Origin of the sequence: Streptomyces sp. SudanB52_2052 (genome assembly GCF_964272415.1) — a bacterium.
Classification (GTDB): domain Bacteria; phylum Actinomycetota; class Actinomycetes; order Streptomycetales; family Streptomycetaceae; genus Streptomyces; species Streptomyces olindensis.
The window spans coordinates 7950692-8066034 of the sequence record NZ_OZ186796.1; the positions used below are offsets into that span (position 1 = coordinate 7950692).

Here is a 115343-nt window from a genome sequence, read left to right on the forward strand (position 1 = left end):
ACAGGATGTCGGGTCCGGCAGGACGGGTGCCGCTTAGCGTGCTGATCGAATCGAACGAAGGGGACCGGGCGTGCTGGAGCGGCTGAACCAGGCCATGGAGCACATCGAGCAGCGTCTCGACCAGGACCTCGACGTCGCCGAGCTGGCACGCGTCGCGGCCACCTCGGAGTACCACCTGCGGCGGATGTTCTCGGCGCTCGCGGGCATGCCGCTGTCGGAGTACGTCCGGCGCCGTCGGCTCACCCTGGCGGGCGCCGAGGTCCTCGCCGGGCGCGAGACGCTGCTGGAGATCGCGGTGCGCTACGGCTACGGCTCCGGCGAGGCGTTCGCGCGGGCGTTCCGCGCCATGCACGGCATCGGACCGGGCGAGGCCCGCCGTACCGGGGCCGCGCTCAGTTCCCAGTCCCGGATGGCCTTCCGCCTCACCATCGAAGGGAGCAGCGACATGCGGTACCGCGTCGTGGACAAGGCGGACTTCACCGTCGTCGGACTCAGGACCCGGGTACCGCTGGTGCACACGGGCCCGAACCAGGCGATCATCGACTTCGTCCGCGGGATCGACCCGCGGACCCGGGAGCGCCTGGAGAAGCTGTCGGACCAGGAGCCGCACGGCATCGTCGCGGTCTGCGACGACCTGGACCCCAGCCGCGCCGAGGGCACCGAACTCGACTACTACCACGGCGTGATCACCTCGGCGGCCCCTCCCGAGGGCACGACCACGCTGGCCGTCCCGGCCGGTACCTGGGCGGTCTTCACGGCCTCCGGTCCGGCGCCGCAGGCCATCCAGGAGCTGTGGCGGGACGTCTTCACCGAGTGGTTCCCGTCGAACCCGTACCGCAGCCGCACCGGCCCCGAGATCCTGCGCACCCGCCTGTCACCGGACACGACCGAGGCCGACGCCGAACTGTGGCTCCCCGTGGAGCCCGAGCGGAGATGAACGGCGCGGCAGGGTGTGGGGGAAGTCTCGCTCCCCGGAAGACCAGCAGGTCAATCCCGGTCTGACGACCCCCGTCCCCTGCCGGACGGCTCGTCCCAGGCGGCGTACCGAAGCGCCCAAATCCCGTGTCGTACTAAGATTTCCGGCTCGTTGAGGAGCTGGAGCCGGACAACCCCAGGCAGACCTGAGGACCCGCCAGCGCCCCGGAGGCATCCGGGATCGAGACGCGAGGACCGGATGGCAGCCATACACGAGAGCAGCGCTCTCGGCCTGCTCGACGAAGAGATCCGCGACAAGTTCGGCGACACGGCACGCTTTTCCGGGGCCCCGGCGGCCTCTCCGCGCACGCTCGTCGACGTCTTCGAGGCGTCCGTCCGCTCGTCCCCGGACGAGCCCGCCCTGGACGACGGCACGGCCTGCCTCACCTACCGTGCGCTGGCCGCCGAGGTGGAGCGGCTGCGGAGCAGGCTCGGCGCGGCCGGGGTCGGGCTGGGGGACCGGGTGGGCGTACGCGTCCCGTCCGGCACCAACGAGCTCTACATCGCGATCCTCGCCGTGCTCGCGGCCGGTGCCGCCTACGTCCCCGTCGACGTCGAGGACCCGGACGAGCGCGCCGACTTGGTGTTCGGGGAGGCGGACGTACGGGCCGTCATCGGGGCCGGGCACGAGATCGTCGTGCACGGTACCGCCGACGCCGCCGCTGCCGCCGCGCGTCCCGGCGTCGGGCACGACGCCTGGATCATCTTCACGTCCGGTTCCACCGGCAGGCCCAAGGGCGTCGCCGTCTCGCACCGCAGCGCCGCCGCGTTCGTGGACGCCGAGGCCGCCCTGTTCCTCACCGAGGAGCCGATCGGGCCCGGGGACCGGGTCATGGCGGGGCTGTCGGTGGCGTTCGACGCCTCCTGCGAGGAGATGTGGCTCGCATGGCGGTACGGGGCCTGTCTGGTGCCGGTACCGCGCGCGCAGGTCAGGAGCGGTGCCGACCTCGGGCCCTGGCTGGTCGAGCAGGAGATCACGGTCGTGTCCACCGTGCCGACGCTGGCCGCGCTGTGGGAACCCGAGACCCTCAACGACGTACGGCTGCTGATCTTCGGCGGTGAGGCCTGCCCGCCCGAACTGGCCCAGCGGCTGGTGACCGAGGGGCGCGAGGTCTGGAACACGTACGGGCCGACCGAGGCAACCGTCGTCGCCTGCGCCTCGCTGATGACCGGCGAGGAGCCGATCCGCATCGGGCTGCCCCTGGACGGCTGGGAACTGGCCGTCGTCGACGAGGCCGGAGAGCCCGTACCGATGGGCGGCAGCGGCCAGTTGGTGATCGGCGGGGTCGGCCTCGCCCGGTACCTCGACGCCGAGAAGGACGCGGAGAAGTACGCGCCCCTGGAGTCCCTGGGGTGGCAGCGGGCGTACCGCAGCGGCGACCTCGTCAGGGCGGAGCCCGAGGGGCTGGTCTTCCTCGGGCGGGCCGACGAGCAGATCAAGCTCGGCGGGCGGCGCATCGAACTCGGCGAAGTGGACGCCGCCCTGCAGGCGCTGCCCGGAGTCGCCGGCGCCGCGGCCGCCGTGCGGACCGCCCGCAGCGGCAACCAACTGCTCGTCGGCTACGTCGTCACCCAGGACGGCTGGGACCACGCGGCGGCCGTGGAGAAACTGCGGGCCGAACTGCCCGCCGCGCTCGTGCCGCTGCTCGCGCCGGTCGACGAGCTGCCGACCCGCACCAGCGGCAAGGTGGACCGGGCCGCCCTGCCGTGGCCGCTGGAGGGGCTGGGGGGCGCCGGCCCGGTCGAGGAGCTGTACGGCACCGAGGCCTGGCTCGCCGAGCAGTGGAGCGAGGTGCTCGGCATTCCCGTGACCAGCGCGCGGGACGACTTCTTCGCGATCGGCGGCGGCAGCCTCGCCGCCGCCCAGCTCACCACCAGGCTGCGCACCCGCTACCCGAGCGCCGCCGTCCTGGACATCTACCAGCAGCCCGGCTTGCGGAAACTGGCCCGGCGGCTGGAGGAGTCGGCACAGGACGACGGGACCGCACGGGTCGTCGCCCCGGTCCCGGTCCGCGCCCAGGCGATCCAGCTCCTCGCCCTGATCCCCCTGTTCACCCTGCTCGGACTGCGCTGGACCGTGGCGCTCGCCGCGCTCGGGAACCTGCTGCCCGCCTACTCCTGGCTGCCGACCGCCCCGTGGTGGCTCATCGCGACCGGGGCGGTGCTGCTGTTCAGCCCGCCCGGGCGGCTCGCCCTCGCGGCGGGCGGGGCACGGCTGCTGCTGCGCGACGTGCAGCCGGGCCGGTACCCGCGCGGCGGCGGCGTGCACCTGCGGCTGTGGGCCGCCGAACGGCTCGCGGAGTTCAGCGGGGCGACCTCGCTGACCGGGTCCTGGCTGGAGCGGTACGCGCGGGCGCTCGGCGCCAAGGTCGGCCCCGAAGTGGACCTGCACTCGCTGCCGCCGGTCACCGGCATGCTCAAGCTGGGCCGGGGCGCGGCCGTCGAGTCCGAGGTGGACCTGTCCGGGTACTGGCTGGACGGCGACCGGCTGGAGATCGGCCCGGTCAAGGTCGGCGCGCAGGCCGTCGTCGGCACGCGCAGCACGCTCTTCCCCGGCGCCCGGGTCGGCAAGCGGGCCGAGGTGGCGCCCGGTTCGGCGGTCACCGGCCAGATCCCCACCGGGCAGCGGTGGGCGGGCGCGCCCGCCGTCAAGCTCGGCAGGGCCAAGCCCAACCGGCCGAAGGAACGGCCGGGGCGGGGCACGTCCTGGCGTGCGATGTACGGCGTGACGGGCTTCGCGCTGAGCGCGCTGCCGGTGCTCGCGGGCGGGGCGGCGCTCCTCGTGGCCGACGCGTTCATCACGCCGGACGTGACCGTGCGCGGCGTCGCGCTCGCCCTCGTACCGGCGACGCTCGCATACGGGCTGGCGTACGCCCTGCTGATCCTGATCGCCGTACGGCTGCTCAGCCTGGGGCTGCGCGAGGGCACACACCCCACGCACAGCCGGATCGGCTGGCAGGCCTGGACGGTCACCCAGCTGATGGACCGCTCGCGGGAGACGCTGTTCCCGCTGTACGCCGGGCTGGCCACGCCGGTGTGGCTCCGGCTGCTCGGGATGCGGATCGGGCGGGGCGCCGAGGTGTCGACCGTCCTCGCCCTGCCCAGCCTCACCACCGTCGGCGAGGGCGCGTTCCTCGCCGACGACACGCTGACCGCGCCCTACGAGCTCGGCGGCGGCTGGATGCGGATCGGGCGGGCCGAGATCGGGCGGCGGGCCTTCCTCGGGAACTCCGGGATGACCGCGCCGGGCCGGTCCGTGCCGGACGGCGGTCTGGTCGGGGTGCTGTCGGCGACGCCGAAGAAGGCGAAGAAGGGCACCTCCTACCTGGGGCTGCCGCCGGTCAGACTGCCGCGCGCCGCGGCCGACGGCGACCGGAGCCGCACCTACGATCCGCCGGCCCGGCTGCTGTGGGCGCGGGCCTCCGTGGAGCTGTGCCGGATCGTGCCGGTGTTCTGCTCGGCGGGGCTGGTAGTGCTGACCGTGGCGGCGCTGTGCGCGCTGGGGGCCTGGGCGCCGCCGCTGTCGGGGCTCGTGCTGCTCGCGGCGGGGGCGGTCGCGGCCCTCGTGTCGATCGTCGCCAAGTGGGCGCTCGTGGGGCGGCACCGTAGCGGCGAGCATCCCCTGTGGTCCGCCTTCGTGTGGCGCAACGAGCTGGCGGACACCTTCGTCGAGGTGCTCGCCGTGCCGTGGCTGGCCGGTGCGGTACCCGGCACGCCGCTGACGACGGCGTGGCTGCGCGGGCTCGGGGCGCGGATCGGCAAGGGCGTGTGGGTGGAGAGCTACTGGCTGCCCGAGACGGACCTGGTGACGCTCGGGGACGCGGCGACCGTGAACCGCGGCTGCGTGCTCCAGACGCACCTCTTCCACGACCGGATCTTGCGGACGGATACTGTGGTCCTCCGTGAGGGCGCGACGCTGGGTCCTGGCGGGATCGTCCTGCCCGGCAGCACGATCGGGGCCCGTACGACCCTGGGTCCCGCGTCGCTCGTCATGGCCGCGGAGTCCGTCCCCGACGACACCCGCTGGCTCGGCAACCCGATCGAGGCATGGCGTCCCTGAGCGCCGGCCACTCGGAGCCGGAGGGCGACGGACCGGCGGACAGTGGCAGCGGCACAGCGCAGGGAGCACAGACGGCAGTGGCAGTCCAGCAGGTGGCGGGCGCGGACCCGTACTTCCCGGAGCACGGCGACCCCCGGTACCGGGTGCACCGGTACGAGCTCGCGCTGGACTACCGCCCGGGCCCGAACCGGCTGTCTGGGACGGCCCGCATCAACGCCATCGCGGGACGGGCGCCGCTCACCGAGTTCGTGCTGAACCTGGCCGACTACAAGATCGGGCGGGTGCGGGTCGACGGACGGCAGCCGCACTACACGCACCGCGGCGGCAGGCTGCGCGTCCGCCCCGCCAAGCCGGTCCGTGCCGGGGCGGCCTTCACGGTCGAGGTGCACTGGTCGGGCAACCCCGAACCGGTCAACAGCCCGTGGGGCGGGCTCGGTTGGGAGGAGCTGGAGGACGGGGCGCTGGTGGCCAGCCAGCCCATCGGCGCGCCGTCGTGGTATCCGTGCAACGACCGGCCCGCCGACAAGGCGTCGTACCAGATCTCGGTCACCACGCCGTCGGCGTACGCGGTGGTGGCGGGCGGGCGGCTGCTGACCCGGACGACGAAGGCGAGCACGACCACCTGGGTGTACGAGCAGTCGGCGCCGACGTCCAGTTACCTGGTCGGGCTGGCGATCGGCAAGTACCAGACGGTGCTGCTGGGCGATCCGGGGCCGGGCGGGGTACCGCAGCACGGGCACATCCCGGCCCGTCTGCTGGGCGACTTCTCACGCGACTTCGCCCGCCAGCCGCAGATGATGGAGGTGTTCCAGGAGTTGTTCGGGCCGTACCCGTTCGACGAGTACGCGGTCGTGGTGACCGAGGAGGAACTCGACGTGCCCGTCGAGGCACAGGGGCTCTCGCTGTTCGGCGCCAACCACGTGGACGGGGCGCGGGGTTCGGAGCGGCTCGTGGCGCACGAGCTGGCGCACCAGTGGTTCGGCAACAGCGTGTCCATCGCGGACTGGCGGCACATCTGGCTGAACGAGGGGTTCGCGAAGTACGCGGAGTGGCTGTGGTCGGAGCGCTCGGGCGGGCGTACGGCGCAGCAGCACGCGGCCGCCGCGCACCGGGTGCTGTCGTCGCTGCCGCAGGACCTGCGGCTGGCGGACCCGGGGCGCAAGTCGATGTTCGACGACCGGCTCTACGAACGCGGCGGGCTGGTGCTGCACGCGGTGCGCTGCGCGCTGGGCGACATCGCCTTCTTCCGCATGCTGCGCGGCTGGGGGCAGCTGCACCGGGGCGGCACGGTGACGACCGCGGCCTTCGCCTCCCACGTGGCCCGCTTCGCGACCGAGCCGGTGGACGAGCTGCTGCGGGCATGGGTACACGGGGCGGCACTGCCGCCGCTGCCGGGGGCCGCGACGCGGGCGGCCCGCTAGGGGTTGTCCGCAAAGTCCCGCCCGCCCCCGCGGCGGCAGACCTCCGCGGGAGACGCGCGGCGCAGGCCCGGACTGGACCGGACAGGGCCGTGACCAGACCGGACAGCGGGACCGTTGTCCGGGACGGGGCGATCGACTGAGGGCCTCCCGCCCGCCCCGCGATGCCCCGGGCGTTCCCGCCCGGGGCGTCCGCACGCGCCGAAAAGCGATTGCCGAGCCCCGGCCACGGTTGCCACGATGGCCGTCGTGATCACCGCGGAGAATCCGAACTGCCTGATCGTGACGGGGATGCCGGGGGCCGGGAAATCGACGGTGACGAGGCTCGTCGCCGAGCGCCTGCCGCGTTCCGCCCGGCTCGACGGCGACTTCGTCAGCAGGCTGGTCGTCGGCGGCCGCGTCGGGGCCCTGGGGGAACCGGCCGACGAGGCGGCGCGGCAAGTGGAGTTGTGCAACCGCAATCTGTGCAGCCTGGCGAACAACTTCTCCGACGCCGGCTTCACACCCGTGATCGACTGGGTGATCCCCGACCGCGGCCAGCTGGACTTCTTCGTCTCCCTCCTCCCGGCCCGGCAGGTGCTGTTCGTCGTCCTCGCACCAGGCATCGAGATGTGTCGGCACCGCAACACCCTCCGGGATCCGCGGGAGCGGTTCTACTTCGACGGTTACGAAGACCTCGAAGCCGCCATGAAGCGCGAACTCGGCGACATCGGCTGGTGGTTCGACACCTCGGCCCTCACCCCGGAGGAGACCGCCGACCGCGTCATCCGGGAGGCGCCCGGGCGCGCTCGGGTGTGTCAGTGAGTCGTTGAAGGAAATACGCGGGTACCGCTCCGATAACATGATCGAACAAATGATCAAACTAAAAAACTAACAAATCGGCTGAAGACTTGATATCTAAATCATCGCGGATATCTTCGCGCATAAGACGCAGAATCGCGCTCGCCGCCCGGCATCGACCCCGGGCGGTGCTGTGGAGTGCCGCGGGGGTGGTGACTCTCGGATTCCTCGTCGCGCTGGAGATCACCGCCCGCCGCTACGGCCTGCCGGGGCCGATGGTCCACCAGGCGCGAGAAGTGATCGTCGCGCCCAAGTCGGGCTTCCTGCTGTACGCCAGCATGGCGTTGATGATGGTGGTGCTCGACTGGCGGCAGCGCTGGATCGCGGTCGGCGCCGCCATCGGCATCGACGCGGTGTTCCTGCTGGTGCGCTGGGCGGTCGGCGCCGACCTGAACGGCGGGCACCCCTTCGGCAACGGCGCGCTGTGGGTCATCCTGGGCGTCGCGGTCCTCGCCGTCACCCGCCGCACCGGCGCCGAACGCCTCCTGCTGCTGAAGGGCGTCGGGCTGGGCCTGCTGCTGGTGACCGGCCGCAAGACCGGCGACACCTGGCTGCTCATCACCTCGGAGACCCGGGCGACGGTCCTCGACCAGTACCTGGCGAACGCCGACCACGCGCTGGGCAACCCGTCCTGGCTGGTGGGCCGGATGGTCAGGGCCACCGGCCCGGTCGGCGCGCATCTCCTCGACTACGTCTACGCCCAACTCGCGGTGGCCGCGGTCGTCGTCGCGCTGTACCAGCTGCGGAACGTGGCGGTCGAGCGCCGCTTCCCGGGCCATCACATCGTGCGCACCTTCCTGGTGATCGGCCTCCTCGGGCCGGGCATCTACATGATCTTCCCGGTGGTCGGGCCCATCTTCGCCTTCGGCGCCGACGGCGGGCACTGGGCGCTGGCCCACCTGTGGCCGGACACACCCCCGTCGATCGCCACCCCGCACGCGATGCCGTTCGACGAGATCACCCCCCGCAACTGCATGCCCAGCCTGCACACGGCATGGGCCACCGCCATCTTCATCCACTCCCGCAAGGGCCCGCGGGCCCTGCGCTTCGCCGGCACCTTCTGGCTGATCGCCACGCTCACCGCGACACTGGGATTCGGCTACCACTACGGCGTGGACCTCGTCGCCGGCGTGGTGTTCGCGTACACCATCGAGGCGGCCATGCGCATGCTCGACCGCGGCTGGGACCGGTCCGGGATCCAGCTGGTCGCCTACGGCACGACGGTCTTCGCGGCGCTCCTGCTCTGCTACCGCTTCGCGTCGCTGGAGATGGCCACGTACCCGTGGGTGTTCGGCCCGCTCCTCATCCTGGCGATGGCCTCCGTGGTCTACGGCTACATCCGGACCACCCGGACATGGGAACCGGAAGCCGCCTCGGCGCAGCGCCCGTCGTCGAGGCCCGAGCTGACGGCCGTCCCGTAGACGATGCAGGGCGGGCCGCGCGGCCGCACCTCCCCGAAAGGGGCGCCTGACCGGTATCCCGCCGGTTCCGGCGCCCCTTTTCCGTGGGGCGCGCCCGCACGCGGGCCCTGATCACCGGTCCTTGGCCAGCGCGACGAGTTCGGCGAACAGACCGCCGGCGTCGACCAGTTCCTCGTACGTCCCGTCCTCGATGACCCGGCCCTTGTCCATGACGAGAACACGGTCGGCGAGGCGGGTGTTCTCCAGCTGGTGGGTGACGACGATCGTCATGCGCTCGGCGGCGATCCTCCGGATCTCCAGGAAGATCGCGTGCTCACCGCGTGCGTCCATCTGCGAGGTCGGCTCGTCCAGGATCAGCAGCGGCGTCCGGCGGTACAGGGCCCGCCCGCACACGAGGCGCTGCCACTGCCCGCCGGAGAGTTCCGCGCCGCCCCACAACTCCTTGGCGAGCAGGGTGTCGAGCTGCTGGGGCAGCTTCTCGATCGCCTCCCGCATGCCGACGGCGTCGACGACGTCCCACACGGGCCCGTCGTCGAAGGTCTTCGGCTGCCCCAGGGTGATGTTCTCCCGGGTGCGCAGGGGCCAGCAGGCGAAGTTCTGCGGGACGAGCGCCGTCCGCTTCCACACGGCGTCGGGGTCGGCGTGGGCGAGGTCGACGCCGTCCCACCGCACACGCCCCTTGTCGGCGAGGAGGATGCCGGTGATGAGCTTGGCGAGGGTGGACTTGCCCGAGCCGTTCTCGCCGACGATCGCCAGGATCTCGCCCCGGCGGAGGGTCAGCGACACCCCCGCGATGGCCGGCTCCTCCTTGCCCGGGTACTGGTACACGACCTCCTCCAGACGGATCTCGTCCACGCGCTCCGGAATGGTCGAATCGCCCCGCCGCGGGGCACGTTCCGCGGCCATGTCGAGGAACGCCCGCATGTCCGCCAGGTAGAGCGAGGTGTGGAACATCGCCGCGCCGTGGACGACGAACTGGCCGAGCGCGCCGAGCGTGGTCTGCACGGCGACGACGGCGGTGGCGGCGACCGGCAGGGCGACCCGGCCGCCGGCCGCCAGCCAGGCGAGGGTGGCCCAGGTGCACAGCAGGAAGACTCCGCCCAGGGCACTCGTCGTCAGCACGATGCGCAGCCGCCGCGGAGCCGCGGTGACGGTGCGCCGGTCGATGCGGTCGGACAGCGCGCGGTACCAGTAGATGAGGTAACCGGTCATGCCGTTGGCGCGGACCTCGTCGCCGAAGCGGGAGTAGGTGGCCCACCAGCGCATCATCGAACGCACATTGCGGTCACCGACGTTGAGATAGTGCGTCTCGTAGTCGACACGGGCGGACAGCACGGCTCCGGCACCGGCCGGCAGGACGGCCAGGAGGAGCAGGGGCAGCATCAGCGGGTGCAGGGCGGTGATGACCCCGCTCGCGGCGATCATGCGGACCAGGGCGGACATGAACCGCTGGGCGTCCTGGACCATCAGCCGGGTGCGCGTGACGCCCACCTCGGCGGCTTCCTGCCGGTCCGCGAAGCCGTCCTCGCCGTAGGCCGAGGTCTCCACCCGGCAGACGGCGGCGACCAGGGCGATGTCGGCCTCGGTCGTCAGCAGCGGGGTGATCCGGCCGTCGGCATACGCGGACAGGGCACTGCTGACCCGGCCGACGGCCGCGGCCGCCGTCACCACGATCAGGGCGGGCAGCGCACCGTGCAGGCGTTCGGAAACGGAGCCGCCGCCGAGGACGTGCGTCATGGCCTGGGCGGTGAACGCGAGGACGACGGCAGCCGCGATGCCGGTGAGGAGCTGGCACGCCAGGAGCAGCAGCACCCCGCGCCGGTCGACGGCCCACGCCATCCGCGCGGTGTGCCCGAGCACCGACGGCAGACGCCGGCACATGGCGCCGAAACTGGCGCCTGCCAGCGGGTTCTCGCCGTGCTTCCCCCCGAAGGCGAGGGTCGCGGGCGGGGGAGGGGGTGGGGTCTTCTCGTCAGCGGTCGAGGCGTCGGTCACAGTCACCTGCGTCCCTCCTGGAGGTCCGTGCCGCGCCTGGATGGCTCGGCGGTGCACGGCCTAACGACACGGCGTCGGATTCGAACGCGGTCGATTCCGGACGCGCCGCGAACCTTGCCGCGCAAGGGACCGGCGGACGCGGCGCGCTGCTGAGGCCGGTCCCGGGCGCGCGGGGTTGGCCGAATCGCGGATGCTCGAAACCAGTGGGGCGGATGGGGTTTCCATGGCTCGCCGTCCCGCGCCGTGCCGTTTGCCGTCTGTGCTGGTGGGGACCCGGGCGGGCATGAACGTGATGTCACGCCGCCGCCTGCTGCGGCAGAACCGGGTCCTGTGGCTGCTGGACCGCCTGGAGCGCGAGCCCAGGGCCGACGCGGTGATCGACACGCTCCGCAAGGGCGTCCGGGCCCTGCCGCTCGGGCGCGGCCGGGACCTGCTGCACGGCCGGTGGCTGGGGCATCCCGTGCACCCGCTGATGGTGCAGGTGCCGATCGGCAGCTGGCTGTCGGCCACCGTCCTCGACCTGCGGCCCGGCCGCTCCCGCGAGTCACGCCTGCTGGTCGGCGTCGGGCTGGCCGCCGTCGCTCCCACGGCCCTGGCGGGCTGGGTCGACTGGGCCGACCTGCACCGCCAGCAGCAGCGCGTCGGGCTGGTGCACGCCCTGTCCAACACGGCGGCCGTCGGCCTGTACGCCGCCTCGCTCGCCTGCCGCGTCCGGGGACGCGAGGCCGCGGGCCGGGCCTACGGCTTCCTGGGGCTCACGGCGGTGGGCATCGGCGGCATGCTCGGCGGCCACCTGGCCTACCGGCAGGCCTCCGGCGCCAATCACGCCGAGGAGGTTCCGCACGTCGTCTCGGAGGGCTGGCACCGGATCGGAACCGTGGACGAGTTCCCGGCCGGGCAGCCGGTGCGGCGCAGCGTGGACGACGTGCCGGTGCTGGTCGTGCGCGAGACCGGCGGGGAGATCCACGCGCTGGCCGAGCGGTGCAGCCACCTCGCGGGACCGCTCGCCGAGGGCACCGTCGCCGACGGATGCGTTCAATGCCCGTGGCACGGCAGCGTCTTCCGCCTCTCCGACGGCTGGAACGTACGCGGGCCCGCCACCGCCCCGCAGCCCTCCTTCGAGACCCGGATCACCGGCGGCGAGGTCGAGGTGCGCCTGCGCCACCAGGACGGGGGACAGCAGCCGAGGGGCCGGGACATGGCCGGGCTGGGGAGCGGAACGGGATCGGGTGGTGGACATGATGCCCATGGCTGACAGTGGCGCACGGCGGCTGCGCGGACTTCTCCGGCACACCGAACGGAGCTACTCGGCCGGCCACGACCGGCCGCTGGGCGGCTATCTCGCCGCCATGGCGGGCTTCGCGACGTTCACGGCGGCCTGGACCACGGCGGTACGGCTGCGCGGGCGCCCCTTGCCCGAGCGGCCCGAGCCGTGGGACGTCGTGCTGACCTCGGTGGCCACCTTCCGGCTCAGCCGGCTGCTGAGCAAGGCATCGGTGACCAGCCCCCTGCGCGCCCCCTTCACGCGGTACGTCGGCCCCCAGGGCCCCGCCGAACTCCACGAGGAGGCCCAGCCCGAGCAGGGCAGGCACACCGTCGGCGAACTCGCCACCTGCCCGTTCTGCATGAGCGTCTGGGTGGCCTCGGCCCTGACCGCCGGCCGGCTGCTCTGGCCCCGCGCGACCCGCACCGCCATGGGCACGCTCACCGCCCTCGCCGGCGCGGACGCGCTGCAACTGGCGTACGGCGCGCTGGTGGAGAGGACGACCGGCGACTGACCGCCGACGCCCGTCCCGGTGTCGGTCACGGCGCCCGGCGGCCCGCTCGTGAACCGCGGTAGGCGGCACGGCGGGTCGCGGCCAGGGCACCGCCCGGGGCGAAGGCACGGACGCTGCGCCGGTAGATGTCGAAGTCCAGGGTCTCCTCCTGCCCGAGGGGCAGCACGTCCCGCACCGTGAGCACGGCGAACCTCCGCCAGGTCCGGTCGCCGCCCTCGGCGCACAGGTCGAAGACGAGCGGTCCGGCGGCGAGAGCGTCGGCCACGCCCGCTGGATCGCCGGGCACCGGACCCCGCCCGGCGCGGCGGGGGAAGGCGGCCAGGAGACAGCGGCGGTCGGCCACTCGGTAGGGGAGCAGGCTGGAGTACGGGCCACGCAGCACATCGGCGCGCGGCAGCGGCAGGTGCCGGGTGAACCGGCCCCGGCCGCTGCTCGTGAGGAGCAGGTCGAGGGTGTGGTCCGGGCCGTCGGCGTCCGGTACGCGCACGGCCAGCCCGAGCCAGTCCGGCACCCGACGGGGCAGACCGGCCGCTCGGGAGAGGCGGACCATGGCGGTGTGGTGCCCGCGGGCGTCCAGCCAGGGAACACGCCAGGGCCCGCTCCGGTCGGCCACGACCTCCACCTCTGCCGTGCACGTCAGCCCGTGCGGATGCAGAGCCGGGGCTTCACGCAACCGGGCCAGCGCGCGGAAGCCGGCCTCGACCGCGGCGACCGGCCGGGCCCGGAGCGGCTGCCCGGGCCGCCGCCCGCCGGCCGTCCGGATGTCGTCGGACGGCGACGCACCCGCGCTCACGACCCGCACCGGCCGCACTGCCGCCGACCGCACTGCCACCGGCCGTCCGCGGTCGCCCTACCCGTCATCGGCCACGCCTCCGGGCTTTCCCCGCGCTCCGAGCCGGAGGGCAGCGCAGCCAGGCGGTGATCCAGCCCGTCTGCATCGCGGCGTCGAGGAGGTACGTGGGCCGGATCCGGCCCTTGGGCACATAGACCAGATCGACGGCCAGCAGCGTGACGGCGGTGCCCAGGCCGATACGGCGGGCGTGGGCCGGGCCCCGCGGGTCGGTGGCCGCGGTGAGCTGGGCGAGGCCGGCGGAGGCCAGCAGCCCGCCCGTCGTCATCTGGAGCCAGACATCGGTCTTCGGGCCGAAGACCCACTCGAAACTGCGCAGGTGCAGCAGCGGCCACAGCCCGCCCACGACGTTGAACGCACCGTGCGCGAGGGCGATCGCGTCCGCCGACCCGGCATCCGTGTTCCTGCCCAAAGCGACCTCCCCTCGTAGGATCGCCCGAGTACCCCTGGCGGCTGTCCCTACGCCGGTCCGGACCTTCCTGACCGCAGCGGCCGGAGGGCTCGCCCCAGCGCGTCGCGCAGCCGGTCGAGGACGCTGAGCGGCACGCCCAGGAGCGCGTTGCGGGGCGGTCGCCGGGGGACGACCGGGTGCGGGTGGGTGGGCGCGGTCCTGCGCACCGTCTCCCACGCGGCGCCGATCCGGCGCAGCTGAGCGGTGTCCACGGCTTCCTGCAGCCGGGGCAGGACGAGGCCCTCCTCGTCCCGGATGTCCTGCCGTATCAGGGCGAAGACCCGCCGTACCTTCTCCTCGCGCTCCGGTGCACCGGGACTCAGGCGTTCGATGTCCGCGACGAGATCATTGATCTGCTGGTGCTCCTCCTCGACCCGGGAGGTCAGTTCCTCTCCGTCCCGCACCGAGCGCCGTACGGCCGGCCACAGCACGGTCTCCTCCGCGAAGGCGTGGCTGAAGACGAGCTGGACGACCTCCTGCAAGACGCGCTCGCGCTCCGCACCGTCGTCCAGGGCCCGGTACCGGTCCATCAGCCGGTTCATCTCGGCGTGATCACGGCGTTGCCGTGCCAGGACGCTGCCCGGGCCGCCCAGTTGCTCGACGGTCTGCTCCTCGACGCTCCTGGACATGATCCGCTCCTCCCGGCAATGTCGTCCGGCGCGCGGGGCGCCCTGACCGATGCGCCCTGACCGATCACCGGCCCGTCGTGCTGAACGCGTCCCGGGCCCGGTCCAGCAGCGAGGCGAAGGGGCCGATCGTCCACTGCAGCGCCGGTGATCCGGCCGCGGTGGGGTGCGGATGGGTCGGCGCGATCCTCTCGGCCGTCAGCAACCGCCTGCCCATCGTCTGCCGCTGCTCGGGCGTGCAGCCGGACTCGAGCGCCGGGAACTCCTCCGCTTCCTCGTGCCTGGCGTGCGCCAGCACCTCCTGCTCGAACTGCGCGAACTGGACGTCGAACTCCCTGCTGGAGAGATCCATCTTCTCCAGCCGCGCGAGAACCTTGTTGGCCTCCTTCTCCTCACTGTTGCGCGCGTCGGCCTCGTCCTTTCCGGCGGTGTCCTTGGCGGGGCCGGGCGCACCACCATCTCCTCGGCCGTCTCGTGCACGGCCAGCAGTCCCCTCAACTCGTTGAAGGTGTCCTGCTTGCGGTCTCCCTCGGCGCCTTTCACCTCGCCGAAGAGCGCCCGGATGCGAGCGTGCTGCTGGAGCAGGATCGCCACCACGTCGTCGTCCGGCATCCGCGCCGCCTTCTCCCGCTGAGGCTCTTCGTCCCGCTCGGGGAACTGTGCGCTCATCACGTCGTCCTTCCTGCTCGCGGGCCTGTCGCCCACGCACCGGGTCACCACGCCGGGCGAACGGCAAACGCCGGGTGAGGGCGGGCCGGGGACGCCGCCGACCTGCCTCGGGTTTCCGTCACTGCAGGTCGGGGACCCGCCACCTGTGGTGGCGTACCGAGCGGAGCATCGCGTGCGTGTGCCGGCCGTGCGGTCGGGCTGGCTGACGCAGACGTTCGTCCACTGGGCGTATCCGCCGGAAGCGGTGCGGGCGCTGCTGCCGGAGGGACTGACCGTGGACGAGTACGACGGGGCGGCCTGGGTGGGGCTCACGCCCTTCGTCAGGGCGGACCTGCGCCCGCACGGGGTGCCCGCCGCGCTGCCGGGGCTCCCCACGTTCGCCGAGACGAACCTGCGGACCTACGTCCGGCACCGGGACGGCCAGGACGGGCTGTGGTTCCTGTCCATCGAGGTCGCGTTCCCGCTGATGCTGGCCGCCCGGGCGATCGGCGCGCCGTACCACCAGGGCACCCTGAGCGTCTCCGACGAGGGCGACACGGTCGCGTACGCCGGTTCGCGAGGGACCGGCGGACCCTCCTACCGCCTCGTCGTCCGCCCCGGGGACCCGATCGAACCGACGGAGTGGGACGTGTGGCTGACCTCGCGCTGGCGGGCGTACACCCGCAGCCTCGGCCTGCTCTGGGAGACGCCCGTCGAGCACGAGCCGTGGCCGCTGGCCGGGGCCACGGCCGACGAGCTGGAGGAGACCCTGACCACCGCCGCGGGCCTGCCCGCGCCCGAGGGGGAGCCGGTGGTGCACTTCTCACTCGGCGTCACGGACGTGCGGCTGGGCCCCACCAGGCCGTGCGCCCCGGGCGGCCGCGCCGAGAACGGGAGCGTGTCTTCCGCCCGGTAGTGCCCGACTCCCACGCGTCGCTCACGCCGCCGCGGCGAACGCGGCGCTGACGGCGGTGTCGGTACGGGCGTGGATGACCAGTCGGGTGCCGCTGGTGTCGGCGTTCGCCTCCAGCACACGGCGTGCGGGCGCGCTGCCGGTGGCCACCGACATGAGGATGCCCAGGCCGCTGCAGAGCCGGTGGACGCGGAGGACCACGCTGAGCGCCGCGCCGTCCGTGGCCGCATCGTCGAGGACGATGACCACCGGCGCCGGCCGGCAGGCATGGACCAGGTCGCCGATCTTCCCGAGAAGCGCGGCTCGTCCGCCGACACCGGGGTCGCGGTGCACCGTGACGACGAGCACTCCGTGATCGAGGGAATGGGTCAGCAACACGGCCTCCGTTGTCCTCCCGCGGCGGCTTGTCCTCCGGGGAAGTACCCCGCGGCGCTCCGCCCAAGCGCCGCTCGGCCTCGCCGGCCCGGCCGCCGCGACCGGGGAGTTTCCCTCAGCCGCGGGCGGGCCTGCCGTCGGCCGACGTGACCGTGATGGCGGTCGTGCGGCCGTCCGGAGCGATGCGGAGGACGGGGATCGCCTTGTCCCTGGGGGCGCCGTCGCCGCCGAGGGCGATCCAGCCGCTCGCGCCCGGCTGTGGTCCCAGCTCCCGGAGCCGGGCCAGGGTCCGGTGGACGTCGGTGACCGTCGGATGCGGCACCGCGGGAGTCTCCCGGACCGCCCGGGCCGCCGTCAGCAGGGCGTCGTACATCATCACGGCCCGGCCGTCCTCCAGGTCGCCGTGTCCGAAGGTGTCGGTGAACGTGCCGTCGCGGAAGGGCGCGGCGAGCCTCAGGTCGAAGGCCTCCGGTGTCACGTCCCAGGCCCGGGGGTGGGCGAGGCCGGTGTGGAGCAGGTCGATGCGCCCCTTGCCGAGCACGTCGGCCAGGTCCCGGGCGCCGAAGCCGTTCGTGTGCCTGATCATCATGGTGTCGTCACCCGACATCACGGTGATCCTGTGGTCCTTGCACGGGCGTGCGGCGAGGACGGTCAGGAGCCGCGGCAGCGTCGTGCCGCGGCCCGCGAAGTAGACGACGTCCGGCCGTACCGCGCACACATCCGCGAACCGGGCGCGGAAGTCGCCCGCGCCGGACCGCGAGGAGTCGAACAGGGTGGGTTCCGCCCGGACGAGCCGCTTCGCCGGTATCCGGGCGCGGAACTGCTGGGCGAGGGTGCTCGTGTACTGGTCGCCGGGGGCCACGTCCTGCACGAACAGGATCCGCGCGTCGGCGCGTCGGCCGGCCGACAGATGCTGTACGGCGGCCGCCGCCTGGTCGGCGTTGGTGGGCGCGACGCGGGCCAGACCGGGGACGGCGGCCCAGGAGTCGGCCGTGAGGACCGAACCGAACGAGGGGAGGCCGCCGGCCGTCAACTCCTCCACCATGTCCTGGCTGGAGGCGGTGCTGCCGCCCAGGCCGAGCGCCGCCACGATCCGTTGGGCGCGCCGGGCCCCGAGCACCTGTCCGACCGCGTGGTTGCGCTGCTCGGCGGTGCCTCCGGTGTGGCCGAACAGCAGCCGGACCGCGGCGCCGTCCTGCCGGGCCCCGAGTCTCCCGTTCGTCCTGAGCTGGGCGAGGTGCGCGCCCTCCAGATCACGCCGGACGGCCTCCATCGCGCCACTGCCGTCGAACTCCTGGGTGATGGGCGTCAGGTACACCATCGACACGAACGGCCGCCCGCCCGGCTTGGCGGCGGCCGCGACGACCCGCCGGTTCTCCGCGGCGATCCGCTCCAGCACGGGTGCGACGGCCCGGCTCGACGAGGAGCGCAGCCGCTCGGGCGAGGCGTCCGCGTCCAGCAGGCCCACGCACCTGCGCATCCGGCCCTCACCGAGGGCGGTCAGACCCTCGGCGCAGGGCAGGACCGCCGACGGCGTCGACGGTGGCACGTCACCTGTGAGGAACAGGGCGGTCAGGACGGCCAGCGCGGCGATCGCCGCCCTCCCGGACCGCCGCCGTCGCGGCCGTGTTCGCGCGCTGTCGACCTCGCCGATGCCCTGCTCGGCCCCGGTCGCCAGGCGGAGCACCTCCTCCAGGCCGGGCCGCCGGGCGGGGTCCTTGGCCAGACAGCGCGACACCAGCGCGCGCAGCGGGCCGGGGACGCCGGTCAGGTCCGGTTCCTGGTGCACCACCGCGAAGGCCACCGCGATCGGCTCCAGGCCCGCCGCCTCCGGGTCCTCGAAGGGGCTCCGGCCCGACGCGGCGAAGGCCAGCACGCCACCGAGCGCGAACACGTCCGTCGCCGGGGACACCGCCTGGGCCGCGATCAGCTGCTCGGGCGCCATGAAGGCCGGGGTACCGACCATCGCGCCACTGCGGGTCAGCGCACGGCTCTGCACGACGGAACGGGCGATACCGAAGTCGATGACCCGGACGCCGTCGTCGGCGAGCAGGACGTTGGCCGGCTTCAGGTCCCGGTGCACGATCCCCTGCCGGTGGATGTCCCGCAGCGCCTCCGCCAGCTGTCCCGCGAGCCGGACGACATCGGCCACGGGCAGCGGCCCGCCGGACCGCACCCGGGCCTCCAGGGAGTCCCCGGCGACGTACTGGGTGGCCAGCCAGGGCGGATCGCCGTCCGGATCGGCATCCACCACGGGTGCCGTGAAGGCCCCGCTCACCTTCCGGGCCGCCGCCACCTCGCGCCGGAACCGGGCACGGAAGTGCGGCTCGTCCGCGTACTCCGGCCGGATCACCTTCAGCGCCACCCGCCGCCCGGCGGCGGTGCGCGCGAGGTACACCACTCCCATCCCGCCCGCGCCGAGGCGCCGTTCCACGGTGAACTCCCCGATCCGCCGCACCCCGCCAACGTAGCGGCGCCGGCGGTCCCCGGTTTCCGCCTTCTCGGCGTCCGGCCCCGATCAGCACACCTTCAGGTGAAGCGGCACGGGTCGACCGGTGCCGACCGCACGGCGCGTGTAGGTCGGCCCGCCGCCCCGCGGACGGCCGAGGAGACAACCGCTGCCGCGCCGTCCAGACTCGAAGGAGGATTAGCGTCTTCCGGTCGACCGGGTCTGCGAGGGCCGGGCTGTGCATGATGTGCCGTTGTGGCTGTGGCTGGTGTTCGCCGTCACCGTGCTGGTGTCCCTGGCGGTCGACCTGCTGGCGCACCGGCAGGCCCACGTCATCGGCTTCAAGGAGGCCGCCGCCTGGAGCGGGGTGTGGGTGGGGCTGGCGATCGTCTTCGGCGCCGTCGTCTTCCTCGTGGTGGGCACCACCGCCGGTGTCGAGTACACCACCGCGTGGCTGCTGGAGAAGAGTCTGTCGGTCGACAACCTCTTCGTCTTCGCCCTGATCTTCGGCTACTTCCGGGTGCCCCGCGCCTACCAGCACCGCGTGCTCTTCCTCGGGGTCCTCGGCGCCCTGGTCTTCCGGGGGCTCTTCCTGGCCGCCGGGGTGGCGGTGGTCAGCCGCTTCACCGCCGTCCTGTTCGTCTTCGCCGCGATCCTCTTCTACAGCACGTACAAGATCCTCAAGGAGGAGGACGACAGCTTCGACCCCGGCAAGAGCATCGCCGTACGCCTGCTGCGCAAGGTCATCCCCGTACGGGACGAGTACGCCGGGACCCACTTCTTCGTGCGGGAGGCCGGCAGGCGCGTCGCCACCCCGTTGCTCGCCGTGGTCGCCGCGATCGAGGCCGCCGACCTGGTCTTCGCCGTCGACAGCGTGCCCGCGGTGCTGGCCGTCAGCAGTGACGCCTTCATCGTCTACACCAGCAACGCCTTCGCCATCCTGGGTCTGCGGGCCCTGTACTTCATGCTCGCGGGCCTGCTGGACCGCTTCCACTACCTCAGCAAGGGACTCGCGCTGATCCTCGCCTTCATCGGCGTCAAGCTCATCCTGCAGGCGTCCCACGAGATCATCAGCTCCGACGTGCCCGAGATCCCCTCCCCGATCAGCCTCGCCGTGATCGCCACGGTCCTGACCGTCTCCATCGCGCTCAGCATGCTGCGCCCCCCACCAAAGGACTCCCAAATGCCCCTAAAGCAGCATTAAAATGGCGGCCATGAGCAGCGAGAAGGAGCGGAGAGCGGCCTCCCGTCCCCGGTACGTCTGCCGCTCGTGCAAGCAGCCGGTGGACGCCGTCATGGAACGGCACAAGACCATGGGCGTCTTCGTCCCCGTCTGGGTCCCGGGCCCCTGCCACAACCAGCGGTGCGACCACTACGTACCGGAACTGGTACCGGTCACGTCGGTGCGGGGTGCGACCTGGCAGCACCTCACCGGCTGGAAGCACGACTGAGCGACGGGAGGAGTACGGAGTAACGAGGAGTGCGGAGTAACGCGGTCACAGATCGAGGACCAGGCGCGGCCCGCACGCGCGGGAGACGCAGATGAGCATGGTGTCGCCGGCCGCCCGTTCGTCCTCGCTCAGCAGCGAGTCCCGGTGGTCGGGCGTGCCGTCGAGGACGTCGGTCTCGCAGGTGCCGCAGGTGCCCTCCTGGCAGGAGAAGTCCACCGGGACGCCCGCCTCCCTGACGACCTGCAGCACCGAGCGGTCGGGCGGCACGGCGAGGGTGAGTCCCGCGCGGGCGAGCACCACGTCGAAGGTCCCGGCGGGGCCGGGCCCGGCCGACGGCACCGGCGCGAACCGCTCCACACCCAGGGTGCCGGGAGGCCAGGCGGCGCACCGCTCCCGCACCGCCCGCAGCAGGGGTTCGGGGCCGCAGGCGTGCACCAGGGTGCCCTCCTGAGGTGTCCCGAGGAACCCGGCGAGGTCGAGCAGGCCGTACTCGTCCTGAGGGCGGATCAGGACGCGCTCCCCGAAGGGCGCCAGACGGTCCAGGAACGCCATGGAAGAGCGGGTGCGGCCGCCGTACAGCAGACTCCAGTCGGCACCCGCGGCCCGGGCCGCCTCGACCATGGGGAGCAGGGGCGTGATGCCGATGCCGCCCGCGACGAACAGGTGCCGTGCGGCCGGGCGCAGCGGGAAGTTGTTCCGCGGCCCGCGCACCCGCACCTTCTCGCCCCGCACGAGGTGCTCGTGGACGTACGCCGAGCCGCCGCGGCCCCGCGGCTCGCGCAGCACGGCGATCTGCCAGGTGTCTCGTGCGCCGGGGTCCCCGCACAGGGAGTACGGGCGGACCAGGTCCCCGTCCAGGAGCAGGTCGATGTGCGCGCCGGGACTCCACGCGGGCAGGGGCTCGCCGTCGGGGCGGCGCAGGGTGAGGGAGACGACACCGTCGGCGGCGTGCGTGCGGTCCGCGACGACGAGGGGCGTGCCGTCCAGGGGGCGGGGGTCGCTCATGGTGGTCACCTGGTCCGGTCCGGAGTGTGCGGCGGTACGTGCAGCAGCAGTGCGTCGCCCTGGCCGCCGCCCCCGCACAGGGCCGCCGCCCCCACGCCGCCGCCGCGTCGCCGCAGCTCCGTCGCGAGGGTCAGGACCAGTCGGGCACCGGTCATGCCGACCGGATGCCCCAGGGCGATGGCCCCGCCGTTGACATTCACCTTCTCGAGCGGGACGTCGAGGTCCCGCAGGGAGGCGAGGGCGACACCGGCGAACGCCTCGTTGATCTCGAGCAGGTCCAGGTCGGCGGCCTTCAGCCGCCCGTCCCGCGCCAGGGCGTCGCGGACCGCGCCGGACGGCTGCACCAGCAGTGAGGGGTCGGGGCCCGCGACCGTGCCGTAGGCGCCGATCACGGCGAGCGGCGTGAGGCCCTCCCGCTCGGCGCGTGCCGCACTCATCACGACGACGGCCGCCGCGCCGTCCGAGAGCTGCGAGGAGTTTCCCGCGGTGATGGTGCCCTCGCCGTCGCCGGAGAAGGCGGGCCGCAGCCGTCCGAGGCTCCCGGCGGTGCTGTCCGGCCGTACGCCCTCGTCGGTGGTGACGACTGTCTCACCCCGGCGTCCCGGCACCGTGACCGGCGTGATCTCGGCGGCCAGGGCGCCCGACTCCTGGGCGCGGGCGGCGCGTTGGTGCGACAGGGCGCTGTACTCGTCCTGCTCCGCCCGCTTCAGGCCGTACGGCCGCTGGTGGCGCTCGGTGGCCGCGCCCATGGAGACGCCGTCGAAGGCGCACACGAGCGCGTCCCGGTCGAGGGCGTCCTCGGCGGTGGCCGCACCGTACTTCCAGCCGCCGCGTGCGCCGCGCAGCAGGTGCGGGGCGCCGGACATGGACTCCATGCCGCCCGCGACGACCACCTCGTGACGCCCGGAGGCGACCATGAGGTCGGCCAGGGCGATGGCGTGCAGACCGGACAGGCAGAGCTTGTTCACGGTGCTCGCCGGGACGGAGAACGGGATGCCGGCGCGCACCGCCGCCTGCCGTGCCGTGTTGGGGCCGGCCCCGGCCTGCACGACATGGCCCATGACGACGGCTTCCACGGCGGCCGGGGCCAGCCGTACGGCGGAGAGGGCGGCGCCGATCGCGTGCGCGCCGAGGTCGGGGGCGGACAGGGCGCTTAGGGCGCCCATCAGCTTGCCGACGGGCGTTCTGGCGCCGGAGACGATGACGGATCCGGGCACGGCCGGGACCTCCTGGGTGCGAGGGGACGGGATCAGGCGGCGGCGTGCTCGGCGACCAGGTGGGCGGTCTCGTTCACCGAGTGCAGGACGATCCGCCCGCCCGGCAGCCGCCGGACCCGGCTCACGGAGGTGTAGCCGGGGTGGAACCAGAACATGCGGGGCAGTCCGAGCACCGTCGCCAGATAGGTGTTGGTGATGCCGCCGTGGCACACGGCCGCGATCCGTCGGCCCGGGTGGGCGGCCAGCATGGTGTCCATGCCCCGCACCGCTCGGGCCCGGAAGGCCTCCCAGTCCAGGTCGGGCACGAAGTCCTCGTACCGTCCCTCGGCGAGCGCCACCGACCGGGGGTCGTCGGCGTTGATCTGCTCCGGCGGTGTGTAGGGCTGTGAGACGTCGGTGTCCCACTCGCGCAGGTCGTCCAGCACCGTCGCGGTCAGTCCGGTGCGGCGCTCCAGCGGCGCCGCCGTCTCCCGGGCACGCCGGAACGGGCTGGCGTACAGGGCGTCGATGTCCTCGTGCGCGAGCCAGGCGGCGAGCCGCTCGGCCTGCGCGGTGCCCTCCGGGGACAGCCCGGGGTCGTACACGCCCGCCAGGGGGAGGCCGTGCCGGATGAGGAGCAGTTCGGTCATGGAGGATCCTTCGCGGTGGGACCGGCTCAGCCGGCGATGGTGCGCTCGGAGCGCCAGTAGGGGCGCCGCATCGCGCGTTTGTCGAGCTTGCCCATGGCGTTGCGCGGCAGCTCGGCCACGAACTCGTAGGACTTGGGGCACTTGTAGGAGGCCAGCCGGTCGCGGCAGAACCGGTCCAGGTCCCCGGCCGGCGGCTCGGCCCCGGCGGCCACGACCAGTGCCCGCAGCGACTCGCCGAAGTCCGGGTCGGGCACGCCGATGACGGCGACCTCGGCGACCGCGGGATGCAGCCGCAGCACCGCCTCGCTCTCCGCCGGGTACAGGTTGACGCCGCCGGAGACCACGACGTCGGCGGCCCGGTCGGTGAGGAAGAGGTAGCCGTCCGCGTCCACGTAGCCGATGTCGCCGAGGGTGAAGACGCCGGGGGAGAGGTAGGCGGCCTCCGTCTTGTCCGGGTCGGCGTGGTAGCGCACGCCCCGGCCCTCGGGGGCGCGGAAGGCCAGCAGGCCGAGTGCGCCGGGCGGCAGCGGGTTGCCGTCGTCGTCGGTCACCAGCACCTCGAACGGGGGCTGGACACGGCCGACGGAGCCGGGGTGCTCCAGCCACTCGGTGCTGTCGATGCGGGCCAGGGTGCCCGCCTCGCTGGCGCCGTAGGACTCGGTGAGCACCGGGCCGAACCAGTCGATCATGGCCCGCTTCACGTCCGGCGGGCACGCGGATCCGGTGTGCGAGACGTGGAGCAGGCTGGAGACGTCGTACCGGCCGCGCACCTCCTCCGGCAGGGCGAGCAGGCGCTGGAAGTGCGTCGGCACCATCACGGAGGAGGTGACCCGCCACCGCTCGACGTGACGCAGGAACGCCTCCGCGTCGAACTTGCCGAGGATCACCACCGGCTGACCGGCCGCCAGGTGCCGCAGCGAGGTCAGCGGCCCGTTGTGCTGGAGCGGGCCGCACACCAGGTGGGGACCCGGGGGGAAGCCGGGCCGGGCAGCCAGCTCGGCCAGGTAGGCGGCGCTGTCGGTGACCGGGCCGCTCACCCAGCGCACCTCGGTGCCGCGGGCCCGGCCGGTGGTGCCCGAGGTGTAGACGAGCGGAGGCCGGGCGGGCCGGTCCGGGGGAACGGTGCCGGCGGGTGCCGCGCCGAGCCACAGGTCCCAGTCGAAGGCGTGACCGGCCGGCTCGGTGCCGTGCGTCACGACGGGCAGGCCGAGTTCGCGGGCCGCCTCGACGGCGACACCCGCACCGACCGGCCCGGCGATGATCCCGGTGGCGTCGGCGTCGACGAGCTGGTCGACGAGTTCGCCGACCCGCAGCTGACGGGACGTCGCCACGGTCCCCACGCCCGCGCGCAGCCCGGCGAGGTGGGCCACGAGCGTGGGGATCGCGTTGTCGCCGAGGACGGCGACGCGGTGATCGGGGCCGGGCGCGAACTCCAGCAGCCGTACGGCCGCCCGCTCGACCCGGTCGGCGAGCCCGGACCAGGACAGCGCACCCCGGTCGTCCACCAGGGCGGGCTCGTGCGGTGTCTCCTGGGCGCGGCGGTCGAGTGGTGGAAGGGACATGGCTCCTCCGGCGGCTCCTCGGTCTTCCCCTGCGTCCACGGGGAGGCGATGCCGAGACTGTAGCGTTTATCAAGAAAGTACGGAACACTCTGACCGAGCCGGTGCTACCCAGCCCAGTGCGAGGGCTTCTTCCGGATCTACGTTTCTCTAGCTGTCGTCTGCTAAGTGCCGCCCAGGAGGAGCCATGTCCAAGCCGGACGCGGAGCAGCCGGACCTCGACGCCTGGCGCGCCCGGGCCGCACAGTGGCTGGCCACCGTGCTCGAACCGGCCGGGGCGCCACGGTCCGTCTCGCCGGCGGGTGATCTCGCCGTCTTCCACAACCTCCCCGACGACGAGGAACGACTGCTGCTGGAACGCTGCCGCGCCTACCAGCGCGCCCGCTTCGACGCCGGGTACCAGGCCCTGACCCTCCCGAGGGACAAGGGCGGCGCGGGCCTGAGCGCCGCCCACGCGGCTGCCTTCGCCCAGGAGGAGTCCGCCTTCGCGGTGCCGCCGTCGACCGAGCTGATCAGCGTCACCGTGCGGCTGGTCGGGATGGCCGTCTCCCTGTTCGGGACGGACGGGCAACGTGCCACGTACGCCCGCGCGTTCCTGCGCACGGACCTGCTGGCCTGTCAGCTCTTCAGCGAGCCCGGCGCCGGGTCCGACCTGGCCGCGCTGCGCACCCGTGCGCGGCGGCAGGGCGACGCGTGGGTGGTCGACGGCCAGAAGGTGTGGACGTCGGGAGCCCAGTTCGCCGACTACGGGCTGCTGCTGGCCCGCACCGACCCGGATGTCGTCAAGCAGGCCGGCATCACCGCCTTCCTGGTCCCGATGGACGCCCCCGGCGTGGTGACCCGCCCCATCCGGCAGATGAGCGGCGGCGCCTCCTTCAACGAGGTGTTCCTCGAAGGCGTCCGCGTCCCGGACGCGCTGCGGATCGGGCGCCCGGGGCAGGGCTGGGAGGTCGCCACCGCCACCCTCGCCTTCGAACGGACCGCCTCCGGTGGCGGCAACCGGCGCAAGGGCGGCACCTTCGCCGACGTCCTCGCCCTCGCGCGCTCACTCGGCCGGACCCGCGACCCCCTCGTCCGCCAGCAACTCGCCGACCTGTACGTCCGGTCCGAGTTGCGCGCGGCCACCGTGGACCGGGTCGCCCGGGCGAGCGCGGCCGGTGGCCGGCCGGGCCCCGAGGCGTCGCTGACCAAGCTCATGGCCTCCGACCTGCTCACCCGCACCGGGCAGACGGCGGCCGACCTCATGGGCGCCCGGATCGGCGCCGACACCGGCGAGCCGGACACCTTCGCCTGGACGCAGCACCTGCTCGGTGCCCCCGGCTACCGGCTGGCCGGCGGCACCGACCAGATCCAGCGCAACCTGATCGGCGAACGCGTCCTGGGACTGCCCGGCGAGCCGCGTACCGACCGGGTGCCGTTCTCCCAACTGCCCCACAGCTGACGAGGAGCATGACCGATGGACACAGGACTGACAGGCGCCAAGGCGCTGGTGACCGGCGCCAGCCGGGGTATCGGCCGGGCGATCGCCGCAGCGCTGGCCGCCGAGGGCTGCGCGCTGGCCCTGTGCGCGCGGGGCGAGGAGGCGCTGGCGAAGACCGCCGCCGAACTGCGCGCCGACGGAACGACCGTGTACGCCGAACCGGTCGACGTCACCGACCCGGCCGCCCTCGCGGCCTTCGTGCGGCGGTCGGCGGACGAACTCGGCGGCCTGGACCTGCTGGTCTCCAACGTCTCGGCGGGCAACGTCAAGGGACCCGAGTCCTGGGAGGCCAGCCTGCGCGGCGACCTGATCCCGTTCGCGGGACTGGTCGAGGCGGCCCTGCCGCACCTGGAGGCCTCCGACCGGGCCGCCGTGGTGGCCATCGGCACGACCAACGCCTCCGACACGGCCCGCCCGGCCGGAGCCAACTCCTACTCCGCCCTGAAGGCGGCCGTCGTCCAGCACGCCTCCGCCCTCGCCCACGCCCTGGCCCCCGAGGGCATCCGGGTCAACACCGTCTCGCCCGGCCCGATCGACTTCCCCGGCGGCGCCTGGGAGACCATCCGCACCGCCCGGCCGGAGGTCTACGAGGAGGTGCTCGCCAAGCTGCCGATCGGCCGCTACGGCACCGCGGAGGACGTGGCGAACGCGGTGACGTTCCTCCTCGGCCGCACCGGCTCGTTCTGCGTCGGTGTCAACCTCGTGGTGGACGGCGGGCTGCTGACCCGCGTCCAGTACTGAGCCGTGGCGGGCCCGGCCGGCCGTCTGGACGCCGTACTGGTCTGCGGCGGCAGGTGGCACGACGTCGACTTCGCGCGGCTGCGACTGCTGGAACTCCTCGCGGACCAGCCGCGCGTCCGCACCCGCGTGTACCAGGACTACGACTGCCTGCCCGCACTGGAGGCCGCCGACCTGCTGGTCACCTACACCTGCGACGTACGCCCGGACACCGGGCAGCGCGAGGCGCTGGCGGACTTCGTCGAACGCGGCGGCTCCTGGCTCGCCCTGCACGGCACCAACTCCGTGATCGAGCCCCCGACTCCGGGCGGGCCACGGCTCTTCACAACCCCGCGGCTCCTCGGCGAGCTGGCCGGCGTGCTCGGCAGCCAGTTCCTCGCCCACCCGCCGATCGAGCCGTACGAGGTGCGGGTGACCCGGCCGGACCATCCGCTGGTCGCCGGGATCGGGCCGTTCACGGTCACCGACGAGCTGTACGTCTGCGAGCTGCACGGGGAGCCGGAGGTGCTGCTGCACGCCGAGTACACCGGGCCGTGCCGCGGTTTCGCCGAGGGCGACACGGCGGCGCTCGACGACGCGCCCCGGCCGGTGCTGTACCTCAAGCGGCACGGACGGGGCGAGGTCTGCTACTTCACCCTCGGCCACTGCCGGGGCCGGTACGACATGCAGGACCTCGGTGTGGCCGACACCGGGCGGGTGGACCGGGGGCCCTGGGAAGCGCCGGAGTTCCGCACGGTCCTCCGGCGCTGTCTGGAGCGGGCCGTCAGCCGTGCGGCAGCACCACCGCCCGGCCGGTGATCTCCCCGGCGTGCAGGCGCTCGTACGCCAGGGGAGCCTCGTCCAGGGAGAACGTCTCGACGTGCGAGGAGACGAGCCCCCGACGGGCGAGGTCGAGGACGTCCACCAGGTCCGTCCGGCTGCCCCAGTAGGGCGCGCAGGCGGAGACCTCGAACGGCAGTCCGCCGCCGAAACCGACCGCCAGGGTGCCGCCGCCGATGCCGACGACGCTCACGTCCCCTCCCGGCGCCACCGCCGCGGCGGCGACGGCCAGGGTCGCCCGGGCGCCCACGAAGTCCAGGACCGCTTCCGCTCCCACCCCGCCGGTCAGTTCCCGCACGCGCGTCGGCGCCTCCTCGCCGGACAGGAGCGCCTCGTGCGCGCCGACGGCGCGTGCGAGCTCCAGCTTCTCCTCGTGCACGTCGAGCGCTATGACCCGGGCCGGTGTCAGCGCGCGCAGCAGCTGCACGGCGAGATGCCCGAGGCCGCCCACGCCGATCACCACCGCGGTGCTGCCCGGCACCAGCTTGGGCAGGGATCCGCGGATCGCGTGATACGGCGTCAGACCCGCGTCGGTGAGCGGGGCCGCCTGTACGGGGCCCAGGCCGTTCAACGGCACCAGATGCCGGGGCGAGTCGACGAGCAGGTACTCGGCGAGGGCGCCGGGGGAGCCGAGCCCCGGCGGCATGATGCCCAGTCCGGCGGCGTGCGGGCAGCGGTTCTCGCTGCCCTCGGCGCAGACACGGCAGCGGCCGCAGCCCCACGGACCGTACACCGCCACCTCCTCGCCCTCGGCGACACCGGTGGCCCCGCTGCCGAGCGCCGCGACGGTGCCGACACCCTCGTGCCCCAGCGTCAGCGGCAGCGGATACGGGAACCGCTCCTCGGGCCAGCCCATGACCGCGAGGTCGGAGTGGCACAGCCCGGCCGCCGTCACCTTGATCAGCACCTGGCCGGGGCCGGGTTCGGGCACGGGGATCTCGACGACCTCGGGCGCCTTGCCCACGGTCCTGTACTGGACGGCCTTCATCGTCCTGCCTCCTCGTCGGGAACGGTCGGCGCGCCGGCCGCTGCCGGAACGCCCGGGTCGCCGCTCCGGCCGGCCCGCCGGCGGCGCAGTACGGCGGGCAGCGACATCCGCCCACCGGTCAGCACCAGCGCGATGATGAGGACCGAGCCGGTGAACAGGCTCGTGGCCCACGGCGCACTGGTGACGAGCCCGAGTCCGGTGATGCCGGTGCCGAGCAGCAGCACCGCGATCACCGTGCCCCAGGCGTTGAAGCGGCCCGCCCGCAGCTGTGTGGCCCCCACGAAGGCCGCCGCGTAGGCCGACAGCAGGTAGGGCGTGCCCGCCGACGGCGAACCGGAACCGACGGACGCGGCGAAGACGACACCGGCGAAACCGGAGAGCAGCGCGGACATCACCAGCGTCATGAAGCGCAGCCGCCCGGTGCGCACCCCCTGCAGGCGGGCCGCGTTCTCGTTGAAACCGGTGGCGTAGAGCCGGCGTCCCGTGGCGGTGTGCTCCAGCAGGAACCAGAGGGCCACCGCGGCGAGCAGCAGGTACAGCACCGGCAGGGTGAGGCCGCCCGCCTCCAGCTGGGCGATGCCGGCGAACGGCTTCGCCATGAGCTGCACTCCGGTGATGGAGCTGTCGTTGGTCACCAGCGTGATGAGGGACTGGACGAGTGCTCCGGTGGCGAGGGTGGCGATGAACGAGTCGACCCGCAGGACCACCACCACGAGCCCGTTGACCAGCCCGACCAGCAGAGCGGCCGTCATGGCCAGCGCGACGGCCGTGCCCGGGCCGAGGCCCGCGGAGACCAGGAAACGGGCGGTCAGCACGCTGGTCAGCGACATCGTGAACGCGACCGAGAGGTCGAAGACGCGGGCGGCCAGCGGAGCCACGACGCTGAGCGCCACCAGCCCGGCCACGGCGTTGCCGTTCAGGACCTGCGTGACGGTCGTGGCGGTCGGGAACGTCTCCGGCGCCCACGCCGAGAAGACGACGACGATGAGCAGCCAGACGTACAGGGCGCCGATGTTCCGGAACGACAGCGCGGCCACCGCCCGCCGGACCGGGGTGCGGGGTGCCCGCACGGCGGATGCCGCGGACGTCTCCGGTTCGGCCGGCCGGTGATCCGCCGCCGGGATCGGGGTGGAGGTCATGTCGCTGAGGTTCCTTCCATGGCGTGGACGAGCGCGGGTTCGGTGATGTCCCGGCCGTGCAGCTCCCGTACGACGCGGCCGTCTCGCACCACCAGGACGCGGCTGCACAGCGCGAGCAGATCCTGCGTGTCGGACGAGGACACGAGCACGCCCATCCCGTCGGCGGCCTGCCGGAGTATCAGCTCGTACAACTGCCGACGGGTGGCGATGTCGACGCCCGCGGTGGGTTCGCACAGGGCCAGCACGTCCGGCCGCTGGGCCAGGCAGCGGGCCATGACGACCTTCTGCTGGTTGCCGCCGCTGAGCGTGGTGATCCGGGCACCGGTCCCGGACGCGCGCACCTCCACCCGCCGGACCCACTGCTCGACGAGCACCGCCTCCCGTCCCCGCCGCAGCCGGCCCAGGCGGGCGCGGAGCCGGTCGAGCAGCGGGAGGGTGAGGTTCTCCGCGACGGAGAACGCGCCGACCACGCCTTCGCGCGCCCGGTCGGCGGGCACCAGGGGGATGCCGAGGGCGCGGGCATCGCGCAGGTCGACCCATCGAGGGGAGCGCGCGGGCACCCGCGCCCTGCCGCTCACGGGTCCGCTCCACGCCCCGCACACCGCGTACGGCACCGCCTCGTGGCCGGAGCCGACCAGGCCGGTGACGCCCAGCCGTTCGCCCCGGGCGAGGGTGAAGCCGACGCCGCGCAGCGGGCCGGCGCACAGGTCCCGGACCTCCAGCGCGGCCTCGCCGGCCGCCCGGGAGGGCGGCGGACACCCCCTGGGGCCGGTCTCCACGTCGTGCCCCGCCATCAGCTCCGCCAGCGACCGGGGCGTGAGTTCGGCAACCGGACGGGTGGTGATCCGGCGTCCGCCGCGCAGCACGGTGACCCGGTCGGCGAGCGCGAAGATCTCGTCCATCCGGTGCGACACGTACAGCACGCTCGCGCCCGAGTCACGGACCTCCCGCACGATGTTGAAGAGCCGCGCCACCTCCCCCGGCGGCAGGACGGCGGTCGGCTCGTCGAGCACCAGGACGCCGCGCCGTCCCTCCCAGCCCTGGAGCGCCGCGGCGATCGCCACCACGGCACGCTGGACCGGACTGGCCAGGGACAGCGGCCGACGCACGTCGACACCGAGGCCGAAGCGCTCCACCAGCGTGCTGGTGCGGCGCTCCGTCTCCGGCCAGTGGATGGTGCCGAACGCCGTACGGCTGAAGCCGTGGCTGAGCGCCAGGTTGTCCGTGGCGCTCAACTCCTCCACCAGGCCGAGTTCCTGGTGGACGAAGCGCAGCCGGTCGTGCCGCGAGCCCGTGACGTGCCCCAGGTCGAAGGGCTCGCCGTCGAGCTCGGCGGCCGCTCCGGGCTCGGCCCGGTGGTATCCGGCGAGGACCTTGATGAGGGTGGACTTGCCGGACCCGTTGGGCCCGATCAGGGCGTGGATCTCGCCCGGGGCGATCTCCAGGTCCACGTCCCGCAACGCCTGGGTCCCGCCGAACCGTTTGGACAGCCCGGACACCCGCAGCACGGGCCGGTCCGTCTCCCTCCGCCCGGGAGCCGGCCCGGTCAACTCAGGCCCCACAGCGCCTTGAACTGCTGCTCGTAGCCCTCCACCAGCGGGAAGTCGCCGTCCGTGGACGGCAGGTTGTCCTTGGTGATCAGCATGTTGGGCAGCACCGCCCGCTGGTCCGTGTCCATGGACCGGCCGGTGAAGTGGCGGGCCAGCGCGTCGACCTGGATCCAGGCGGTCTCGTACTGGTTCAGCGCCATCGCGGCGTCGGTGAGGCCGCTCGCGATGTACTGGTAGTTCTGCGCGTCACCGACGTTGACGGCGATGTGCTTCCCGGTGATGCCGGCGGTCTTCAGCGCGGCCGGGACGCCCACGTTGAGCAGTCCGAGGGAGAAGACGACGTGCGTCACCTTCGGGTGCGACCTGAGATACGACACGACCCGGTCCGGCATGTCCTTGCCGATCGCGGTGATCGGCACGTCGACGGTGTCGAGCGGACATCCCTCGCACCACTCCCCGTACGTGGCCGCGAACCCCTCCTTGACGGGCTTGAGGATGGTGTACGCGGGGAGGTCGAAGTAGACGGTGTCGGCCTTGGCTCCGCTGTTCGACACGACCCAGGAGGCGAGCATCTCGCCCTGGACGCCCACGTCCTTCGGCCCGTTCTTCAGCAGGGAGATGCCGTCGCCCACCACATCGTCCGCGTTCGACTGGATGACGGGGATGCCCGCGGCCTTCAGCCGCGCGAGCTGCTTGGCGTAGACGGCGCGAGGGAAACCGGAGGCCACCACCGCGTCCGGCCGGTCGCGCACCGCCTGCTCCCAGGCGGCCTGGACGGACTCCGGTGTGCCCTGCGTCGCGATCGGCTTCACCGTCCAGCCCAGTTCCCCGGCGGCGGCGGTGAAGCGGTCGGCGAGGTCCTTGCAGGACTGGACTCCGCACAGGATGAAGTCGATCTTCTTGCCCTTGGGGATGTCCTGGCCCACCGCTTCGGTGACGGGGATCCGCGTCGGGCGCTCGGAGTACTTCTGGACCGCCGCGCGCGCCGCGGCCAGCCCGGGTGAGTCGGACTCCGCCGCCTGCGACGAGCCGGCGGCGGGAGTGGCACCGCCGCCGCACGCGGCCAGGGCGAGCAGGGCGGTGACGGGGACGATCGCGGTCAGCGCACGGCGGGCCGCGCGGACGGGTCTGCAACTCATCGTTGAGCTCTCCTGCTGATGTCGGCGCCGCGACGCGGCGCCTGGGGTGGAGGGGGCCGTGATGAGCGCCGTCGTGGGGGAGTGAGGGCGGCGCGGTGGCCGACGGAAGAACCGTGCGGCGCGTGGGCGGGGAACGGGCACAGGCCGCGTCCCGGGCGTCGAAACTAGGTAGCGACTACAGTTCCGAATGCGACGGAGTGTGGCACGCCGGGACCGCCTTGGGGAGAGGTGTGCCGCCACATGTTCGGCCCTTGTCTGGTCTTTCCGCCTGGAACTCGGACGATGTGCCGTCCGGTGCCGTCTCGACTGTTGCTCCGGTCTGCATTCACTAACTACACTCGATCTATAGTTTCTGCCGGAGGAGAGAAGATGGACGAATCGTCGGAGGCGGTCACCGCACGGTGCCCCGGGCCCAGCGTCCAGGACTACCTCGACCGGGACAGCCGACCGGTCCCGCCCGCGCTGAGGTACGACCGCAACGATCACCTCGGCAGCGAGGACATCGACGTCGACCGCTTCGTCTCACGTGAGTGGGCCGAGCGCGAGATGGAGCGGGTCTGGCGCCGGGTCTGGCAGTTCGCCTGCCTGGAGAGCGAGATCCCCGAGGTCGGCGACCACGAGGTCTACGAGATCGGCACCGACTCGCTGATCATCGTGCGCACCGCCCCGGACGAGATCCGCGCGTTCGTCAACGCCTGCCTGCACCGCGGCCGCAAACTCCGCACGTCCGGGGGCAATGTCGCCGAGTTCCGCTGCCCCTTCCACGGCTTCGCCTGGAACCTCGACGGGACCATGCAGACGCCGCCCTGCGCCTGGGACTTCCCCCATGTGACCCCGGAGAAGTTCGCGCTCCCGGAGGCCCGGGTGGCCACCTGGCGCGGCTTCGTCTTCATCACCATGGACCCGTACGCCGAGTCCTTCGACACCTATCGCGGCACCTTCGACGCGTACTACATCTGGCCGCTGGAGAAGCGCTACAAGTCGCTGCACATCGCCAAGGTGCTGCCCTGCAACTGGAAGGTCGCGCAGGACGCGTTCATCGAGTCCTTCCACGTGATCGCCACGCATCCCCAGATGCTGCCGTGGCTCGCCGACGCCAACTCCCAGTACGACGTCACCGCCGGCCAGCCCCACTGGAACCGCATGATCAACATCCAGGGCGCTCCGAGCCCTCATGTGGCCGACTCGGTCACCGAGGAGGACGTCCTGGAGACGTTCTACTACTCGCGCTCCTTCTACGCCGCCACCCAGGGCCGTGACCTGGCGCTCCCGGACGGCGAGGAACTGCCCCCGATCCCTCCCGGCGGCACCGCCCGCCAGGTCCTCGCCGACCGCATGCGCGAGCAGCTGGCGGCCCGCGCCGACCAGGACTTCTCGCAGACCTCCGACAGCGAGCTGCTGGACGCCATCAACTACCTGCTGTTCCCCAACTTCAACCCCTGGGGCGGCGTGAAGTCCAACATCGTCTACCGGTTCCGGCCCAACGGGCTCGACCCGGATTCCTGCATCGCCGAGATCCTCTTCATGTCGTCCCCGCCGAAGTCCGGCGAGACGCCGCCGCCCGCGAAGATCCGCTGGGTGCCGGAGGACCTGCTGTTCGCGGACATCCCCGAACTCGGCATCCTCGGCCCGGTGTTCGACCAGGACTGCGAGAACCTGCCGTACGTGCAGCAGGGACTGAAGACCATGCGCAAGCCCGGCATCACCCTGGCCAACTACCAGGAGAGCCGGATACGGCACTTCAACCAGACCCTCGACCAGTGGATGAACAAGTGAGCCACCGTGTGGTGGTCAGGCCCGCCGAAGCCGAGCTCGACGTGCTCGACGGCGAGGACCTGTTCACCGCCGCCCGCCGCCTCGGCTACCGCTGGCCCACCGTCTGCGGCGGCAAGGGCACCTGCCGGACCTGCTTCGTGGAGGTCGACGAGGGCGCCGAGCACTGCTCACCCGTGGGCCCCCTGGAGCGCGAGGGCATCCAGGCCCTGCGGCAGCCGGTGGACGGCCGGACCCGGCTCGCCTGCCAGCTCCGGGTCGCAGGCCCCGTGACCGTGACCAGACGCGGCGTGCGCCGCCGAGTGCAGGAGTGAGTGCAGCATGCCCAAGCAAGTGATCCATCCGCTGACCGGGCACGTGTACCGGCTCACCGAGGACGGCCTGGTCGAGGTGACCGACCCCCGGACGGGAGCGCGGGGAGTCTTCGACTTCCAGGCCCGCTGGCAGTCCGGCGAACTGCGCCACGCCGACCTCCAGATGGCGGGCTGGGTGGGCCGGCTGGCCCAGCGGCGCTCGGCCCCGCAGCAGGAGGAGTGAGCCGGTGACGGCCCGCACCACACGGGTGGTCCGCCTGGTGCGCCGCCCGGCCGGGGAGCCGGTCCCCGGTGACTTCGCGCTCGCCGAGCACCCGCTGCCGCCGCTCGGCGAAGGACAACTCCTCGTGCGCAACCTCTACATGAGCGTCGACCCCTCGATGCGGGGCCGGCTGGAGAGTACCGAGAAGCACTACACGCACAACTTCACGCCCGGCTCCCCTCTGGACGGCCGGGCGCTGGGCATCGTGGAGGAGAGCCGCTGCGCCTCCGTGCCGCCCGGCAGGTACGTACGCCACCAGCTCGGCTGGCGGGAACACGCCGTCCTCGACGCCGCCGCCACGGACGGCGCCGGGCGCATCGACCCCGAACTCGCGCCCCTGCCCACCTGGTTGGGGCTGCTCGGGCAGACCGGCTTCACCGCGTACGTCGGGCTGACGCGGATCGCGGAGGTCCGGCCCGGCGACACGGTCCTCGTCTCGGCCGCCGCCGGAGCCGTGGGCAGCGCCGCCGGGCAGTTCGCCCGGCTGCTCGGGGCGGAGCGGGTCGTGGGCACCGCCGGCGGACCGGACAAGTGCGCCGCGCTGGTGGAGGAGTTCGGCTACGACGCCGCGGCCGACTACCGCGCCGAGCCCGTCCGGGAGGCGCTGGCGCGTCTGGCACCCGACGGCATCGACGTCTACTTCGACAACGTCGGCGGGGCGCAGCTCGCCGCCGCCCTGCACGCCCTGCGCCCCGGCGGCCGGGTCGCGCTGTGCGGCATGATGTCGCAGTTCGGCGGCGAGCGGCCATCCGCCGACCTCAACCAGCTGATCCAGGCGGTCCTCAAGCGGCTGACCCTGCGCGGGTTCATCGTGCGCGACCACGAGGACCTGCGGCCGGAGTTCGAGCACCGGGTCGCCGGCTGGCTCCGCTCGGGCGAGGTGCTCGCCCGGGAGACCGTGGTGGACGGACTGGAGAACGCGGCGGGTGCGCTGCTGTCCCTGCTCGGCGGCGGCAACGTCGGCAAGATGCTCGTACGGCTGGCTCCGTAGCGTTCAGCGCAGGTCGCGCGTCGCCGCCACCGTGTGCGCCTGGAGACTGACGCCGACCCGGGCGAGCCCGGCCGAGGCCGCCCGGAACTCCTTGATGTGCGCGGTGGCGAAGTGCCCGTCGAGCGCCTCCTGCGAGGCCCACCGCTCGTAGACGCGGATGCGCCGCCCGTCCGTGGGGTCGGCGGTCATCGCGTAGTCCAGGCAGCCCGGTTCCTCCTCGCGGCTCCGGCGGCCCAGTGCGACGAGATGGCCCAGCATCGTGTCGCGATCCGCGGGGTCGTAGTCCATCCAGCCGGAGACGATGATCTGCTCTGCCATGTCCGCCCTCTCATGCCTGCGGGCCCGCCGCCCCCTGTCCCGGAGTGCGGCGGGCCCGTTCCGGTTCCTCAGCCGACGCCGTTCACGGTGACCGTGCCGTTGTCCCCGTCGACCGTGACCACCATCCCGTCGCGCAGCCGCAGCGTGCCGCCCTCGACGGAGATGACGGCGGGGATGCCCAGCTCGCGGCAGACCACGACGGCGTGGCTGTTGAGCGCGCCCACGTCCACGACGGCCGCCCCGGCGACCAGGAACAGCGGGGTCCACGCCGCGTCCGTGATGGGCGCCACCAGCACCTCGCCGGGCTCCAGCGCCTCGCAGGAGGCCGGGTCGGTGACGACCCGCACCGTGCCGGTGTAGGTGCCGTGGCTGCCGCCCACGCCGGTGAGCACCTCACCCTCGGCCGCCGCCTCGGACCGCTCCTCGGCGCGTCGCGGCCAGGTACCGATGTCGGTCTGCGCGTCGTCCGCGACGAAGAACGGCGGCTCCAGCTCGTGCAGCCCCGCGTACTCCTCGAGCCGCCGCGCGATGACGGGGCCGAAGGGCACCGGGTCGGCGACGTAGTCGTCCAGCTCGGTGTCCAGCAGCATCATCACGTCCTCCGGCGCGGCGAAGCGCCCCGCCTCCACCCCGCGGCGCCCGAGCTCGCGCAGCGCCATGCGGATCTCGTTGACGACGGTCACGCAGTTGGCCTTGGTGCGCTCACGGGCCGGGATCCACACCCGGGAGGCGTGCAGGCCCGCGTCGAACACCGGCCGCGCGTCCTCGGGAAGCAGCGCCCGGACCTCCACCGCCGTCCGCTCCCGCCGCTCGGTCAGGCGCTGCCGGCGGGCGGCCGGGGAGTCGTCGTCGGAGCTGTGCCGGATCCGGTCGACCAGGGCCAGTGCCTGGACCGGCGCCGCCTCCCACGACAGGGCGTGGATGTCCCACTCGTTGGGCCCGCGGTCGCCGGACTCGGCGAGGAACTCCTCGAAGGCGTCACGGAACGCCTTCACGTCCCCGGCCGCCCCGTCGAGCGCCCGCTCCACCGCGGCCGGCCCCTGGTCGAACAGCGCGGTCAGCTCCGCCGATGCCGCCACCTGGCGGGACAGCGTCCACAGCCCGGTCGAGGGGGAGGCCGAGTCGACGTCCCCCAGACCGCCGATGAGGTCGAGCAGGGCGTCGGGGCGGTCCACGCCCGCGCACAGCGGACCGAGGAGCGCCGGTCCCACGGACGCGGGCAGCGAGGACTCGACGTGCCGTTGGAAGGTGATCTCCACCTCGCCCAGCAACGAGCGGGCGTACGCCACCAGTTCGGCGTCGGACAGCAGGCCCGGGTCGGGCCGCTCGCGGCGCAGGCGGCGCAGCCGCTCCCGGTCGGCGTCGGCCTCCGGGAAGTTCGTCTGGCCGAGCATCCGCTGGAGCGTCGCGCCCGCCCTGGCCGTCAGTTCCGCGTCCTGGTCCTGGGGATGCGGCACGTACACGGGGGTGTCGGAGCGCTGGCCGACGAAGGCCGTGTCGATCTGGTCGGCCGTCTGGCCCATGCGGATGCCGAACAGCCGCATGTGCGACAGGTTCAGGTAGAAGTAGCCGCCGAACATCCCGACGAACGGCGGCCGGGGGCCGGCCACTTCCCGCTCGTGGTAGATGCCGAAGCCGACGAAGCCCTTGCGCCAGCCCTGCAGTCCGCGCCCCCACACCAGCGTCCAGCCGAGCGGGCTGGCGGGTTCCGGCAGGGTCTCGCCCGCGTTGGCGCGGGTGTAGTGCGGCAGACGCTCGCTGCGCTGCCAGTCCGTGATCCAGCTCTTCATGGCCGAGGTTCTCCCGCCGTCCGTCCCGGTGCCGCCGGGGTCTACCACTGTGCCGTTCCGCCGTCGACGCTGATCAGCGTGCCGGTGATGCCCGCGCCCGCGTCGCTCGCCAGCAGCGAGGCGACGGCCGCGATCTGCTCCACCGTGGTGATCTTCCTGGTGGCGGCGTGCTCGGCGAACCGGCCCAGCCACTCCTCGTAACTGATGCCCTCGGCCTCGGCGGCGGCCGGTCCCGCGGCCCGCATCAGGTCGGTGTCGACGGCGCCGGGGCAGATGGCGTTGCAGGTGATGCCCTGGGTGCCGTACTCGAACGCGGTCGCCTTCGTCAGGCCGTGGATGGCGTGCTTGTTGGTGATGTAGTGGCTGATCGCGGGCTTGTTGGCCTGCTTGCCCTCGACGGAGGAGATGTTGATGACGCGGCCCCAGCCGTGCTCCAGCATCTTCGGCAGCGCCCGGCGGGTGCCGTAGAAGTAGGCGTTGAGGTTGAAGGCGAGGGCGTGGTTCCAGGCCTCGTCGCTCAGCTCGTGCAGGGGGGCGAAGCCCTGGCTGCCGCCCGCGTTGTTGACCCAGATGTCGAGCCGCCCGAACCGCTCCGCGGCGAAGTCGGCGAGGGCCTCGATGTCCTCCTGGCTGCTTGCGTCGCAGGGGTGGAAGACGGCCCGGTCCCCGGCGTCCATCTCCTCCAGGGCCTGCTTGCCCTTGACCTCGCTGCGGCCGCTGACGACGACCGTGGCACCGCCGGCGAGGAACGCCTCGGCGATGGCGCGTCCGATGCTGCGCGTGCTGCCCGTGATCACCGCGACACGTCCGTCGAGGCTGCCCGTAGCCACCATGCTGTTCTCCTGCGTGTCTTGTCGGAACGTCACCCGGCGGCTCTGCCTGCTGCGGCAGCGCTGTCCAGGTGTGCGTGAACGGTGCGGTGGAAGTGCTGGAGGCCGGGCTCGTTGCGCCCGAAGACGAAGTCGGTTCCGGCTGCGGCCAGGGCCTCGAGCCCCTGCTGGACGCCGTACGTCGTCGCGTAGTCCTCGTCGCGGACCACCTCGTGGAACCACTCGCCGAACTGGTCGGCGGCCTTGCGCTCCTGCTCGGTCACGGCCGGCTCGCGCAGCAGGATGATCTGCTGGGTCACCGACTCGGTGGCCGTCCGGGGCAGCACCAGCGAGACGGCGATCTTCTGCCGCCAGCCGCCGGCGATCGCCAGCCCGGGGAAGAGCCAGTAGATGGGGCCGACGCAGTCGCCGGGGTCGCGCCGGTCGGCCGGCAGGTCCACCGCCTGGGCGATGGGACGCAGGGCGGGCGCGATGCGCTGGTGGGGGCCCCAGGTGTCGTGGGCCATCATGTTGGACAGGTTCGTCTCGAACACCGTCTTCGGGTGCAGCGAGGCGAAGTGGTAGGTCTCCAGGTATCCGTCGAGGGTGACCTTCCAGTTGGGGCTGGTCAGCTCGCGGGTGGAGTAGTGGTGGCACTCCGCCATGCGGAGCCCCTCCAGCAGCGGCCCCAGGTCGCCCAGCCAGGCGTCGAGGTCGTGCTCGGCGGCCGGGTCCAGGGAGACGAAGACGATGCCCGCGCGTTCCCCGGCCGGCAGCCGCACCAGGCCGCGGCCCTCGCGGGGCACCGGGCCGAAGGTCTTCTCGGCGTACACGCCCCGCAGTTCCCCGGCCAGGTCGTACGACCAGGAGTGGTAGGGGCAGGTGAGCCGTCTCGACGTTCCGCAGCCGGGCTCCAGGAGCTTGGCCCCGCGGTGGCGGCAGGCGTTGATCATCGCGTGCACGGCGCCCTGCCGGTCACGGGTGATCAGGACCGGGAGGCCCAGCACGTCGATCGCCTTGTAGGTGTTCGGCCCGGGAAGCTCGCAGGACATGGCGAGCGGCAGCGGGACACTGCGGTGCACGGCGTCCATCTCGCGCTGCCACCGGTCGGCGTCGAGGTAGTGCCCGACGGGTTCCGTCCACTGGTCCGCGGCCTCGTGCGTGGTGCCCGCGCGGTAGTGCTCCAGCACGCGCTCGACGAGGTCGGCCGCGTCCTGCCGCATCGCCGCCGCGGCGGGATCGGCGGACCGGTCCTGGCTGATCCACGAGGTGTAGGCGGGGGCCTTGGGCGGCTGAGGCTGGTCAGTCGTCTCCAGAGGCTCCGGGGAACTGGTCCGGACCACGGTGTCCTCACAATCCTCCCAGCCGAGAGCTGGGGAACGGCTCCGGTTGCGGCAGCTGGGCTGTGAGCGACAAAACAACAGGGCTTAGTGTGGCCTGTCAATAGTAAGTAGGAAAAGTGACGGACCGGTCGGCGTGGGCGGCGGGCGCGCGGCGGATCAGCGTCGGGGCGGGCGTCGAGAGCGATGTCGCCAAGTTGGTGCACTGCCGTAGTAATTAGACAGCCTCTTCAGTAAGGTGCCTTCCCGTAGTTACTGTAGTGCGACACAACAAAGTCCGATCGGTGGGACACCTCCCCGGGGCGAAGGGGCCGACGATGGCTCACACCACACCGCAGAAGCCGACCGCGCGGGTCGTACGCGACCTGCACGAGCGCATGGTCCGCATCCGGCTGTTCGAGACCGAGGCGGGAAAACTCATGGAGGCGGGCAAGCTGCCCGGCTTCCTGCACCTCTACGTCGGCCAGGAGGCCGTGGCCGCGGGCGTGATGACGGCGCTCCGCGACGACGACCAGATCACCTCCACCCACCGCGGGCACGGGCACGCCGTGGCCAAGGGCGTCGGCCTCAAGCAGATGTACGCCGAGCTGTACGGCCGCGTCACCGGCGCCTGCCTCGGCCGCGGCGGCAGCATGCACATCAACGACGTCACACGCGGCATGCTCGGCGCCAACGGCATCGTCGGCGCCGGCATCCCGATCGCCGTCGGCGCCGCTTTCGCCGCCCGCTACCAGGGCGAGGACAGCGTCGCCGTCACCTTCTTCGGTGACGGCGCCACCAACATCGGCTCCTTCCACGAGGCCGCCAACCTGGCCGCCGTGCTGCGCCTGCCGGTGCTGTTCGTCTGCGAGAACAACGGCTACGCCGAGTTCACCCCGCAGTCCGGTCACATGCTGCTCGCCGACGTCGCCGACCGGGCGGCGGCCTACGGCATGCCCAGCGTGATCGTCGACGGCATGGACGCCGTCGCCGTCCACGAGGCCGCCGTGGCAGCGGTGGAGCGGGCCCGGGCCGGCGAGGGCCCGATGATGATCGAGGCCAAGACCTACCGCTACTTCGACCACCAGGGCGTCAAAGGGCTGCGCCATCCCTACCGCTCCCAGCAGGAGGTCGACGAGTGGAAGGCCCGGGACCCGATCGACCTGCTGGAGGCCCGGGCCGTCGCCGACGGCACCGCCACGCGCGCCGAACTCGACGACGTGTGGCGGCGCACCCGCGAGGAGATCGCCGAGGCCATCGCGTACGCCGAGGCGAGCCCGCTGCCCGACACCGCCGACCTCCTGCTCAACGTCTACTCGGGGTGACCGCCATGACCACCATCACCGAAGCACCGGCCGCCGCCCCGCACGGCACGGCCCGCACCCTGACCTACGTCAAGGCCTTCAACGAGGGGCTGGCGCAGGCCATGCGCGAGGACGACAGCGTCTTCGTCGCCGGGGAGGACGTGGCCGGATACGGCGGCGTGTTCCGCATGTTCGACAACCTGCTGGACGAGTTCGGCCCGCGCCGCATGATCGACACGCCGATCTCCGAGGCCGCGCTCGTCGGCCTCGGCGTCGGCGCCGCCGCCCGGGGCCTGCGCCCCGTCGTCGACCTGATGTTCATGGACTTCATCGGCGTCTGCCTGGACCAGATCGTCAACCAGGCCGCCAAGATGAAGTACATGTTCGGCGGTGCCGTGTCCGTGCCGCTCACCATCACCACGGCCTCCGGCGCGGGCCTCGGCGCAGCCGCCCAGCACAGCCAGAGCCTGGAGGCCTGGCTCGCGCACGTGCCCGGCCTGAAGGTCGTGATGCCGTGCGACGCCTACACCGCCAAGGGCCTGACCGTCTCCGCGATCCGGGACGACAACCCGGTCGTCGTGATGCTCAACAAGGTGCTGCTGGGCAGCAGGAGCGAAGTGCCGGAGGACATCTACGGCATCCCGCTGGGGCAGGCCCACACCGCCCGGCCGGGTTCCGACGTCACCGTCATCGCGCTCGGCCGGATGGTGGGCGAGGCCCTCGCAGCGGCCGACGAACTCGCGGCCGAGGGCATCGAGGCCGAGGTGATCGACCCGCGCACGGTGCAGCCGCTGGACACCGACACCATGATCGCGTCGGCCCGCCGCACCAACCGGGTCCTGGTGGTGCACGAGGCCGTCACCTTCGGCGGGCTCGGCGCGGAGATCGCCGCGCAGATCCAGGACGCGGCCTTCGACCACCTGGACGCGCCGGTCCTGCGGATCGGCGCCCCCTTCTCCCCGGTGCCGTTCTCCCCGGTGCTGGAGAAGGCGTACGTCCCCGACGCGGCCCGTATCGCACAGGGCTGCCGGCGCCTCCTCGAAAGGTCGTGAGGGACGTGGCGGTCGAGGTTCTGCTGCCGAAGATCGGCCTGACCATGCAGGACGGCACGATCGACGAGTGGCTGGTGCCGGCCGGCACGGTCGTCTCCGAGGGCGACGCCCTGCTGCGGCTGGCCACCGACAAGGTCGACGTGGACGTCGAGGCCGAGGCCGGGGGAGTGTTCCACCCCGCCGTCCCGGCGGGGACGACGGTCCCGGCGGGGGCGCTCATCGGCTGGCTGCTCGCAGAGGGCGAGCAGCCACCGGGCCCGGGGGGTACGCCGATGCCCGCCGGGCCCGGATCCGGCGTAACCGTCACCGGGGGCCCGTCCGCGGCACCCGCCGTCAACGGCGGGGTGGCGGTGCGAGGTGACGCGACCCGGTCCGGCGGTGGGGTGGCGGTGCGTGGTGACGCGGAACCGTCCGGCGGTGGAGATCGGATTCTGGCGTCGCCCAATGCGCGGCGCGTGGCGGCCCGGGCGGGCGTCGACCTGGGGGCCGTGCGCGGCACCGGGCCGGGCGGCAGGATCGTGTCCGAAGACGTGGAGGACGTCCTCGCCGCCACGCCGGCGCAGGCGACCCCCGCAGCCCAGGCCGTCCCCGTCTCGCCCCTCGTGCGGAAGTTGGCGAAGGAGCGCGGCATCGACCTCGCCGGCGTACGCGGCACGGGCGCGGGCGGCCGGATCCGCCGGGCCGACCTCGACACGGCCGGCACGGAACCCGCAGCCACCCCGGTGCGCTCGGCCGACGTCATCCCGCTGACCGGCATGCGCGGCACCATCGCCCGCCGGATGCACGCCAGCCTCCAGGAGATGGCGCAGCTCACGCACGGCTACGACGTGCGCATGGACGCCGTCGTGTCGCTGCGCGCGCGGCTGAAGCAGGAGTGGGCGGACAGCGACCTGCCGGTGCCCAGCCTCAACGACTTCCTGCTGAAGGCCGCGGCCCTGGCCCTGCGCGAGCACCCGCTGCTCAACGCGGTCGTGCGCGACGACGGCATCCACCTCTACGAGGACATCCACCTCGGGACCGCCGTCGCAGTCCCGGGCGGCCTGCTCGTCCCCGTGATCGAGGACGCGGCGACGCTGCCGCTGCCCGAGCTCGCCCGCCGGTCCCGGGAACTGGCGGACGCCGCCCGCGCGGGGCGGATCTCCCCGGCCCGGCTGGAGGGGGCCACGTTCACCGTCACCTCGCTCGGCGGGTACGGAGTCGACTTCTTCACCCCCGTGATCAACCCCGGCAACGTCGCCATCCTCGGGGTGGGCAGACTCCGGGACGGCGTCGAGTGGGTGGACGAGCAGCCGCGCCGGACGCGGGTGCTCACCCTCAGCCTCACCTTCGACCACCGGGCCGTCGACGGGGCGCCCGCCGCCGAGTACCTGCGCACCGTGGAGGGGCTGTTGCGCAGGCCGCTGCGGCTGCTGCTGTGAAGCGACGGGTCAGTCCTGCGCCCCGGTGATCCGGTCGGCGAGCCGCTGGACCTCCTCGGTGAACGCCCGGTGCCCGAGCGCCCGATAGACCTCGTCGCCCCGGATCTGCGAGATCGCGGAGTTCTCCAGCAGGGCCAGCACACCCAGGCCGGTCACCGCCGCCTCCGCGTCGGTGACCGGCTCGCGGTCCTTGCGCACCAGCCGCACCAGTTCCTCCAGCAACTGCGTACGGATCTCGTGCCGCAGGAGCTCCGCCTCCTGGCTCATCCCGGCCGAGGAGACGAAGAAGACCGTGGCGGCCGAACGGTGCTCGCCCAACCAGGCCAGCAGCGCGATGACCTCCGGGCCGATGCCCGAGCCGGGCGTGTGCGCCTCGGTGAGCGACTCCAGCTGTGCCCGCAGGGCGGCGGCGAACACCCGCATGCCCTCCACCAGCACCTGGTCCTTGGAGGAGAAGTGGTAGTACACCGCCGCGGACGTCATCTCCGCCCGCGCGGCGATGTCGGCCACCGTCACCTCGTCCGGCGGCTGTGTGGCGAACAGCTCCGTGGCGGCCTCGATCACCCACTGCCGACGTGACGGGCGATGAGCGGCACGGGTTCCGGAAGTCGTCATGGTGTCAAGTATGCCGAACGCCCTGTGCACCAGCACCCCTGTGGTACGGGGATTTGCCGAGACCGGGGGACGGAGTTACTCGACATCCTCGATAGCATGGCCAGTGCACCGGACGTATCGACGCCGGAACAGGAAGCCGCAAGGGGAGCGCAGATGGCCACCACGAAGAACGGCAAGCAGCCGGCTCACCGGCCTTCCCGGCGCCTGCACATCATCGATGCCGCGGTACGGGTCTTCGGCCGCAAGGGCTTCGCGGAGACCAGCATCCAGGACATCGCGGACGAGGCCCAGGTGGTGCCCACGGCCGTCTACTACCACTTCGACGGCAAGGAGGAGCTCCTCGAACTGGCCATGCGCCGCGTCTTCGACGAGCTGAACGCCGTCGTGGAGGAGGCCCGTCCGGACACGGAGCCGGGCGACGCCAAGGGGCTGCTGCGGGTCATCGACGCCGTGTGGGACTGGGTGGAGAGGAACCCCGACGAGGCCCGGCTGTTCCAGGTCCAGGTGGCCTCCGCGAACGGCAACGTGAAGGTGCTGCGCGACGAGTTCGAGCAGCGGCACATCCAGCGCGCGTACGACTACCTGCCCGAGACGGCCGCGCGCAGCGCCCGCGCCGCCAAGGCCAGGCACGCCGCGCAGGCGCTCGCGGTCCGCACCCTCATCAGCACCACCATGCTGGTCACCGCGCTGCGAGCGGAGGGCGGGCCACTGGCCGGGCTGCCGCCGCGCGCCGTACAGCAGGCGGTCAGGTCGACCGCGCTGCGGATCATCGCGGCGGAGCAGGCCACGACGGCGACCGGGTCGGCCTGACCGGCTCCGCGACCTGCCCCGGGCCGTGCGACTGACACACCGGCACAGCAGCACACCGGCACACCATCACACCGTGAGCACCGCGCACGCGCTGATCCCCGGTGCCCCGTACACATGCGTGAAGCCCACCCGCGGGTCGCCCGGTACCTGGATCCCCGGTGCCCGGCCCTGCAACTGCCGTACCACCTCGTGGAACTGGCGCAGCCCCGAGGCGCCGACGGGCTCGCCGCCGGCCAGGCAGCCGCCGTCGGTGTTCACCGGGATCCGGCCCGTGGGATCGGTGTCCCCGGCGGCCAGCAGCCGCTCCTGCTCGCCGTGGGCGCACAGCCCGGTCTCCGCCAGGTGGATCAGCTCCGAGCCGCTGTCGGTGTCCTGTACCTGCGCCACCCGCACGTCCGCCGGACGCACCCCCGCCCCGCGGAACGCCGCCTCGGCCGCGTCGACGCTGGGGCTGCGGTGCGGGCCTGGCGGCAGCCAGGGGGAGAAGACCTCGAACGATCCGAACCGCCGGGTGCGGAACGCCAGTGACGCCAGCCGGACGGGCCGTTCGCACAGGTCGAACGCGCGGTCGCCCAGCGCCAGCACGAGGGCCACCGCGCCCTGCCCCGGCGAGCAGAACATGTACTGCGTCAGCGGCGGGCTGACCTCGGCGGAGTCCAGGATCTCCCGCTCGGTCAGCGGCTTGCGGCGCCAGGCCAGAGGGTGCTGCGCGCCGTTGCGGAAGGCCCGCTCCGCCACCCGCGCGAGCGCCCGCTCGGAGATGCCCTGCTCGTGCAGATACCGCCGGGTCTTCAGGGCGAAGAACTGCGTGGTGAGCATCAGGCCGCTCTCGGCGTACCAGTCGCCGAGCCCGTAGCGGGCGGGGGAGGCGTTGAAGGCGCCCCGGGCATGCTTGTCGAAGCCCACGGCCAGACCGAGCGCCGCCTCGCCCGCCCGCAGGGCGTTGGCCACCGCCAGCACGGTGGAGGCGCCGGTGGCGCAGCCGTTCTGCACGTTCACGAACGGCACCCCGGTCAGTCCGAGGCGGCCCACCAGGGTGTCGGGCTTCCCGGACACGTCGGAGCCGCCCGCCGCGTACCCGACGTCCTCCCAGGCGACACCGGCGTCGGCCAGCGCCTCGCGCACCGCCCGCTCGGCCATGTCCATCCCGGTGACGCTCTCGTCCCGGCCGAAGGGGTGCATCCCGCAGCCGACGACGTACACCTCGGCGGTCCGGCTCATCGCCCGCCTTCCCGGTCCGGTCCGAACGCGAAGGTCAGCACCTCGGTCCCGTCCTCGTCGTGGTACGCCTCCACCGTGGTCAGCCGCACCGGCAGCCCGATCCGGATCTCCGCCCGGGGGATCGCCAGCCGCGCTTCGACCAGCACCTCACCGAGGTCCACGTAGCCCAGGTGGTACGGCTCGAAGCCCCCGGCCGGAGGCCGGTACGGCGGCTTGGGCGGGAAGGCCTGGAGCGTCCACGACCACAGCCGCCCGCTCGACGGCAGCGCGTGCGCGGACATCGTCCCGTCCGAGCACCTGGGGCACGAGTCCTGCCGGGGGAAGACGACGGTGCCGCACGCGGTGCAGCGCGCCCCGACGAGCCGCGGGGGATCCGCGCTGTCGAACAGGGTCTCGTCGATGAGTCTGGTGGTCATGCCGTCCCGCCTTCCACGTCACCAGCCGAGCAGTCCGGCCAGCCGCTCCCGGTGGTGCGCGGCGCCGCCCAGCAGCACCGCGTCGGACTGGGCACGCCGGAAGTACAGGTGCGCGTCGTGCTCCCAGGTGAAGCCCATGCCGCCGTGCAGCTGCACGCACTCGGCGGCGACGGACACGAACGCCTCGCCGCACCACGCCTGCGCCACCGCGGCCGCCTCGGCCAGCGCGTCGGGCGCCCCCGCCGCGCGCACCGCCCGCACCACGGCCGACCGCGCGGACTCCACCTGGAGCAGCATGTCGGCACAGGTGTGCTTGACCGCCTGGAAGCTGCCGATCGGCCTGCCGAACTGGGCGCGCTCCCGTACGTGGGCCACCGTCATGTCCAACGCGGCCTGCGAGCCGCCGAGTTGCTCGGCCGCCAGGGCCACCAGGGCCACGTCCAGCGCGCGGGTCACGACGTCGGCGCCCTCCCCGCCGGCGGTCAGGGCGCGGGCCCGTGCGCCGGTGAAGGTGACGACCGCCTGTCCGCGGCTGAGGTCCAGGGTGGGGACCCGGCGCACCGTCACCCCCGGCTCGTGCGGGTCGACGAGGAACAGGTCCACGCCGTCGCTCCCCCCGGCCGCGACGACCAGTGCCTCGGCGTCGGCGCCGTCGAGGACGAACGGCGCGGTGCCGTCCAGGACCGGGACGCTGCCCGTCCAGGAGGTGACGGCCACCGGCACGGCGTCCGGCCGCCACACGCCGTCGGGCGCCGCCACGGCGAGGGCGTGCACCCGGCCCTCCGCCAGCTCGGTCAGCGCCGCTTCGGCCGTGCCGCAGCCCGCCAGCACCTGCCCCGCCAGCACGGTGGACGACAGCAGGGGCACCGGCGCGAGCGTCCGGCCCAACTCCTCGCACACCACGGCGATCTCCGCGAGCCCGCCGACGCCTCCGACCGCTTCGGGCAGCCCGAGGGCGGCCAGGCCGACCTGCCGGCCGAGCGTGTCCCACAGCCCGGCGTCGATGCCGGGGGCGTCCTCGGACAGTCCCCGCACCGCCGCGGTGCCGCCCGCGTCGGCGCACACCGACCGCACGGTCTCGCGCAGGTCGTCCAGTTCGGCGCCGGACAGGGCCGTGCCGTCGGTCATGGTGCTCGTCATCGCGTGCTCCCGCTCTCGTCGTGCCGTCCCCGCAGCGCGCTGTGCGCCGCCGCCATGCGGGCGACCGGCACTCGGTGCGCGGAGCAGGAGACGTAGTCGAGGCCCAGGTCGTCGCAGAGCGCGATCGACTCCGGGTCACCGCCGTGCTCACCGCAGACGCCGAGCTTGATGCCGGGGCGCACGCTCCGGGCCCGCTCGGCCGCCAGGCGGATCAGCGCGCCCACGCCGTGCGGGTCGAGCCGGGCGAACGGGCTCGCGGCGAGGAACCCGCGTTCCTGGTACGTGCCCAGCACCTGGCGCTCCACGTCGTCGCGGGAGAAGCCGTAGGTGAGCTGGGTGAGGTCGTTGGTGCCGAAGGAGAAGAACTCGGCGTGCTCGGCGAGTTCGGCGGCCAGCAGGGCGGCCCGGGGCGTCTCGATCATCGTGCCGATCCGGTACGGCACCCGCACGCCGGTCCGTGCCGCGACCGCGTCGGCGGCCCCGCGCACGTACGCCGCCGCCGCGGCCAGTTCCTCCGGCAGGCTGACGAGCGGGATCATCACCTCCAGCGCGGGGCGGACACCCGTGGCGGCGACGTCCGCCCAGGCGGCGAAGAGCGCCTCGGCCTGCGCCGGGTAGAGCCGCTCGTGCAGCAGCGCCAGGCGCACGCCGCGCAGCCCCAGCATGGGGTTCGCCTCGCGCAGTGCGGCCGCCCGGTGCTCGGCCCCGGGGTCGCCCGCCTCGCCCGGCGCGGGCAGGAACTCGTGCAGCGGCGCGTCCAGCAGCCGTACGGTGACCGGGCGGTTCCCGACGGCGGTCAGCAGGGCCCGGAAGTCCTCGTGCTGGGCGTCTTCCAGGGCGAGCAGGGCCTCGTCCCGGGCGGCCCGGTCGGCGGCGAGGACGACGCGCCGGATCAGCGGCAGCCGGCCGCCGAGGAACTGGTGCTCGGTACGGCACAGGCCGACCCCCTCCGCGCCCAGGGCGACGGCGGTCTCCACCTCCGCCGCCGTGTCCGCGTTGACGCGCACGCCCAGCCGGCGTACACCGTCCGCCCAGTCCAGCAGGGTGGACAGCTCCGGGGGCGGGCCGGCGACGGTGACCGGCAGCGTGCCGGCGTACACGGCGCCGGTGCGGCCGTCGAGCGACACCGGATCGCCCTCGCGCAGCACGCGGTCCCCGATCCGGACCGTGCCGGCCGCCGGGTCCACGCGCAGACCCTCGGCGCCGCACACCGCCGGTGTGCCGGCGCCCCGCGCCACCACGGCGGCGTGCGAGGCGATGCCGCCGCTGCCGGTGAGGACCGCGGCGGCGGCCAGCATGCCGGGCACGTCGGCCGGAGTGGTCTCGTGGGCCACCAGTACGGCGGGCGTACCGGCCGCGCCCAGTTCGAGGGCGCGCTCGCTGGACAGGGCGATCGGGCCCGCCGCGGCTCCGGGGGAGGCGGCCAGTCCGCGGACGAGGGGTTCGTCCGCCGCGGCCGGCCGCAGCCGGGGATGCAGCAACTCCTGCACCTGGCCGGGGGCGACGCGGCGTACCGCCTCCTCCGGGTCCAGCGAGCCCTCCGCCGCGAGGTCGGCGGCGAGGCACACCGCGGCGCGCAGCGGGGGGCGGCTCACCGCGGCGGCGGACAGCAGCGCGATCTCGCCGTCGCGCAGCTCGAAGTCGACGCGGACCGGGGCGTGCAGATGACGTTCCAGGGTGAGCAGCGAGTGTTCCAGCAGCGCGGCGGCCGGGCCCAGTTCCTCCAGTGGTTCGCCGGGGTGCGAGGGCGGCTGCGGGGGCGGCGTGCCGCGGCGTACGCCGCGGAAGAAGGAGCCGTGCGGCGCGAAACGGCCGCTGTCGGGGTCCCGGCTGACCGCCGTGCCGTAGCCGGAGCGGTCCCACGGGCCGATGCGCAGGGCCTGGACGTGCAGGGCGACACCCAGGTCAGCGGTCAGTCCCTGGGTCCTGCGGGACCGCCTGGCCCGGGGCGAGGCCCAACGGGCCAGTACCGCCCGGGCGGCCAGCGCCAGCTGCTCCGCCGGGTCGTCGGGGTACGTGCGTCCGGCGTGCCGGGCGACGGCCGCCAGCAGCGCGTCGGCGCGGGCCCGCGCCGACACGGCGTCGAGGAGGGCGTCGTCCAGCTCGGCGCCGGGCACGTCGAGGGCGTACTCGGCGGTCATCCGCAGCGTCGAGGCCCACACGTCGTGCAGCGCGTCCTCGCGACCGATGACGGCGCACAGGTCGCCGGTGACGGCCGGGGCGAGACCGATCCCGGCGAGGTCCGGCGGCAGTCCCGCGACCTCGGTCGACGCGCTCGCCGAGAGCCGCAGCAGCAGTGGCCTGCTCCGGTCTCCGACCCGCCGCCCCGAGAGCTGCTCCACGAGTTCCAGGGCGGCTCGGGCGGTGTCCGGCTCGCCCAGCGACGCGGCCGACCCGGTCGGCACGGTGAGTCCGGGCACCACGGGAAGCCCGAGGGCCACCAGCCGGTCCATGGCCGTGCCGTGGGTGCCCAGGGCGTCGGCGTCCAGCCCGCGGATCCGCCCCTGGCCGTACGGCACCAGGGCGTGGCCCGGCACGGGGGCCGGGATGGGGGCGCCGGCCGGGCGCTCGGTGACGCTCACCCCCGGCTCCCGCCGACGAGCTCCTCCTCCAGGGCCTCGTCCTCGGCCCGGCTGATGCCGAGCACCAGCAGCAGCTCCTGGTGCAGCCGCATCCACACCGTGTGGTACGAGTCGCACAGCGGCGAGGCGAGCCACTCCACCGCGCCGTCGTCGAAGCGGTCGAGCGCGTCGTCCAGGTCGGTCAGATAGCGACCGCTGCCGGGCAGAACGCGCTCCAGCCTGCGCAGCACGGGCCGGATCGCCTCGTGCACGTCCTCCAGGGCCTCGCGCACCTCGGCGTCGTAGACGCTGTCGGTGTGGTCGTTGGGGGTGCCGTCGGGACGGCACTGCCAGGCTGTGCACACCTCGCGGATCCGGCGGTTGACCGGCAGGAAGGCGTGGTAGGCGGCGGTGATCCGCTCCTCCTGCTCGGAGCCCGCGGGGACCCGCAGGATCCGCGCGGCTATGGCCTTGGCGGGCTCGGACGGCAGGACCACCGGACCTTTCACCAGGGCGAGCCCGGCGTCGGCCAGGGCGCGGTACTCCGCCTCCGGCCTGCCGCGCCACATGCCGCGCAGCACCAGGTCGACCACGGCTTCGGTGAGGGGCTCGTCGAGAGCGTCCGTCCCGGTCACGGCAGCAGGTTGCATCGCCACACCTCTTCCTCGGTGCTGTGTTGCCCGGAGGTTACGCTCCGGTGCGGGCGTTAGTGAAGAGGGACTCAAGAAACACTTTCCGACTCTCGCGGTGTGGACCGGCCGTCGCGGCCATGGCGGCCGTCGCGGGCGGCCAGGAAGGCGGCCATGCGGGCCTGTGCCTCCGGGGCGTCCGCCAGATCGGCGATGAGCCGCGCCTCCCCGACGAGGTGGCGGCGCAGGTCGTCCGCGGTGTCGCCGCGCAGCAGTCCCTTCGCCGCGCGCAGCGCCTCGCCGGCCCCGGTGGCCAGTCCGGCCGCGGCGCGGTACGCCGCCCGGTCCAGGTCGTCGTCGTCCACGGCCCGGGTGGCCAGGCCGTACCGCTCGGCGTCGTCGCCGGTCAGCACCCGGTTGGTCAGGACCAGCTCGGCCGCCGCCCGGGGGCCCGCCAGGCGCGGCAGGAGCCACGACGCCCCGCAGTCCGGGGTGAGCCCCACCGCCGTGTAGGCCAGTCGGAACCGCGCCGACCGGGCGGCCAGGACGATGTCGCCGGCCAGGGCGAGGCCGATCCCGCCTCCGGCCACCGCGCCGCGCACGGCGGTCACGACCGGCACCGGAACCTCGTAGAGGGCCATGACGGCCGCGTGCGCGGCGGTCGCCACGGCATGCACGTACGCGCCGGTCCGCGCCCCCCGCCCGGCGAAGGAGCGCAGGTCACCGCCCACGCAGAAGACGGGGCCCGACGAGCGGAGCAGCACGGCGCCGCCCGGGTCCGCGGCCACCTCGGCGGCGCGGTCCCGCAGCGCTTCGGCCGTCGGCAGGTCCAGGGCGTTGCCCCGCCCCGGATCGTCCAGCCGCAACTCCACGACTCCCTCGGGGTGGTGGACCACCCGGACCGGCTGCGTGCTCATGGCGGTCGCTCCCATCGTCACCGGATCCCGCTCGGGGCTCCGCAAGATACTGGAGACGTTGTACAGTTTCTAGGTCGCGACGGGCACCGGTGCCCGATGCCTGCCGGCGGGAGGAACCGTGCCTGTCCAGTTCGATGTCGACCCGCTTGCCGCCCGACTCGCGGAGAGCACCGCCGAGTTCGTCCGCGAGGTGGTGATCCCGGCCGAACGCGCGTGCGGCGGGTCCGTGCACGACGCCCCCGAGGCCCTGCGGGAAGCCCTGCAGAAAGACGCCCGCGAGGCGGGAGTGTTCGCTCCGCACCTGCCCGCGCGGTGGGGCGGGCACGGACTCGACCTGCGTGGGCAGGCGGCGGTGTTCGAGGCCGCCGGGTACTCCCTGCTCGGCCCCCTCGCGCTGAACTGCGCGGCCCCGGACGAGGGGAACATGCACCTGCTGGAGAAAGTGGCCACCGAGGAGCAGAAGGAACGCTATCTGCGCCCCCTCGCCGCCGGCGGCACCCGATCCTGCTTCGCGATGACCGAACCCGCCCCGGGAGCCGGCGCCGACCCCCGGGCCCTGCGCACCACGGCGACCCGGGTGCCCGGCGGATGGCGCATCGACGGACGCAAGTGGTTCATCACCGGGGCGAGCGGCGCGGGCTTCACCATCGTCATGGCCCGCACCTCCGGCGGCCCCGGCGACCCGGGCGGCGCCACCATGTTCCTCGTCGACGCGGGCACCCCCGGCATGCGCGTCGTGCGGGACATCGAGACCCTGGACGAGGGATTCTTCGCCGGGCACTGCGAGATCCTCTTCGAGGACTGCGTGGTCGGCGACGACCAGGTGCTCGGCGCCGTGGACCAGGGCTTCGAGGGCGCCCAGGTCCGGCTCGGCCCCGCCCGGCTGACGCACTGCATGCGCTGGCTGGGAGCCGCCCGCCGCGCCCAGGACATCGCGCTGGAACGAGCGGGAAGCCGCACGGCGTTCGGCTCGGTGCTCGGGGACCTCGGCATGGTGCAGCAGATGCTGGCCGACTCCGAGATCGACCTCGAGGCGAGCCGCGCGCTCGTCCTGCGGACCGCCTGGGCACTGGACACCGGCTCGGCGGCCGCCCCGCAGCTCAGCTCCATGTCCAAGACCTTCGTGGCGGAGGCGGTGCACCGGGTCGTCGACCGCGCGGTACAGATCTGCGGCGCGCTCGGCATCTCCGCCGCGGACGCCCCCCTGGCCCGCCTCTACCGGGACGTGCGGCCCTTCCGCATCTACGACGGGCCCTCCGAGACCCACCGCTTCGCCATCGCGCGCCGCGCACTGAAGCCCTACCGGCGGCCCCGCCCAGAGGTGCCCGCCGGTTCCTGATCCCACCCCGAGGACCTTCCATGGAAACCATCACCCGCCTCGGCGTCGTCGGTTGCGGCCTCATGGGCTCCGGCATCGCCGAAGTCGCCGCTCTCCGCGGCGCCGACGTCCTGGTCACCGAATCGTCCCCGGAGGCGGCCCGGGCCGGCCGCCGACGGGTCGAAGCCTCCCTGGACCGCGGACTGCTCCGAGGCAAGATCACCGAAGCCGCGCGGGATGCCGCCCGCGCCCGCCTCACCGTCACCGACGACTTCGATGCCCTGGCCGACCGCCAGTTCGTCGTCGAGGCCGTCGCCGAGCACCGCGACCTCAAGACCGGCGTCTTCGCCGCGCTCGACCGGGTCGTCACCGATGACGAGGCGATTCTCGCCAGCAACACCTCGTCGATCCCCATCGTCGACCTCGCCGTCAGCACCCGGCGGCCCGCGCAGGTCATCGGCATGCACTTCTTCAACCCCGTACCGGTACAGCGACTGGTCGAGATCATCCCCGCGCTGACCACGAGCCCCGACACGGTGGCCCGGACCCGTGCCTTCGCCGCCGGGCGCCTGGGGAAGGAGACCGTCGACGCGACGGACCGCTCCGGGTTCGTCGTCAACGCGCTCCTGGTGCCCTACCTGCTCGCCGCGGTGCGCATGGTCGAGTCCGGATCGGCCCGCGCCGAGGACATCGACCGAGGTATGGAACTCGGCTGCGCCCACCCCATGGGCCCCCTGCGCCTGCTCGACCTCATCGGCCTGGAAACCGCCCAGGCCGTCGCCGAGTCGATGTACGAGGAGTTCAAGGAACCCCTCTACGCCCCGCCCGCGCTCCTGCGCCGCATGGTCGCGGCGGGCCGCCTCGGCCGCAAGAGCGGGCGGGGCTTCTACGACTACACCGCCTGAGGCCCCAGGGAAGCGAGTCGCAGTGCGGTTGCCGCGTTGTGTCGCCTACGGGTGCAGCGTGGCCTCGCCGGTGACGCGGATCCCGGTCTGCTCCCCGGGCCCGACCGGCAGGGGTCCCGCGACGCGCACGTCCACCGGGGCGTCGAGGCCCTCGACGGTCACGGTGACCTTGGCGTCGTGGCCGTAGAAGCAGACGTCGGTCACCGTGGCCCGCACCGCCTCCCCGGCGTCGGCGTCGGTCAGCCGCAGCTGCTCGGGGCGCAGCACCAGCGTGCCGGTGCGTCCCCCGTCGGCCGGTGCGGCCAGCGCGACGGTGCCCAGCGGTGTGGTGGCCGTGGCGCCGCCGTCGCCGACCGTGCCGGGCAGGAGGACGGCGTCGCCGACGAAACCGGCGACCCAGGGGTCGGCCGGGCGCCGGTAGAGCTCCTGCGGGGTGGCGCACTGGGCGATGCGGCCCTGCCGTACGACCGCGACGAGGTCGGCGGTGGACAGCGCCTCCTGCTGGTCGTGGGTGACCAGCAGCGCCGTGGCCCCGGTGGCCCTCAGGGCGGCTCGGACATCCGCCCGGATCCCGGCGCGCAGCGCGCTGTCGAGGGCGTTGAACGGTTCGTCGAGCAGGACGAGCCCGGGGCGCGGGGCGAGCGCCCTGGCCAGTGCGACGCGCTGCTGCTGGCCTCCCGACAGCTCGTGCGGCATGCGGTCGCCGTAGCCGGCGAGTCCGACGAGGTCGAGCATCTCTTCCGTTCGGCGGCGCCGCTCGCCCCGGTCCGTCCCCGCGAGTCCGAAGGCGACGTTGCGGGCCACGCTCAGGTGCGGGAAGAGCGCACCCTCCTGCGGCACGATCCCGACGCGGCGCCGCTCCGGCGGCAGTTGGACACCCGGGCCGACGAGGGTGCGTCCGCCGAGCGCGACCGTGCCCGCGTCGGCGCGCAGGAATCCGGCGACGACACGCAGCAGGGTGGTCTTGCCGCAGCCCGAGGGTCCGAGTACGGCGGCCAGCGCCCCGCCCGGCACGGTGAGGTCCAGTCCGCGCAGGACCGGGGCTTCGCGGCCGTAGGACTTGGCCAGCCCTTGGACGCGCAGGTCGTTCTGGCGGTCGTTCATGTGCGGTGCCTGCCCAGGAGGTAGGAGGGGACGGCGGCGAGGACGATGAGCGCGGCGGCGTAAGGAGCGGCAGCGGCGAAGGACCCGGCTCCGGTCTCGGTCCACAGCCGTGTGGCCAGGGTGTCCATGCCCGTGGGGCGCAACAGCAGCGTCGCGGGCAGTTCCTTCATGCAGACCACGAAGGTCAGTGCGGCGCCGGCCGCCACACCCGGTGCGGCCAGTGGCACGGTCACCTCGCGCAGCACGCGCAGGGGTGATCTGCCCAAGGAGCGGGCCACGTCCTCCAGTACGGGTGGTGCCTGGAGGACGGCGGCGCGGGTGGCGGCCACCGCGACCGGCAGGAACAGCACGACGTAGGCGCCGACCAGCAGGGGGAGCCGCTGGTAGAGGGGATAGGCGTAGCGCACCGCGAAGAAGACCAGGGACAGCGCGACGGTGATGCCGGGCAGGGCGTGGCCCGCGTACGCGGCCTGTTCCAGCAGTTGGGGGCCGCGCCCCCGGTACCGCGCGGCGATCACCCCGACGGGCAGCGCCAGAAACGTGGTCAGGGCGGCGCCGGCCGCGGCGACCCCGAGTGTCGCCCAGGCGGCCTCGGTGAGCGCGGCGAGGTCCCACGTCGCCGAACTGCCGACGACCAGCCAGTAGCCGAGGGTCCCCAGGGGGAAGGCCACGGCGACGGCCACCACCGCCGCGCACCAGGCGAGGGCGGGCAGCCGCCGGCGGCCCAGTGGCGTCCGGACGGCCGGGCGGGCCGTGCCGCCGCCCGTCCTGGCGTGCCCGGCGCGCCCCCGCGTGCGGGCCTCCGCGGCGACCAGCGCCACCGTCATCACCACCAGCACGACACTCAGCGCGGCGGCCGGGGTGCGGTCGAAGGAGGCGCGGTAGGAGGTGTGGATGGCCCGGGTGAACGTGTCGTACCGCATCAGCGAGACCGCGCCGAAGTCGGAGAGCACGTACAACGCGACGAGCAGCGCACCGCCCGCGGCGGCCGGGCGCAGCTGCGGCAGCGTGACGCGCACGAAGGTCCGCACAGGGCCGTGGCCCAGGGAGCGGGCGGCTTCCTCCTGCGCCGGGTCGATGCCGCGCAGCGCGGCGGCGACCGGCAGATGGACGTAGGGGAAGCTGACCAGGGTGAGGGCGAGCGCGGCCCCCGTGAATCCGCCGGTCTCCGGCACGGCGGCCAGCCAGGCGAAGGCGGCGACGTAACTGGGCACGGCCAGCGGCAGGGTGGCCAGCACCGACCACGCGCGGGCTCCGGGCAGGTCGGTCCGTACGGTCAGCCAGGCCAGGGAGACGCCGAGGACCAGGCACGCCGCCACGACCACTGCCGTCAGGCCGAGGCTGCGGGCGAGGAGGTGCAGGGTGCGTTCGTCGGCGACGACGTCCCAGGCGTAGCCCGGCCCGCGTTCGAGGGCACGGACGGCGAGGTAGCCGAGGGGCAGCAGGGCGAACAGGGCTGCGACGCAGGCCGGGACGAGCAGGACCAGAGGGGGTCGGCGACCGGTGCCGGCGGGCGCCCCGAGCGCGGGGCGGAAGCGCCGGCGCCCGACGGGAGCGGGCGCTCCGGCCGGGCGGGCCGCGGATTCCGTGGGGGTCACATCGGGCTCACGGTGTCCGTCGGTCTCACGTCCTCAGACCAGTCCGACGTCCTGGAGCATGGCCAGCGTCTCCTGGAGGGATTCCAGCTTGCCGAGGTCGATGTCGGGGGACTGGAGGGAGTCGAACGGCGGCAGGCCCTCGACGCTGCTGGTGACGCCCGCGGCCAGCGGGTACTCCTTCGTCCTGTCGGCGAAGTAGGTCTGCGCCTCCTCGGACAGCAGGTAGTCGACGGCCTTCTGGGCGGTCTCGGCCTGCTCGCTGTCCTTGAGGATGCCGACACCGGCCACGTTGATCAGTGCGCCGGGGTCCTTGCCGGGCAGGAACTTGAGCTTGGCGTCGACCTCGTCCTCGCCCTTCTCGGCGACCCGCTCGTACCAGTAGTAGTGGTTGACCAGGCCGAGTTCGACCTCGCCGGACTCGACGGCGTCGAGGGTGGCGAGGTTGTTGGCGTAGGTCCTGCCGTTGTCCTTCAGGCCCTTGAGCCACGCGCGGGTGGCGTCGTCGCCCTCCAGCACGCGCATGCCGGTGACGAACGCCTGGAAGGAGGCGTTGGTCGGGGCGAAGCCGACCTTGCCCTTCCACTCCGGCCGGACCACGTCGTGGACGCTGTCCGGGACCTCGTCCTCGGCGACCTCGTCCGGGTTGTAGGCGATGACCCGGACGCGCCCGGACAGGCCCACCCAGTCGCCCGCGCCACCGCGGTACGCCTCGTCCACCGCGTCGAGGCTGGAGGAGGGCAGCTTGGCCAGCATGCCCTCCTTGGACAGGGCACCGAGGGCGCCGGCGTCCTGCGAGAAGAACAGCCCCGCCTTGGTGCGCTCCCCCTCCTCCAGGAGCTGCGCGGCGAGTTCGGCGCTGTCGCCGTAGCGCACCTCGACCTTCGTGCCGACGGCCTTCTCCAGCTTGTCGAGGATCGGCTTGACCAGCTTCTCGTTACGGCCGGAGTAGATGACGAGGGCGGAGTCGCCGGCCTCCGTGGAACCGCCCTTGTCGCTCTCGGAGCCGCAGGCGGCGAGGACGGGGAGGAGCAGGCCGGCCGCGAGGAGCGCGGTGGTCCGGCGAGCCGAGGGGCGTCGCATGTGGTGTGCCTTCCTGCGTGGCTCGCCGGTACGCCGCGGGTCGCGTCGTCGGGCGGCGAGCGGCGAAGCGATGCTTTCCAGCCAACTGTGAACATGCTATGAATAAGGTAAAGCTTGCCTAACCGTCAAGGTGCCTGTGCTCAGTGCGGACGCTGCCGCAGAAAGGTCATGCGCCCGTGATAGACCCTTCCCGGCCCCTCCCTGCCCAGTTCACCGCGCGGATGGCGCCCATCGCACCGGTCACCTTCCCGCAACCGCCCGTACGGCGGCGAGGAGTTCCGTTCGCGCGTCACCTCGCGTCGCACGGCGACCGCACCGCAATGATCACGCCATCGGGCGAGGTCACCTACCGGGCGCTCGCCGAACGGGTCGCCGCCACCGCCGAACGCCTGGGTCCCGCACGCCGCCTGGTCCTGCTGGCCGGGGCCAACCGGGTCGAGGCCCTCGTCGTCCACCTCGCCGCGCTCTCCGCCGGCCACCCCGTCCTGCTCGTCCCCGGCGACAGCGACGGCACCGTCGACGCCCTGACCGCCGCGTACGACCCGGACGTCGTCGCACGACCGGACGGCCACGGCACCTGCACCCTCGACGAACGCCGGCGCGGGAGTGCCCACACCCTGCACCCGGATCTCGCGCTGCTGCTCAGCACCTCCGGCTCGACCGGCTCACCCAAGCTCGTCCGGCTCTCCCACGACAACCTCCAGGCCAACGCCGAGTCCATCGCCACCTACCTGGACATCTCCGACACCGACCGCGCGGCCACCACCCTCCCCATGCACTACTGCTACGGCCTGTCGGTCATCCACAGCCACCTGCTGCGCGGCGCCGGGCTGCTGCTCACCGAACGGTCGGTGTCCGACGCCGTCTTCTGGGACGAGTTCCGCGCCGCCCGCGGCACCTCACTCGCCGGTGTGCCGTACACCTTCGACCTGCTCGACCGGGTCGGCTTCACCCGGATGCGGCTGCCGCACCTGCGGTACGTGACGCAGGCGGGAGGCCGCCTGCCCCCCGAACGGGTCGCCGAGTACGCCGAGTCGGGCCGCCGCGCGGGCTGGGAGCTGTTCGTGATGTACGGGCAGACCGAGGCGACGGCCCGCATGGCGTACCTCCCCCCGGCGCTGGCGGCCGAGCGCCCGCAGGCGGTCGGCGTGCCGATCCCCGGCGGCTCCTTCCGGATCCGGCCGGTGGACGGCATCGAGGAGTCGGGGGTCGGCGAACTGGTCTACTCGGGCCCCAACGTCATGCTCGGCTATGCCGAGAGCCCGGCGGACCTGGCCCTCGGACGCACGGTGGAGGAGCTGCACACCGGGGACATCGCCCGGCGGGCGCCCGACGGGCTGTACGAGATCGTGGGCCGCCGCAGCCGGTTCACCAAGATCCTGGGGCTGCGCATAGACCCGCAGCGCGTCGAGGCGATCCTGCAGGAGCACGGCGTCCCCGCGCTGTGCGCCGGGGGCGACGACGCGCTCGCCGTGCTCGCGGTCCGCACCGAGGGCGTCGACGCGGCGGGGATCCGGCGTCTGGTGGCGGACGGCTGCGGTCTGCCGCCCCACGCGATACGCGTGCGGACGGTGTCCGAACTCCCGCGGCTGGCCTCGGGCAAGCCCGACTACGCGGCCGTACGACGGCAGGCGCGCGAGTCGGAGGTGCCGCTGCCGGACTCCGGCACCGACGACCTGCGCGCCCTCTACGCCCTGATCCTCGACCGGACCGACGTCACCGAGGACAGCAGCTTCGTGAGCCTGGGCGGCGACTCGCTCTCCTACGTCGAGATGTCGCTGCGGCTGGAGGAGGCACTGGGCGCGCTGCCCCCCGACTGGCACACCACACCGATCCGGGAGCTCCGCGACCTCGCCGCGGCGCGGCACACGGCCGGGGACACCGGGCCGCGGCGCAGGCTCCGGCACCACCTGGAGACCGGCATCGCCCTGCGGGCCGTCGGCATCGTCCTCATCGTCAGCTCGCACATTCCCGTCCTCACCGTCCAGGGCGGTGCCCATGTCCTGCTCGGGGTCGCCGGATTCAACTTCGCCCGCTTCCACCTCTCCGCGCACGAGCGCCGGGAGCGCCTGCGCAGGCTGTGGCGCGGCATCGCGCGCATCGCGATACCGAGCATGGTGTGGCTGGCCTGCATGCTGCTGCTCACCCGCGACTACGATCCGGCCAACCTCGTGCTGGCCAACAGCCTCTTCGCGCAGGACGGTTCCGACCCTGAGTGGCGTTACTGGTTCGTCGAGGCGCTGGTCTACTTCCTGTCCGCACTGGCCGTCCTGCTGGCGATCCCGCTGCTCGACCGCGTGGAACGACGCAGCCCCTTCGGCTTCGCCCTGGCACTGGTGGGGCTGGGGCTCGTCGGGCGGTACGACCCCTGGAGCCTCGCCCACGTCCGCTACCACCTCAGCCCCACCGTCGTGTTCTTCCTGTTCGCCCTGGGCTGGGCGGCCGCACGGGCCCGCACAGCGGGGCAGCGGCTGCTGCTGACCGGCGTCCTGCTGGCCGCCGTACCGGGGCTGTTCCCCGAGGGGCAGATCCAGCGCACCGCGATCGTCGTGGGCGGACTGGCCCTGCTGCTGTGGGTCCCGTCCCTGCCCGGCCTCGGCCCCCTCAACCGGCTCGCGGGCGTCCTGGCGGGCAGCTCGCTGTACATCTACCTGACGCACTTCCACGTCTACCCGCACCTGCGGGACCACTCCCCGGAACTGGCCCTGCTGGCCTCCCTCGTCTTCGGGGTGGCGTACGGCGCGGTGGCCACGCGCCTGACGAGCAGACTCCTGTCGTGCGCAGGTGAACCGACCGGCACGTGGCGGCCCACGCGCTCGCACGGACCCGCGTGACCTTTCGTCAGGGACTCACGGCCGTGCCTGAACGGCTCAGGACGTGATTGGGAGGTCCTTGCGCGCCTGTTCGAGGTCGTCCTCCCAGATCCACAGCCGGTGGTGGGGCGGCACACGGTGGTAGCCGTACAGGCCCACTTCGGTCAGGTTCCGCAGGTCCACGCAGACCCGCTGGTAGGCCTGTCCGATCGCCTTGGCCGGATCGGGCACCTCCCGGGCACCGAGCTTGATGCAGGCCCGGTACTCGTATCCCAGCAGCAGGTCCTCTCCGAACTGCGCCCAGGCGCCGAGCTGCTGCGTCCATGCCGCCTCGGCCTCGTCCAGCAGCAGGTTGAGGTCGGAGGCGGGCGGGATGGAGGGGTAGATGAGGAACGTGGCCGCCCAGCCGAGAGCCACCATGTCCAGGTTGAACGTGCGCCGGCGCGGGTCGTCGCGCGGCGGCAGCGGATCGGACGCGCTGCCGCTGAACCAGGGCGCGGTGTAGGCCAGCAGACGTCCGTTGCTCTCGACGAGCTCCCCGGTGGCGATCACGGCCAGTTTGCGCTGTGAGCCGTCGGGGCGGGTCAGACGCGTGGCCACCATGTCCTTGTGGGCCTCGGCCGCCGCCTTTCCCGCGGCCTGATGCCGCTGCGCGGCGTCGGGAGTGATCCGGGAGACGAGATAGTCGCGCAGGTCCTGCGGGAGCGCGTCGTACGTGCCGTCCCGCAGTCGCGCCTTGGTGCGCTCCAGAGCGGCCTGGGCGGTGGCGGGCGAACCGCCGAACTGGCTTTCCGGGGTATCGACGGACACCATCCGGATCGCCATTTCTATGGTGGGGGTGTCGCCGTCGGTAACACTCACGAAGGCGTAATCGTTGGCGGGCCGGCTGGGACCCACGAAGCCGAGATCTGTCATGATCTTTTCCGGTTCAATTGACTGCGGATGTCAATTCGTACGAGGCACCGGCGCCTGTGAGTGAGCCTGCTGTCTCCAGTATCTTCCGCCGAGAGAGTGAGCGCCAATGCTGCGGAACCGGGCGGGCGCTGCGCGGCGCGGACCGGGCCCGCTCAGCCACCGGCCGGGTAGCGCGCCGCGAGAGCGGCGATCACGCGGGAGATCGCCTCGACCGCCTCGGGCGGATCCAGCACCTCGACATCGGTCCCGAACTGGAGCAACTGGCAGACGGCGACCGGCACCGGGTACTCCAGCTCGACCGTGACCCATGCGGTTTCGGCCCGCATGACACCGGGGGTGTCCGTCGGCGCCAAGGGCTCCCTGCCCGGCTCGGGCGCCCCGACGACTCCGCGGAAGTTCGCCCGGGTGAGCCTCCGCAGCATGTCCAGGCGCCGACGCCTGACCCGGGCCCGTACCACGATCCCCGGTTCGCGGTTCTCCACTCGCTGCCGCAGTTCCTCCCACACCCGCACCAGCTGCACACCCTCCCGGCGGCGCACGGGCTCGGGGGTCACGGTGACGTCCCCGAGCCGGTCGGTACGGAACAGCTCTGCCTGCCCGGCGTGGTCGGCGACGAGGTACCAGGTGCCCGCCTTGGACACCAGCCCGTACGGATCGACGGTGTAGGTGTGCACCGACGCGCTGCCGCTGTGCCGGTAGGAGATGCGCAGCCGGCGGTCGGCGAGGACGGCGTCGTACAGCTCGTCCATCCCGGACGCGTCCTGCCGCGGCCCCGACAGCCATCCGTCCGGGTCGATCAGCAGCCGACGACTGGTCAGTTCGGCCGCCGGCCGGTGCGGCGCGGGCAGCGCGGCCATCATCTTGCGCAGCGCGGAGGCCATCGCCCGGTCCAGCCCCAGCGCCGAGTGCGCGCTCTGACCGACGAGGACGAACAAGGCCCGGGCCTCGTCGCGGGTCAGCCCGGTCATGTCGGTGCGGAAGCCGGGCAGCAGCCGGATGCCCCCGTACCGGCCGCGCTCGGCGTACACCGGGACACCGGCCGCCGACAGCGCCTCGACGTCGCGGTACACCGTGCGCACCGAGACCTCCAGGCGCTCGGCGAGTTCGCCGGCCGGAACCAGGTCCCGGTGCTGGAGCAACAACAGGATGGACAGCAGCCGTTCGGACTTCACCCTGCGAGTGTCGGGCATACCTGACGGCCGCTGTCAGGTTTCGGACCGAGGATGCCGCGTGCCGGTACGAACCGAACGGAGAAAACTGTGCAGCACGACGACATCAAGGCACTCGCCTCCCGGGTCGCGGGCCCTGTCCTCCTCCCGGGCGACCAGGGCTTCGACGAGGAGCGCACCGGAGCGAACCTCGCCCTGCGGCACCGGCCCGACCTGATCGTCGGTGCCACGCGGGCCGAGGACGTCCAGGAGGCGGTCCGGTTCGCCGCGGGACGCGGACTGCCCGTCGCCGTACAGGCCACGGGGCACGGATATGCCGTCGCCGCCGACGGAGGGCTGCTGGTCACGACGGGCCGGATGACCGGTGTGGAGGTCGACGCGGACCGTCGCACGGTAACCGTCGAGGCCGGCGCACGCTTCGAGCAGGTGATCCCGGCGACGGCCCCGCACGGTCTGGCACCGCTCAACGGATCGGCCCCGCACGTCGGCGTCGTCTCCTACGTCCTCGGCGGTGGTGTGGGCCTGCTGGTGCGCACCTACGGTTACGCCGCGGACCGAGTGCGTTCCCTGGAGGTGGTGACCGCGGACGGCACGCTGCGTGAGGTCACCGCGGACAGTGACCCCGATTTGTACTGGGCGCTGGTGGGTGGCCGGGACAACTTCGGGATCGTGACCCGGCTGGAAATGGACCTCGTTCCGGTGTCCCGGGTGTACGGCGGCGGCTTCTTCTTCGACGCCGAGGCGGCGCCCGACGTCCTCAGTGCTTATGTGCGGTGGACCTCCGGCCTGCCCCGGGAGATGAACTCCTCGGTGGCGCTCGTGCCGATGCCGGACGATCCGGGGGTGCCCGAGCCGCTGCGGGGCCGGCACGTCCACCACGTGCGGATCGCCCACACCGGCAGCGCGGAGGAGGGCGCGCGGCTGGTGGCCCCGCTGCGGGACGCGGGCCCGGTCCTGATCGAGGACCTGCGGGACATGCCGTACACGGAGAGCGGCTGCATCCACGACGAACCACCGGTCCCGGTTCCTTTCCAGCGCGAGACCTGGATGCTGCGCGAAGCGGGCGACGACGTCCTGCGCGTGCTCCTGGAACACGCGGGCCCCCAGGCGCCGTTGCCGGTCGTCGTGGAGCTGCGGCACCTCGGCGGGGCCCTGGCGACACCGCCTGAGCGGCCCAACTCCGTGGCCCACCGGGACGCCGGATACCTGTTGTCCGTCGTCACCCTGCTGTCCGGGATCACCGAAGAGGACACCCGGCCGATGTACGAGCAGCTCCGCGAGGCCCTGCGGCCGGTCTCGTGCGGCGCCGGGCTGAACTTCCTGGGACACGGCGCGAACGCCGGTGAGGAGACGATCCGTAGGGCGTACGCACCGGCGGACCTCGATCGGCTGGCCGGCCTCAAGGCCGTCCACGACCCGGGCAACCTCTTCCGGCTGAACTACAACATCCCGCCGGCGGGCGACGGCCCTACCGGGACGGCCTGAACCGGAGGCGGACGACGGCCAGTTCACCGGCCTCTCGCCGCGGCGGGGCGTTCAGCCGGCACTCCCACTGATCCGGTGACGTGAGGCCGTCGATCACCTGGGCGTGGCCGTGCACCCGGACGACGACTTCTTCGAACCCGGCGGCAACTCCCTGTCCGCCGTCCGTTTCGGCGCTGCCCTGCGCGCCCGTGGACTGCCGTCCTGCGTGCGCGCGATGTTCTGGGCGGATATGCCCAGAGGCTCGCCGATTTCGCTCATGCCCCCGGTTCCCCCTCTTGAGTGCCAGCCCGAGCAGCAGGCCGGCGCCGGGCACCGTCATGCCGCGGTCCGCAGGAGTGTTCGCCTGCATCCACTGCCTCGACGGCCACCCTGGCCTGCTCGGAGGTGTCGGCGACGACCGGCGCCACCGGCCCACGACGCCGAACGGTTTCGCCCGCTATGGTGAAGCGAAAGCGGACAGCAGTCCGGCACGAGGAAGTACCGGACGGCTGTCCGGTTGAAAAGAGGGCTTCGGGTAAGCCCGGGAGGAGGGCGTGTGCAGTCCAAGGCCGGCGGACCTCAGCGGTCGGACGCGCAACGCAACCGGGAGCGCATCCTGGAGGTGGCGCTGGTCGAACTGTCGCGTTCCCCGGACGTCCCGATGAGCGTGATCGCCAAGAAGGCGGGTGTGGGGCAGGGCACCCTCTACCGCAACTTCCCCAACCGTGAGGCGCTCGTCCTGGAGGCGTACCGCCACGAAGTGCAGCAACTCACCGACGGCGCGGCCGAGTTGCTGAAGACGAAGGAGCCCGACGAGGCCCTGCGCGTGTGGATGGACCGCCTCGCCCGCTTCATCATGGCCAAGACCGGACTGGCCGACGCCCTGCGTCAGGTCGTCGGTGGGACGGGAGGGCCGGAGTCGTCCGGATACGCCCTGGTGTACGGATCGATCGAGTCCCTGCTGGACGCCAATCACGAGGCCGGCACCATCCGTCCGGGGGTGACCGCCGACGACTTCCTCCGGGCCATCGCCGGCATCTGGCAGATCGACATCAGCGGTGACTGGCACGCCCAGACCACCCGGCTGCTGGACATCGTCATGGACGGCCTGCGCGCGGGGGCGCCGGGGCCGCGGTGAGAGCGGCCGGACCGGCGGTGGCGGGAGGTGCGGGTCCGGCGTCCGAGTCGCGCCAGGATCTCTGGCCTTGCTAAGCGGATAGCTGTCCGCTACCTTCGCGGGAGCGGACAGCTGTCCGCTTCGGTTTCTCTGCCGCGGGCGGCAGGCATGCGGCCGCCCTGCGCCGCAGACGTACGCTCCTCCCCGCCCCACGCCCTCACGGAAGATCCCTCGCCATGAAACTGCTCGTTCTCGGGGCGACCGGCCCCACCGGTCGCCATGTCGTGGACCTGGCCCTGCGTTCCGGCGACTCGGTCACCACCCTCGTACGCAACCCCGCGGCCCTCGGTGACGTGGCCGACAAGGTCACGGTGGCCACGGGGGACGCCACATCGCACCACGACGTCCTCACCGGCGCGGCCGGGCACGACGCGATCGTCTCCGCCCTGGGCAGGGGCAATTCGGTGCGCGCCGACGGACTCTTCACGCGGTCCTCGGCGGCCGTGATCGGCGCGGCCAAGGAGGCGGGTGTCTCCCGGCTGGTGTGGCTGTCGTCGTTCGGCGTCGGCCGCACCTTCGACGAGGCGAGCGTCGCCCAGAAGGCGATCTACCGCACGCTGCTGCGGTCGATCTACGCCGACAAGGAGATCGCGGACGACCGCGTCCGCTCCAGCGGTCTGGACTGGACCGTCGTCTACCCGACCCGGCTCACTCACGGCCCCGCCAAGGGCGCGTACAGCGCGGGGGACCGGCTGCCGATGAAGGGCAACCCGACGATCAGCCGTGCGGACGTGGCCGCCTTCATGTGCCAGGCGGTGCGCGGCAGCGAGTGGATCCACCGCAGCCCCGTGATCACCGACTGACGCTTCGCCGTCACGGACCCACCGGTATGACAGTCGTTATGGAGGTGTGTAGCCTGCCTCTATAACGACTGTCATAGGAGGATGTCGTGACCATCATCACCGTGAACGCACCCAGGGGGCGCCTGAGCCTGGAGCAGCGTCGTGAGCTGGCCGAGACGCTGACGGACGCGGTGCTGGTGCCCGAGGTGGGCCGGCTCGCTCCGGCCGCCCGGCCCGGCTTCCAGGTGCACTTCGTGGAGCGTGAGCGGGACATGATGGCCATCGGCGGCCGGCTGCTGGCGGACGCGGACCCGGACCTCGACGTGATGATGATCGACATCGCCGTGATGGACGCGGCCTGGCAGCCGGAGGTCCGGGCCGAGGTCGTCGAACGCGTGCTGGCCGCACTGGCGGCGGCCTGCGGGCTGGAGAAGCCGGCGCCGGCCTGGTGGGTCAACTTCCGGGTGATCGACGAGGGCAGCTGGGGGTCGTCCGGCGGCGTGCTGTCGATCCTGCCGCTGCTGGAGAGCGGAGTGTTCACGGAGGAGCGCGTCAAGGCGGTCCGCGCCGCGCTGGGCGCCTGAAGTGCGAGCTGTCCAGCGCGGGCCGGGCTCAGTCCCCGACCGCGGCGAGGATGAGCGCCCGCAGCTCCTCGGCGGTGCGATCGAGGGGCTCGGCGCTGCGCTTGGCGCGGCACATGGCCACGGTTCCCTCGACGGCGGCGACGATGAGCGTCGCGAGGTTCGCCGCCCGCTCCGGCTCGGCGCCGTGCTCCCGCAGGGAGTCGGCGAGCAGGCCCTCCCAGGTGGCGAAGACGTCGGCTGCCGCCGTCAGGACGGCGGACGTCTCGCCGGGGGCCGGCTCCTCGATGGAGACCGCGAGGACGGGGCAGCCGGCCCGGAAGTCACTGTCGACGACGATCTTGCGCCACAGCGCGAGGAAGGCCTGCAGGCCGGCGACCGGGCCGGCCTGCAACTCCTTGCGCAGACTGCGCGCGGTCCACTCGCCCGTGTGGCGCACGGCCTCGGTGACCAACTGCTGCTTGCCCTCGGGGAAGTAGTGGTACGTCGATCCGAGCGGTGCACTGGCGTGCTTGGCCGTCTCGCGGATGCTCGTCGCGTTCAGGCCGCGCCGACTGATCATGTCGGCCGCACCGGCCACGATCCGCTCGCGCGCTGACGGGCTGTCCTTGGTCACCTGCGAACCTCTCCTGATCTCTGCTCTATAACAATTGTCATAGTCTACCGTCGTCCTCTCCGGGAGCCACGCCGATGCACACCCCCCTCACCGAGCCGCCCGCAGAAGCGGGAGCCGACTCGCTGGAAGACCAGAAGGCGGCCATCACCCGCCTGGGACACGAACTGCGCACCCTGGTGGAAACCACGGTCCGTACCGCCGCCTCGCCCGACACGCTCCACCGCGTGGCGGACGGCGTCCGTCAGGTCACCGCCCAGCTGACCGGGCGACGGCGCGCCCGAGCGGAGATCCCCGAAGTGGACGGGTTCCCCGGGGGTCCGCGGATGTACAGCCCCGTCGTCGGGGCGGGCAGCCCGCTGGCCCCGCCCGTGAGCATCACGCCCACCGACGACGGCCTGATCGGGCACTGCACGCTGGGTCTCGCCCACGAGGGCCCGCCCGGCTACGGCCACGGCGGCATGAGCGCCATGCTCCTCGACGAACTCATGGGCCAGGCCTGCACGGCCGCCGGAACCCCCGGCATGACCGTCTCCCTCCAGACGCGCTATCACCAGCCCATCCCGCTGGAGACACCGCTGCGCATCCTCGGCCGCGTCACCGGCACGGACAACCGCAAGGTCTTCGTGACCGGGACGATCACCACTGAGGCGGACCCGTCCACGCGTCTGGTCTCGGCGGACGGCGTCTTCATCGCGCCCGACCCCGACCGTGCCCGCGCCCTGTTCCCCGGCCTGCGGGAAGAAGCGTGACCCGTCACTGCCGACCTTCGCGGCTCTGGACTGAAGGCAGCGTCCTACGACGTCTGCCATGGCTATAACGACTGTCATGAACGAGAGGGGTAACCCATGGCCGAGCCGGTGGTGCTGATGGCGACGATGGTCGCCGAGCCGGGTCAGGAAGAGCTGGTCGAGAAGACGCTGACGGCGGCGCTGGCCGCGGTGCACGCCGAACCCGGATGCCTGCGCTACGCGCTGCACCGCAAGGCGGGCACCACCGGCGAGTTCGTCGTGATCGAGAAGTGGGCCTCGCAGGAGGCGCTGGGCGCGCACATGAAGGGCGCCGCCATGCGGGAGGTCGGCACCGCCCTGGCGCGGGCACTGGCCGCACCGCCGGACATGGTCTTCCTGGACGCGATCCCCGCCGGCGACCCGGACGCCGGCGCCGTCTGACCGACCGTGCGGGCCGGGGCGACGGCCGACACCGGTCCGCCCGGCCCGGGATCCCACCACACCGAGGAGCTTTCCCATGAAGAGCCTGATGTTCGTCGCGCCCGGCCGGCTGCGCTTCGACGAGGTCGACGCCCCCACCGTCGTCGAGGGCACGGACGCGCTCGTGCGTCCGCTCGCGGCCACGACCTGCGATCTCGACCACCACGTCATCGCCGACAAGACACCGTTCTCCGGATTCGGCCCGTTCCCGCTCGGCCACGAGTGCGTGGGCACGGTGGTCGAGGTCGGCCCCGACTGCACGGAGGTCGCGGTCGGCGACGTCGTCGGCGTCGCCTGGCACATCGCGTGCGGCACCTGCGCGCAGTGCGAACTCGGACACCCCGCCCGCTGTCTCCTCCACGGCGACGCCCAGTACGGCCTGCCGGTGAACGGGGCCTGGGGCGGGACCTTCGACGAACTCATCCGCGTCCCCTACGCGGACTTCAACCTCGCCAAGCTGCCCGCCGGGGTCGACCCCGTGCACCTGGCCTCGATCGGCGACAATCTCGCCCTCGGCTGGGAGACGGTGATGCCGACCGTCGCCCAGATCACCGACCCGAAGATCGCGGTCTTCGGCGGCACCGGATCCATCGGCCTCTACTGCGTCGACGTCGCGGTCCACTGCGCCGGCGCCCGCACCGTCTACTACGACGACGACCCCGTCAGGATGAAGGTCGCCGAGCAACTCGGCGCCGAGGTCCACGACATCCACGGCAAGCGCGAGAAGGACTTCCACCTCGCCGTGGACGCCGCCTGCAACCCCGAGCGGCTCCGCAAGGCACTGCTGTCGGTCGTGCCCGAGGGATACGTCAACAGCGTCGGCATCTACTTCGACGACATCCGGCTCCCGCTGCTCGCGCTGTACCAGCGCGGAGTCCACTTCCACAACGGCAAGGGGCACGCGCGGCCGAACATGACGCCGACCCTGGCGGCGGTGGCCGCCGGCACGCTCCACCCCGAGCTGGTCACCAGCGGCGTCTACGGCTGGGACGAGATCCCCGAGGTGCTGACCTCCGGCCGGGCCGGCCACAAGCCGATCTTCGTCCTGGAGAACTGAGGACGCGCACCTGGACACCTGGGACACCTACTTCCACGCACCGACGACCCACGGCACGGTGTTCCGCCGGGCCTTCGAGGAAGGCCTGCTCATCGAGGACCACTCCCTCCATGTCGACATCGACGTCCTCGACCCGGCCTTCGCACCGGGCACGGGAACCCCGGAGGCCGACGGGCTGACCAGCCGGGAACTCCTGCGGGTGCTGCGCGGGTCGACCGGGCTGGACATCGTGGGCGGCGATGTGGTGGAGGTGGCTCCCGCCTACGACCCACGCGGAGATCACCTCGATCGCCGCCGCGACCGTGCTGTTCGACATGGTGACCCTCATGGCCCGCAGGCCCGGGGCCACGAGGTGAGACGCCACGCGTCACCCGCGCGGCCGGGGCCACCGTCTGTGTCTCCGATTCGCCGGTAAGCTGCGGACACATGATGGTCGACAGGCGACACCCGCCGCGATCCGGACCGCCCTCCTCCAGCGCCTCCTCCTCGCGGCCGCTCCTCACCGCAGGGGCCGAGCCCGCTTCCGTCCCGCTGTACGGCTTCCAACCCCCGGTCGGTACGCCGTACGGCCTGGAAGTGACCACCGTCGAGGACTTCCACGCCCACCACGACGACTGGCCGTGGAACCCGCCCCGTCCGGGCCGGGCCACCTTCCACTACCTGATCCTGGTCACCGAGGGCGTACTGCGGCACGACGTCGACCACGTCACGCGCACCGTCGCCCCCGGCCAGTGGCTGTGGGTGCGCCCCGGGCACGTGCAGTGCTGGCACGACCCCAGCACCGCCCGCGGCCCGTTCGTCCTGTTCGAGCCGGACGTGCTCCGGCCCGACACCGCCCGCGAGCTCGCTCCCCTCACCTCGCACGACGCTCCCGCCGTCCTGACCCCGCACTCCGCCGACGGCTCCTGGCTGGAACAGACCGCGCTCCAACTCCTCGACGAGCACCGCTCCCTGGGACGCCGCCCGCTCGCGGCCCACCACGCCCTGCGGCGCAGCCTCCTCGAAGCGCTCCTCCTGCGCCTCGCCCACTCCCCGGGTGTCCCGGCCCCTCCGGCCGACGCCGCAGCCGCCTCCCCGGGCAGCGGCCCCCGCCACGCGCCCCCGGGCGGCAGCACCGGACGCCGTCACACCTACGAACGATTCCTGGACGCCCTGGAGTTGCACTTCCGTGAGCGGCACCGCGTCGACGACTACGCCCGGCTGCTCGGCTGCTCGGTGCGCACCCTCAGCCGCGCCGCCCAGGCCGCCACCGGCAGGGGAGCACGGGAGATCATCAATGAGCGGCGGCTGCTCGAAGCGCGCCGCCTCCTCGGCCACGCCGGGTGGACCGCCCAGGCGGGCGCCGCCCACCTCGGCTTCACCGACGCGGCCAACTTCGGCCGCTTCTTCCGCCACCACACCGGCCTCACCCCCGCCGCCTACACGGCTCGCCAGGCGACCCCCGAGTGCTGAAGCGGATGTGCCGGCCCGCCCGGTGCTACGGCGTGGTGGGCTGGTGGGGGGAGCGGAGCACGAGCAGGGTGATCTCGCTGGGGGCGAAGACGCGGAAGGGCGGGCCCCAGAAGCCGGTGCCGCGGCTGGTGTAGAGGAGGGTCCGGGTGCCGTGGTGGGTGAGGCCGGCGAGGGCGGGCTGGTCGAGGCGGACCAGGTGGTGGAAGGGCCAGATCTGGCCGCCGTGGGTGTGGCCGGAGAGCTGGAGGTCGATGCCGGCCGCCGCCGCCCGGTCGACGAACTTGGGCTGGTGCGCCAGGAGCAGGACGGGCAGGTCGGGGTCGGCGCCGTTCAGGGCTCCGGCGAGGTGGGCGCGGTGGCCTGCCAGGCCGGAGGACTCGGCGGTGACGTCGTCCACGCCGGCGACCACGAGGGTGTCGCCTCCGCGTTCGAGCAGCAGATGGCGGTTGCGCAGCGGCTCCCAGCCCAGCTCGTCCATCAGGTCGACCCAGCCCTGGGCCTCGCTGTAGTACTCGTGGTTGCCGGTGACGTAGACGCGGGCCCGGGTGGCTCGCACGGTACCGAGGGGGAGGGCCTGGGCGCGGCGGCGTTCGGCCGTGCCGTCCGCGATGTCGCCGGTGTGGCAGACCAGGTCGGCTTCCAGGGTGTTCACCGTCTCGCACACCCGTGCCGACCAGCGGGCGCGGTCGAGCGGGCCGTAGTGGGTGTCGGTGATGAGGGCGACGCGGAGGCCGTCCAGCCCGGCGCCCAGCCGGGGGAGTCGCACGTCGAGCCGGCGCACGCGCGGCACGCGGCGGGCTTCGGCGTACCCCCAGGCGAGGAGGACGGCGGTGGTGCCGAGGACGGCCCAGGTGACGATGCGGGCCCGGTCCTGGCTCTCGCCGACGCCGACCACGATCAGGGTGAGCCGCAGGAGGACGCCGAGCAGAACGGACCAGGTGAACAGAACCCAGCTCGTGCCCAGCAGGGTGTCACCGATGATCGCCGCCCGGTCCTGCCGGCGCCGGCCGTGACCGCGCGCCATCGCGAGCGGCATACCGACGAGACCGAGGACGAACAGGGCGGTGCCGACCAGCGTGACGGGCAGCGGCCAGTGCTGGCCGGTGTACAGGAGCACCCAGCAGGGCACGGCCCAGAGCAGGACGGGGGCGATCAAGGGGATGTAGCGCATCAGGCGGTGCAGTCGGCTCTGCCGCGGAACCTGCGCTTCACCCTCGGCGGGTCGGGTGTTGCTGGTGTCGGTCACGCTTCCGTCTCCCTGCCACGCTGCCGTCTCGCGCACTGTATCCGGTCGCCCTCGGGCCGACCGGACCGGCGTTCATGGGCGCGGCCCCTTGGGGCGAAGCGTGCTCCCTGGCGGCAACTCCCGCCGATCTTCGGCCCGTGCTGGCAGACGGCCTACCGGTGCTCGCCCAGTGGAGCCGGGAGCGAGCCTGGGCCCGGCTCCACCGTGTCATCCTCGACGAACTCGGCGCCCGCGGAGAGCTACGCACAGCCGCGGACCCGGCCCGGCCTCTCCGGGACAGCCGCGCCGCTCAGCGCCCCGCCGGCACCCGCCCCAGTTTCTCCGGATTGCGCACGGCGCGCACGGCCGTGATGCGGGGGAGTCCGTCGGCCACGTCGACGTCTGCGGTGACCACGGCGAACACGCCGGCCGGCGTGGCCAGTACGGCGGCAGGCGTGCCGTCGTACTGCTCGTGCATGCGGACCACCAGCCCGGCCGGGTAGCGGCCCGCCGTGGACGCGAAGTACTCGGCGATGGCGGCGGCGCCGCGCAGCGGGACGCGTGGGGTCTCCGCGTGGCCGTTGCCGTCCGCCCACATCGTCACGTCGGGGGCCAGCACAGCCATGAGCGCTTTCACGTCGCCGTCGAGGCAGGCGGTGAGGAAGCGCTCGGTGATCTCGCGGGCCTGCCGGTGATCCGGCTCGAAGCGCCGGTTGCGCAGCCGCACATGGCGCCGGGCCCGGCTGCCGAGCTGCCGTACCGCCGTCTCCGTGCGGTCGACCGCCGCGGCGACCTCGGGGAAGCTGAAGCCGAACACCTCGTGCAGCACGAACACCGCGCGCTCCAGCGGCGACAGCGTCTCCATCATCACCAGGACCGCCATGCTCAGCGACTCGCCGAGCAGCGAGGACTCCATCGCGACATCGGGCGAGACCAGCAGCGGCTCGGGCAGCCAGGGCCCCACGTACTCCTCGCGCCGGGCCCGACTGCGGCGCATCTGGTCGATGGCGGTGCGGGTGACGGCCCGCACCAGGTATCCGCGCGGATCGGCGATGGCGTCCCGGTCGACGCGCTGCCAGCGCAGCCAGGTCTCCTGGACGACATCCTCGGCGTCGACGACGGTACCGAGCATGCGGTACGAGATGCCGAACATCATCTGCCGGTACCGTTCGAACGGATCTGAGATCCCGGACCGCTCGGAGACGGCTGTCGTCTCGGCCATGACTCCCCGTTACCTCAGGATCGGCGCTCGTCGCGTTTGCTCGCCAACTGACCTGCGAGTCTACAATCGTGGCCTTCAACCGCTCTCCAAGGGCGCGGAGCGAGGGCAGCAGGTGAGGGTGAGGGCCGCCACTTCCCACCGAGGCCGCGAACCTCCGGACGTGGAACGCCGGTTCGGCTCTCGCCTGCTGGCGGTGCGGCCGTCCTGCGCGCCGGCCCCGACGAGCGGCTCGGTCACGGACGGTTCTTCGCGTGAGAAGCCTGCTGCGCCTGCGGTGCGGAGTCGACCTCGGGAGCCGGATCGACGGCGTCCGTCACGTACGCCACCCCCCACGCCTCCTTCTGCAGGAAGTGAAGCCCCAGGGTGCTGACCCCGACGACCTGCTCGACGATCCGCCCGTCCTCGATGCGTACGGTGTGCTGCTCGATGCTCGAACCGCGCTCGCCGGTGGGCGCGTTGCCGAAGTACGAGCCGGTGTTGTGCCAGTGCAACGCGAACCGGAAAGCCGCCCGGGTGCCGTCGGCGCTGTAGAACTCGTCGTGCAGGACGGTACGGATACCGGGGTGGGCGTGGTGGATCTCCTGGCAGAATTTCAGCAGGAATTCCACGCCCTTCACCCCCCAGGCGGTGGGCGCGTACATGGTGACGTCCGGGGCGTACAACTTCTCCAGGGCGGCCCAGTCCTGATCACCGAGCGCCGTGATGTAACGCTGGATAACAGTCTTTTCCGGCATGGGTTTCCTCCTAGGCAACAGTGCGAAAAACAGGAATGCTGAGGTCAGGGAAAGGCGGCGAGGGGGGAATTCCACTAGTCCACGGCCCGGGCCAGGTCCGCTCCGGCGTGCGGCGCCGCGGGCGCTTCCGGCTCCGGTCGTGGGGCCGGGGGCGGCAGGAGTAGTGCGAGGGCGGCGGCAATGACCGCCACGGCGACCGTCAGGAACAGGCCGTAGCGCACGGCGTCGGTGAGACCGTCGGCGTAAGCCGCGTCCGTGAGCCGGCCGGCCTGCTCTCGCACCTCCTGCGGCACGCCCTCGGCGGCGAGCCGGTTCTGGAGCAGCGCGCCGACCGCCGCCGCGCCGACGACGGCACCGATTTGCCGGAACGTGGTGAACATGCCGGAGGCGACGCCGGTCAGCCGCGGTGGGATCTCCTGCATCGCGAGGGTGCTGGTGGGCGCGAAGACCAGGCCCATGCCGATGCCGAACACGATCTGGCCGGGGATGATCGCCCACACGCTGGAGTCCGCCTGCGCCATGACCGCTGTGAGGGCGATTCCCGAGCCGAAGACCAGCAGCCCGGGGACGAGGATCTTCCGGCCGCCGAGCTTGCCGACCGCGTTGCCCGCCACGGGCGCCACGAACAGCGTGACCAGCGGTCCCGGTACGAGGGCGAGGCCGGCCTCGCCCGCGGAGAGGCCGAGGACGGACTGGAGGTAGAGGGTGAGCGGCAGCAGCACGCCGATGGAACCGAAGAGCAGCATCGCCCCGAGCGTCGCGGAGACGGTGAAGGCGCGGCTGCGGAACAGCTCGAACGGGACCAGCGGACGGCGGTCCTGGCGCGCCCGCTGGTGCAGCGCGAAGAGCGCGAGGAGGGCCACGCCGAGCGCTAGGACCAACGGGATGCCGAGGAAGGACTCGATGGTGCCCCAGTCGTAGCGCTCGCCCTCGATCAGCCCGTACACGATCAGGCTGAGGCCGGCCGTGGACAGTACGGCGCCCGGCAGGTCCAGCGAGGTCTGCCGTCCCGTCCGGACGTCGGGCACCACGACGAGCGCGCCCACCAGCGCCGCCACGCCGATCGGGACGTTGATGAAGAAGATCCAGCGCCAGTCCAGGCCGGAGACCAGGGCGCCGCCGACGGTGGGTCCCGCGACGGTGGCGAGGCCCGCGACCGCGGACCACACGCCGAAGGCCGCCCCGCGGCGCTCCGCCGGGAAGACGGCGCTGATCAGGGCCAGGGTCTGCGGCATCATCACCGCTGCGCCGAGTCCCTGGACCGCCCGGGCCGTGATCATCTGCCCCGGGGTGTCCACGAACCCGCAGACCGCCGAGGCCACGGTGAAGACCGCGAGCCCGGTGGTGAAGGTGCGCTGTGCGCCGAACCGGTCGCCGAGCCGTCCGGAGAGCAGCAGCAGCGTCGCGAAGACCAGCATGTAGGCGTTGGCGAACCAGAGGATGTCGTCCAGCGACGCGCCGAGCCCCGCGGCCATCTCGGGGACGGCGATCGTGACGATCGTCGTGTCCAGCAGCGTCATGAAGAAGCTCGCGCAGAGTACCCCCAGCACCAGCCAGGGGTTTCGCTGCCGCGCTTCCGGTGCGTCCGTGCCCATCCCGTCGCCTTTCGTCGGTAGTCGTTGGGGTGCTTCCCCAGGACCGACGCAACCGGGCGCGGAACCGTGACATGGGTGGGCTCACCAGATGAGCGGATCGTCCGGGACGCGGGACCACACCGCGTCACGGGATGGCTCTCGGGCTGGTGAGCGTTGCCCGACCCCGCGCTCCGTCGCCGTATGAGCAGTGACGTTGTCGCGTGACCGGGCGGGCTCGGCCTTCCGCCGAGCCCGCCCTGCCGGCCCCACACCGGAGCCGGACTCGTCTCACGCCGTCAGCGCCGCAGTGTCAGCAGACCCGGACGGTAGGGCCAGAGGCCGTAGTCACCGCCGGAGTTGGGGCTGCGCCCCTGGTAGAGCAACTGCAGATTGCAGGGATCGACGGTCATGGTCTGATCGGCGCTGGTGCGGAGCAGCTCGCCATGGCTGATGTCGTTGGTCCAGGTGGCGCCGCTGTTGGCCTTGCCGGCGAAGGGATTGCTCTCGGTCGCCGCCTGGGGTGTCCAGGAGCCGTTCAGACTGGTGGCCGTGAACGAGCGGAAGTAGCGGCCCTGCGAGCCGATCGCCTCGACGATCATGAGGTAGCGGTTCTGGCCCTGCAGCTTGTAGACCTGTGGGGCTTCGAACAGGTTGTCCCTCGTATCGCTCATGATCACCGTCGAGGTCGAGCCGAAGCTGCCCGGGAAGTTCCCGATCGGCATGCTGGCCCGGTAGATCTTGCCGTTGTCACCGGCGAAGAACAGGTACATGTTCGTCCCGTCACCGATGAGCGTCTGGTCGATGGGTCCGGTTCCGGAGTCGGCAATGCTTCCGGAGAAGAGCGGCTGCTCGGATGACCAGCCGTTCGGGTTGGTGGGGTCGCTCGACGTCCGGTAGGAGAAGGCGGTCCTGCCCCACTGGTAGGCGAGCACCCAGATGTTCTTCGGGGCGAAGTAGAAGAGCGTGGGCGCGACCGTGGACGTCGACATCGTGTTCTGGCCGGCCGAGGCCATCTCCGACCAGTTGGTGAACGGGGTGAAGTTCATCGAGCGCCAGGCCACTCCCGTTCCCGCGGCGCCGTGGGTCGTCGCATAGACGAGGTGCTTGCCGTTGTAGGGGGCGACGGTGAAGTCCTTGAGCGAGGCCCATCCCGGCTTGGGCTGCGCCAGCGCGCCCGTCGAGGTCCAGCGGTACGTCGACGGGAGATCACACGGGCCGGGGGTGCCCGCACCGACCTTGACGAGCTGCCACTGCTGGTTGGTACCGCCCCAGTCGTCGTACTGGACGACGTTCGCGTTGTCGGCGGTGGAGGCGCCCTGCACTTCGAGGGCCTTGTTGCTGTGGCGCGAGATGAGCCGCACGTACCCGTCCGAGCTGTCGGCCAGCCGCCACTGCTGGTTGGTGGCGTTCAGGTCGGTCCACTGGACGATCGAGCCGCCGTTCGCGGTGGACCAGTTGTGGACGTCCAGGACCTTGCCGGAGTGGCGGGATTTGATGCGGTAGTAGCCGCCGCCGGAATCGACGAACTGCCACTGCTGCTGGGCCTGATCGTTCCTGGACCACTGGGTGATGCGGGCGCCGTCGCCGGTCGCCATGTTGTAGACGTCCAGGGCCTTGCCGCTGTTGCGGTTGACCAGCACGTACGACGCGTTGGGGTCCACGGTCGCCGCCTCGGCGGGCTGGGCGCCGAGGAAGGTCGCCACGAGCAGCAGGGGCGACAGGACGGCGAGTAACCGTTTGAGACGGACCGGGGACGGGTGGCTGAGCCACATCACAGGGCCTCCTTCGGGGCGGGTGGGGTGCCGCCGATGAACCGCGGAGCAGCCGAGCCGGTGGTAGCGGAGCTCGAAAGTTTCGGGGAGTTCCCGAATCTTCGACGCCACAAGCTAGGAAGGCGGGGCGCTCCGGTCAAGGCCTGTGGCTGTTCTGGCTGCAAACAGCGGGTGCTCGAATGTTTCGAAGGATGAGTGGAAAGTTTCTCCGGTAGAGGCTATTGACGAGTCACTGTCAAACCCTCAATCATCCCTCTCTGAGCGACCGACCATAGTTCGAAATTTCGAACCACGTCGATCCTGAGCGAATTGCCGTTCCGGTGAGGCTCGCACCAACGCATCCGTCCCGGTGGTAGCGGACGAGGCTTTCCCTGCGCTCCAGTCACTCCGTGCTGTCTACCTTGGAGGCACAGTCATGGGCTTGCACGCCCTTCCCAGACTCCATGTCCGCCACAAGCTCCGCGCCCTGCTGCCGGCGCTGGTCGTCGGCGCCCTCGGCGCGGCCGGCGCACTGGTCGCGCCACCGCCCCCCGCACACGCCGCCGAGAGCACGCTCGGCGCTGCGGCAGCGCAGAGCGGCCGCTACTTCGGCACCGCCATCGCCTCGGGTCGGCTGGGCGACTCGACGTACACGTCGATCGCGAACCGCGAGTTCAACTCGGTGACGGCCGAGAACGAGATGAAGATCGACGCCACCGAACCGCAGCGGGGCCAGTTCAACTTCACCGCCGGTGACCGCGTCTACAACTGGGCGGTCCAGAACGGCAAGCAGGTGCGCGGCCACACCCTGGCCTGGCACTCCCAGCAGCCCGGCTGGATGCAGGCCCTCAGCGGCAGCGCGCTGCGCCAGGCGATGATCGACCACATCAAGGGCGTGATGGCCCACTACAAGGGCAAGATCGTCCAGTGGGACGTCGTGAACGAGGCCTTCGCCGACGGCAGTTCGGGAGCCCGCCGCGACTCCAACCTGCAGCGCACCGGCAACGACTGGATCGAGGTCGCCTTCCGCACCGCGCGCGCCGCCGACCCGGCCGCCAAGCTCTGCTACAACGACTACAACGTCGAGAACTGGACCTGGGCCAAGACGCAGGCCATGTACAACATGGTCCGCGACTTCAAGCAGCGCGGCGTACCGATCGACTGTGTCGGCTTCCAGGCGCACTTCAACAACGACAGCCCCTACAACAGCAACTTCCGCACCACCCTGCAGAACTTCGCCGCCCTCGGTGTCGACGTGGCGATCACCGAGCTCGACATCCAGGGCGCCCCGGCCTCGACCTACGCCGCCGTGACCAACGACTGCCTGGCCGTCCCGCGCTGCCTCGGCATCACCGTCTGGGGCGTGCGCGACTCCGACTCCTGGCGCCCGCAGCACACGCCGCTGCTGTTCAACGGCGACGGCAGCAAGAAGCCCGCCTACACCGCCGTCCTCAACGCACTCAACGGCGGCTCCACCACGCCCCCTCCGGGGTCCGGGCAGATCAAGGGCGTCGGGTCTGGCCGCTGCCTGGACGTGCCCGGTGCCAGTACCACCGACGGCACCCAGGTCCACTTGTGGGACTGCCACAACGGCACCAACCAGCAGTGGACGCACACCGCCGCGGGTGAGCTCAGGGTCTACGGCAACAAGTGCCTGGACGCCGGCGGCACCGGCAACGGCGCCAGAGTCCAGATCTACAGCTGCTGGGGCGGCGACAACCAGAAATGGCGGCTCAACTCCGACGGAACGATCGTCGGCGTCCAGTCCGGCCTCTGCCTCGACGCCGCCGCGAGCGGCACCGCCAACGGCACCCTGATCCAGCTCTACTCCTGCTCGAACGGCGGCAACCAACGCTGGACCCGCACGTGACGAGGCCGGCCCACCAACGAAAGGGGGCATCGATGACCTGGTGGTCCCGGGTCGCCGCCGTGGTGGCGGCGGCCCTCGCGATCGGCGTGCTCACCGCGGTGAACCCCGCGCCCGCCGAGGCGGCGACGGTGGACACCAACGCCTGGTACGTCCTGGTCAACCGCAACAGCGGCAAGGCGCTGGACGTCTCCGGCACCTCGACCGCCGACGGCGCGCGGGTCAGCCAGTGGACGCGCCACGACGGAGCCAACCAGCAGTGGCAGTTCGTGGACTCCGGCGGCGGCTTCTACCGCCTCAAGGCCCGGCATTCGGGCAAGGTTCTCGACGTGGCCGGCGCCTCGACCTCGGACGGTGCCGCGATCCAGCAGTGGGCCGACCACAACGGGGGCAACCAGCAGTTCCGCCTGGCCGACTCCGACACGGGCCACGTCCGGCTGATCAACCGCACCAGCGGCAAGGCGGTGGAGGTGCAGGGCGCCTCCACCGCCGACGGCGGCAACGTCGTCCAGTACGCCGATCACGGCGGCGCCAACCAGCAATGGCAGATGGTCAAGCTGTCGTCCGGTGGCGGAAGCGGGTGCGGCAGCGCCCCGACCCTGACGAGCGGTACGCACACCATCCAGAGCGGCGGCAAGAGCCGCAGCTTCATCCTCAGGGTTCCCGCCAACTACGACAACAGCCGCCCCTACCGGCTGATCTTCGCCTTCCACTGGCGGGGCGGAACCGCCGGCGACGTCGCCTCGGGCGGCACGAGCGGGACCGCGTGGTCCTACTACGGCCAGCAGGAACAGTCCAACAACAGCGCGATCCTCGTCGCTCCCCAGGGCCTCGGCAACGGCTGGGCCAATACGGGCGGTGAGGACGTCACCTTCGTCGACGACATGATCCGGCGCATCGAGAGCGGCCTCTGTGTCAACCCGGCACAGCGGTTCGCCACGGGCTTCAGCTGGGGCGGCGGCATGAGCTACGCGCTCGCCTGCAGCCGGGCGAACGCCTTCCGGGCCGTCGCGGTCATCGCCGGCGCCCAGATCAGCGGATGCAGCGGCGGCACCCAGCCGATCGCCTACTTCGGGATCCACGGCATCAGCGACTCCGTCCTCGGCATCGCACAAGGACGCTCCCTGCGCGACAGGTTCGTCGCCAACAACGGCTGCACCGCCCAGAACCCGCGCGAGCCGGCACCGGGCAGCCGCACGCACATCACCACCACCTACGCGGGCTGCCGTGCCGGATACCCGGTCCAGTGGGCCGCGTTCGACGGCGGCCACATACCCGGCCCGGTCGACGGCTCCTCCGGCGAGAGCGGCGTCACGACCTGGACCAAGGCAGAGATCTGGAGGTTCTTCGCCCAGTTCCAGTGACAGGCACGCACGCACCACGGGGTGGAGCCAGGACCGACCCGGCTCCACCCCGTGGACGTGTGCTGGTCCGCTCCCAGTAGTCAGGCAGGCCCGTCGGGCGGTGCCATGGCCCGGAAGAAACGCGCTGCCGATCCGTGTTGCTTCCTGTGACAGACACCATGTCTCACAGGGCCTGCGAGGAGATACTGAGCATGACCGAGATCAGTACGGGCGGCGACCTGGTCACCTATATCAATGTCTTCACCGTCGCTCCTGAGAATCAGCAACGTCTCATCGAACTGCTCCAGTACATGGCGCGGGAGGTCATGCCGAAGCAGCCTGGCTATGTACAGGCCAATATTCACCGGGGCCTTGAGGGCACTCGAGTGGCCAACTACAACCAGTGGCGCTCGCAAGCGGATCTGGCGGCCGCGCGCGAAGACGCCGATGTGCGGGCATGCATGGAGCAAGTCCTGGAGATCGCGACGCTCGACCTCGTACCGTACGAGGTCGTCTCCGTACACCGGCCGTAGGTTCGCCGATCATGGTTTCCGGTAGACCACCACGTAACTTCCCTCCGCCGTGAAGGGCGAGCGCGACCAGCCGTTCCAGCGACCTTCCAGTCGGAGGCCGGCCATGCGGGCCATCAAGTCCAGCTCGGTCGGCCAGGAGTAGCGGAAGACCATGGGATACAACTTGGTGCCGGTCTCCGTGATGGCGATGTACTGGCGGGTGACCGTCTGCTCCACCCTGTCGAACTGGGAGACCCGCAGGACAACCTGGTCGAGTGCCACCTGCAGGGGATCAGTCGACTGGGGCTGGATGAGCCTGTGCGGGTCGGGCACGAAGAGCTGCAGGACAAGGGCTCCGCCGGGAGCCAACCGGGCCGCCGCGTTCTGGAAGCAGCGAACTTGTTCGTCCTGCGTGCGCAGCAGAAAGAACGTGTGCTGCACTGCGTAGACCAGGTCGAAGGGCCCGTCGACGGCGACATCGGCGAAGTCTCCTCGTACCGCCTGCACCTGGGCGCCATCGGGCTTGTCGACCAACTGCCGGAGCATGGCGTCGGACGCGTCGATACCGGTGACGCGCATGCCGGCACGCGCCAGCGGGATGGCGACCCGACCGGTTCCGACGCCGAGTTCCAGTGCCCGGCCGGGCTTGGCCACCTCCGCGAGGAATGCCACGGCGGCTTTTTCATCCTTGGCGGCCGGCCAGCCGATGGCGTCATGGTCGACCATGCGGTCTCCGTAGGTCGACGCTTCGTATCCCTGCACGTGTGCGCTCCTTCTGTTGTCTGCGTCAGTCTTCGGAGACGTCTCGGCGCGAGCTCAGCAGGCCCCGGCCCGCCAGCGGGACCAGTGCGAGAGTGAGCCCCGCGGACAGCAGCAGTCCGCCGCGTGCGTCCAGTGCGCCGACCACCGGTCCACTGAGCGGGAGTCCGACCGGGGCCGCCAGGGTCGATCCGGTCGTCCACAGCGTGATGACCGGTTGCTGTTCCTCCGGCCGGAGCGCCGATTGGACGAGCGTGTAGGCGATCGGCGTGAACGGGGCATAGACCAGTCCCCCCAGAGCGAAGGCACAGGCCGCGACCGGTAGAGAGGGGGCCAGACCCAGAAGCACGACCGATGCGCCCCACAGAGCGATCACGGAGACCAGGACGGCCTGCTGGGGCAGTTTGCGCAGCCGGTTGGTGAGGGCGCCACCGATCAGTGCGCCGACCCCGAAGGCAGTCCAGATGAAGCCCAGGGTGTTTCCGTCGCCGTGCAGGTCCTCCTTGGCCAGCAGCGGCAGCGCTACTTCCACGGGCATGTAGGAGAGGTTGAACAGGAAGACCACGGCGAACAGCCGAGCCGCCATGGGATGCAGCCGCAGGATGCGCCAGCCGGACTGCGAAGCTCGTTCCTTACGGACTGCTCCTGGCTGCGGCGGAACGACGAGCGAAACCGCCCCCAGCAGAACCAGGAAGCTCGCCGCCTGGAACAGGCAGGCGACACCCGCGCCGAAGACGACGGTGACCGCCCCACCGACGGCCGGGCCGATCACGTAAAGGGCAACGCTGTTGGCGAAGCCCAGCAGTCCGTTGACGGCGAAGAGCTCCTCCTTTTTCGCCATTCCGGTGGCGATCAGACGCCGGCCACTGGACGCCGGCAAATGCAACACCGACCCCAGCGTCAGGGCAGCCACCATCACCCAGATGTCGATCCACTCGGCGATGGCGGCCAGACCCACCACCGCGAACAGCGCAGTGCGCAGGGCGCTGTCAGTGATGACCACACCGCGAATCGGCAGTCGTAACCGACCGAGGCCCACGCCAAGGGCGATCACGGTGGTCAGCACGTACGGTGCGGTCATGGCCAGGCTGACCGCCACGGGTGCGGAAAGGTCTCCGTGGTGGCGGATCGCCAGCAACGGCAGCGCGATCAGCACGATGCCGTCACCCACGCTCGAGACCACATAACTGGCCAGCAGAGCCGCGAGGCGCGGGTTCCGCCTGAGCAGTTGCGGGTACGACGGGCTGTCGGGCGGCGCGTCTGCGGCCTCGTCGGTGCTCCTGGCGGTCACCGTCGTGTCACCTCCACTGCGGACGGTGGCCGAAAGGACAGATCAGCGACCCAGAGGGTGTGGGGCGTCAACCGCGCCCAGCGGGAAGAGGAGGAGCCGTCGAGGCTGAAGCGCGGGTCCCACAGTTCCTCCCTCTCGCCCAGGTATCGGGTGAGCTTGCGTCGACCACGGTCGGTGTCGAAGTCGACCACACTACCGTGACCGCGTGCGACGACCTGGAGCACACGCCCGGTGGTGAGCTCGCAGGAGTCCACGACGAGTTCGAAGACGGGGTTGAGGCTCAGCCGTTGCTCGAGTTTGGCCCAGGGGCCGGTGAGCACCCAGAACGAGTTGTCCTCCCAGAGGAACCACACAGGCCGGACGCATGGCCCCTCCGTGGCGAGGCGGGCGACCAGTGGACGAGCCAGGAACGCCTCGACGTCGAAAGGGGCTTTGTCCAGGTCGGGGAACGCCCCGTCTCTTCTGGTCAGTTTCACTCTCGACGGTCCTCGATGCTGTTGTGCCAGGCACGTGCCAACCGCTCCACGGCTTCCGACATGTCCTCGGCCCTCGCACAGGAGAACGACAACCGCAGCGTGGTGGGATCGGGATCCGTCGCGTAGAAGTCGGTCCCCGGTACGTAGGACACCCCCTCCTCGAGCGAGGCCGTCAACAGTCGGGTGGTGTCGGTGCCCTGGGGAAATCTGGCCCAGACGAAGAAGCCGCCGTGGGGGACGTCGAAGTCGAGGACCGAGCCGAAAGCTCCGGTCAGGGCGGACACCAGCGCGTCTCTGCGCTCGCGGTAGATGTCGCGCGCCCGGTCCAGCTGGGCTGCCAGGAACGCGGAGTCTTGAACGAGTTCGTGTACCACCTGCTGTATCAGGTGTGAGTTGCCCAGGTCGGCCGCCTGCTTGAACTTCATCAGGACGTCGATGAGCGACGGCGGGGTGATCAGGTAGCCGAGGCGTGCCGCGGGAAAGAGCACCTTGGAGAAGCTGCCCAGGCGCACGGTGTTTTCCGACGGGGGTGCTGCGGAGGCCGGCACGGCGGCCGGATCGTAGCCGAGTTCCCGGTAGGGGTCGTCCTCCACGAGCACGCACTCGTACCGCTCGGCGAGTCCGGCCAGCCGGTCGCGTTGCGGGGCGGTGAGGCTCGCGCCCGTGGGGTTGGCGAAGGCGGGGACAACGTAGATCATCTTGGCTCGCGGCTCTGAGGCGAGTACCGCCTCGAGTTGTTCGAGGCCGTGGTCCGAACTGATCGGGACATCCATCACACGGGCTTGGAAGAGGCGGAAGACCTGCAGCGCGCCGAGGTAGCTGGGCCTGTCCACGACGACCACGTCCCCGGGGTCGAGCAGCGCCTTGCACAGGAGGTCGAGCCCCTGCTGCGAGCCATGGGTGAGCAGGACGCGGTCGGCCTCGTAGGCACGGCCGGGTACGGAGACCTGGGCCGCGATCCAGGATCGCAGTGCGGGCAGGCCGCTCGCGTCGCCGTACTGGAGGGCGGCTGCGTCTCGTTTCAGCAGTCGGGTGGTGACCTCGGTGAACTCTTGTGAGCAGAAGGTCTCCGGGGCTGGACTGCCGGCCGCCAGAGGGATCACGTTGCTGGTCCCGGTGAGCCTGAGTACGGCGCCGATGGCGGAATCCGCCAGGTGTCCGGTGCGCTCCGCCAGAGTGGGAAGCCGTGCGGGTGTGTCGACGAACGTCACTGGGTTCTGTCTCCGTTCTCTCGCGCGGCCGCGCAGATCCGGCGTGGGGTGCGCTGTCGGAAGATGACCGTGTAGGGGACGTCCATGCCATGTCGGTCGAGCAAGGCCTGCCGCACCCTGGCGACGCCCAGCGAGTCTCCGCCCAGCCCGAAGAAGTCGTCGTGCGCTCCGATGTCCGCGATCCCGAGGATCTCCTGGAAGACGTCGATGACCCGACGCTCGGTGTCGTCGCGGGCCTCGGCCCGTCGGCTGCGGAGCACATTGCCCGGTGCGGGCTCCGGCAGTCGCTTGCGGTCGGTCTTGCCACTGGGCAGCAGGGGCAGGGCGGCGAGTCGTACCAGCGTATGCGGCACCATCGGGGCCGGCAGAAGCTCCGCCAGGGCATCGATCACGCCGTCGGGAGCCATGTCATCGTGGTCGGTGACCAGATAGCCCACGAGTCGGGGACGGTCCGCCTCTCCGGTGCGGATCGTGGCGGCCGCGGCTGTGACACCAGGGTGGGCGAGCAGCGCAGCCTCCACTGCCGCCAGATCGACACGGACTCCGGCGACCTTCGGATCGTCGTCGCGTCGGCCGGCGAACTCCACTTCGCCGTCCGCCGCCACGCGGGCCAGATCACCGGTGCGGTACATACGGTGGCCGGCGCCGAGGAACGGATCGGGCAGGAAGCGCTCTGCGGTCTGCTCAGGGTCGCCGAGGTAACCGCGGGCCAGTCCCCTGCCACCGATGAAGAGTTCCCCGACCTGTCCCCGAGCCACAGGGACGAGTTCGTCATCAAGGACATAGACGCGGGTGTCCTGGATCGGGTGTCCGACCGGGGGGAGGCGTCCGGGGGCGGCCGCGGCAGGGTCGAGCCATGCGGCGAGGCGCACACTGGACGCCTCGGTCACGCCGTACGAGTTGACAACGTCGAAGGGCATGCCCTCAGGCCAGACACGCAGTTGCTCGCCGCCCGCCACCAGCAGCCGCAGCGGGCAGGGATCGGGCCAGTCGACGCTGAGCAGCCGCTCCGCGAGCCCGGTCACGACGATGCTCCAGTTGACGCCGGACCGTACCAACCAGTCGCGGAGCGCCGAGCCCTCCCACACGGTTCCCTCGGGTGAGATCACCACCGCGGCGCCCGCGGTGAGCGGAGTCCACAATTCCCACCGTGAGATGGCAAACCCCGGGGACGCCAGCCAACTGGCGCGGTCCTCGGGGCGGATGGCGAAGGCGTCGTGGGACCACCGGGCCTCATTGATGATCCCGGTGTGCGGCACGGCGACCGCCTTGGGACGCCCTGTGGAGCCGGAGGTGAAGTAGATGTACGCGACAGTGCCGTCCTCCCCGGACGGCGGGTCCGGGAGGTCGTCGAGGGGATCGGCCCCCGACGACCCGGTGATCTCCTCGACGGTCTCCACGGGCCCCACGATCAGGCGGACACCCGCGATGCTGAGCATGTCCGCGACCCGGGCCTGAGGCAGATCCGTTGCCACGGGCACACAGATCCCGCCCGCCTGCCACACGGCGAGCGTGGCGATGACGTGCTCCGCGGAACGGGGCACGGTGACGGCGACCCGGGTGCCGCGGCGCACGCCATGTGCGGCGAGGCGCTGGGCGAGAGACCGCGCCCGCCGGTCGACCTCGCGATAGCTGATGACGGTGTCACCGTCGACGAGAGCAGGCCGGTCCGGCACGCGCCGGGCTGTCAGGCGGACGAGGTCATGGGTGCCCTGGGCGGTGGTCATGCCCGCACCTCCCCGATCAGGGTCCGCGGCTCTCGCAGCAATCGCTCCAGGTTGCGGCGGTGCACCTCGATGAAGCGCCGCGCGCTCGACGGGGTGAAGACCGCTCGGTTGTACGTCATCTCGCCCTCGAGGCCGGACGGACCGACGTACAGGGTGGGCACCGCGTTCTGGCCGTAGACGTGGGCGTACCGGTCGGCGTCGAGGTCGATGCTGTAACAGGTCTCTTGCGCGAAGGAGAAGGGGCGGACCCCGGCTTCGCCGAGCCGTTCCGGTGGCCCCAGGTCCGTGGAGAGCACGCTGCCGCGTACCCACACGTGGTACAGGGCGCGGGCGGGCCAGGGCCGCCGGGCCTCGAAGCCGGGGTCGATGGCCTCAGCGATCATCGGATAGGGCAACAGATTGTCGTAGACGTCAAGCACGGTGTCCCGGACGTGCTCCAGGTGCTCTCCGAAGGTGTGCTCGGGATGCACGGCGACCGGCAGCAGCACCAGATCGGCGAAGTGCCCTACGGCATTGAGATCCGCCTTGAGTTCCAGCCGGGTCAGCGAAGAGCCGACCACGATGCGCCGTGCCCTGCAGAGGGCGGCAAGGGCGGCAGTGTAGGCCGCGACGTGTATGAGGTATGGCGTTACACCCGCCTTCCCGCGCAGGTCGGCCAGTTCCGCTGTCCGTGCCTGGACAGTGAAGGGTTCCGTCTCCCGGAGGAACACCGGTGGCGGGGCTGCGGGGTAGTCGGTGGGAACGGCGAGGGGAGCGGGCAGGGGAGTGAGGGCCCGTCGCCAGTAGTCCAGGCGTTTGTCCGCGTCCTTCGGCAACTCGCGAGCACGCCACACGAAGTCCCGGTACTGGTCCTGCCGCTCGGGAGGCGGCAGTTCCTCGTACGCCTCGGCCAGATGCCGGATGACGACCTGCACGGAGGGCGCGTCCAGCATGAGATGACTCGCGGAGAAGACCAGCACATGTTCGCGGGGAGTGCGGCGCACCAGCGTGGCGTGCCACAGCGGTCCCTGGACGTAGTCGAATACACGGTCGCATTCGCCGTTGGCGATCAGTTCGCACAGCCGGTGCTGCTCCTGGTACGGCACGCCGGAGAGGTCCACCAGAGCGAACGGCAGGGAGTGAGCGTCCCGCGGATCCTGGATCTCCTGGCGTGGTGTATCGCCGATCTCGTCGAAGGTGGTGCGCAGAGTGTCGTGCCGCCGCCGGACGGTGTCCAGTGCGCGTTCAAGCCGGTCGGCGTCGACGGGCCCTTGCAGCGTGTACGCCAGACAGACGTTGCTCTTGGTCCTGCCCGGTTCGTCGGGGTGCATGAACCGCAGGCTCTCCCACAGCCACTCCTGCTGCGGGCTGAGCGGGACCGGATCGCCGAGCAGGGTCATGCGGTCCCCGCAAGTTCCGGGAGCACCCGCTCACCGAGAAGCCGTACCGCACGCATGGCCTCGGCGTGCGAGACCGACCCGAACCGCAGATGCAGGCTCAACTCCGCGCCGGGATAGAGCTTCGCGATCCGGCGCAGGGTCGCGGTGGCTTCCGGCACCCCACCCACAATGATGTTGTCAGCAGCCATGAGGTCGGCGACGGTGGTCTTGCGAGCGGCTTCCTCCATGCGTTCGTACCCCTGGTACTCGTCCGAAGTGACACCGCGCCAACTGCTGTATGCCTCCAGTTGTTTGTCCCGGTAGGCCGCATAGTGCTCTTCGGCACGCGTGACGGCTTCCCTCTGGGTCTCGGCCACGTAGCAGTGATAACTGACGTGTAGCCGGAAGTCCGGCGAGTGGCCGTGCGCGAGGCGGGTCTTGCGGTGCAGGTCGAGCAATCCGCTGAGCTTCTCATGGCTGGCCACCACGGGGATGATCATGAGGTGGTAGCCCCGCTCCGCTGCCCAGGTGAAGGTCTCAGGCGAGGTGGTGGCGGCAATGAAGATCGGTGGGTGGGGTCGCTGCAGGGGCCGGGGCAACATGGCCGGCAGCGGGCCGAACCGGTGGAACCGGCCTTCCCAGCGGAAGTTCTCCGTCGACCAGAGCCGTTCGACGGCCTCGACGCCCTCCTCCAGCCGGGCACGGCTGTCTGCCATGCGTACGCCGAACGCGTCGAACTCCGAGGGAAGAAAGGCCCGTCCGAACCCCGCGTCGAGACGGCCGTGAGAGAGATTGTCGAGCACGGACAGCGAGGCCGCCAGTTTGATGGGGTGGGTGAACGCGGGCGTGACCGCTCCGGTGACCAGCCGGACCTGTGAGGTTCGCCGGGCGATGGCCGACAGCAAGGACACCGGGTCCGGGCTGTATCCGCCCCATTCGTGGAAGTGGTGCTCGACCAGCTTCACATGACTGAAGGAGAGGCGGTCGGCCAGCTCGCTCAACTCGATCATCTCGTCGTAGAACCGCGCACCGGGCATCTCGGTGGGCCCCACGGTGGGCAGGAAGTTGAGCCCGACCTTCATGTCACCGCTTCCCACGGACGCACGTCGTCTCGTACAGGTTCCGGTACTGCTTGTCGGTGAACTCCAGCTTCGCCAGGGCACGTGCGGTGTCCAGGGCCACCTCGTGCGGGATGAGCCGCGGTGTGCCGACGGCCTCGGCCATGAGCTGTGACTGGGCGCACCGTTCCATCACGATGAACAGCCATACCGCCTCACCGATGGTGCGACCACCCGTCAAGAAGCCGTGATTCTGCATGATCACCGCTGTTCCGTCGCCCATGGCCTCGATGACCTCCTTGCCCTCCTGTCGGGCGTTGACGAGGCCGGTGAACCGGTCGTAGAGGCCGTGCCGCCGGTAGATGACGCAGGCGTCCTGGGTGATCGGGTCGAGTAGCCGCCCCAGGGACGACCAGGTCTTGCCGTACATCGAGTGTGTATGGGCGAAGGCCACCAGGTCCGGCCGATTGCGGTGCAGTTCGCCATGGAGCGGATCCACCGAGGGGTTGAGTTCGCCGGAGCCCTCCAGGACGGTCCCCTCGCCCCCCACCAGCAGGAGGTCGTCGACCGTGACCTGGTGGAAGTCCAGCCCGAACGGGTTGACCCAGTAGGCGTCCGGGCGCTCCGGGTCCCGCACGCTCACATGGCCGGCGATTCCCTCGCTGTAGCCCAGCTCGGCGAGTAGATGTATGCCCTCCACCAGAGTCTGCCGCAGCGCCTGGCGTTCATCTCGATCCGGCATCGTGCTTCCTCACCTCTCGGTCACGGGTGCCGCGTCATACACGCAGCGGAATCCGACCTCGTTGTGCCGGTCGGTCAGCAGGTCCTTGCCGCGGTAGAAGGTCGACAGGCACACGGGGGGAGACGTCCAGGTACCTCCGCGCAGGACGTGGAACGCCTCGGGACGGTTCATGAACTCCTGGCCTGTGCGCCCCTTGAAGAAGGGGGCCATGTCGGCGCGGGTGAAGAAGTTGGTGCGGGTGATCTCCCAGACGTTCCCCGCCATGTTCAGGGCACCGTACGGGCTGGCACCGTCAGGATGGGAATCGGCGGCCGCCACAGGCTTCTCCGGCCAGGCGACCGTAGTGGTGACCAGGAGTTCCTCCAGGTCAGCCAGGTTGTGGATGTCGTTCCGACCGTACGCCGTGAACACGCATCGAGCCTTGTCGTCACTCCAGGTGTCGCCCCAGGGGTAGACCCTGCCGTCGGTTCCGCGAGCGGCCTTCTCCCACTCGTTCTCGGAGGGGAGTCTGCCGCCGGCCCAGCGGGCGAAGGCGTACGCGTCATACCAGTCGACACCGACGACCGGGAGCTCTGGTGGGTTGAAGCGCGGGTCGTGCCAGTGGGCTGGTGTGTAGTCCTTGCCCTCCGGCTCATCGGGGTGGGCGAATTCCTTCGAACTGCCGACCGCTTCGAGGAACTCCGCGTACCGGGCGTTCGTCACCGCGGTGCGGTCGATGTAGTAGGCGGGGAGCTCCTCGACGCGCAGGGGGTTGTCGGAGTCGTCCATCTGGAACGGGCCGATGTCGGTCACCCTTGCTCCGGCGATGAAGGGGCCCGCGGGAACCAGGACGACGTCCCGCAGATCCGGTTCACGCCTGGCGGTGGCCACTTGCGCCCTCAACTCGGCGAAGTGGCGGTTCTCGAGTTCGCGGAGCTCTTCGGGGTCCACGGAGCCGAAGAAGTCGAGAAGGGCACGCTTGGTGAAGGCCGCACCGCAACCCACCGGTTTGCGCGCGTAAGCGGGCTTGGTGAAATTGCTGGGCCACCCCGAGATCCGGATCATATGCGCCACCGACTCCGGGATCCGGTGCTCACCGGCGACCTTGATGGCGGTGAAGGCGACCCAGTCCACATCGTCGTGGATCGCTTCGCAGATCGCCGCCCGCGCCTCAGGAGCGGCGACGAAGCGGGCGGCCAGGGCCTCCACGGCAAGGCGCCGAACGTTCCAGTCCGCATGTCCTACCGCCCACGCGGACAGTTGCTCCAGGGAGAGATCGTCCGACGTCGCATCGGCCAGCCACTTCTCGATCTGCTGAATCCGATTGCGGTATTCCCGCCCTTGGAGAGCTGTTATCGATTCTTCCTCGAACAGTTCATGCAGCATTCCCCTACCAACCTCTTCCCCGATTCCCGATGAAGTGCCGGGAGAGCGTGTCCGATCTCCCGGCACCGTTACTTTCCAGTCGCGACGATTACCACTTCGTCGCCGACTCGCCCGCCTCGCGGGACGCCAGGAAGTCCTCGGCAGTCACCTTTGATCACCACCTCTCTGCTCCAGTCGGATGGTTATCGAGGCCACGCATGGAGCGCGACCGATCAGGGGGTGCGCCGTGTTCGTCAACGGCGATTCAGGAGAAGGCCACGGTCAGGGGAAGACGAATGTGGAGAAGACGCTGCGGATCTCGTCAAGTGGAGCAAGGACCGACTGTAATAGATCTTGTTCGTGAGCAGGACCGCCCAGCGTGATCGTTTGCGGGAAACCCATATTCCGGTTCCGGTGAAGCCGTAGTGCACGAATGCCTGCGCTGCCGGGTCCGGACGCCGGTCCAGCATCCAGCCCAGCCCCCAGGCAGGCTCGAGATCACGCGTATGCACCTGCAGAGACAAGGAGATCCAGGTCGGCGGAACCACGGAGTGCGCACCTCGACCGGCGACGAGGAGGTGATGAAGAAATCGGGCCAGATCGGCGGCGGTGGAGAACACACCGGAGTTTCCAGCCGTCTCACCGAGAAGGCGGGCGGAGTAGTCGTGCACGGTGCCCCGAACACGCTGCCGAGCAGTCTCATCGTATTCGGTGGGCGCGCATCGCTTCCTCGATTCGGAAGGCAGCGGCCCGTAACGGGTGTCATCCATACCCAGTGGAGCCCAGACCAACTTCCTTGCGGCATCGGCCAGTTGGTCCCCAAGGAGCCGTTGGGCAATCAACCCCAGGACAAGCGCCGCCCGGTCGCAGTAGGCCACCCGCCGCCCCGGCACGTCGTGCAGTGGTTCGTTCAGGATGCCCCGCCAGATGGCGGTCGGGTCGGCACCGTACAGCGCGCGCAGATTGGCCCGCTTGGGTAATCCGGCCGTGTGTGTCAGCAAGTGACGCACCGTGACCTGCGCGAGTGGGCGCCCCTTGGTTTCAGGTAACAATTCATCTACATGACTGTCGAGCTCACATTTCCCCTCCTCCCACAACAGCCCGATCAACGGCCACAGGGTGGTCACTTTGGTAAGGCTGGCAATGTCGAACACGGTATCGGTAGTCATCGGCGTGGGATCTTCGAGGGGATCAAGAACCCCCACGGCACCGCCGGCCTGCGGCCCGTCGGCATCGCCGGCCATCCAGACCGCTCCGGGATAAATCCCTTGAGCGAGCCCCGAATCGATCAAGCTCTGCGCACGAGCCGCAAGGCAACTCCAGTCTGGGGTTTCCGGCACTCGACGGGACTCCGGGACCTGCTCCCCCGGATCCACAGCTCCTTGATCCCTCATGTACACGAGCCAAGACTCTATGTATGACGCATCGAGACTTGACAGATGCATTTCAGGCGGCTTGATCCGCGCGCACGCGAACGGATGTATTGATCTCTGAACGAGCGACCGGATTCATTCCTTCGCCAGGTGACATGGATCGGTGCAAGCACGCAGCGCGCCTGGGTACCGCTGAGGAAATCGACGGACGGACCGCGCACGGGGGGACGTGAAGCCAAGACCCACGAGACAGCAGTCGGAGCAAAGGCCCAATCGAACTCTTGCCGCCAGGTCGATTCGGCTGTTACGAACCCAGCCGTCTCGTCAACTCCCGAGGACGTCACACCTTTGCTCCCACCAACGCTCGCGAAACTGACGGTGTGCAGGTCAGTTGCCTTGTCGACTCTCGCTTACCGCGTACGCGAAGCAGCACGGGCCGGCTTGATCGTCCACCGGCGGTCGGTCCGCGCCCCGGGCAGGCCGGCGATCTTGTCGATGCCGGTCTTCGGGGCGGAGCAGCTCGGCGATCAGTACGACACGACGTGGGCGAAGCCCTCGCCGGCGGCGAGACGTTCAGCCGTCCCGCCCACCACAGGAGGGGCACGGACCCGGCGCACTGGACAAGTGACAAGCCAAGTGCGGCAGCGGCGCGTAGGTCGGCGCATGCGGAGCGTGGGTTCATCGCATGAGCGGGGGTGCACCCGTCGCCGCGACGGACAGTTCCCAGAGCCGTGCGGCCGCGTCGGGGTCGATGGCGTAGGCGCGGACCCCGCCGTCGTCCATGGGGGCCGTGGGGGCGGAGACCCGCGCGACATCGCAGGCCTCGAGGTAGAGACCCCCGCGGCCGTCGAGCTGTGGAGAGGTGGCGGCCCACAGGCCGGTGGCGGCGCCCTGGGAGGGTGTCTTGAAGTCGGCGCCGATCACGGTGCCCTGCTCGTCCACCCATCCCCGTTCGATCTGCTCGTGAAGCGTCATCTCTCGTTGGAGGCCGGTGATGATCTTCCCCGGATGGAGGGAGAACGCCCGGACGCCGTCGCCTTGCCCGAGAGCGTCGAGACGCACAGCGAAGAGGGCGTTGGCAGTCTTGGCCTGGCCGTAGGCCAGCCACTTGTCGTAGCCGGTGCGAAAGTGCGGGTCGTGCCAGCGGATGTCGGTGAGGGTGTGCCCGGCGGAGCTGTTGACGACGACGCGCGCACCGTCGGCGGCGGCCAGGAGCGGGTAGAGCTCGCACGTGAGGGCGAAGTGCCCGAAGTGGTTGACGGCGAGCTGGCCTTCCCAGCCGGGCCCCACGCGTCGCTCGGGGATGGCCATGATGCCGGCGACGGCCATGAGGAGGTCGAGCCTGCCGATGGTGTTGTGGATCCGTACGGCGGCGGCGCGCACGCTGTCGAGGTCCGCCAGGTCCATGGGGACGACCTCGCAGCCGGCCACGTCCGCCAAAGCGGCGCGGGCGATTTCGGGGCGGCGCGCCGGGACGATGACCCGGACCCCGGCGGCCGAAAGGCCCCGGGTGGTTTCCAGACCGAGTCCGGAATAACCCCCCGTCACGACGGCGGTCGAGCCGGAGAGGTCGAGGCCGGCCATGACGTCCTCGGCGGTGCTGGCGGCTGAGAAGGGCGAGTCGAGCGGCTGCTGATCGGTGATGGTCATGCCAACGACGGTAGGAACTGGAGCGAGGTCTAGATCAAGTCCTAGAGTGGGGGCATGGCGACAGTCGAAACCCGTGGGGAGCCACTGAGTATCGGCGAGGTGGCCGAGCGGACCGGACTCAGCGTGCACGCGCTGCGCTTCTACGAGCGCGAGGGCCTGCTGGTCGGACCGGTCCGACGCACCGCGGGCGGCCGACGGCGATACACCGCCGTCGATGTCGACTGGCTGCTGATCTGCGTCAGACTGCGCGAATCCGGCATGCCGCTCGCCGACCTCAGACGGTTCGCCGAGCTGGTGCGGCGCGGTCCGGGCAACGAGGCTGAACGGTTGCGGCTCCTCGACGCCCATCAACGGCGCGTCGAGGCACAGATTCAGGCGCTGGAGGAGTGTCGCTCGGTCATCGCCTGGAAGGTCAGCGTGTACACCGAGCACCTCGGCCGCGGCGAGGCCGGCGGACTCTGGGACCCGACGGCCTGAAACCGCCGGCCGGTCTCCCGTCCCGGCCGATGCGAGCCGTTGAGGATGAGTACATGACTATCGATGACCAGCGAGTTCTGACGACCACGTCGCCACCCGAGCCCGATTCGATGGGCTCGCCGCATCCCTGGACCGGGTATTCGGCTGCACATGCTCCGTTGCTCGGGGAGTGAAAGACGCCGGTTTCCACGGAGACATCGTCATCCCAGCTGTTGCCACGGAGAGCAGCGGCTCCGTCGTCGTCCGCTTCAGCAACTTCGGATCCCTGATCACAGCCGCCTGGAAGAAGCCCAGCTTCTTCGGCGAGTAGCTCACCAGCAAGTTCTTCGTCTGCTGGTGGTACACGCGTCGCGTCCTCGATGACCTGCGAAAACGGGACCGCGGGAGTCGATCCGCCTACGCGTCGTTGCACTTCGAACTACGCGTCGTTGCAATTCGAACTTGTCGGCACGCGGCGAATCGCCCGGCTCCGGGGAGGGCTGCAATCGCCCGCCGCGGAAGGTCCGGCGGTAACGGAGAGCGTGGACTGCACGCTCCGTGACTGGCCGATCGTCGCTGGCAGGACCCGGTCCGGTTCCCGGATCTGCCATTGTCGCGCATGTCGCGGTATCTCGCGAGGTGACGCGGCATCTCTCCGTGCGCGTGCGGGAAATGGCAATTTCGGTAAGCTGGATGGAGGACACGTCGATGTCTCGGTGCAGAAGGAGCCCGCATCACGGCGGCCGTGTATACCGCAGACCGTGTATACCGGAAATCGCCTTCACAGGCGACCAGGGCTGAGTCCCGGCCCGGGGGTCGGAGAGTTCCCCTGATGTCAGCCCGGCCCACGGGATTTTCCGCCGCCCGGTGCCCGTTCGCCCAGCTCACCCCGTCCGACAAGTGGCTTTCTCAGGAGGTTAGTTGGGATGAACGCGCGACTGCGAAGCCATGCTGCGGTGACCGCCGTCAGTTCATGCATCGTCGTGCTGATCGCGTTCTACTATCAATTTCCGGAAAAACGGCTGCTCTTCGTCGCCATTGGAGCGACCGGCGTCATCGGTATTGTCCTGGGTGTCTTTCTCAACCGCCCGGCGCATCGACTCCCCTGGCTGTTGCTCGCCGCGGGGAACTTCGCCTTCGTCTCAGGCCAAGCCACCCAGATCATCCTCATCCAGTTGCTCAACGAGGAGATCCCTTTCCCGTCGATCGCCGACGGCTTCTATCTCGCCGCATATCCGCTCTATGCGGCCGGGCTGCTGGGCTTCGTGCACTGGCGCACAGGTTGGCGCGACCGGGCGAGCCTCGTCGACGCGCTGACGCTGACCGTAGGCCTGGCGCTGCTGTCGTGGCTCTTCCTCATTGATCCGTACGCCCGCGCCGCGGATCTGACCTGGTGGCAGAAGGCGTTCGCCATCGCCTATCCGCTCGGCGACATCCTCGTCCTGGCGATGCTGCTGCGGCTGCTCGTCGGCCGTGGCGGCAAGAGCCTCTCGCTCATGCTGCTCACCGCGGGCACCCTCGGCCTCCTCACCGCCGACGTGCTGTACGGCCTGATCCAGCTGAATGGAACGTGGCGTACGGGTAGCGCGGTGGAACTCGGCTGGGCCGTCCTGTACGGCGCCTGGGCGGCCGCCGCGCTCCATCCGTCCATGCGTCGGCTGACGCAGCCGGTGCCATGGCGAGCCGAGACCGGCACGGGCCGACTGAGCCTGCTCACCCTGGCGTCGCTGATAGCCCCGGCCATCCTCCTGACGGAGGCGGTGCGCGGCGTGAGGTCCAACGTCGGCGTCATCGGAGTCTTCTCCGCGGTGCTCTTCCTCCTCGTCCTCTACCGCCTGTGGGGGATGGTGTCGACCCACCGGCGGGCGGTCGGCCGGGAGAAGGTGCTGCGCAACGCGGTGTCGTCGCTGGGCGGAGCGGGGGAGCTGCGGGATGTGGCCGCTGCCGTCCACTCCGCGGTGACGCAGCTTCTGTCGCACGGGCCGCCGCGTTCCGCGCTGCTCACCCTGCCGGACAGCATGTTCTGGGTGAACGGGGCGCACAGCGCCCTGCGCGGGCCCCTGGCCGCACGGGCGACCGCAGCCGTACGGGAACTGATCGCGTCCGGCGAGAACCGCCTGGTGACCCTCGACAGTGTGGGGCCCGATCTTGCCGCCCACCTCGCGGGCTCGGACGAGGAGCCGGCCCGCACCGGCCACGCGCTGGTCTGCCCGCTCGCCGCGCAGGATCACCCCTCGGGCGATCCATTGATCGGGGTGCTGATCGTGGCCGGGGACGAGCAGGACCTGCTCGTGCTCCGCGACACGCTGGCGACTCTCGCCGCGCAGGCAGCACTTGCCGCGGCGCGGGTCACCCTCGCCCAGGAGGTCAACCAGCGCAACAGCGAGATGTACTTCCGCACGCTGGTGCAGAACGCCTCCGACGTCATCCTGATCCTCGACGACGACGACCGGGTCCGTTACGCCAGCCCCTCAGCCGCCCAGGTGCTCGGCGTTCCGGACCTGGAGGGGACCCTCCTCGTCAATCTGGTGCCACCGCAGGACAGCCGCGCGGTGGTCGAGACACTCGGCCGGATACGGAGCGGCGAGTACCAGAGCAAGCGCGAGCACTGGCGTATGGTTCGCGCCGACCGGTCGTCCATCGAGGTCGAGGTGAGGTGGAGCGACCTCCGGGAGGAGGCGACCGTCGGTGGAGTTGTCCTCACCTTGCGGGACGTGACCGAACAGCGCAAACTCGAACGCGAACTCACCCACCAGGCGTTCCATGACTCGCTCACCAACCTGGCCAACCGCGTGCTCTTCCAGGACCGGGTCAACCACGCCCTGGCGCAGGCTCAGCGCGACGGCACGGTGGTCGGTGTGCTCTTCGTCGACGTGGACGACTTCAAGGTCATCAACGACATACACGGCCACGGTGTGGGCGACGAACTCCTGGTCGCGCTGTCACTCCGGCTGCAGACCACCGTCCGTGCCTCCGACACCGCCGCGCGCATCGGCGGCGACGAGTTCGCACTGCTGGTGGAGGGCTCCGTCACGAGGGAGGGCGTGGAGCGGTTCACCGAACACGTGATGACCGTGTTCGCCGAGCCGTTCCGGCTCAGTGTGGGACCGGTGAGTACGTACGCCAGCATCGGCGTCGCGACGACGGAAGACAGCATCGACTCGGTCGAACTGCTGGCACACGCCGATCTCGCGCTGTACTCGGCGAAGATGGCGGGCAAGCGTCAGTGGCGCCGCTACCACCCGGAACTGCAGAGCGGCATGGCCGAGCGCGCCAATTTGCAGGAGGCTCTGGACAGTTCGACGATCGAGACTTCTTTCCTGGTGCTTTACCAGCCCATCGTGGAGCTGACCAGCGGTCGGATCGCCGGCTTCGAGGCGCTCGTTCGCTGGCCGCACTCCACGCGCGGCATGGTGCTGCCGGAGCAGTTCATCACGCTGGCCGAGGAGAGCGGGCAGATCGTCCCGCTCGGCGCCTGGGTGCTCGACCAGGCCGCGGCTGAGGCGGTCCGGTGGGAGTCCTCCGTGCTGCGCGGCGGGACGGCCGACCGCATCGTGCCTTACATCAGCGTGAACGTGTCGCCGCGTCAGTTCCGGGACGACGAGTTCTACACCGTTGTCCGCCGTGCCCTGGATCTCTCCGGCATCGAACCGTCGTCTCTCGTACTGGAACTGACCGAGAGCGTGCTGATGTACAACGACGAACGTATCCTGGCCGAGATGAATTCGCTCACAGACCTCGGTATCCGTATCGCGATCGACGATTTCGGAACGGGCTACTCGTCGCTGAGCTATCTGCGGGAGTTCCCCATCTCGATACTCAAGATCGACAAGTCGTTCGTCGACGAACTCGGGCGCTCGCCGGAACAGTACGCCCTTGTCGAGGGCATCACGCATCTCGCGGACACCCTCGGCCTCACGGTTATCGCCGAAGGGGTGGAGAACGTGAGGCAGCAGGAATTGCTGATCTCCATGGGCTGCCGGTTGGCTCAGGGATACCTCTTCGCCGAACCGGTCAGCGCCGAGGAGGCGGAACAACTCATCCTCGCGCCGCCGCTCGGCCGCCTGGCCGAACTGCCGGTGAGGCCCGTGGAAGGGGAGCGGTGATGGCGGTGGCCCTTTCCCGCTAGGGGCGCGGATCGTGTTCCGCAGGACGCCGCGCGAAGGCAGGAGGCCCGAGTGACGGAACGTGAGCACTTGCCGGCAGAGTCGGCCGCACCGTGCGTCGTGCTGCGCAACGACGAGGAGCAGTACGCGATCTGGCCCGCCGATCGCCGGATTCCGGCCGGGTGGCGTCGGATCGGCGGACCGGACTCCGCCGCGTGGTGCGGGAGTCTGGTCGACCGCCTGTGGACCGACATGCGGCCCGCGAGCGCCCGCGCCGGGGGACGGCCCCCTGAATCCTGGCCGGGCCCCGTGTCCGAGCTGGTCCGGGAGCGGGCGCGGCGTGAGCCGTCCGCTCTCGCGGTGCTCTCGGACGACGCCCGGCTCAGCTACGCCGAGCTGAGCGACCGCGCCGACCGGCTCGCCGACCAGCTGCGGGAGTCGGGCGTCGGCGCGGAGTCCGTCGTCACCGTGTGCCTCGACCGCGTGCCCGAGCTGGTCGTCGCGCTACTGGCGGTGCTGGGCTCCGGAGGCGCGTTTCTGCCCCTCGACCCGGCGACTCCGCGGCAGCGGATGGTCGCACTGGTCGGGGAGACCGGTTCTCGCCTCATCGTCACGAGCCGCGAGCACGCCCCGATGTTCGCCGGGTGCGAGGCGCGGATCGTCCACGCCGGGGCCGTCGGGGAATCGGCCACGCAGGCGCCCCTGGAGGCGCCGCGGCCGGCCCGCGGCCCCCGGCCGGACGACCTCGCCTACGTGATCTACACCTCCGGATCCACCGGACCCCCCAAAGGGGTGATGATCAGCCAACGGTCGCTTGCCCACTCCCTCACAACGGTGGCTCAGGCATACGAACTGACGCCCAGCGACCGGGTGCTGCACGCCGCGGCGCTCGGCTTCGACACCTCACTGGAGCAGATCTTCGCCACGCTGATCAGTGGCGCGACGCTCATCCTCGCGGGAACACCGACATGGGCGCCCACCGACCTGCTGCACCGCCTGCCCGAGCACGGGATCACCGTCGCCGACCTGCCCCCCGCCTACTGGCACCGGGTCGTCTCCGCCCCGGACCGTGGCGAGAGCCTGGCGTCGCTGAGGCTCGTCATCGTCGGCGGCGAGATCGTCACCGCGAAGGACTGCCGCGCCGTTATGCGCCGGATCCCCGGTGCACGGCTCGTCAACGCCTACGGGCTCACCGAGACCACCATCACCTCCACGCTCTGCGACCTGAACCAGGAAGTGCTCGCCGCGCCGGACACCGCCGTCGCCCCGGTCGGCAGGCCCCTGGAGGGGAGTCACGTCCACGTGCTCGACGCCGAACTACGCCCGGTGCCACCGGGCGAGCGCGGCGAGATCTACATCGGCGGTCAGGGTCCGGCGCGTGGTGTCTGGCGGCAACCCGCCCTGACCGCACGGCAGTTCCTGCCCGATCCGTACGGCTCCGCGCCGGGGGACCGGATGTATCGCACCGGGGATCTGGGCCGGTGGCGCCCGGACGGCAACCTGGAAGTCCTGGGCCGGGTCGACGACCAGGTGAAGATCCGCGGGTTCCGGGTCGACCCGGCCGAGATCGAGGCCGCACTCGTCTCCCGCCCGGAGATCGGCCAGGCGATGGTGGTGGCTCGGGTGCGCGAGACCGGCGACCGGGACCTGATCGCGTACTACACGCCGGCCTCGCCGCCGGCGGCCGACGGCGAGGCGGCACTGCACCCACGGCTGCGGTCGGCGCTCGCCGAGGTCCTGCCGGGCTACATGATCCCGGCAGCCTTCCACGCGGTGGAACGGCTGCCCGTCGCGCCCAGCGGAAAGCTCGACCGCAGGGCCGTGCCTGAGTCGGGGACCGCGACGACGACGGCCGGCGCCGACGACCGTCCTGTGCCGCAGGGGCTGGCCCAGCTGTGGTGCCAGATCCTGGGTGTGGACTACGTCCGTCCGCATGACGACTTCTTCGAGCTGGGCGGCAACTCGCTGCTGGCCATGGAGATGCTCGCCCGGACCCGCGTCATCTTCGGCATCGGCGTCACACAGATCCGCGACCTGACCCGTTCACTGCTGTGGCAGCCGATGCTCGCCGCGTTCGCCGAGTCCGTTCGCCAGGCACGTGCCGGCACTCTGACCCCCCCGGACGGCGGGAGCGTCGACTTCGCTTCGGAGACCGATCGGCGCGTTCCGGCGGTGGGCCGTGACGCGCCGGCTCCGGATTACCGGAGCCCCGGCGACGTCCTTCTCACCGGGGCGACGGGATTCTGCGGCGCGCACATGATCGACGAGCTGCTGCGCCGCACGACGGGCCGGATCCTCTGCCTGGTCAGGGCCTCGGACGAGCAGCACGGCATAGAGATGATCCGCGCGAGCCACCAGCGCTACGTCCTCAGCGATCTGTCCAGCGCGCGCATCCAGCCGGTCGTCGGCGACCTGGGCAAGCCCGGACTGGGGCTGCCTCCCGGCCGGTTCGAGGAGCTGGGATCGACCATCGACGCCGTCTATCACTTCGGCGCCCAGGTCAACTTCATCTACCCGTACCACGAGTTGCGCGCGGTCAACGTCGACGGAACATACGAGATCATCCGCGTCGCCGCCGGCAGGGCCGTCCCCGTCCACTTCGCCTCCAGCATGGCGGTAGTCGCCGGGTTCGGGCCGGCCGGGGTGCGTGAGGTGACCGAGAGCACGCCGCTGGACTTCCCGGAGTATCTGTCGGTGGGATACGTGGAGACCAAATGGGTCGCCGAGACGCTGCTGAAGAAGGCGTCCGACGCGGGCCTGCCGGTCTCCGTCTACCGCCTGATGGACATCACGGGCAGCAGCGGAACCGGCGTGATGAACACCAGCAGCGAGATGGCCGCCCTCATCAGCTTCATCGCGCGGACCGGTCTGTGCCCTGATGTCCCGCTGCCGCTGGACTTCCTGCCGGCCGACCGCCTCGTCCGCGCAATCGGACACATCTCCACCCGCCATCCCGCGCGCGGCGAGGTCTACCACCTCACCAACCCCCGTCCCGCCCTGCTGGATTCGCTGGCCGAGCGCATGCGCCGGCGGGGATACCCGGTTCAGGAGATCCCGTACGCCGAGTGGATCGCCGCTCTGGTGAAGTACGCGGCCGGGCACCCCACCGACGCGATAACACCGTTCGTCCCGCTCTTCGTCGACCTGTGCCATCACGCCGACATCACCGTGAGCGAGATGTACTTCCAGGGTGTTTTCCCGGAGTTCAGCCGCACCAACGCGGAACGGGCACTGGTGGACGCCGGGATCGACATTCCGCCCGTGGACGCGGAGATGCTGGACCGCTACATCGACTTCCTCGAACAGCCGGAGCACGTCCGGCCGGTGAACAGCCGAGGGCAGGGAGCGGCACGGTGGTGAGCCGATGCCCCGGCTGGGAGGCACTGGACGTGCTGGAAGCGGCGCCCGACGGTCCGGTGGCCTTCTGTGCCGACCTCAGTCCCGCCGGCCTTTTGGCGGCGTACCGTGCCGGGGTCTACCCGTTCCCGGCATCCGACGAGTACACCCGCGCCCTCAACGAAGTGGTCTTCGCCGATCAGGTCCAGGAGGGCGGCATCCGGCTCGTGGGGGAGGAACCGGCCGATCCCTTCGCCGTCTCCTGGTGGTCACCCGACCCCAGGCCGGTGCTGCCCGTCTCGGCCGCCCATCTGAGCCGGAGCCTCGCCCGGCGACTGCGCAACCGGCTGCTGTGGTCGACCAGCCTGGACCGGGGCTTCGAGCGGGTCCTCCGCGAATGCCGCGGCGACCGTGCCCCGCTGTGGCTCACCGAAGAGCTGATCGCGAGCTTGATCCGCCTTCACGAACTGGGTCACGCTCACAGCGTCGAGGTGTGGGAGGACGGCGATCTGATCGGCGGCGTCTTCGGCCTCAGGGTCGGATCGGTCTTCAGCATGGACTCGATGTTCTTCCGGCGTCCCGGCGCCTCGAAGGTCGCGGTGAGCGACCTCGCTGCGCGTTTCGCCCAGGCCGGCGGCGAACTGCTCGACGCGCAGCGGGACAGCCCGCACGTCCGCGACCTGGGCTGCATTCTCCTCCCGCGAGAGCAGTACGTGGGATACCTCCGCCGCACCGCGCGTGACACCCGCCCGATGCCCACCGGCACCTTGCCCGCCCGCCGCCTCGCCCAGCCGGCGGCATCGCGTTGACCGTGTCCGTCGCGCTGCCCGGCGCCCCGAACCTGCTGGCCAACGCGGTGAAGTTCACCCCCGGCGGCGGGAAAGTCGGTGTACGAGCCGGCGCGCGGGACGGGGAGGCGGCGCTGAGCGTGAGCGACACGCGCCTCGAACGCCACCGAGCAGGCCGTCCCGGGTACCGGTCTGGGCCTGACCATCGTGCACACGATCGTGGCGAACCATGGCGGCCGGACGGAGGTGAGCTCCGAAGAGGGCCGGGGTACCACGATCACCGCCTGGCTGCCGCTCACCGGTACTGACGGTGGGGAGCAGACCAGTCCTCGCGCGTCGAGCTGAAGGGCCGTCAGAAGGAACGGGAAGTCATGGGCATGAGGGTGCCTGGGAACCGGGCTACCCGGGCCGTAGCCCGACCGTAACCCCGGCTCGGCGTCCGCTTTCTCGATTTGCGATCATCAGTGGTTCATTCTTTGCTGGAAATGTCCGACGAGCGGATCGCTTGCTCTCCGTCATCGCACGCCGCACCGAAACCGTCGAGACCGGTCTGTTCGGTGGTCCCGGCCGCGCCTTGTGGCCGTGCCCTGACATGTGGAGGCGGACGATGGAACCGGAATCGAAAGCCACGCCAAGGCAGTATGCGGCCGACGATGAAGAGCGTTTTCGGCTACTGCTCAAGAACTCTCCGGACATGGTCTTCCGCCGGACGATGGAGGGCGTCTACCGGGAGGTGTCCGCCGCGGGGCAGGCATTGCTGGGCCGTCCGGTCGAGGAGATCGTGGGGACGTCGCTGGAGTCCTGGGTCCATCCGGCCGATGTGGAGGAATTCGAGTGGGCGGAGCGGGATCTGCTCCGCGACGGCCGGGTGTCGGTGTGTCTGCGTCTGCGGCATGCCGACAGGCACTCGATGTGGACGGAGTTGACGTCCTGGGTGGTGCGGGACCCCGCAGGCGAGCCGATCGAAGTACGCGGGTTCATCCGTGGGGCGGAGGGCCAGCGGCGCAGGGAGGAAGCGCTGCGGCTGTTGCAGGATCAGGCACGTTCGGTCATCGAGACCGCCAGGGACGCCTTCGTCTCCATCGACGAGGACGGTCTGGTCATCGACTGGAACCTGAGCGCCGAGAGGCTGTTCGGGTTCAGCCACCACGAGGCGATGGGCCGCCCGCTGACGGAGACGATCATTCCTGAGCGGTACCACGCCGCGCACAGGGCCGGTCTGCAACGGGTGCTGGCCGGCGGGGAGGCTCATGTACTGGGCGGTCAGGTCGAAGTCACCGCCCGTCATCACGACGGCCACGAGATCCCGGTCGAACTGGCGGTGTGGCGGCTGAAGTCGGCGAAGGCGCGCTGCTTCAACGCCTTCATCCGGGACATCAGCGAGCGCAAACAGGCCGAAGCCGCTGTGGCGGAGGCCCGCGACCAGGCGATCGCCGCGTCCCAGGCGAAGTCGCAGTTCGTCGCCTCCATGAGTCACGAGATCCGCACCCCCATGAACGGCGTCATCGGGCTGAGCGACCTGCTGCTGGGCACCGAACTGGATGCCGAGCAGCGACGTTACGCCGAGGGCATTCAGGCCGCCGGCACGTCACTGCTGTCGCTGATCAACGACATCCTGGACTTCTCCAAGCTGGAGGCGGGCAAGCTGGAACTGGACGCAGTCGCCTTCAGCCCGCAGGTGCTGGTGGAGGAGGTCGTCTCGCTGGTGGCGCAGACCGAGCAGGCCCAGGGCCTGGAACTGCTCAGCGACTGCCATCCCCACCTGCCCGCGATGGTGCTCGGCGACGCCGGCCGATTGCGGCAGATCCTGCTCAACCTGGCGTCCAACGCGGTGAAGTTCACCAAAACCGGCGAGGTCGTGCTCCGTGCCCGCCCGGCCCCGTCCCGGCCACCCGCAGAGCAGGCGCCGTGGCTGCGATTCGAGGTGGCCGACACAGGCATCGGTATCGCCGAGGCCGATCAGGCACGGATGTTCGATGCCTTCTCCCAGGCCGATGCCTCCACCACCCGCCGCTACGGAGGCACCGGTCTGGGCCTGGCCATCTGCCGAAGGCTCACCGAGGCCATGGGCGGCTCCATCGGCGTCAACAGCCAGCCCGGCCAGGGCAGCACCTTCTCCTTCGAGGTACCGGTTCGCGCACCCGACGCCCCCGAACAATCCCCGGCCCCACCGCACCCCGACATCCTTCGCGGGCTGCGGGTCCTGGTCGTCGACGACAACGACACCAACAGGCTGATCCTCGACACGCAGCTGCGCAGATGGCACATCCAGCCGGCCGTGGTCGCCGGCGGCCCCCAGGCACTGGTGGCCCTGCACGAGGCAGAGGCCGCCGGTCGTCCCTTCCACCTCGCCCTTGTCGACATGCACATGCCTGACATGGACGGCCTGGAACTCGCCCGCCGGATCACCACCGATCAGAACTTCGCCCGCGTGCGGCTGCTGCTGCTCACCTCCGGCCCCCCGCCGCCCGCCGCCGAGTTGCAGGCGGCCGGGATCGCCCGGAGCCTGTCCAAGCCCGTTCACCAGTCGCAGCTCCTGGACGCCCTGGTCGAAGTGGCCTCCCGGACAACGCCGGTGGCCGGAGCGGCTCCGAAAGCGCAGGCCCCCGGCCCGCCCCGGCCCGCCCACCGGGGCCGTCTCCTGCTGGTCGAGGACAACGAGATCAATCAGATGGTCGCCCAGGGCATGCTCACCCGACTCGGCTACAGCGCGGACACCGCCGCCGACGGCGCCGAGGCTCTGCGCATGACCGCGGAACACGATTATCAGGCCGTGCTCATGGACTGTCACATGCCCCGGATGGACGGTTACAGCGCCACCAGGGAACTGCGCCGCCGGGAACGGGACTACGGCCGTCACCTGCCGGTGATCGCCATGACTGCCAGCGCTCTCGCCGAGGATCGGGAACGGTGCCTGGCCGCGGGCATGGACGACTACGTCTCCAAACCCGTCAGTGCCGACGACCTGGAACAAGCCCTCGCGCACTGGGTCCGCCCGGCCGACCCACAGGCGGTCAACGATGACCTGCGCGCATCCATCGAGCAGCGGCTGAACGAACTACGCGGCGCCGGCACCCCGGCCGAGCACGAACTGGTGAACAGGCTGGTGGACCACTTCCTGGTCCAGGCCCCCGAGATGACCAGCGCACTCTTCCACGCGCTCGACCGCCACGACACGCAGGAGATCGCAGATCAGGCACACAGCCTCAGAGGTGCCGCCGGCAACATGGGCGCCGAGGGCCTCGCCGCCCGCTGCCAGGAGCTGGAAGAGCAGGCACGTGCCGGACACCCGGCCTCACTGGCCGAGACCGCTCCCCGCCTCCAGGACGAACTCGACCGCACCTGTCGCATTCTCGAGACGCTCCGCTCCCAAACTCCCGGCCATGAACCTGGTTGAGGTGCCGCCCGCACACCGCCGCCCGGGCGCGTACGGGCCGGAGGAGGGAAGGAGAACCTGTGGGCAAGGCTCAAGTCCTGCCGCCCGCCCGCCGTAATGCGGCGGTCTGGGCGTATGCGGCAGCAGGGACCACGATCATCGTCTTCTATCTGGTCACGTCCTCCCCAGCGCGTTACATGCTGCCCGTGCTGGTGGCCGCCTCGGTCGTCTTCGCGATAGCAATGGGACTCACCAGGAACAGGCCCCCATCGTTCGCTCCGTGGTGTCTCTTCGCGGCGGCAATGGCACCGTACACGGTGGCGGACGCGATCTGGGGCATGTACCAGGTCCGCGACGCAGACGTTCCGTTCCCGGGTGTGGCCGACATGCTGTACCTGGGCAGTTACCTGTTGTTCGCTGCGGGCCTGGTGACGTTGGCCCGGCAGCAGTCAGGCCGTCTGCACTGGGCGGGGCTGCTGGACGCGGGAATCGTCACGCTGGGGTTCTGCATTCTGGCGTGGGCGTTCATCATCGCCCCCTACCTGCGCAGCGATCTGTCCGCGTGGCCACTCGCGGTGTCCATCGCCTATCCCGTCGCCGACCTGGTGCTGTTGTGCATGGCCGCGCGGCTGACGCTCACCACCGGCAAGCGTACTCCGTCGTTTCTTCTGTGCACCGGATGGCTGCTGGCCCTCCTCGCCGCCGACGGCCTCTACTACGGAACGACGGCGACGACCGGAACCGCGATCGCTGAAGACGTGTCCGAAGTGGGGTGGATGGTCTCGTCCCTCCTGCTGGGGGCTGCGGCGTTGCACCCGTCGGTCGGCCGTCCGACACAACTGTCGGACGACAAGGAGAGCATCCCCCGGAAGCGACTGTCGATCCTGATCGCGCTCATCCTGGTGGGGCCGTTGATCGTGGTGGCCAATGTCGGGGGTATCCGGTACCAGCCCGTGAACGTCACGGTGATCGTCGGCATGCTGGCGACCCTTTCGCTGCTGTTGGTGCTGCGCATCGCGTTCCTGGCCCAGTACGCCCAGAGCAGGGCCGCCGAAGCACGGACGCGGGCCCACGACCTCGCAGCATCACTGCGACAGCAGGAAGAGCTACAAAAGCAGCTGAGTCATCGGGCGACCCACGACCCGTTGACGGGTCTGGCCAATCGAATGCTGCTGAATGAGCGCCTGGAATCCGCTCTCGGCCGGTGCTCCGCCACTTCCCCCGCCGGATTGCTGATGCTCGATCTCGACGGCTTCAAGGAAGTCAACGACACGCTGGGGCACCCGTCCGGCGACGAACTGCTCATTGACGTCGCACGGCGGCTGACAGGAAGGGTCCGCGAGCAGGACATCGTGGCCAGGCTCGGCGGGGACGAATTCGCACTGCTCGTGGAAGGCGTGGGCGCGAGCGCACTGTACGACTACACCATGCGGATCCTCGACTCCTTCAATGACTCCTTCATCCTCGCCCATGGCGGTTCGCTTCACATGACGACAAGCATCGGAGCACGGAGCATCACCAGGCCGACCACGCCGGCAGAAGCGCTGAGGGACGCTGACATCGCCCTGTACCGAGCCAAAACCGCAGGCAAGAACCAAGCCGTGTTCTTCGAATCCCCGTAGCGGAGTCGTGAATCGGCTGGGCGACAGGCGCCTGACGGGTGCTGAGACCACGGCAGGCGCCTGTCTTCGGGCGTCTAGAAGAAGCCCAGCTTCTTCGGCGAGTAGCTCACCAGCAGGTTCTTCGTCTGCTGGTAGTGGTCGAGCATCATCTTGTGCGTCTCGCGCCCGATGCCCGACTTCTTGTACCCGCCGAACGCCGCGTGCGCCGGGTACGCGTGGTAGCAGTTGGTCCAGACGCGGCCCGCCTTGATCTCGCGGCCCAGGCGGTAGGCCGTGTTGCCGTCGCGGGTCCAGACGCCCGCGCCGAGGCCGTACAGCGTGTCGTTGGCGATCTTCAGGGCCTCGTCGACCGAGTCGTACGTGGTGACCGAGACGACCGGGCCGAAGATCTCCTCCTGGAAGATCCGCATGTCGTTGGTGCCGCGGAAGATCGTCGGCTCGATGTAGTAGCCGCCCTCCAGGCCGGGGACCGCGCGGGGGTTGCCGCCCGTGACGACCTCGGCGCCCTCCTTCCTGCCGATGTCGAGGTAGGAGAGGATCTTCTCGTACTGGTCGTTGCTGGCCTGCGCGCCGATCATCGTGGCCGGGTCCAGCGGGTCGCCGCCGACGATGGCCTTCGTGCGCTCGACGCAGCGGGCCATGAAGTCGTCGTAGATGGACGACGGGATCAGGGCGCGGGACGGGCACGTGCAGACCTCGCCCTGGTTGAGGGCGAACATCACGAAGCCCTCGACGGCCTTGTCCAGGAAGTCGTCGTCGGCGGCCATCACGTCGGGCAGGAAGATGTTCGGGCTCTTGCCGCCCAGTTCCAGCGTGACGGGGATGATGTTCTCGCTCGCGTACTGCATGATCAGGCGGCCGGTCGTGGTCTCGCCGGTGAACGCCACCTTCGCCACGCGCGGGCTGGACGCCAGCGGCTTGCCCGCCTCGACGCCGAAGCCGTTGACGACGTTGAGCACGCCGGGCGGGAGCAGGTCGGCGATGAGGTCGACGACGTAGAGCAGGCTGACCGGGGTCTGCTCGGCCGGTTTGATGACGACGCAGTTGCCGGCCGCCAGCGCGGGGGCCAGCTTCCAGGCGGCCATGAGGATCGGGAAGTTCCAGGGGATGATCTGGCCGACCACGCCCAGCGGCTCGTGGAAGTGGTACGCGACGGTGTCGGCGTCGATCTCCGCGATGCTGCCCTCCTGCGCGCGGACGACGCCGGCGAAGTACCGGAAGTGGTCCACGGCCAGCGGGATGTCCGCGGCGAGTGTCTCGCGGACCGGCTTGCCGTTCTCCCAGGTCTCGGCGACCGCGATCTCCTCCAGGTGCTGCTCGATGCGGTCGGCGATCCGGTTGAGGATGTTGGCGCGTTCCGTGGTGGACGTGCGGCCCCACGTGTCGGCCGCCCGGTGCGCGGCGTCCAGGGCGAGGTCGACGTCGGCCGCGGAGGAGCGGGCGACCTCGCAGAAGACCTTGCCGGTGACGGGGGTCGGGTTCTCGAAGTAGCGGCCCTCCACGGGAGGTTTGAAGTCGCCGTCGATGAAGTTGTCGTAGCGGCGGGCGAAGGTGACGATGCTGCCGTCCGTTCCTGGCTGCGCGTACACCATGGCGGCTCTCCTCGGTGAAGGGCGGTGACGGCCCACGCCGTCGTGACGCCCCTCACTGTGCGACCGGGAGGTTGGCGCAAGGTTGGCGCCGTGACGGTGCTCAGTCGCGCAGGGCCGTCGTCAGTCTGCCCGCCGCGATCGCCCGGCGGGTGTCCTCCGGCCCGAGCAGCCGCAGAGCGTGCTCGTGGATCTGCGCGTCGTACGGGGCGCGTTCGCCGTAGCGCAGGGCGTGTTCCGGGCGGGTGCTCGCCAGTACGGCCTCGCGTACGGCCACGTCCAGGCGGGTGCGCCACTCCTCGATGCCCGGTGCCTCGGAGCGGGGGAGCAGCGGGCCCCCGTACAGGCGCAGGGCGGTGTCCGTGTCGCCCTGCCCCAGGGCGCGCAGGACGTCGGCGGCGTCGCAGGACACGGGGGTGGTGAGGGCGTAGCGGCGGGGCGAGATGCCGCCGCCGAGGGCGCGGCGCAAGTGGGAGATCTCCGCCTTGAAGGTGGACGCGGTGACCGGCCGGTCGCCGTACAGGGCGGCGCGCAGCCGTTCCGGGGAGAAGCCCTCGGGTTCGAGCGCGAGCAGGGTGAGGATCTCCAGTTGGCGGGGGCGCAGGGCGAGTCGTCGTCCCTCCCGTACGGCCCGTTCGGCGCCCAGGCAGGTGAGCCGGACCTGGCCCGGGCCGGACACCGTCTCGGGGCCGAGGCGGGCCTCGATCGTGGACACCAGGGTGCGTACGGTCGACATGGCCAGGGGGTGCGAGCGGTCCCAGGTGGTGGACAGGTCCAGCACGCCGAGGACACGACCGTCCGGGCCGTGCACCGGGGCGCAGTAGCAGACCCAGCCGTGCAGCGCGGACACCAGGTGCTCGGCCGAGAAGACGGAGCTGGGCCGGCCGGTGCGCAGGGCGAGGGACAAGGCGTTGGTGCCCATGGCCGGCTCGTCCCACCGGCCCCCCGGCGCGAAGTTGACCCGCTCGGCCCGGCGGCGCATGGTCGGGCCGCCGCAGGTCCACAGGATGGTGCCGGACTCGTCGGTGACCGCCGTGACGAACCCGGCGTCCTCGGCGATGCTGTGCAGCTCCCCGGCGAGAGCGGAGACCGGCCCGTACAGCGGTGAGGACGTCCAGCGCTGGTGCACCCGGCCGCCGTCGGTGACCGGGGCGCTGTCCCGGGCCGGGTCGACGCTGCTCAGGGAACGCGCCCAGGACTCGGTCACCTCGTGGCGCAGCGCGGTGCTGCCGCCCGGCCGGGTGCCCGGGACGCTCAGCCTCGGCACCCAGCGGGACCACTCGTGCTCCAGCACGGCCCTGCGCTGCCGGAGGTCAGGGCGCTGTGACATGGCCTCTCCCCGCCGTCGTCCCGGGACGGCCGGCGCCGGGATCGGGTCCCGGGGCCGGTCGTCGGCGTGACGACAGTGTTACCGGATTCTCGCCGCCGGGGCGAGATCCCTGTTCGAGCGGTGGACGCCCGCGCGAGGGGACCGGGGCGTGCGCTGAACGGGCGACCGCCTGACTGGATGTTTGTCCGGTGCCCGCATGCCGCCGTCCGGGTGACGGGTTCACTCGACCCGACGGACGGGGTCCCGGCCGCGTACCACTGGCGTGCGGTGCCGCGTTGCCCTGGCATGGACAGTTCTGAGACGGCGCGGCGCCTTCTCGTGGCCGGTGCCGCGCCCCGGCCGTACGCCGAACTCACCAGCGCTTACGCGGGTCATCCGCCGATCTACGCGGCCCTGGTGGCCGAGTGGGAGGCCCGCGGTCACGCGGTGCCGGAGCACCGCGACGGGCAGTGGGTCTCCTTCGCCGCCCCGGCCGAGAGCGAGACCTGGACCGCCGTCACCTCGTGGACCGCCGGTCGGCACCTGGGCCCGGTCGCCCCGCCCGGCCCCCGACTCACCAGCCGTCCGGCACCACAGGGTCCGCGCTGACCGGTGCCAGCACGGCGAGGGTGCCGGTGGCCTCGCGCAGGGCCGACTCGAGGGCGCCGGGCCGGTGCAGCGTGCCCGTGCCGTCCGGCGGGACGAGCCACTCCAGGCGTCCCGCGGGCCGGTACGGCGGCGGCACGGCGACCCAGGAACCCCGGCCGACGTGCCGGACACCGAAGCCGATCCACTCGCTGACCGGATCGGGTGGCAGGAAGAACCCCACTCTGCGCGCGGCGGAGTCCACCAGGGTGGGGCCGGGCACCTTCAGGGGGTCGCGCCACAGGATGTCCAGGGCGAGCAGGCCGAGTCGGTCGGGGACGCTGAGCACGTCCCAGTAGCGTCCGGCCTCCACGACCGCCGTCCCCGTGCCGTGGTCCCACTCCCGCTTGCACACCTGGGGATCCGTGGCCGCCGCGGCCAGCCACTCGACGGCTTGCTTCCACATGACGCTCTGCATGGCCACCCCAGGCGCAGTCGGCGGCGCCGCGAGGGCGCGCGCGGGACACGGACCGGTGACCCGCGGGGTTTCCGCGTGCCGCCCGGCCCTGGCCATGCTCGTAGATATTTCTACGCGCTGGAAGGGGTGGCGCGGTCTGGCGTTTACGTCGTGCATGTCCCGGTCGAAAGGGGGCAGTCGAAGGTGCGACCCGTAAGGCATCGGTCAACTTCGCGCGCGTCCATGGTGCCCCGACGAAACCGGCCACCGGCGGGTGGACGACTCGGGGAGAACCCGGGGAGCGCGCCGGGCGAAGAGGGCGCCGCGGCCGGACACGCGGGTCTCCCAGGCATGCTCTCGCGCCCGCCCGCGCGCCCTCTGTGCAGGAGGTGTGGACCAGTCCACGGGGGCGCGCGGGCACGATGTGCGAATCCGGGAAGTTTGCCTTCACAAAACCTTCCTCCCTGCTGGCCAGAACCCGCCTTGTTCGGCCAACTCCGAACGCACGAAGGTGGGTTGAGCACTTGAGCATCAGGAGTCACAAGCGAGCTGCTTGACCCGTGCGACCGACAGCACGGGTACTGACGGGGGAACTGATGAAGTGCGCGCGACCACGCCCGACGAGGCGACGGTGCCCCGCGCGCACGGTCCGCGACGTCTCTCTCCCTCACCGTCTCTTGGTGCCTTCATCCGGTGCCCGAGACAGGGATAGGAGGGGGAATGCCGATGAGTGCAGTGAGCGCCGCCAAGCCGACGTATCCCGGTGTCTACGTCGAAGAGCTTCCCAGCAGCACCCGCACCATCTCGACCCTGACCACGTCGGTGACCGCGTTCGTGGGGCACACCCGGCGCGGTCCGCTGAACGAGCCGGTCCGCGTCACCAGCTTCACCGAGTTCGAGCGCCGCTTCGGAGGCCTGAGCGCCCAGAGCGCCGTCGGCTACGCCGTTCACCAGTTCTTCGGCAACGGCGGCACCGTCGCCGTGATCGTCCGGGTCGCCAAGGCCGGCAGCGGCAAGGCCGCCTGCGTCACGCTGGAGTCAACCGAGGGCCACAGCGAGAGCCGCGTCCTCACCGTGCACGCCAAGGAACCCGGCGTCTGGGGCAACGGTCTGCGCATCGCCGTCGACCACGACACGCCCTGCCCCGACGAGACCTTCAACCTGCGCGTCCACGACGCCAAGGGCGAGGCCCGCGAGAGCTTCACCGGCCTGTCCGCCGACCCCGCCAACGGGCGGTACGTGCAGACCGTCGTCAACGCCGGCTCCCGGCTGATCCGCGTCGAGGTCGTCGGCGAGGGCCGCCCCGACCCCTCCGGCACCGTCTCCAAGCCCTTCGGGCACGACCTGCCCGACCTCGCCGTCGACCTCACCGTCAAGATCGGCGACGTCGAGCGGGAGTTCACGCTCTACGACCCCGACTGCGACGGCGAGGCGCCGTCCTCCGTCGCCGAGCTGGCGCTGCTGCTGGAGCGCAAGCTGCGCGCCCTGCCCGACGCACCCGGCAAGCACGCCTTCGCCGGCGCCGAGGTCACCGCCTTCGGCCGGCGCATCCAGGTCGTCGCGGGCTCCACCGACCCCGAGGACATCGTCCGCTTCCTCGGCGAGTGCGCCAACGACCTCGGCCTGGAGGCCTCCGTCAACCCGCCCGTCTTCCCGCTCGAGGGCGGCGAGGACGGCGCGGCGCCCGGCCCCCGCGACCTCATCGGCTCCGAGGCCGACAAGTCCGGCATCCAGGCGCTGCGCGGCGTTGCCGACGTCAACCTGCTCGTGCTGCCCGAACTCGCGGCGTACGAGAAGACCGAGGACGCCGTCACCGTCGTCTCGGCCGCCCAGCGGCTGTGCCAGGAACGACGGATCTTCCTGCTCGTCGACGCGCCCGGCACCTGGGTCAGCGTGGACACGGCCCGCGCGGGCCTCGCCGCGTTCGACGCCGTCCGCGGCAACCACGCGGGCCTGTACTTCCCGCACCTCCAGCTCACCGACCCGCTCACCGGCCGGCTGCGCTCCTTCCCGCCGTCCGGGGCGGTCGCGGGCGTCATCGCCCGGACCGACTCCGAGCGCGGCGTGTGGAAGGCCCCGGCCGGCACCGAGGCGCGGCTCGCGGGTGTGCGCTCGCTCACCGTCGACCTGACCGACCGCGAGACCGGCCTGCTCAACCCGCTCGGCGTCAACTGCCTGCGCACCTTCCCGGTGACCGGCCCGGTCGTCTGGGGCGCCCGCACCCTGGAGGGCTCCGACGCCCTCGACAGCGAGTGGAAGTACGTCCCCGTACGGCGGCTCGCGCTGCACGTCGAGGAGAGCCTCCAGCGCGGTCTGCAGTGGGTGGTGTTCGAGCCCAACGACGAGAACCTGTGGCAGCAGATCCGCCTCGCCGCCTCCTCCTACCTGCACACGCTCTTCCGCCAGGGCGCCTTCAAGGGCGGCACGCCGCGCGAGGCCTACTTCGTCAAGTGCGACAGCGACACCACCACCGCCGAGGACATCGAGAACGGCATCGTCAACGTCCTCGTCGGCATCGCGCCGGTCCGCCCGGCCGAGTTCGTGGTCGTCAAGATCCAGCAGACGTCCGGGCAGTTCGCGCTCTGAGCGCTCCAAGGAATCCCTGAGGACATTTCGATGGCAGAGTTCACGGTCAACGCCCATCGCTTCGACCCGTACAAGAACTTCAAGTTCCTGGTCCTGTGGGACGGTCGGACGGTCGCGGGCATCAGCAAGATCAGTCCGCTGAAGCGGACGACGGAGGTCGTCAAGCACCGTCACGGCGGCGACCCGTCCTCCCCGCGCAAGTCGCCGGGCCGCTCCGAGTTCGAGGGCATCACCCTGGAGCGCGGTGTCACGCACGACCCCGAGTTCGACCGCTGGGCCAACAAGGTCTGGCAGGTCGGAGCGGGCCTCGGCTCGGAGGTGTCCCTCGCGGACTTCCGCAAGGACATCGTGATCCAGGTCCTCAACGAGGCCGGCCAGGTCGCCGTCTCGCACAAGCTGTACCGGACCTGGCCCAGCGAGTACCAGGTCCTCGGCGAACTCGACGCCAACGCCAACGCAGTGGCCATCCAGTCGCTGAAGCTCGAGTGCGAGGGCTGGGAGCGGG

At 71.5% G+C, this 115343-nt stretch carries 97 protein-coding genes and 2 pseudogenes (1 of these 99 cut by a window edge); 48 read left to right on the plus strand and 51 right to left on the minus strand.

Annotation, left to right across the window (positions count from 1 at the left end; genetic code table 11):
* Window positions 1–70 precede the first annotated feature (70 nt).
* The 5 genes from ACSUPV_RS35825 to ACSUPV_RS35845 all read left to right on the plus strand — a co-directional run bounded on the left by ACSUPV_RS35825 (window position 71) and on the right by ACSUPV_RS35845 (window position 8714).
* Complete coding sequence (locus ACSUPV_RS35825; protein WP_031117269.1) at window positions 71–937, plus strand: AraC family transcriptional regulator; 867 nt, start codon at window positions 71–73, stop codon at window positions 935–937.
* A 237-nt stretch (window positions 938–1174) separates the two neighbouring features.
* Window positions 1175–5035, plus strand: a complete 3861-nt coding sequence (locus ACSUPV_RS35830) for a Pls/PosA family non-ribosomal peptide synthetase (protein ID WP_436949310.1) — start codon at window positions 1175–1177, stop codon at window positions 5033–5035.
* Between the two features lie 77 nt (window positions 5036–5112).
* Complete coding sequence (locus ACSUPV_RS35835; RefSeq protein ID WP_436949312.1) at window positions 5113–6456, plus strand: M1 family metallopeptidase; 1344 nt, start codon at window positions 5113–5115, stop codon at window positions 6454–6456.
* Window positions 6457–6693: 237 nt separating this feature from the next.
* Entirely contained in the window at window positions 6694–7257 is a 564-nt protein-coding gene (locus ACSUPV_RS35840; RefSeq protein ID WP_382612033.1) for an AAA family ATPase, read from the plus strand.
* Between the two features lie 131 nt (window positions 7258–7388).
* Window positions 7389–8714 (plus strand): phosphatase PAP2 family protein, encoded by a 1326-nt coding sequence (locus ACSUPV_RS35845; RefSeq protein WP_382612526.1) that lies wholly within the window; start codon window positions 7389–7391, stop codon window positions 8712–8714.
* 111 nt (window positions 8715–8825) lie between these two features.
* Here ACSUPV_RS35845 and ACSUPV_RS35850 read toward each other — a convergent pair whose 3' ends face one another.
* Complete coding sequence (locus tag ACSUPV_RS35850) at window positions 8826–10709, minus strand: ATP-binding cassette domain-containing protein (RefSeq protein WP_382612529.1); 1884 nt, start codon at window positions 10707–10709, stop codon at window positions 8826–8828.
* Window positions 10710–10992: 283 nt separating this feature from the next.
* Here ACSUPV_RS35850 and ACSUPV_RS35855 point away from each other — a divergent pair, with 283 nt between their 5' ends.
* Together ACSUPV_RS35855 and ACSUPV_RS35860 are read left to right on the plus strand one after the other, a co-directional pair.
* Window positions 10993–11964, plus strand: coding sequence for a Rieske 2Fe-2S domain-containing protein (locus ACSUPV_RS35855; protein WP_436949314.1), 972 nt, complete (start codon window positions 10993–10995; stop codon window positions 11962–11964).
* A complete protein-coding gene (locus tag ACSUPV_RS35860; RefSeq protein WP_436949316.1) occupies window positions 11957–12487 on the plus strand; it encodes a DUF1360 domain-containing protein in 531 nt (176 codons plus the stop codon). The genes ACSUPV_RS35855 and ACSUPV_RS35860 overlap by 8 nt, the downstream gene beginning before the upstream one ends.
* A 25-nt stretch (window positions 12488–12512) precedes the next feature.
* Here the strand turns inward: ACSUPV_RS35860 and ACSUPV_RS35865 are convergent, their stop codons facing one another.
* The 4 genes from ACSUPV_RS35865 to ACSUPV_RS35880 all read right to left on the minus strand — a co-directional run bounded on the left by ACSUPV_RS35865 (window position 12513) and on the right by ACSUPV_RS35880 (window position 14766).
* A complete protein-coding gene (locus ACSUPV_RS35865; protein WP_436949318.1) occupies window positions 12513–13280 on the minus strand; it encodes a phosphodiesterase in 768 nt (255 codons plus the stop codon).
* A 64-nt stretch (window positions 13281–13344) separates the two neighbouring features.
* Window positions 13345–13749, minus strand: coding sequence for a hypothetical protein (locus ACSUPV_RS35870; protein ID WP_436949320.1), 405 nt, complete (start codon window positions 13747–13749; stop codon window positions 13345–13347).
* Between the two features lie 47 nt (window positions 13750–13796).
* A complete protein-coding gene (locus ACSUPV_RS35875; protein ID WP_436949322.1) occupies window positions 13797–14417 on the minus strand; it encodes a hemerythrin domain-containing protein in 621 nt (206 codons plus the stop codon).
* Window positions 14418–14481: 64 nt separating this feature from the next.
* Window positions 14482–14766, minus strand: coding sequence for a hypothetical protein (locus ACSUPV_RS35880; RefSeq protein WP_436949324.1), 285 nt, complete (start codon window positions 14764–14766; stop codon window positions 14482–14484).
* A 489-nt stretch (window positions 14767–15255) separates the two neighbouring features.
* On the opposite strand from ACSUPV_RS35880, the gene ACSUPV_RS35885 reads away from it, so the two are divergent.
* Window positions 15256–15978 carry a YqjF family protein gene (locus ACSUPV_RS35885; protein WP_436949326.1) on the plus strand — a complete coding sequence of 241 codons (723 nt, stop codon included), beginning with the start codon at window positions 15256–15258 and terminating at the stop codon, window positions 15976–15978.
* A 21-nt stretch (window positions 15979–15999) separates the two neighbouring features.
* Here the strand turns inward: ACSUPV_RS35885 and ACSUPV_RS35890 are convergent, their stop codons facing one another.
* Both ACSUPV_RS35890 and ACSUPV_RS35895 read right to left on the minus strand, forming a co-directional pair.
* Window positions 16000–16350 (minus strand): hypothetical protein, encoded by a 351-nt coding sequence (locus ACSUPV_RS35890; RefSeq protein WP_031117255.1) that lies wholly within the window; start codon window positions 16348–16350, stop codon window positions 16000–16002.
* Window positions 16351–16465: 115 nt separating this feature from the next.
* The gene (locus ACSUPV_RS35895; protein WP_436949328.1) at window positions 16466–18808 is read right to left on the minus strand and encodes a bifunctional serine/threonine-protein kinase/ABC transporter substrate-binding protein; all 2343 of its coding nucleotides are present in this window, start codon (window positions 18806–18808) and stop codon (window positions 16466–16468) included.
* 229 nt (window positions 18809–19037) lie between these two features.
* Between ACSUPV_RS35895 and ACSUPV_RS35900 the strand changes: the two genes are divergently transcribed.
* Window positions 19038–20003, plus strand: a complete 966-nt coding sequence (locus ACSUPV_RS35900) for a TerC family protein (RefSeq protein WP_031117252.1) — start codon at window positions 19038–19040, stop codon at window positions 20001–20003.
* Window positions 20004–20013: 10 nt separating this feature from the next.
* On the plus strand, window positions 20014–20250 hold the full coding sequence (locus ACSUPV_RS35905; protein ID WP_031117251.1) for a hypothetical protein: 237 nt from the start codon (window positions 20014–20016) through the stop codon (window positions 20248–20250).
* Between the two features lie 45 nt (window positions 20251–20295).
* On the opposite strand, the gene ACSUPV_RS35910 is transcribed toward ACSUPV_RS35905, so the two are convergent.
* From ACSUPV_RS35910 to ACSUPV_RS35925, 4 genes are read right to left on the minus strand one after another with little or no spacing between them, the layout of a single operon-like run.
* Window positions 20296–21255, minus strand: coding sequence for a PDR/VanB family oxidoreductase (locus tag ACSUPV_RS35910; protein WP_436949331.1), 960 nt, complete (start codon window positions 21253–21255; stop codon window positions 20296–20298).
* A 5-nt stretch (window positions 21256–21260) separates the two neighbouring features.
* Complete coding sequence (locus ACSUPV_RS35915) at window positions 21261–22472, minus strand: acetyl-CoA C-acyltransferase (protein ID WP_436949333.1); 1212 nt, start codon at window positions 22470–22472, stop codon at window positions 21261–21263.
* A gap of 32 nt (window positions 22473–22504) precedes the next feature.
* The gene (locus ACSUPV_RS35920; protein ID WP_359789770.1) at window positions 22505–23101 is read right to left on the minus strand and encodes a histidine phosphatase family protein; all 597 of its coding nucleotides are present in this window, start codon (window positions 23099–23101) and stop codon (window positions 22505–22507) included.
* 26 nt (window positions 23102–23127) lie between these two features.
* On the minus strand, window positions 23128–24663 hold the full coding sequence (locus ACSUPV_RS35925; RefSeq protein WP_436949335.1) for an AMP-binding protein: 1536 nt from the start codon (window positions 24661–24663) through the stop codon (window positions 23128–23130).
* A 184-nt stretch (window positions 24664–24847) separates the two neighbouring features.
* Between ACSUPV_RS35925 and ACSUPV_RS35930 the strand changes: the two genes are divergently transcribed.
* The 3 genes from ACSUPV_RS35930 to ACSUPV_RS35940 are packed head-to-tail and all read left to right on the plus strand — an operon-like array spanning window position 24848 to window position 27676.
* Window positions 24848–26101 (plus strand): acyl-CoA dehydrogenase family protein, encoded by a 1254-nt coding sequence (locus ACSUPV_RS35930; RefSeq protein WP_436949337.1) that lies wholly within the window; start codon window positions 24848–24850, stop codon window positions 26099–26101.
* Window positions 26102–26116: 15 nt separating this feature from the next.
* The gene (locus ACSUPV_RS35935) at window positions 26117–26881 is read left to right on the plus strand and encodes an SDR family NAD(P)-dependent oxidoreductase (protein WP_031117244.1); all 765 of its coding nucleotides are present in this window, start codon (window positions 26117–26119) and stop codon (window positions 26879–26881) included.
* Window positions 26882–26884: 3 nt separating this feature from the next.
* Complete coding sequence (locus ACSUPV_RS35940) at window positions 26885–27676, plus strand: ThuA domain-containing protein (protein ID WP_436949340.1); 792 nt, start codon at window positions 26885–26887, stop codon at window positions 27674–27676.
* Here the strand turns inward: ACSUPV_RS35940 and ACSUPV_RS35945 are convergent.
* From ACSUPV_RS35945 to ACSUPV_RS35960, 4 genes are read right to left on the minus strand one after another with little or no spacing between them, the layout of a single operon-like run.
* Window positions 27642–28685 (minus strand): NAD(P)-dependent alcohol dehydrogenase, encoded by a 1044-nt coding sequence (locus ACSUPV_RS35945; RefSeq protein ID WP_436949341.1) that lies wholly within the window; start codon window positions 28683–28685, stop codon window positions 27642–27644. The genes ACSUPV_RS35940 and ACSUPV_RS35945 overlap by 35 nt on opposite strands.
* The gene (locus ACSUPV_RS35950) at window positions 28682–29824 is read right to left on the minus strand and encodes an ABC transporter permease (RefSeq protein WP_382612062.1); all 1143 of its coding nucleotides are present in this window, start codon (window positions 29822–29824) and stop codon (window positions 28682–28684) included. Before ACSUPV_RS35950 ends, ACSUPV_RS35945 begins: the two co-directional genes overlap by 4 nt.
* Entirely contained in the window at window positions 29821–31332 is a 1512-nt protein-coding gene (locus ACSUPV_RS35955) for a sugar ABC transporter ATP-binding protein (protein ID WP_436949344.1), read from the minus strand. The genes ACSUPV_RS35950 and ACSUPV_RS35955 overlap by 4 nt, the downstream gene beginning before the upstream one ends.
* A gap of 38 nt (window positions 31333–31370) precedes the next feature.
* The gene (locus ACSUPV_RS35960; protein ID WP_037761778.1) at window positions 31371–32513 is read right to left on the minus strand and encodes a sugar ABC transporter substrate-binding protein; all 1143 of its coding nucleotides are present in this window, start codon (window positions 32511–32513) and stop codon (window positions 31371–31373) included.
* A 369-nt stretch (window positions 32514–32882) separates the two neighbouring features.
* Between ACSUPV_RS35960 and ACSUPV_RS35965 the strand changes: the two genes are divergently transcribed.
* Genes ACSUPV_RS35965 through ACSUPV_RS35980 form a run of 4 tightly spaced genes read left to right on the plus strand, consistent with a single transcriptional unit; the run spans window position 32883 to window position 35853 of the window.
* Window positions 32883–34289, plus strand: a complete 1407-nt coding sequence (locus tag ACSUPV_RS35965) for an aromatic ring-hydroxylating oxygenase subunit alpha (protein WP_031117237.1) — start codon at window positions 32883–32885, stop codon at window positions 34287–34289.
* Entirely contained in the window at window positions 34286–34600 is a 315-nt protein-coding gene (locus ACSUPV_RS35970) for a 2Fe-2S iron-sulfur cluster-binding protein (protein WP_037761776.1), read from the plus strand. The genes ACSUPV_RS35965 and ACSUPV_RS35970 overlap by 4 nt, the downstream gene beginning before the upstream one ends.
* A gap of 7 nt (window positions 34601–34607) precedes the next feature.
* Entirely contained in the window at window positions 34608–34823 is a 216-nt protein-coding gene (locus ACSUPV_RS35975) for a hypothetical protein (protein WP_031117236.1), read from the plus strand.
* Window positions 34824–34827: 4 nt separating this feature from the next.
* Complete coding sequence (locus tag ACSUPV_RS35980) at window positions 34828–35853, plus strand: NADP-dependent oxidoreductase (RefSeq protein WP_359789762.1); 1026 nt, start codon at window positions 34828–34830, stop codon at window positions 35851–35853.
* A 3-nt stretch (window positions 35854–35856) separates the two neighbouring features.
* Here the strand turns inward: ACSUPV_RS35980 and ACSUPV_RS35985 are convergent, their stop codons facing one another.
* The 4 genes from ACSUPV_RS35985 to ACSUPV_RS36000 form a co-directional block, all read right to left on the minus strand.
* Window positions 35857–36171: a putative quinol monooxygenase gene (locus ACSUPV_RS35985; protein WP_031117233.1), complete on the minus strand. Its 315-nt coding sequence runs from the start codon at window positions 36169–36171 to the stop codon at window positions 35857–35859.
* 68 nt (window positions 36172–36239) lie between these two features.
* Window positions 36240–37961, minus strand: coding sequence for a PEP-utilizing enzyme (locus ACSUPV_RS35990; protein ID WP_031117232.1), 1722 nt, complete (start codon window positions 37959–37961; stop codon window positions 36240–36242).
* Between the two features lie 41 nt (window positions 37962–38002).
* Window positions 38003–38794: an SDR family NAD(P)-dependent oxidoreductase gene (locus tag ACSUPV_RS35995; RefSeq protein ID WP_031117231.1), complete on the minus strand. Its 792-nt coding sequence runs from the start codon at window positions 38792–38794 to the stop codon at window positions 38003–38005.
* A 29-nt stretch (window positions 38795–38823) separates the two neighbouring features.
* Window positions 38824–40113: an aromatic ring-hydroxylating oxygenase subunit alpha gene (locus ACSUPV_RS36000; protein ID WP_031117230.1), complete on the minus strand. Its 1290-nt coding sequence runs from the start codon at window positions 40111–40113 to the stop codon at window positions 38824–38826.
* A 314-nt stretch (window positions 40114–40427) separates the two neighbouring features.
* On the opposite strand from ACSUPV_RS36000, the gene ACSUPV_RS36005 reads away from it, so the two are divergent.
* From ACSUPV_RS36005 to ACSUPV_RS36015, 3 genes are read left to right on the plus strand one after another with little or no spacing between them, the layout of a single operon-like run.
* The gene (locus tag ACSUPV_RS36005; RefSeq protein WP_037761771.1) at window positions 40428–41414 is read left to right on the plus strand and encodes a thiamine pyrophosphate-dependent dehydrogenase E1 component subunit alpha; all 987 of its coding nucleotides are present in this window, start codon (window positions 40428–40430) and stop codon (window positions 41412–41414) included.
* Between the two features lie 5 nt (window positions 41415–41419).
* Window positions 41420–42445, plus strand: coding sequence for an alpha-ketoacid dehydrogenase subunit beta (locus ACSUPV_RS36010; RefSeq protein WP_031117228.1), 1026 nt, complete (start codon window positions 41420–41422; stop codon window positions 42443–42445).
* Between the two features lie 5 nt (window positions 42446–42450).
* Window positions 42451–43863: a 2-oxo acid dehydrogenase subunit E2 gene (locus tag ACSUPV_RS36015; RefSeq protein ID WP_436949350.1), complete on the plus strand. Its 1413-nt coding sequence runs from the start codon at window positions 42451–42453 to the stop codon at window positions 43861–43863.
* A 9-nt stretch (window positions 43864–43872) separates the two neighbouring features.
* Here the strand turns inward: ACSUPV_RS36015 and ACSUPV_RS36020 are convergent, their stop codons facing one another.
* Entirely contained in the window at window positions 43873–44478 is a 606-nt protein-coding gene (locus ACSUPV_RS36020; RefSeq protein WP_382612082.1) for a TetR/AcrR family transcriptional regulator, read from the minus strand.
* A 153-nt stretch (window positions 44479–44631) separates the two neighbouring features.
* Between ACSUPV_RS36020 and ACSUPV_RS36025 the strand changes: the two genes are divergently transcribed.
* Window positions 44632–45288, plus strand: coding sequence for a TetR/AcrR family transcriptional regulator (locus ACSUPV_RS36025; RefSeq protein ID WP_031117223.1), 657 nt, complete (start codon window positions 44632–44634; stop codon window positions 45286–45288).
* A gap of 66 nt (window positions 45289–45354) precedes the next feature.
* Here the strand turns inward: ACSUPV_RS36025 and ACSUPV_RS36030 are convergent, their stop codons facing one another.
* The 6 genes from ACSUPV_RS36030 to ACSUPV_RS36055 all read right to left on the minus strand — a co-directional run bounded on the left by ACSUPV_RS36030 (window position 45355) and on the right by ACSUPV_RS36055 (window position 52172).
* Window positions 45355–46509: a thiolase family protein gene (locus tag ACSUPV_RS36030; protein WP_436949353.1), complete on the minus strand. Its 1155-nt coding sequence runs from the start codon at window positions 46507–46509 to the stop codon at window positions 45355–45357.
* Window positions 46506–46925 carry a Zn-ribbon domain-containing OB-fold protein gene (locus ACSUPV_RS36035; RefSeq protein WP_031117221.1) on the minus strand — a complete coding sequence of 140 codons (420 nt, stop codon included), beginning with the start codon at window positions 46923–46925 and terminating at the stop codon, window positions 46506–46508. The genes ACSUPV_RS36030 and ACSUPV_RS36035 overlap by 4 nt, the downstream gene beginning before the upstream one ends.
* Before the next feature lie 18 nt (window positions 46926–46943).
* Window positions 46944–48065, minus strand: coding sequence for an acyl-CoA dehydrogenase family protein (locus tag ACSUPV_RS36040; protein WP_051648725.1), 1122 nt, complete (start codon window positions 48063–48065; stop codon window positions 46944–46946).
* The gene (locus tag ACSUPV_RS36045; protein ID WP_436949355.1) at window positions 48062–50647 is read right to left on the minus strand and encodes a putative PEP-binding protein; all 2586 of its coding nucleotides are present in this window, start codon (window positions 50645–50647) and stop codon (window positions 48062–48064) included. The genes ACSUPV_RS36040 and ACSUPV_RS36045 overlap by 4 nt, the downstream gene beginning before the upstream one ends.
* Window positions 50644–51261: a hypothetical protein gene (locus ACSUPV_RS36050; RefSeq protein ID WP_359791523.1), complete on the minus strand. Its 618-nt coding sequence runs from the start codon at window positions 51259–51261 to the stop codon at window positions 50644–50646. Before ACSUPV_RS36050 ends, ACSUPV_RS36045 begins: the two co-directional genes overlap by 4 nt.
* 86 nt (window positions 51262–51347) lie before the next feature.
* Window positions 51348–52172, minus strand: coding sequence for an enoyl-CoA hydratase/isomerase family protein (locus ACSUPV_RS36055; RefSeq protein ID WP_037761767.1), 825 nt, complete (start codon window positions 52170–52172; stop codon window positions 51348–51350).
* 118 nt (window positions 52173–52290) lie between these two features.
* On the opposite strand from ACSUPV_RS36055, the gene ACSUPV_RS36060 reads away from it, so the two are divergent.
* Both ACSUPV_RS36060 and ACSUPV_RS36065 read left to right on the plus strand, forming a co-directional pair.
* Window positions 52291–53511 (plus strand): acyl-CoA dehydrogenase family protein, encoded by a 1221-nt coding sequence (locus tag ACSUPV_RS36060; protein WP_359791522.1) that lies wholly within the window; start codon window positions 52291–52293, stop codon window positions 53509–53511.
* Between the two features lie 20 nt (window positions 53512–53531).
* Window positions 53532–54395, plus strand: coding sequence for a 3-hydroxybutyryl-CoA dehydrogenase (locus ACSUPV_RS36065; RefSeq protein ID WP_031117213.1), 864 nt, complete (start codon window positions 53532–53534; stop codon window positions 54393–54395).
* 45 nt (window positions 54396–54440) lie between these two features.
* Here the strand turns inward: ACSUPV_RS36065 and ACSUPV_RS36070 are convergent, their stop codons facing one another.
* Genes ACSUPV_RS36070 through ACSUPV_RS36080 form a run of 3 tightly spaced genes read right to left on the minus strand, consistent with a single transcriptional unit; the run spans window position 54441 to window position 58177 of the window.
* Window positions 54441–55499, minus strand: coding sequence for an ABC transporter ATP-binding protein (locus tag ACSUPV_RS36070; protein ID WP_031117212.1), 1059 nt, complete (start codon window positions 55497–55499; stop codon window positions 54441–54443).
* Window positions 55496–57097: an ABC transporter permease gene (locus ACSUPV_RS36075; RefSeq protein WP_359791519.1), complete on the minus strand. Its 1602-nt coding sequence runs from the start codon at window positions 57095–57097 to the stop codon at window positions 55496–55498. Before ACSUPV_RS36075 ends, ACSUPV_RS36070 begins: the two co-directional genes overlap by 4 nt.
* A 33-nt stretch (window positions 57098–57130) precedes the next feature.
* The gene (locus ACSUPV_RS36080; RefSeq protein ID WP_436949357.1) at window positions 57131–58177 is read right to left on the minus strand and encodes an iron ABC transporter substrate-binding protein; all 1047 of its coding nucleotides are present in this window, start codon (window positions 58175–58177) and stop codon (window positions 57131–57133) included.
* Between the two features lie 221 nt (window positions 58178–58398).
* On the opposite strand from ACSUPV_RS36080, the gene ACSUPV_RS36085 reads away from it, so the two are divergent.
* Window positions 58399–61011, plus strand: a complete 2613-nt coding sequence (locus ACSUPV_RS36085) for an AMP-binding protein (RefSeq protein WP_436949358.1) — start codon at window positions 58399–58401, stop codon at window positions 61009–61011.
* Between the two features lie 36 nt (window positions 61012–61047).
* On the opposite strand, the gene ACSUPV_RS36090 is transcribed toward ACSUPV_RS36085, so the two are convergent.
* Window positions 61048–61905, minus strand: a complete 858-nt coding sequence (locus ACSUPV_RS36090) for a hypothetical protein (protein ID WP_382612101.1) — start codon at window positions 61903–61905, stop codon at window positions 61048–61050.
* Between the two features lie 152 nt (window positions 61906–62057).
* Window positions 62058–63077 (minus strand): helix-turn-helix transcriptional regulator, encoded by a 1020-nt coding sequence (locus ACSUPV_RS36095; RefSeq protein ID WP_436949359.1) that lies wholly within the window; start codon window positions 63075–63077, stop codon window positions 62058–62060.
* 87 nt (window positions 63078–63164) lie between these two features.
* Between ACSUPV_RS36095 and ACSUPV_RS36100 the strand changes: the two genes are divergently transcribed.
* The 5 genes from ACSUPV_RS36100 (at window position 63165) to ACSUPV_RS36120 (ending at window position 67081) form a co-directional block, all read left to right on the plus strand.
* Window positions 63165–64559, plus strand: a complete 1395-nt coding sequence (locus tag ACSUPV_RS36100; RefSeq protein ID WP_436949360.1) for an FAD-binding oxidoreductase — start codon at window positions 63165–63167, stop codon at window positions 64557–64559.
* Between the two features lie 109 nt (window positions 64560–64668).
* On the plus strand, window positions 64669–65004 hold the full coding sequence (locus ACSUPV_RS36105) for an acyl carrier protein (RefSeq protein WP_436949971.1): 336 nt from the start codon (window positions 64669–64671) through the stop codon (window positions 65002–65004).
* 90 nt (window positions 65005–65094) lie between these two features.
* Window positions 65095–65676 carry a TetR/AcrR family transcriptional regulator gene (locus ACSUPV_RS36110; protein WP_436949361.1) on the plus strand — a complete coding sequence of 194 codons (582 nt, stop codon included), beginning with the start codon at window positions 65095–65097 and terminating at the stop codon, window positions 65674–65676.
* A gap of 215 nt (window positions 65677–65891) precedes the next feature.
* Complete coding sequence (locus tag ACSUPV_RS36115) at window positions 65892–66518, plus strand: NAD(P)-dependent oxidoreductase (RefSeq protein ID WP_436949362.1); 627 nt, start codon at window positions 65892–65894, stop codon at window positions 66516–66518.
* 86 nt (window positions 66519–66604) lie between these two features.
* Window positions 66605–67081 carry a tautomerase family protein gene (locus ACSUPV_RS36120; protein WP_436949363.1) on the plus strand — a complete coding sequence of 159 codons (477 nt, stop codon included), beginning with the start codon at window positions 66605–66607 and terminating at the stop codon, window positions 67079–67081.
* A 28-nt stretch (window positions 67082–67109) separates the two neighbouring features.
* On the opposite strand, the gene ACSUPV_RS36125 is transcribed toward ACSUPV_RS36120, so the two are convergent.
* The gene (locus ACSUPV_RS36125; protein ID WP_359791507.1) at window positions 67110–67694 is read right to left on the minus strand and encodes a TetR/AcrR family transcriptional regulator; all 585 of its coding nucleotides are present in this window, start codon (window positions 67692–67694) and stop codon (window positions 67110–67112) included.
* Window positions 67695–67768: 74 nt separating this feature from the next.
* On the opposite strand from ACSUPV_RS36125, the gene ACSUPV_RS36130 reads away from it, so the two are divergent.
* From ACSUPV_RS36130 to ACSUPV_RS36150, 5 genes and pseudogenes are all read left to right on the plus strand, one after another.
* Complete coding sequence (locus ACSUPV_RS36130; RefSeq protein ID WP_436949364.1) at window positions 67769–68443, plus strand: PaaI family thioesterase; 675 nt, start codon at window positions 67769–67771, stop codon at window positions 68441–68443.
* A gap of 96 nt (window positions 68444–68539) precedes the next feature.
* On the plus strand, window positions 68540–68863 hold the full coding sequence (locus ACSUPV_RS36135; protein ID WP_436949365.1) for a putative quinol monooxygenase: 324 nt from the start codon (window positions 68540–68542) through the stop codon (window positions 68861–68863).
* A gap of 76 nt (window positions 68864–68939) precedes the next feature.
* Window positions 68940–69959 carry a zinc-dependent alcohol dehydrogenase gene (locus tag ACSUPV_RS36140; RefSeq protein ID WP_436949366.1) on the plus strand — a complete coding sequence of 340 codons (1020 nt, stop codon included), beginning with the start codon at window positions 68940–68942 and terminating at the stop codon, window positions 69957–69959.
* 1 nt (window position 69960) lies between these two features.
* Window positions 69961–70315 (plus strand): annotated as a pseudogene (locus ACSUPV_RS36145) (arginase family protein); the annotation flags it as partial.
* A 70-nt stretch (window positions 70316–70385) separates the two neighbouring features.
* Window positions 70386–71411, plus strand: a complete 1026-nt coding sequence (locus tag ACSUPV_RS36150) for a helix-turn-helix domain-containing protein (RefSeq protein WP_436949367.1) — start codon at window positions 70386–70388, stop codon at window positions 71409–71411.
* Between the two features lie 25 nt (window positions 71412–71436).
* Here ACSUPV_RS36150 and ACSUPV_RS36155 read toward each other — a convergent pair whose 3' ends face one another.
* The 5 genes from ACSUPV_RS36155 to ACSUPV_RS36175 form a co-directional block, all read right to left on the minus strand.
* Window positions 71437–72657, minus strand: a complete 1221-nt coding sequence (locus ACSUPV_RS36155) for a metallophosphoesterase (RefSeq protein ID WP_436949368.1) — start codon at window positions 72655–72657, stop codon at window positions 71437–71439.
* A gap of 289 nt (window positions 72658–72946) precedes the next feature.
* Window positions 72947–73858: an RNA polymerase sigma factor SigJ gene (gene sigJ / locus ACSUPV_RS36160; RefSeq protein ID WP_051648717.1), complete on the minus strand. Its 912-nt coding sequence runs from the start codon at window positions 73856–73858 to the stop codon at window positions 72947–72949.
* A gap of 233 nt (window positions 73859–74091) precedes the next feature.
* Entirely contained in the window at window positions 74092–74592 is a 501-nt protein-coding gene (locus ACSUPV_RS36165; RefSeq protein ID WP_031117193.1) for an ester cyclase, read from the minus strand.
* Window positions 74593–74666: 74 nt separating this feature from the next.
* Window positions 74667–76187: a DHA2 family efflux MFS transporter permease subunit gene (locus ACSUPV_RS36170; RefSeq protein ID WP_436949369.1), complete on the minus strand. Its 1521-nt coding sequence runs from the start codon at window positions 76185–76187 to the stop codon at window positions 74667–74669.
* Window positions 76188–76462: 275 nt separating this feature from the next.
* Window positions 76463–77938: a non-reducing end alpha-L-arabinofuranosidase family hydrolase gene (locus tag ACSUPV_RS36175; RefSeq protein ID WP_436949370.1), complete on the minus strand. Its 1476-nt coding sequence runs from the start codon at window positions 77936–77938 to the stop codon at window positions 76463–76465.
* Window positions 77939–78353: 415 nt separating this feature from the next.
* On the opposite strand from ACSUPV_RS36175, the gene ACSUPV_RS36180 reads away from it, so the two are divergent.
* The 3 genes from ACSUPV_RS36180 to ACSUPV_RS36190 all read left to right on the plus strand — a co-directional run bounded on the left by ACSUPV_RS36180 (window position 78354) and on the right by ACSUPV_RS36190 (window position 81660).
* Window positions 78354–79787, plus strand: a complete 1434-nt coding sequence (locus tag ACSUPV_RS36180; RefSeq protein ID WP_436949372.1) for an endo-1,4-beta-xylanase — start codon at window positions 78354–78356, stop codon at window positions 79785–79787.
* Window positions 79788–79819: 32 nt separating this feature from the next.
* On the plus strand, window positions 79820–81148 hold the full coding sequence (locus ACSUPV_RS36185; RefSeq protein WP_051648713.1) for an RICIN domain-containing protein: 1329 nt from the start codon (window positions 79820–79822) through the stop codon (window positions 81146–81148).
* Between the two features lie 191 nt (window positions 81149–81339).
* Complete coding sequence (locus ACSUPV_RS36190; RefSeq protein ID WP_031117185.1) at window positions 81340–81660, plus strand: antibiotic biosynthesis monooxygenase family protein; 321 nt, start codon at window positions 81340–81342, stop codon at window positions 81658–81660.
* Window positions 81661–81669: 9 nt separating this feature from the next.
* On the opposite strand, the gene ACSUPV_RS36195 is transcribed toward ACSUPV_RS36190, so the two are convergent.
* The 11 genes from ACSUPV_RS36195 to ACSUPV_RS36245 form a co-directional block, all read right to left on the minus strand.
* Entirely contained in the window at window positions 81670–82401 is a 732-nt protein-coding gene (locus ACSUPV_RS36195) for a class I SAM-dependent methyltransferase (protein ID WP_031117184.1), read from the minus strand.
* A gap of 25 nt (window positions 82402–82426) precedes the next feature.
* Window positions 82427–83689 (minus strand): MFS transporter, encoded by a 1263-nt coding sequence (locus ACSUPV_RS36200; protein ID WP_436949373.1) that lies wholly within the window; start codon window positions 83687–83689, stop codon window positions 82427–82429.
* Window positions 83686–84165 carry a pyridoxamine 5'-phosphate oxidase family protein gene (locus ACSUPV_RS36205; protein WP_436949374.1) on the minus strand — a complete coding sequence of 160 codons (480 nt, stop codon included), beginning with the start codon at window positions 84163–84165 and terminating at the stop codon, window positions 83686–83688. Before ACSUPV_RS36205 ends, ACSUPV_RS36200 begins: the two co-directional genes overlap by 4 nt.
* Window positions 84162–85376: a PLP-dependent aminotransferase family protein gene (locus tag ACSUPV_RS36210; protein WP_031117181.1), complete on the minus strand. Its 1215-nt coding sequence runs from the start codon at window positions 85374–85376 to the stop codon at window positions 84162–84164. Before ACSUPV_RS36210 ends, ACSUPV_RS36205 begins: the two co-directional genes overlap by 4 nt.
* Window positions 85373–87103: a non-ribosomal peptide synthetase gene (locus ACSUPV_RS36215; protein ID WP_382612137.1), complete on the minus strand. Its 1731-nt coding sequence runs from the start codon at window positions 87101–87103 to the stop codon at window positions 85373–85375. Before ACSUPV_RS36215 ends, ACSUPV_RS36210 begins: the two co-directional genes overlap by 4 nt.
* Window positions 87100–88482: a condensation domain-containing protein gene (locus ACSUPV_RS36220; protein ID WP_037761736.1), complete on the minus strand. Its 1383-nt coding sequence runs from the start codon at window positions 88480–88482 to the stop codon at window positions 87100–87102. The genes ACSUPV_RS36215 and ACSUPV_RS36220 overlap by 4 nt, the downstream gene beginning before the upstream one ends.
* The gene (locus tag ACSUPV_RS36225; protein ID WP_382612143.1) at window positions 88479–89543 is read right to left on the minus strand and encodes an LLM class flavin-dependent oxidoreductase; all 1065 of its coding nucleotides are present in this window, start codon (window positions 89541–89543) and stop codon (window positions 88479–88481) included. The genes ACSUPV_RS36220 and ACSUPV_RS36225 overlap by 4 nt, the downstream gene beginning before the upstream one ends.
* 1 nt (window position 89544) lies before the next feature.
* Window positions 89545–90261, minus strand: coding sequence for a class II aldolase/adducin family protein (locus ACSUPV_RS36230; protein WP_031117176.1), 717 nt, complete (start codon window positions 90259–90261; stop codon window positions 89545–89547).
* A 9-nt stretch (window positions 90262–90270) separates the two neighbouring features.
* Window positions 90271–91692: an SUMF1/EgtB/PvdO family nonheme iron enzyme gene (locus ACSUPV_RS36235; RefSeq protein WP_436949376.1), complete on the minus strand. Its 1422-nt coding sequence runs from the start codon at window positions 91690–91692 to the stop codon at window positions 90271–90273.
* A gap of 167 nt (window positions 91693–91859) precedes the next feature.
* On the minus strand, window positions 91860–92981 hold the full coding sequence (locus ACSUPV_RS36240) for a serine hydrolase domain-containing protein (RefSeq protein ID WP_436949377.1): 1122 nt from the start codon (window positions 92979–92981) through the stop codon (window positions 91860–91862).
* A gap of 675 nt (window positions 92982–93656) precedes the next feature.
* On the minus strand, window positions 93657–94628 hold the full coding sequence (locus tag ACSUPV_RS36245; RefSeq protein ID WP_436949378.1) for an SDR family NAD(P)-dependent oxidoreductase: 972 nt from the start codon (window positions 94626–94628) through the stop codon (window positions 93657–93659).
* A 54-nt stretch (window positions 94629–94682) separates the two neighbouring features.
* Here ACSUPV_RS36245 and ACSUPV_RS36250 point away from each other — a divergent pair, with 54 nt between their 5' ends.
* The 8 genes and pseudogenes from ACSUPV_RS36250 (at window position 94683) to ACSUPV_RS36285 (ending at window position 108312) form a co-directional block, all read left to right on the plus strand.
* Complete coding sequence (locus ACSUPV_RS36250) at window positions 94683–95105, plus strand: MerR family transcriptional regulator (protein ID WP_037761731.1); 423 nt, start codon at window positions 94683–94685, stop codon at window positions 95103–95105.
* Between the two features lie 169 nt (window positions 95106–95274).
* Window positions 95275–95415, plus strand: a complete 141-nt coding sequence (locus ACSUPV_RS36255; RefSeq protein WP_359791482.1) for a hypothetical protein — start codon at window positions 95275–95277, stop codon at window positions 95413–95415.
* Window positions 95416–96010: 595 nt separating this feature from the next.
* The gene (locus ACSUPV_RS36260; RefSeq protein WP_436949379.1) at window positions 96011–99190 is read left to right on the plus strand and encodes a putative bifunctional diguanylate cyclase/phosphodiesterase; all 3180 of its coding nucleotides are present in this window, start codon (window positions 96011–96013) and stop codon (window positions 99188–99190) included.
* A gap of 72 nt (window positions 99191–99262) precedes the next feature.
* Window positions 99263–102550 carry an amino acid adenylation domain-containing protein gene (locus ACSUPV_RS36265; protein ID WP_436949380.1) on the plus strand — a complete coding sequence of 1096 codons (3288 nt, stop codon included), beginning with the start codon at window positions 99263–99265 and terminating at the stop codon, window positions 102548–102550.
* On the plus strand, window positions 102547–103335 hold the full coding sequence (locus ACSUPV_RS36270) for a leucyl/phenylalanyl-tRNA--protein transferase (protein WP_359791478.1): 789 nt from the start codon (window positions 102547–102549) through the stop codon (window positions 103333–103335). Before ACSUPV_RS36265 ends, ACSUPV_RS36270 begins: the two co-directional genes overlap by 4 nt.
* A gap of 153 nt (window positions 103336–103488) precedes the next feature.
* Window positions 103489–103659 (plus strand): annotated as a pseudogene (locus tag ACSUPV_RS36275) (ATP-binding protein); the annotation flags it as partial.
* Entirely contained in the window at window positions 103625–106711 is a 3087-nt protein-coding gene (locus ACSUPV_RS36280; RefSeq protein WP_436949381.1) for a response regulator, read from the plus strand. The pseudogene ACSUPV_RS36275 and the gene ACSUPV_RS36280, both read left to right, overlap by 35 nt.
* 59 nt (window positions 106712–106770) lie before the next feature.
* Window positions 106771–108312, plus strand: coding sequence for a GGDEF domain-containing protein (locus ACSUPV_RS36285; RefSeq protein WP_359791475.1), 1542 nt, complete (start codon window positions 106771–106773; stop codon window positions 108310–108312).
* A 74-nt stretch (window positions 108313–108386) separates the two neighbouring features.
* Here ACSUPV_RS36285 and adh read toward each other — a convergent pair whose 3' ends face one another.
* A complete protein-coding gene (gene adh / locus ACSUPV_RS36290) occupies window positions 108387–109904 on the minus strand; it encodes an aldehyde dehydrogenase (protein ID WP_031117155.1) in 1518 nt (505 codons plus the stop codon).
* A gap of 100 nt (window positions 109905–110004) precedes the next feature.
* Entirely contained in the window at window positions 110005–111231 is a 1227-nt protein-coding gene (locus ACSUPV_RS36295; RefSeq protein ID WP_436949383.1) for a transcriptional regulator, read from the minus strand.
* A 285-nt stretch (window positions 111232–111516) separates the two neighbouring features.
* Here ACSUPV_RS36295 and ACSUPV_RS36300 point away from each other — a divergent pair, with 285 nt between their 5' ends.
* Window positions 111517–111819 carry a hypothetical protein gene (locus ACSUPV_RS36300; protein ID WP_436949384.1) on the plus strand — a complete coding sequence of 101 codons (303 nt, stop codon included), beginning with the start codon at window positions 111517–111519 and terminating at the stop codon, window positions 111817–111819.
* On the opposite strand, the gene ACSUPV_RS36305 is transcribed toward ACSUPV_RS36300, so the two are convergent.
* On the minus strand, window positions 111785–112273 hold the full coding sequence (locus ACSUPV_RS36305; RefSeq protein ID WP_037761724.1) for a hypothetical protein: 489 nt from the start codon (window positions 112271–112273) through the stop codon (window positions 111785–111787). The genes ACSUPV_RS36300 and ACSUPV_RS36305 overlap by 35 nt on opposite strands.
* Before the next feature lie 699 nt (window positions 112274–112972).
* Here ACSUPV_RS36305 and ACSUPV_RS36310 point away from each other — a divergent pair.
* Together ACSUPV_RS36310 and ACSUPV_RS36315 are read left to right on the plus strand one after the other, a co-directional pair.
* A complete protein-coding gene (locus tag ACSUPV_RS36310) occupies window positions 112973–114838 on the plus strand; it encodes a phage tail sheath family protein (protein ID WP_037761723.1) in 1866 nt (621 codons plus the stop codon).
* A 30-nt stretch (window positions 114839–114868) separates the two neighbouring features.
* Window positions 114869–115343 carry the 5' portion of a phage tail protein gene (locus tag ACSUPV_RS36315; protein ID WP_004003113.1) on the plus strand. 50 nt of this gene lie beyond the right edge of the window, so the window shows 475 of its 525 coding nt (coding positions 1–475); the start codon lies at window positions 114869–114871; its stop codon lies off the right edge, out of view.

Coding starts and splice junctions, on each gene's coding strand:
- ACSUPV_RS36245 (WP_436949378.1), bottom strand. CDS start 94,628: ATGACCATCACCGATCAGCAGCCGCTCGACTCGCCCTTCTCAGCCGCC.
- ACSUPV_RS36010 (WP_031117228.1), top strand. CDS start 41,420: ATGACCACCATCACCGAAGCACCGGCCGCCGCCCCGCACGGCACGGCC.
- ACSUPV_RS35875 (WP_436949322.1), bottom strand. CDS start 14,417: ATGTCCAGGAGCGTCGAGGAGCAGACCGTCGAGCAACTGGGCGGCCCG.
- ACSUPV_RS35995 (WP_031117231.1), bottom strand. CDS start 38,794: ATGGTGGCTACGGGCAGCCTCGACGGACGTGTCGCGGTGATCACGGGC.
- ACSUPV_RS36150 (WP_436949367.1), top strand. CDS start 70,386: ATGATGGTCGACAGGCGACACCCGCCGCGATCCGGACCGCCCTCCTCC.
- ACSUPV_RS36230 (WP_031117176.1), bottom strand. CDS start 90,261: ATGCCGGATCGAGATGAACGCCAGGCGCTGCGGCAGACTCTGGTGGAG.
- ACSUPV_RS35945 (WP_436949341.1), bottom strand. CDS start 28,685: ATGAAGGCCGTCCAGTACAGGACCGTGGGCAAGGCGCCCGAGGTCGTC.
- sigJ (WP_051648717.1), bottom strand. CDS start 73,858: ATGGCCGAGACGACAGCCGTCTCCGAGCGGTCCGGGATCTCAGATCCG.
- ACSUPV_RS36030 (WP_436949353.1), bottom strand. CDS start 46,509: ATGAGCCGGACCGCCGAGGTGTACGTCGTCGGCTGCGGGATGCACCCC.
- ACSUPV_RS35960 (WP_037761778.1), bottom strand. CDS start 32,513: ATGAGTTGCAGACCCGTCCGCGCGGCCCGCCGTGCGCTGACCGCGATC.
- ACSUPV_RS36025 (WP_031117223.1), top strand. CDS start 44,632: ATGGCCACCACGAAGAACGGCAAGCAGCCGGCTCACCGGCCTTCCCGG.
- ACSUPV_RS36295 (WP_436949383.1), bottom strand. CDS start 111,231: ATGTCACAGCGCCCTGACCTCCGGCAGCGCAGGGCCGTGCTGGAGCAC.
- ACSUPV_RS36070 (WP_031117212.1), bottom strand. CDS start 55,499: ATGAACGACCGCCAGAACGACCTGCGCGTCCAAGGGCTGGCCAAGTCC.
- ACSUPV_RS35930 (WP_436949337.1), top strand. CDS start 24,848: ATGTCCAAGCCGGACGCGGAGCAGCCGGACCTCGACGCCTGGCGCGCC.
- ACSUPV_RS36305 (WP_037761724.1), bottom strand. CDS start 112,273: ATGCAGAGCGTCATGTGGAAGCAAGCCGTCGAGTGGCTGGCCGCGGCG.
- ACSUPV_RS36080 (WP_436949357.1), bottom strand. CDS start 58,177: ATGCGACGCCCCTCGGCTCGCCGGACCACCGCGCTCCTCGCGGCCGGC.
- ACSUPV_RS36215 (WP_382612137.1), bottom strand. CDS start 87,103: ATGACCACCGCCCAGGGCACCCATGACCTCGTCCGCCTGACAGCCCGG.
- ACSUPV_RS36065 (WP_031117213.1), top strand. CDS start 53,532: ATGGAAACCATCACCCGCCTCGGCGTCGTCGGTTGCGGCCTCATGGGC.
- ACSUPV_RS36090 (WP_382612101.1), bottom strand. CDS start 61,905: ATGACAGATCTCGGCTTCGTGGGTCCCAGCCGGCCCGCCAACGATTAC.
- ACSUPV_RS36250 (WP_037761731.1), top strand. CDS start 94,683: ATGGCGACAGTCGAAACCCGTGGGGAGCCACTGAGTATCGGCGAGGTG.
- ACSUPV_RS35910 (WP_436949331.1), bottom strand. CDS start 21,255: ATGAGCGACCCCCGCCCCCTGGACGGCACGCCCCTCGTCGTCGCGGAC.
- ACSUPV_RS36020 (WP_382612082.1), bottom strand. CDS start 44,478: ATGACGACTTCCGGAACCCGTGCCGCTCATCGCCCGTCACGTCGGCAG.
- ACSUPV_RS36005 (WP_037761771.1), top strand. CDS start 40,428: ATGGCTCACACCACACCGCAGAAGCCGACCGCGCGGGTCGTACGCGAC.
- ACSUPV_RS35975 (WP_031117236.1), top strand. CDS start 34,608: ATGCCCAAGCAAGTGATCCATCCGCTGACCGGGCACGTGTACCGGCTC.
- ACSUPV_RS35935 (WP_031117244.1), top strand. CDS start 26,117: ATGGACACAGGACTGACAGGCGCCAAGGCGCTGGTGACCGGCGCCAGC.
- ACSUPV_RS36115 (WP_436949362.1), top strand. CDS start 65,892: ATGAAACTGCTCGTTCTCGGGGCGACCGGCCCCACCGGTCGCCATGTC.
- ACSUPV_RS36085 (WP_436949358.1), top strand. CDS start 58,399: ATGGCGCCCATCGCACCGGTCACCTTCCCGCAACCGCCCGTACGGCGG.
- ACSUPV_RS35860 (WP_436949316.1), top strand. CDS start 11,957: ATGGCTGACAGTGGCGCACGGCGGCTGCGCGGACTTCTCCGGCACACC.
- adh (WP_031117155.1), bottom strand. CDS start 109,904: ATGGTGTACGCGCAGCCAGGAACGGACGGCAGCATCGTCACCTTCGCC.
- ACSUPV_RS36310 (WP_037761723.1), top strand. CDS start 112,973: ATGCCGATGAGTGCAGTGAGCGCCGCCAAGCCGACGTATCCCGGTGTC.
- ACSUPV_RS35840 (WP_382612033.1), top strand. CDS start 6,694: ATGGCCGTCGTGATCACCGCGGAGAATCCGAACTGCCTGATCGTGACG.
- ACSUPV_RS36135 (WP_436949365.1), top strand. CDS start 68,540: ATGGCCGAGCCGGTGGTGCTGATGGCGACGATGGTCGCCGAGCCGGGT.
- ACSUPV_RS36055 (WP_037761767.1), bottom strand. CDS start 52,172: ATGAGCACGCAGCCGGTCCGGGTGGTCCACCACCCCGAGGGAGTCGTG.
- ACSUPV_RS36035 (WP_031117221.1), bottom strand. CDS start 46,925: ATGACCACCAGACTCATCGACGAGACCCTGTTCGACAGCGCGGATCCC.
- ACSUPV_RS35830 (WP_436949310.1), top strand. CDS start 1,175: ATGGCAGCCATACACGAGAGCAGCGCTCTCGGCCTGCTCGACGAAGAG.
- ACSUPV_RS36175 (WP_436949370.1), bottom strand. CDS start 77,938: ATGTGGCTCAGCCACCCGTCCCCGGTCCGTCTCAAACGGTTACTCGCC.
- ACSUPV_RS36260 (WP_436949379.1), top strand. CDS start 96,011: ATGAACGCGCGACTGCGAAGCCATGCTGCGGTGACCGCCGTCAGTTCA.
- ACSUPV_RS36165 (WP_031117193.1), bottom strand. CDS start 74,592: ATGCCGGAAAAGACTGTTATCCAGCGTTACATCACGGCGCTCGGTGAT.
- ACSUPV_RS36225 (WP_382612143.1), bottom strand. CDS start 89,543: ATGAAGGTCGGGCTCAACTTCCTGCCCACCGTGGGGCCCACCGAGATG.
- ACSUPV_RS36220 (WP_037761736.1), bottom strand. CDS start 88,482: ATGACCCTGCTCGGCGATCCGGTCCCGCTCAGCCCGCAGCAGGAGTGG.
- ACSUPV_RS36140 (WP_436949366.1), top strand. CDS start 68,940: ATGAAGAGCCTGATGTTCGTCGCGCCCGGCCGGCTGCGCTTCGACGAG.
- ACSUPV_RS36180 (WP_436949372.1), top strand. CDS start 78,354: ATGGGCTTGCACGCCCTTCCCAGACTCCATGTCCGCCACAAGCTCCGC.
- ACSUPV_RS35855 (WP_436949314.1), top strand. CDS start 10,993: ATGAACGTGATGTCACGCCGCCGCCTGCTGCGGCAGAACCGGGTCCTG.
- ACSUPV_RS35985 (WP_031117233.1), bottom strand. CDS start 36,171: ATGGCAGAGCAGATCATCGTCTCCGGCTGGATGGACTACGACCCCGCG.
- ACSUPV_RS36190 (WP_031117185.1), top strand. CDS start 81,340: ATGACCGAGATCAGTACGGGCGGCGACCTGGTCACCTATATCAATGTC.
- ACSUPV_RS35905 (WP_031117251.1), top strand. CDS start 20,014: ATGAGCAGCGAGAAGGAGCGGAGAGCGGCCTCCCGTCCCCGGTACGTC.
- ACSUPV_RS35880 (WP_436949324.1), bottom strand. CDS start 14,766: ATGGATCTCTCCAGCAGGGAGTTCGACGTCCAGTTCGCGCAGTTCGAG.
- ACSUPV_RS36300 (WP_436949384.1), top strand. CDS start 111,517: ATGGACAGTTCTGAGACGGCGCGGCGCCTTCTCGTGGCCGGTGCCGCG.
- ACSUPV_RS35965 (WP_031117237.1), top strand. CDS start 32,883: ATGGACGAATCGTCGGAGGCGGTCACCGCACGGTGCCCCGGGCCCAGC.
- ACSUPV_RS36130 (WP_436949364.1), top strand. CDS start 67,769: ATGCACACCCCCCTCACCGAGCCGCCCGCAGAAGCGGGAGCCGACTCG.
- ACSUPV_RS36170 (WP_436949369.1), bottom strand. CDS start 76,187: ATGGGCACGGACGCACCGGAAGCGCGGCAGCGAAACCCCTGGCTGGTG.
- ACSUPV_RS35990 (WP_031117232.1), bottom strand. CDS start 37,961: ATGAAGAGCTGGATCACGGACTGGCAGCGCAGCGAGCGTCTGCCGCAC.
- ACSUPV_RS35950 (WP_382612062.1), bottom strand. CDS start 29,824: ATGACCTCCACCCCGATCCCGGCGGCGGATCACCGGCCGGCCGAACCG.
- ACSUPV_RS35925 (WP_436949335.1), bottom strand. CDS start 24,663: ATGTCCCTTCCACCACTCGACCGCCGCGCCCAGGAGACACCGCACGAG.
- ACSUPV_RS36040 (WP_051648725.1), bottom strand. CDS start 48,065: ATGACGAGCACCATGACCGACGGCACGGCCCTGTCCGGCGCCGAACTG.
- ACSUPV_RS35920 (WP_359789770.1), bottom strand. CDS start 23,101: ATGACCGAACTGCTCCTCATCCGGCACGGCCTCCCCCTGGCGGGCGTG.
- ACSUPV_RS36185 (WP_051648713.1), top strand. CDS start 79,820: ATGACCTGGTGGTCCCGGGTCGCCGCCGTGGTGGCGGCGGCCCTCGCG.